At 63.5% G+C, this 112211-nt stretch carries 112 protein-coding genes and 2 pseudogenes (2 of these 114 cut by a window edge); 54 read left to right on the top strand and 60 right to left on the bottom strand.

Annotated elements, in window-relative coordinates; translation table 11 throughout:
- On the bottom strand, nt 1-3358 hold the 5' portion of the coding sequence (locus BMW76_RS06335) for a transglutaminase family protein (RefSeq protein ID WP_090864189.1). Its footprint begins 89 nt before the window's first position; only the first 3358 of its 3447 coding nucleotides appear in the window; the start codon lies at nt 3356-3358; the stop codon falls past the left edge of the window.
- A gap of 354 nt (nt 3359-3712) precedes the next feature.
- Between BMW76_RS06335 and BMW76_RS06330 the strand changes: the two genes are divergently transcribed.
- Nucleotides 3713-4777 (top strand): zinc-binding metallopeptidase family protein, encoded by a 1065-nt coding sequence (locus BMW76_RS06330; protein ID WP_090864360.1) that lies wholly within the window; start codon nt 3713-3715, stop codon nt 4775-4777.
- A 36-nt stretch (nt 4778-4813) separates the two neighbouring features.
- Here BMW76_RS06330 and phaP read toward each other — a convergent pair whose 3' ends face one another.
- Nucleotides 4814-5233 carry a phasin family protein gene (gene phaP, locus BMW76_RS06325; protein ID WP_090864187.1) on the bottom strand — a complete coding sequence of 140 codons (420 nt, stop codon included), beginning with the start codon at nt 5231-5233 and terminating at the stop codon, nt 4814-4816.
- A 424-nt stretch (nt 5234-5657) separates the two neighbouring features.
- Between phaP and BMW76_RS06320 the strand changes: the two genes are divergently transcribed.
- The 7 genes from BMW76_RS06320 (at nt 5658) to BMW76_RS06290 (ending at nt 11553) form a co-directional block, all read left to right on the top strand.
- Complete coding sequence (locus BMW76_RS06320; RefSeq protein WP_407668890.1) at nt 5658-6830, top strand: HPP family protein; 1173 nt, start codon at nt 5658-5660, stop codon at nt 6828-6830.
- Between the two features lie 120 nt (nt 6831-6950).
- Entirely contained in the window at nt 6951-7364 is a 414-nt protein-coding gene (locus tag BMW76_RS06315) for a MarR family winged helix-turn-helix transcriptional regulator (protein ID WP_090864183.1), read from the top strand.
- A 39-nt stretch (nt 7365-7403) separates the two neighbouring features.
- Nucleotides 7404-9221 carry a chloride channel protein gene (locus tag BMW76_RS06310; RefSeq protein ID WP_090864181.1) on the top strand — a complete coding sequence of 606 codons (1818 nt, stop codon included), beginning with the start codon at nt 7404-7406 and terminating at the stop codon, nt 9219-9221.
- Between the two features lie 196 nt (nt 9222-9417).
- A complete protein-coding gene (locus BMW76_RS06305) occupies nt 9418-9945 on the top strand; it encodes a DUF4142 domain-containing protein (protein WP_090864179.1) in 528 nt (175 codons plus the stop codon).
- Nucleotides 9942-10274 carry a cupredoxin domain-containing protein gene (locus BMW76_RS06300; RefSeq protein ID WP_090864177.1) on the top strand — a complete coding sequence of 111 codons (333 nt, stop codon included), beginning with the start codon at nt 9942-9944 and terminating at the stop codon, nt 10272-10274. The genes BMW76_RS06305 and BMW76_RS06300 overlap by 4 nt, the downstream gene beginning before the upstream one ends.
- Nucleotides 10271-11032, top strand: coding sequence for an RNA polymerase sigma factor (locus BMW76_RS06295; RefSeq protein WP_245763124.1), 762 nt, complete (start codon nt 10271-10273; stop codon nt 11030-11032). Before BMW76_RS06300 ends, BMW76_RS06295 begins: the two co-directional genes overlap by 4 nt.
- A 164-nt stretch (nt 11033-11196) precedes the next feature.
- Entirely contained in the window at nt 11197-11553 is a 357-nt protein-coding gene (locus BMW76_RS06290; protein ID WP_090864173.1) for a hypothetical protein, read from the top strand.
- A 16-nt stretch (nt 11554-11569) separates the two neighbouring features.
- Here BMW76_RS06290 and BMW76_RS06285 read toward each other — a convergent pair whose 3' ends face one another.
- Complete coding sequence (locus BMW76_RS06285) at nt 11570-13639, bottom strand: 2Fe-2S iron-sulfur cluster-binding protein (protein WP_090864171.1); 2070 nt, start codon at nt 13637-13639, stop codon at nt 11570-11572.
- A gap of 69 nt (nt 13640-13708) precedes the next feature.
- The gene (locus BMW76_RS06280; RefSeq protein WP_090864169.1) at nt 13709-14386 is read right to left on the bottom strand and encodes a glutathione S-transferase family protein; all 678 of its coding nucleotides are present in this window, start codon (nt 14384-14386) and stop codon (nt 13709-13711) included.
- 145 nt (nt 14387-14531) lie between these two features.
- Between BMW76_RS06280 and BMW76_RS06275 the strand changes: the two genes are divergently transcribed.
- A complete protein-coding gene (locus BMW76_RS06275) occupies nt 14532-15440 on the top strand; it encodes a LysR family transcriptional regulator (RefSeq protein WP_090864167.1) in 909 nt (302 codons plus the stop codon).
- Between the two features lie 50 nt (nt 15441-15490).
- On the opposite strand, the gene BMW76_RS06270 is transcribed toward BMW76_RS06275, so the two are convergent.
- The gene (locus BMW76_RS06270; protein ID WP_090864165.1) at nt 15491-16720 is read right to left on the bottom strand and encodes a GNAT family N-acetyltransferase; all 1230 of its coding nucleotides are present in this window, start codon (nt 16718-16720) and stop codon (nt 15491-15493) included.
- 284 nt (nt 16721-17004) lie between these two features.
- Here BMW76_RS06270 and BMW76_RS06265 point away from each other — a divergent pair, with 284 nt between their 5' ends.
- The 4 genes from BMW76_RS06265 (at nt 17005) to BMW76_RS06250 (ending at nt 20245) form a co-directional block, all read left to right on the top strand.
- Nucleotides 17005-17619, top strand: a complete 615-nt coding sequence (locus BMW76_RS06265) for a LysE family translocator (RefSeq protein ID WP_090864163.1) — start codon at nt 17005-17007, stop codon at nt 17617-17619.
- Between the two features lie 352 nt (nt 17620-17971).
- On the top strand, nt 17972-18670 hold the full coding sequence (locus tag BMW76_RS06260) for a hypothetical protein (protein WP_090864160.1): 699 nt from the start codon (nt 17972-17974) through the stop codon (nt 18668-18670).
- A 9-nt stretch (nt 18671-18679) separates the two neighbouring features.
- A complete protein-coding gene (locus BMW76_RS06255; protein WP_090864158.1) occupies nt 18680-19780 on the top strand; it encodes a GGDEF domain-containing protein in 1101 nt (366 codons plus the stop codon).
- A gap of 273 nt (nt 19781-20053) precedes the next feature.
- On the top strand, nt 20054-20245 hold the full coding sequence (locus BMW76_RS06250; RefSeq protein WP_090864156.1) for a hypothetical protein: 192 nt from the start codon (nt 20054-20056) through the stop codon (nt 20243-20245).
- Between the two features lie 50 nt (nt 20246-20295).
- Here the strand turns inward: BMW76_RS06250 and BMW76_RS06245 are convergent, their stop codons facing one another.
- Nucleotides 20296-21714 carry an aminotransferase-like domain-containing protein gene (locus BMW76_RS06245; protein WP_090864359.1) on the bottom strand — a complete coding sequence of 473 codons (1419 nt, stop codon included), beginning with the start codon at nt 21712-21714 and terminating at the stop codon, nt 20296-20298.
- A 177-nt stretch (nt 21715-21891) separates the two neighbouring features.
- Here BMW76_RS06245 and BMW76_RS06240 point away from each other — a divergent pair, with 177 nt between their 5' ends.
- Complete coding sequence (locus tag BMW76_RS06240; RefSeq protein WP_090864153.1) at nt 21892-23220, top strand: aspartate aminotransferase family protein; 1329 nt, start codon at nt 21892-21894, stop codon at nt 23218-23220.
- A gap of 65 nt (nt 23221-23285) precedes the next feature.
- Here the strand turns inward: BMW76_RS06240 and BMW76_RS06235 are convergent, their stop codons facing one another.
- Complete coding sequence (locus tag BMW76_RS06235; protein WP_090864151.1) at nt 23286-23867, bottom strand: DUF6496 domain-containing protein; 582 nt, start codon at nt 23865-23867, stop codon at nt 23286-23288.
- 271 nt (nt 23868-24138) lie between these two features.
- Between BMW76_RS06235 and BMW76_RS06230 the strand changes: the two genes are divergently transcribed.
- Nucleotides 24139-24390: a hypothetical protein gene (locus BMW76_RS06230; protein ID WP_087735112.1), complete on the top strand. Its 252-nt coding sequence runs from the start codon at nt 24139-24141 to the stop codon at nt 24388-24390.
- Nucleotides 24391-24603: 213 nt separating this feature from the next.
- On the opposite strand, the gene BMW76_RS06225 is transcribed toward BMW76_RS06230, so the two are convergent.
- The 9 genes from BMW76_RS06225 to BMW76_RS06185 form a co-directional block, all read right to left on the bottom strand.
- Nucleotides 24604-25824, bottom strand: coding sequence for an ABC transporter substrate-binding protein (locus BMW76_RS06225; protein ID WP_090864149.1), 1221 nt, complete (start codon nt 25822-25824; stop codon nt 24604-24606).
- A gap of 133 nt (nt 25825-25957) precedes the next feature.
- On the bottom strand, nt 25958-26671 hold the full coding sequence (locus BMW76_RS06220) for an ABC transporter ATP-binding protein (protein ID WP_090864147.1): 714 nt from the start codon (nt 26669-26671) through the stop codon (nt 25958-25960).
- The gene (locus BMW76_RS06215; RefSeq protein ID WP_090864145.1) at nt 26668-27471 is read right to left on the bottom strand and encodes an ABC transporter ATP-binding protein; all 804 of its coding nucleotides are present in this window, start codon (nt 27469-27471) and stop codon (nt 26668-26670) included. The genes BMW76_RS06220 and BMW76_RS06215 overlap by 4 nt, the downstream gene beginning before the upstream one ends.
- Nucleotides 27468-29387, bottom strand: coding sequence for an ABC transporter permease (locus BMW76_RS06210; protein ID WP_090864143.1), 1920 nt, complete (start codon nt 29385-29387; stop codon nt 27468-27470). Before BMW76_RS06210 ends, BMW76_RS06215 begins: the two co-directional genes overlap by 4 nt.
- Nucleotides 29388-29512: 125 nt before the next feature.
- Nucleotides 29513-29908: a 4-carboxymuconolactone decarboxylase gene (gene pcaC, locus BMW76_RS06205; protein WP_090864141.1), complete on the bottom strand. Its 396-nt coding sequence runs from the start codon at nt 29906-29908 to the stop codon at nt 29513-29515.
- Complete coding sequence (pcaD, locus tag BMW76_RS06200) at nt 29905-30696, bottom strand: 3-oxoadipate enol-lactonase (RefSeq protein WP_090864139.1); 792 nt, start codon at nt 30694-30696, stop codon at nt 29905-29907. Before pcaD ends, pcaC begins: the two co-directional genes overlap by 4 nt.
- Before the next feature lie 4 nt (nt 30697-30700).
- Nucleotides 30701-32083 carry a 3-carboxy-cis,cis-muconate cycloisomerase gene (locus BMW76_RS06195; protein ID WP_090864137.1) on the bottom strand — a complete coding sequence of 461 codons (1383 nt, stop codon included), beginning with the start codon at nt 32081-32083 and terminating at the stop codon, nt 30701-30703.
- 198 nt (nt 32084-32281) lie between these two features.
- Nucleotides 32282-32941 carry a 3-oxoacid CoA-transferase subunit B gene (locus BMW76_RS06190; protein WP_090864135.1) on the bottom strand — a complete coding sequence of 220 codons (660 nt, stop codon included), beginning with the start codon at nt 32939-32941 and terminating at the stop codon, nt 32282-32284.
- Between the two features lie 16 nt (nt 32942-32957).
- Nucleotides 32958-33659, bottom strand: a complete 702-nt coding sequence (locus BMW76_RS06185) for a 3-oxoacid CoA-transferase subunit A (RefSeq protein ID WP_090864133.1) — start codon at nt 33657-33659, stop codon at nt 32958-32960.
- Between the two features lie 499 nt (nt 33660-34158).
- Here BMW76_RS06185 and BMW76_RS06180 point away from each other — a divergent pair, with 499 nt between their 5' ends.
- Nucleotides 34159-35082 (top strand): LysR family transcriptional regulator, encoded by a 924-nt coding sequence (locus BMW76_RS06180; RefSeq protein WP_087738100.1) that lies wholly within the window; start codon nt 34159-34161, stop codon nt 35080-35082.
- 112 nt (nt 35083-35194) lie between these two features.
- Complete coding sequence (folE, locus tag BMW76_RS06175) at nt 35195-35824, top strand: GTP cyclohydrolase I FolE (RefSeq protein WP_090864131.1); 630 nt, start codon at nt 35195-35197, stop codon at nt 35822-35824.
- A 98-nt stretch (nt 35825-35922) separates the two neighbouring features.
- Here the strand turns inward: folE and BMW76_RS06170 are convergent, their stop codons facing one another.
- From BMW76_RS06170 to BMW76_RS06155, 4 genes are all read right to left on the bottom strand, one after another.
- Nucleotides 35923-36846 carry a DMT family transporter gene (locus BMW76_RS06170; protein WP_090864130.1) on the bottom strand — a complete coding sequence of 308 codons (924 nt, stop codon included), beginning with the start codon at nt 36844-36846 and terminating at the stop codon, nt 35923-35925.
- A 100-nt stretch (nt 36847-36946) separates the two neighbouring features.
- A complete protein-coding gene (locus BMW76_RS06165) occupies nt 36947-37774 on the bottom strand; it encodes an AraC family transcriptional regulator (RefSeq protein WP_090864128.1) in 828 nt (275 codons plus the stop codon).
- Between the two features lie 72 nt (nt 37775-37846).
- Nucleotides 37847-38779, bottom strand: a complete 933-nt coding sequence (gene epsC / locus BMW76_RS06160; protein ID WP_090864126.1) for a serine O-acetyltransferase EpsC — start codon at nt 38777-38779, stop codon at nt 37847-37849.
- Between the two features lie 184 nt (nt 38780-38963).
- On the bottom strand, nt 38964-39197 hold the full coding sequence (locus BMW76_RS06155) for a hypothetical protein (RefSeq protein WP_090864124.1): 234 nt from the start codon (nt 39195-39197) through the stop codon (nt 38964-38966).
- A gap of 290 nt (nt 39198-39487) precedes the next feature.
- On the opposite strand from BMW76_RS06155, the gene BMW76_RS06150 reads away from it, so the two are divergent.
- Complete coding sequence (locus tag BMW76_RS06150) at nt 39488-39937, top strand: DUF3005 domain-containing protein (protein ID WP_090864122.1); 450 nt, start codon at nt 39488-39490, stop codon at nt 39935-39937.
- 311 nt (nt 39938-40248) lie between these two features.
- Nucleotides 40249-40854, top strand: a complete 606-nt coding sequence (locus BMW76_RS06145; RefSeq protein ID WP_090864120.1) for a short chain dehydrogenase — start codon at nt 40249-40251, stop codon at nt 40852-40854.
- A gap of 104 nt (nt 40855-40958) precedes the next feature.
- On the opposite strand, the gene BMW76_RS06140 is transcribed toward BMW76_RS06145, so the two are convergent.
- The 7 genes and pseudogenes from BMW76_RS06140 to BMW76_RS06110 all read right to left on the bottom strand — a co-directional run bounded on the left by BMW76_RS06140 (nt 40959) and on the right by BMW76_RS06110 (nt 49132).
- Nucleotides 40959-41864: an ABC transporter permease gene (locus BMW76_RS06140; protein WP_090864118.1), complete on the bottom strand. Its 906-nt coding sequence runs from the start codon at nt 41862-41864 to the stop codon at nt 40959-40961.
- The gene (locus BMW76_RS06135) at nt 41864-42751 is read right to left on the bottom strand and encodes an ABC transporter permease (RefSeq protein WP_090864117.1); all 888 of its coding nucleotides are present in this window, start codon (nt 42749-42751) and stop codon (nt 41864-41866) included. The genes BMW76_RS06140 and BMW76_RS06135 overlap by 1 nt, the downstream gene beginning before the upstream one ends.
- Nucleotides 42748-43827, bottom strand: coding sequence for an ABC transporter ATP-binding protein (locus BMW76_RS06130; RefSeq protein ID WP_090864357.1), 1080 nt, complete (start codon nt 43825-43827; stop codon nt 42748-42750). Before BMW76_RS06130 ends, BMW76_RS06135 begins: the two co-directional genes overlap by 4 nt.
- A gap of 156 nt (nt 43828-43983) precedes the next feature.
- Nucleotides 43984-45162: an ABC transporter substrate-binding protein gene (locus BMW76_RS06125; protein ID WP_090864115.1), complete on the bottom strand. Its 1179-nt coding sequence runs from the start codon at nt 45160-45162 to the stop codon at nt 43984-43986.
- 289 nt (nt 45163-45451) lie between these two features.
- Nucleotides 45452-46396: an SMP-30/gluconolactonase/LRE family protein gene (locus BMW76_RS06120; protein WP_090864113.1), complete on the bottom strand. Its 945-nt coding sequence runs from the start codon at nt 46394-46396 to the stop codon at nt 45452-45454.
- Between the two features lie 107 nt (nt 46397-46503).
- Nucleotides 46504-48084, bottom strand: coding sequence for an aldehyde dehydrogenase (NADP(+)) (locus BMW76_RS06115; RefSeq protein WP_090864355.1), 1581 nt, complete (start codon nt 48082-48084; stop codon nt 46504-46506).
- An 80-nt stretch (nt 48085-48164) separates the two neighbouring features.
- Nucleotides 48165-49132: pseudogene (locus tag BMW76_RS06110) on the bottom strand (dihydrodipicolinate synthase family protein).
- Nucleotides 49133-49705: 573 nt separating this feature from the next.
- Between BMW76_RS06110 and BMW76_RS06105 the strand changes: the two are divergent.
- Complete coding sequence (locus tag BMW76_RS06105; protein WP_177200318.1) at nt 49706-50410, top strand: helix-turn-helix transcriptional regulator; 705 nt, start codon at nt 49706-49708, stop codon at nt 50408-50410.
- On the opposite strand, the gene BMW76_RS06100 is transcribed toward BMW76_RS06105, so the two are convergent.
- The gene (locus BMW76_RS06100; RefSeq protein WP_090864109.1) at nt 50394-50726 is read right to left on the bottom strand and encodes a helix-turn-helix domain-containing protein; all 333 of its coding nucleotides are present in this window, start codon (nt 50724-50726) and stop codon (nt 50394-50396) included. The two genes, BMW76_RS06105 and BMW76_RS06100, sit on opposite strands and share 17 nt — an antisense overlap.
- Nucleotides 50727-50867: 141 nt before the next feature.
- On the opposite strand from BMW76_RS06100, the gene BMW76_RS06095 reads away from it, so the two are divergent.
- On the top strand, nt 50868-51455 hold the full coding sequence (locus BMW76_RS06095) for an acyl-homoserine-lactone synthase (protein WP_090864107.1): 588 nt from the start codon (nt 50868-50870) through the stop codon (nt 51453-51455).
- 399 nt (nt 51456-51854) lie between these two features.
- Here BMW76_RS06095 and BMW76_RS06090 read toward each other — a convergent pair whose 3' ends face one another.
- Nucleotides 51855-52544, bottom strand: coding sequence for a FadR/GntR family transcriptional regulator (locus tag BMW76_RS06090; RefSeq protein ID WP_090864353.1), 690 nt, complete (start codon nt 52542-52544; stop codon nt 51855-51857).
- Between the two features lie 306 nt (nt 52545-52850).
- Between BMW76_RS06090 and BMW76_RS06085 the strand changes: the two genes are divergently transcribed.
- The 3 genes from BMW76_RS06085 to BMW76_RS06075 all read left to right on the top strand — a co-directional run bounded on the left by BMW76_RS06085 (nt 52851) and on the right by BMW76_RS06075 (nt 55706).
- Nucleotides 52851-53330, top strand: coding sequence for a universal stress protein (locus BMW76_RS06085; protein ID WP_090864105.1), 480 nt, complete (start codon nt 52851-52853; stop codon nt 53328-53330).
- 242 nt (nt 53331-53572) lie between these two features.
- The gene (locus BMW76_RS06080; RefSeq protein WP_245763132.1) at nt 53573-54244 is read left to right on the top strand and encodes a helix-turn-helix domain-containing protein; all 672 of its coding nucleotides are present in this window, start codon (nt 53573-53575) and stop codon (nt 54242-54244) included.
- 172 nt (nt 54245-54416) lie between these two features.
- Complete coding sequence (locus BMW76_RS06075) at nt 54417-55706, top strand: SUMF1/EgtB/PvdO family nonheme iron enzyme (RefSeq protein WP_090864100.1); 1290 nt, start codon at nt 54417-54419, stop codon at nt 55704-55706.
- A gap of 107 nt (nt 55707-55813) precedes the next feature.
- On the opposite strand, the gene BMW76_RS06070 is transcribed toward BMW76_RS06075, so the two are convergent.
- The 12 genes from BMW76_RS06070 to BMW76_RS06015 all read right to left on the bottom strand — a co-directional run bounded on the left by BMW76_RS06070 (nt 55814) and on the right by BMW76_RS06015 (nt 68037).
- Nucleotides 55814-56392 (bottom strand): NnrU family protein, encoded by a 579-nt coding sequence (locus BMW76_RS06070; protein WP_090864098.1) that lies wholly within the window; start codon nt 56390-56392, stop codon nt 55814-55816.
- A 155-nt stretch (nt 56393-56547) separates the two neighbouring features.
- Nucleotides 56548-57321 carry an ATP-binding cassette domain-containing protein gene (locus BMW76_RS06065; protein ID WP_090864096.1) on the bottom strand — a complete coding sequence of 258 codons (774 nt, stop codon included), beginning with the start codon at nt 57319-57321 and terminating at the stop codon, nt 56548-56550.
- Nucleotides 57321-58319 (bottom strand): ABC transporter permease, encoded by a 999-nt coding sequence (locus tag BMW76_RS06060; protein WP_090864094.1) that lies wholly within the window; start codon nt 58317-58319, stop codon nt 57321-57323. The genes BMW76_RS06065 and BMW76_RS06060 overlap by 1 nt, the downstream gene beginning before the upstream one ends.
- Complete coding sequence (locus tag BMW76_RS06055; RefSeq protein ID WP_090864092.1) at nt 58316-59407, bottom strand: sugar ABC transporter substrate-binding protein; 1092 nt, start codon at nt 59405-59407, stop codon at nt 58316-58318. The genes BMW76_RS06060 and BMW76_RS06055 overlap by 4 nt, the downstream gene beginning before the upstream one ends.
- A gap of 389 nt (nt 59408-59796) precedes the next feature.
- Entirely contained in the window at nt 59797-60783 is a 987-nt protein-coding gene (gene denD / locus BMW76_RS06050; RefSeq protein ID WP_090864089.1) for a D-erythronate dehydrogenase, read from the bottom strand.
- Between the two features lie 46 nt (nt 60784-60829).
- Complete coding sequence (otnI, locus tag BMW76_RS06045) at nt 60830-61618, bottom strand: 2-oxo-tetronate isomerase (protein WP_090864351.1); 789 nt, start codon at nt 61616-61618, stop codon at nt 60830-60832.
- 71 nt (nt 61619-61689) lie between these two features.
- Nucleotides 61690-63027, bottom strand: coding sequence for an MFS transporter (locus BMW76_RS06040; RefSeq protein WP_090864087.1), 1338 nt, complete (start codon nt 63025-63027; stop codon nt 61690-61692).
- Between the two features lie 167 nt (nt 63028-63194).
- Nucleotides 63195-63851 carry a 3-oxo-tetronate 4-phosphate decarboxylase gene (otnC, locus tag BMW76_RS06035; RefSeq protein WP_090864085.1) on the bottom strand — a complete coding sequence of 219 codons (657 nt, stop codon included), beginning with the start codon at nt 63849-63851 and terminating at the stop codon, nt 63195-63197.
- Complete coding sequence (gene otnK, locus BMW76_RS06030; RefSeq protein ID WP_090864083.1) at nt 63848-65164, bottom strand: 3-oxo-tetronate kinase; 1317 nt, start codon at nt 65162-65164, stop codon at nt 63848-63850. The genes otnC and otnK overlap by 4 nt, the downstream gene beginning before the upstream one ends.
- Nucleotides 65165-65179: 15 nt before the next feature.
- Nucleotides 65180-66070, bottom strand: a complete 891-nt coding sequence (ltnD, locus tag BMW76_RS06025; RefSeq protein ID WP_090864081.1) for an L-threonate dehydrogenase — start codon at nt 66068-66070, stop codon at nt 65180-65182.
- A 67-nt stretch (nt 66071-66137) separates the two neighbouring features.
- On the bottom strand, nt 66138-66842 hold the full coding sequence (locus tag BMW76_RS06020) for a FadR/GntR family transcriptional regulator (RefSeq protein ID WP_090864079.1): 705 nt from the start codon (nt 66840-66842) through the stop codon (nt 66138-66140).
- A gap of 121 nt (nt 66843-66963) precedes the next feature.
- The gene (locus BMW76_RS06015) at nt 66964-68037 is read right to left on the bottom strand and encodes a Leu/Phe/Val dehydrogenase (protein ID WP_090864076.1); all 1074 of its coding nucleotides are present in this window, start codon (nt 68035-68037) and stop codon (nt 66964-66966) included.
- A gap of 270 nt (nt 68038-68307) precedes the next feature.
- Here BMW76_RS06015 and BMW76_RS06010 point away from each other — a divergent pair, with 270 nt between their 5' ends.
- The gene (locus tag BMW76_RS06010; protein ID WP_087732959.1) at nt 68308-68766 is read left to right on the top strand and encodes an Lrp/AsnC family transcriptional regulator; all 459 of its coding nucleotides are present in this window, start codon (nt 68308-68310) and stop codon (nt 68764-68766) included.
- Between the two features lie 6 nt (nt 68767-68772).
- On the opposite strand, the gene BMW76_RS06005 is transcribed toward BMW76_RS06010, so the two are convergent.
- Nucleotides 68773-70197 (bottom strand): sensor histidine kinase, encoded by a 1425-nt coding sequence (locus tag BMW76_RS06005; RefSeq protein ID WP_090864074.1) that lies wholly within the window; start codon nt 70195-70197, stop codon nt 68773-68775.
- Between the two features lie 49 nt (nt 70198-70246).
- Complete coding sequence (locus BMW76_RS06000; protein ID WP_090864072.1) at nt 70247-70924, bottom strand: response regulator; 678 nt, start codon at nt 70922-70924, stop codon at nt 70247-70249.
- 240 nt (nt 70925-71164) lie between these two features.
- Here BMW76_RS06000 and BMW76_RS05995 point away from each other — a divergent pair, with 240 nt between their 5' ends.
- The 5 genes from BMW76_RS05995 to BMW76_RS05975 all read left to right on the top strand — a co-directional run bounded on the left by BMW76_RS05995 (nt 71165) and on the right by BMW76_RS05975 (nt 76217).
- Nucleotides 71165-72181 carry an ABC transporter substrate-binding protein gene (locus BMW76_RS05995; protein WP_090864349.1) on the top strand — a complete coding sequence of 339 codons (1017 nt, stop codon included), beginning with the start codon at nt 71165-71167 and terminating at the stop codon, nt 72179-72181.
- A 48-nt stretch (nt 72182-72229) separates the two neighbouring features.
- Nucleotides 72230-73027: an ABC transporter ATP-binding protein gene (locus BMW76_RS05990; protein ID WP_087732859.1), complete on the top strand. Its 798-nt coding sequence runs from the start codon at nt 72230-72232 to the stop codon at nt 73025-73027.
- A 24-nt stretch (nt 73028-73051) separates the two neighbouring features.
- On the top strand, nt 73052-73915 hold the full coding sequence (locus BMW76_RS05985) for an ABC transporter permease (RefSeq protein ID WP_090864070.1): 864 nt from the start codon (nt 73052-73054) through the stop codon (nt 73913-73915).
- 173 nt (nt 73916-74088) lie between these two features.
- On the top strand, nt 74089-74766 hold the full coding sequence (locus BMW76_RS05980; protein WP_090864347.1) for a heavy metal response regulator transcription factor: 678 nt from the start codon (nt 74089-74091) through the stop codon (nt 74764-74766).
- Nucleotides 74766-76217 carry a heavy metal sensor histidine kinase gene (locus tag BMW76_RS05975; RefSeq protein WP_090864068.1) on the top strand — a complete coding sequence of 484 codons (1452 nt, stop codon included), beginning with the start codon at nt 74766-74768 and terminating at the stop codon, nt 76215-76217. The genes BMW76_RS05980 and BMW76_RS05975 overlap by 1 nt, the downstream gene beginning before the upstream one ends.
- Before the next feature lie 48 nt (nt 76218-76265).
- On the opposite strand, the gene BMW76_RS05970 is transcribed toward BMW76_RS05975, so the two are convergent.
- The 4 genes from BMW76_RS05970 to BMW76_RS05955 form a co-directional block, all read right to left on the bottom strand.
- Nucleotides 76266-77600, bottom strand: coding sequence for an ATP-binding protein (locus BMW76_RS05970; RefSeq protein WP_090864066.1), 1335 nt, complete (start codon nt 77598-77600; stop codon nt 76266-76268).
- Entirely contained in the window at nt 77597-78259 is a 663-nt protein-coding gene (locus BMW76_RS05965; protein ID WP_090864064.1) for a response regulator, read from the bottom strand. The genes BMW76_RS05970 and BMW76_RS05965 overlap by 4 nt, the downstream gene beginning before the upstream one ends.
- A 197-nt stretch (nt 78260-78456) precedes the next feature.
- Entirely contained in the window at nt 78457-78909 is a 453-nt protein-coding gene (locus tag BMW76_RS05960) for a Fur family transcriptional regulator (RefSeq protein ID WP_090864060.1), read from the bottom strand.
- Nucleotides 78910-79098: 189 nt separating this feature from the next.
- Entirely contained in the window at nt 79099-79518 is a 420-nt protein-coding gene (locus BMW76_RS05955) for a DUF1810 domain-containing protein (protein WP_090864058.1), read from the bottom strand.
- Between the two features lie 284 nt (nt 79519-79802).
- Between BMW76_RS05955 and cyoA the strand changes: the two genes are divergently transcribed.
- Genes cyoA through cyoD form a run of 4 tightly spaced genes read left to right on the top strand, consistent with a single transcriptional unit; the run spans nt 79803 to nt 83655 of the window.
- Nucleotides 79803-80699, top strand: coding sequence for a ubiquinol oxidase subunit II (gene cyoA, locus BMW76_RS05950; RefSeq protein ID WP_090864056.1), 897 nt, complete (start codon nt 79803-79805; stop codon nt 80697-80699).
- A 2-nt stretch (nt 80700-80701) separates the two neighbouring features.
- Nucleotides 80702-82714 (top strand): cytochrome o ubiquinol oxidase subunit I, encoded by a 2013-nt coding sequence (cyoB, locus tag BMW76_RS05945; RefSeq protein WP_090864054.1) that lies wholly within the window; start codon nt 80702-80704, stop codon nt 82712-82714.
- Nucleotides 82714-83319: a cytochrome o ubiquinol oxidase subunit III gene (gene cyoC, locus BMW76_RS05940; RefSeq protein WP_090864052.1), complete on the top strand. Its 606-nt coding sequence runs from the start codon at nt 82714-82716 to the stop codon at nt 83317-83319. Before cyoB ends, cyoC begins: the two co-directional genes overlap by 1 nt.
- Nucleotides 83320-83655, top strand: coding sequence for a cytochrome o ubiquinol oxidase subunit IV (gene cyoD / locus BMW76_RS05935; RefSeq protein WP_090864050.1), 336 nt, complete (start codon nt 83320-83322; stop codon nt 83653-83655).
- Between the two features lie 104 nt (nt 83656-83759).
- On the opposite strand, the gene BMW76_RS05930 is transcribed toward cyoD, so the two are convergent.
- A complete protein-coding gene (locus BMW76_RS05930) occupies nt 83760-84008 on the bottom strand; it encodes a hypothetical protein (RefSeq protein WP_090864048.1) in 249 nt (82 codons plus the stop codon).
- Between the two features lie 385 nt (nt 84009-84393).
- On the opposite strand from BMW76_RS05930, the gene BMW76_RS05925 reads away from it, so the two are divergent.
- On the top strand, nt 84394-85932 hold the full coding sequence (locus BMW76_RS05925; protein ID WP_090864046.1) for a complex I subunit 4 family protein: 1539 nt from the start codon (nt 84394-84396) through the stop codon (nt 85930-85932).
- 92 nt (nt 85933-86024) lie between these two features.
- On the opposite strand, the gene BMW76_RS05920 is transcribed toward BMW76_RS05925, so the two are convergent.
- Complete coding sequence (locus BMW76_RS05920) at nt 86025-86501, bottom strand: outer membrane lipoprotein (protein WP_090864044.1); 477 nt, start codon at nt 86499-86501, stop codon at nt 86025-86027.
- A 218-nt stretch (nt 86502-86719) separates the two neighbouring features.
- Here BMW76_RS05920 and BMW76_RS05915 point away from each other — a divergent pair, with 218 nt between their 5' ends.
- Together BMW76_RS05915 and BMW76_RS05910 are read left to right on the top strand one after the other, a co-directional pair.
- Nucleotides 86720-87106: a RidA family protein gene (locus tag BMW76_RS05915; RefSeq protein ID WP_090864043.1), complete on the top strand. Its 387-nt coding sequence runs from the start codon at nt 86720-86722 to the stop codon at nt 87104-87106.
- 15 nt (nt 87107-87121) lie between these two features.
- Nucleotides 87122-87796 (top strand): antibiotic biosynthesis monooxygenase family protein, encoded by a 675-nt coding sequence (locus tag BMW76_RS05910; RefSeq protein WP_090864040.1) that lies wholly within the window; start codon nt 87122-87124, stop codon nt 87794-87796.
- Here the strand turns inward: BMW76_RS05910 and BMW76_RS05905 are convergent, their stop codons facing one another.
- Both BMW76_RS05905 and BMW76_RS05900 read right to left on the bottom strand, forming a co-directional pair.
- Nucleotides 87797-88654 (bottom strand): oxidoreductase, encoded by an 858-nt coding sequence (locus BMW76_RS05905; protein WP_090864039.1) that lies wholly within the window; start codon nt 88652-88654, stop codon nt 87797-87799.
- A gap of 135 nt (nt 88655-88789) precedes the next feature.
- Nucleotides 88790-89056 (bottom strand): cupin domain-containing protein, encoded by a 267-nt coding sequence (locus BMW76_RS05900; RefSeq protein WP_090864037.1) that lies wholly within the window; start codon nt 89054-89056, stop codon nt 88790-88792.
- 217 nt (nt 89057-89273) lie between these two features.
- Here BMW76_RS05900 and BMW76_RS05895 point away from each other — a divergent pair, with 217 nt between their 5' ends.
- From BMW76_RS05895 to BMW76_RS05885, 3 genes are all read left to right on the top strand, one after another.
- Complete coding sequence (locus BMW76_RS05895) at nt 89274-89693, top strand: secondary thiamine-phosphate synthase enzyme YjbQ (RefSeq protein ID WP_090864035.1); 420 nt, start codon at nt 89274-89276, stop codon at nt 89691-89693.
- Between the two features lie 83 nt (nt 89694-89776).
- Nucleotides 89777-90127 (top strand): hypothetical protein, encoded by a 351-nt coding sequence (locus BMW76_RS05890; RefSeq protein ID WP_177200311.1) that lies wholly within the window; start codon nt 89777-89779, stop codon nt 90125-90127.
- Nucleotides 90128-90362: 235 nt separating this feature from the next.
- Nucleotides 90363-90554, top strand: a complete 192-nt coding sequence (locus BMW76_RS05885) for a DUF3562 domain-containing protein (protein ID WP_090864033.1) — start codon at nt 90363-90365, stop codon at nt 90552-90554.
- 195 nt (nt 90555-90749) lie between these two features.
- Here the strand turns inward: BMW76_RS05885 and BMW76_RS05880 are convergent, their stop codons facing one another.
- The 4 genes from BMW76_RS05880 to BMW76_RS05865 all read right to left on the bottom strand — a co-directional run bounded on the left by BMW76_RS05880 (nt 90750) and on the right by BMW76_RS05865 (nt 93666).
- Nucleotides 90750-91595, bottom strand: a complete 846-nt coding sequence (locus tag BMW76_RS05880; RefSeq protein WP_090864032.1) for a CHAD domain-containing protein — start codon at nt 91593-91595, stop codon at nt 90750-90752.
- Nucleotides 91596-91727: 132 nt separating this feature from the next.
- Entirely contained in the window at nt 91728-92303 is a 576-nt protein-coding gene (locus BMW76_RS05875; RefSeq protein WP_407668887.1) for an arsenate-mycothiol transferase ArsC, read from the bottom strand.
- A 211-nt stretch (nt 92304-92514) separates the two neighbouring features.
- Nucleotides 92515-92919: an FKBP-type peptidyl-prolyl cis-trans isomerase gene (locus tag BMW76_RS05870; RefSeq protein WP_090864343.1), complete on the bottom strand. Its 405-nt coding sequence runs from the start codon at nt 92917-92919 to the stop codon at nt 92515-92517.
- A 213-nt stretch (nt 92920-93132) separates the two neighbouring features.
- Nucleotides 93133-93666 (bottom strand): carboxymuconolactone decarboxylase family protein, encoded by a 534-nt coding sequence (locus tag BMW76_RS05865; protein WP_090864028.1) that lies wholly within the window; start codon nt 93664-93666, stop codon nt 93133-93135.
- Nucleotides 93667-93879: 213 nt separating this feature from the next.
- On the opposite strand from BMW76_RS05865, the gene BMW76_RS05860 reads away from it, so the two are divergent.
- Nucleotides 93880-94779: a glycosyltransferase gene (locus BMW76_RS05860; RefSeq protein ID WP_090864026.1), complete on the top strand. Its 900-nt coding sequence runs from the start codon at nt 93880-93882 to the stop codon at nt 94777-94779.
- A 60-nt stretch (nt 94780-94839) separates the two neighbouring features.
- Here the strand turns inward: BMW76_RS05860 and BMW76_RS05855 are convergent, their stop codons facing one another.
- Nucleotides 94840-95058, bottom strand: a complete 219-nt coding sequence (locus BMW76_RS05855) for a hypothetical protein (RefSeq protein WP_090864025.1) — start codon at nt 95056-95058, stop codon at nt 94840-94842.
- A gap of 558 nt (nt 95059-95616) precedes the next feature.
- Here BMW76_RS05855 and BMW76_RS05850 point away from each other — a divergent pair.
- Together BMW76_RS05850 and BMW76_RS05845 are read left to right on the top strand one after the other, a co-directional pair.
- Nucleotides 95617-95994 (top strand): response regulator, encoded by a 378-nt coding sequence (locus BMW76_RS05850; RefSeq protein WP_245763123.1) that lies wholly within the window; start codon nt 95617-95619, stop codon nt 95992-95994.
- A gap of 129 nt (nt 95995-96123) precedes the next feature.
- A complete protein-coding gene (locus BMW76_RS05845; protein WP_090864022.1) occupies nt 96124-97683 on the top strand; it encodes a phospholipase D family protein in 1560 nt (519 codons plus the stop codon).
- Between the two features lie 37 nt (nt 97684-97720).
- On the opposite strand, the gene BMW76_RS05840 is transcribed toward BMW76_RS05845, so the two are convergent.
- Nucleotides 97721-98623: a LysR family transcriptional regulator gene (locus BMW76_RS05840; RefSeq protein WP_090864020.1), complete on the bottom strand. Its 903-nt coding sequence runs from the start codon at nt 98621-98623 to the stop codon at nt 97721-97723.
- Nucleotides 98624-98698: 75 nt separating this feature from the next.
- Between BMW76_RS05840 and BMW76_RS05835 the strand changes: the two genes are divergently transcribed.
- Nucleotides 98699-99457 (top strand): sulfite exporter TauE/SafE family protein, encoded by a 759-nt coding sequence (locus BMW76_RS05835; RefSeq protein WP_090864341.1) that lies wholly within the window; start codon nt 98699-98701, stop codon nt 99455-99457.
- A gap of 62 nt (nt 99458-99519) precedes the next feature.
- Here BMW76_RS05835 and BMW76_RS05830 read toward each other — a convergent pair whose 3' ends face one another.
- Nucleotides 99520-100149, bottom strand: a complete 630-nt coding sequence (locus BMW76_RS05830; RefSeq protein WP_090864018.1) for a hypothetical protein — start codon at nt 100147-100149, stop codon at nt 99520-99522.
- A 202-nt stretch (nt 100150-100351) separates the two neighbouring features.
- Here BMW76_RS05830 and BMW76_RS05825 point away from each other — a divergent pair.
- Nucleotides 100352-101006 (top strand): annotated as a pseudogene (locus tag BMW76_RS05825) (nitroreductase).
- A gap of 71 nt (nt 101007-101077) precedes the next feature.
- Nucleotides 101078-101566: a GAF domain-containing protein gene (locus BMW76_RS05820; RefSeq protein WP_090864339.1), complete on the top strand. Its 489-nt coding sequence runs from the start codon at nt 101078-101080 to the stop codon at nt 101564-101566.
- A gap of 150 nt (nt 101567-101716) precedes the next feature.
- Here the strand turns inward: BMW76_RS05820 and BMW76_RS05815 are convergent, their stop codons facing one another.
- Entirely contained in the window at nt 101717-103180 is a 1464-nt protein-coding gene (locus BMW76_RS05815) for a catalase (protein ID WP_090864016.1), read from the bottom strand.
- 465 nt (nt 103181-103645) lie between these two features.
- Here BMW76_RS05815 and sapR point away from each other — a divergent pair, with 465 nt between their 5' ends.
- From sapR to BMW76_RS05780, 7 genes are read left to right on the top strand one after another with little or no spacing between them, the layout of a single operon-like run.
- Nucleotides 103646-104536, top strand: a complete 891-nt coding sequence (sapR, locus tag BMW76_RS05810; protein ID WP_090864014.1) for a sap1 transcriptional regulator SapR — start codon at nt 103646-103648, stop codon at nt 104534-104536.
- Nucleotides 104537-104541: 5 nt separating this feature from the next.
- Nucleotides 104542-105108, top strand: coding sequence for a D-alanyl-D-alanine dipeptidase (ddpX, locus tag BMW76_RS05805; protein ID WP_090864012.1), 567 nt, complete (start codon nt 104542-104544; stop codon nt 105106-105108).
- A gap of 57 nt (nt 105109-105165) precedes the next feature.
- Nucleotides 105166-106773: an ABC transporter substrate-binding protein gene (locus BMW76_RS05800; protein ID WP_090864010.1), complete on the top strand. Its 1608-nt coding sequence runs from the start codon at nt 105166-105168 to the stop codon at nt 106771-106773.
- A gap of 22 nt (nt 106774-106795) precedes the next feature.
- Nucleotides 106796-107866, top strand: a complete 1071-nt coding sequence (locus tag BMW76_RS05795) for an ABC transporter permease (RefSeq protein WP_090864008.1) — start codon at nt 106796-106798, stop codon at nt 107864-107866.
- Between the two features lie 58 nt (nt 107867-107924).
- On the top strand, nt 107925-108839 hold the full coding sequence (gene nikC, locus BMW76_RS05790; RefSeq protein WP_090864337.1) for a nickel transporter permease: 915 nt from the start codon (nt 107925-107927) through the stop codon (nt 108837-108839).
- Between the two features lies 1 nt (nt 108840).
- Nucleotides 108841-109722, top strand: a complete 882-nt coding sequence (locus tag BMW76_RS05785) for an ABC transporter ATP-binding protein (protein ID WP_090864007.1) — start codon at nt 108841-108843, stop codon at nt 109720-109722.
- Nucleotides 109719-110486 (top strand): ABC transporter ATP-binding protein, encoded by a 768-nt coding sequence (locus BMW76_RS05780; protein WP_090864005.1) that lies wholly within the window; start codon nt 109719-109721, stop codon nt 110484-110486. The genes BMW76_RS05785 and BMW76_RS05780 overlap by 4 nt, the downstream gene beginning before the upstream one ends.
- Nucleotides 110487-110510: 24 nt before the next feature.
- Here BMW76_RS05780 and BMW76_RS05775 read toward each other — a convergent pair whose 3' ends face one another.
- Nucleotides 110511-111683, bottom strand: coding sequence for a 4-hydroxybenzoate 3-monooxygenase (locus BMW76_RS05775; protein ID WP_090864003.1), 1173 nt, complete (start codon nt 111681-111683; stop codon nt 110511-110513).
- A 221-nt stretch (nt 111684-111904) separates the two neighbouring features.
- On the opposite strand from BMW76_RS05775, the gene BMW76_RS05770 reads away from it, so the two are divergent.
- Nucleotides 111905-112211, top strand: the 5' portion of a protein-coding gene (locus BMW76_RS05770) for a BON domain-containing protein (RefSeq protein ID WP_090864001.1). It continues 47 nt past the right edge of the window; only the first 307 of its 354 coding nucleotides appear in the window; its start codon is at nt 111905-111907; its stop codon lies beyond the right edge, outside the window.

The following is a 112211-nucleotide window of genomic DNA, read 5'->3' as shown; positions in this document are numbered from 1 at the left end:
TGAAGAAGCGCGCGCGACGCCTGCTTTCCGCTTCGTACGCGTTCACCGGGAACGTCTGGTAATTGCGCCCGCCCGGATGAGCGACATGATACTGACATCCGCCGATCGAACGCCCCGTCCACGTATCGACGATATCGAATGTCAGCGGCGCGTGCACGCCTATCGTAGGATGCAGCGACGACGGCTGCTGCCATGCGCGAAAGCGCACGCCCGCGACGAATTCGCTGACGCGCCCCGTCGGCTGCAACGGCAGCGGCACGCCGTTCACGGCCACGCGATGCCGGTTGTCGTTCAGGCCCAGCACCTTCACTTCGAGCCGCTCGACCGACGAGTCCACATAGCGCACCGTCGTGCCCGCCGAGCCCTCCTCGCCCATCACGTGCCACGGCTCCAGCGCGCCGCTGATCGTCAGCGCGATGCCGTTCGCGTGCATCTCGCCGATGGCCGGGAAGCGGAACGCGAAATGCGGCGCGAACCATTCGCTGTCGAATGCATAGCCCGCGTCGCGCAGATCGTCGAGCACGTCGTCGAAATCCATCTGTACGAACGTGCCGAGCAAAAAGCGGTCGTGCAGCTCGGTGCCCCAGCGCGTGAGCCGCGCCGTGTACGGCGTTTTCCAGAACCTCGCGACGAGCGCGCGCAGCAGCAACTGCTGCACGAGGCTCATGCGCGCGTGTGGCGGCATCTCGAAGCCGCGCAGTTCGAGCAAGCCGAGGCGCCCGGTCGGGCCATCAGGCGAATAGAGCTTGTCGATGCAAAACTCGGCGCGGTGCGTGTTGCCCGTCACGTCGATCAGGATGTTGCGCAGCGCGCGGTCGATCACCCACGGCGGCAGCCGCTCGCCACTGTGTCCGCCGAGCCGGTCGACCTGCCGTTGCAGTTCGTCGAACGCGAGTTCGAGCTCGTAGACCTGATCGTTGCGCGCTTCGTCGACGCGCGGCGCCTGGCTCGTCGGCCCGATGAAAAGCCCTGAAAACAGATACGACAGCGACGGATGGTTGTGCCAGTACGCGACGAGGCTCGCGAGCAGATCGGGGCGGCGCAGGAACGGACTGTCGGCGGGCGTCGCGCCGCCGAGCACGAAGTGATTGCCGCCGCCCGTGCCCGCGTGCCGGCCATCGAGCATGAACTTCTCGGTGCTCAGATACGACTCGTGCGCGGCCTGGTACAGGAACTCGGTGTGATCGACGAGCTCGTCCCAGTTCTTCGCCGGATGGATGTTCACTTCGATCACGCCCGGATCGGGCGTGACCTGCAACAGGGACAGACGCGGATCGCGCGGCGGCGGATAGCCTTCGATGACCACTTGCATCTTCAGTTCGGCGGCCGTCGCTTCGACGGCGGCGAGCAGATCGAGATAATCGTCGAGTTCCGTGAGCGGCGGCATGAAGACATGCAGCAGCGCGTGGCCGTCGCCGGCAGCATCGGCTTCCGCTTTCGGTCCTGCCGCGCGCGCGGGATGACGCGCCTCGATACACAGCGCCGTGCGAATCACAGACGACGCCGATTCGCCGCGCTCGGGCACGCGGTCTTCTTGCGCTGTACCGGGCCCGAAGCCGCCCGTGCCGCTCATGTCATTGACACCGGCGCCCGCGCCTGCATCGCCACTACGCGCCTGCGCATTCGACACGCCCGCATACTGCATCCTCAGTTCCGCCGACGTGCGCAGCGGCACGGGCTCGGCAAACGGATCGTGCGCATGCTGATACGGATAGTCCGCCTTCGTGACCCACGGCAGCGAATCGAGCGGCAATCTGAGGCCCATCGGCGAATCGCCGGGAATCAGGTACATGCGCTCGTCGCGGAAGAACCACGCGCCGCTCGTCCAGCCGCGCGCGCCTGTGCCGCCATCAGCGCGCGCGAGCGGCAGCACATAGCCCGTCACGCTCGACAGCCCTGCATCGAACACGCGCCACAGACGCGCGCGTTCCAGTTCGTCGTCGAGACGCGAATCGAACGGATCGACGTTGACGGGCAAGCGCCGCTCGCGCCACAGGTAGTACCACGTGTCCTCATGGCCCGCGTGAACGTGCTCGCTGTCGACGCCGAGCTTGTCGGCGAGCAGCGTGATGAAACGGCGCGCATCGTCCGATGTGTAGCGGCCGGGGCTGCGCTCGTCCGCGAAAAGCGAGGGATCGTGCCAGCATGGCTCGCCGTCCGTGCGCCAGTACAGCGACAGCGCCCAGCGCGGCAACTGCTCGCCCGGATACCACTTGCCCTGGCCGATATGCAGAAAGCCGTTCGCGCCGTAGTACGCGCGCAGCTTGTCCATCAGCGCGACGGCGTAGCCGCGCTTCGTCGGGCCGAGCGCGTCGGTGTTCCATTCGGCGGCATCGCGGTCGCGCACCGCGACGAACGTCGGCTCGCCGCCCATCGTCAGACGCACGTCCATTGCGTCGAGCCGGCTGTCGACGTGCGCGCCCATCGTCAGCACACCGTCCCACGCGGCCTCCGTATAGGGCTTCGTCACGCGCGGCGTTTCGAGCACGCGCGTGATCGACATCGCGTGCGCGAACTCGACTTCGGAGTCGTCGACGGAGCCGGCGATCGGCGCGGCGCTGCCCGGCTCCGGCGTGCACGCGACGGGAATGTGGCCCTCGCCCGCAAGCAGCCCCGACGTCGGATCGAACCCGATCCATCCCGCGCCCGGCAGGAACACTTCGCACCACGCGTGCAGATCCGTGAAGTCGTATTCGGTGCCGCTCGGGCCATCGAGTGACTTCACATCGGGCGCGAGTTGCAGCAGATAGCCCGACACGAAACGCGCGGCAAGTCCCAGTTGACGCAGCGTCTCCACCAGCAGCCAGCCCGAATCGCGGCACGAGCCCGACGCGTTGACGAGCGTTTCCTCGGGCGTCTGCACGCCGGGCTCCATCCGGATCAGATAGCGGATTTCGCGTTGCAGCCGCTGGTTCAGGTCGACGAGAAAGTCACTCGTGCGGCGCGGCGAGCGATCGATGCTCGCGACGAACTCCGCAAAGCGCGGCGTCATCTCGCGCTTGACAAGGTACGGCGCAAGTTCCGCGGCCAACTCGGGCGCGTACTCGAACGGGAATTGCTCGGCGTCGGGTTCGAGGAAGAAATCAAACGGGTTGTAGACGGCCATCTCCGCGATGAGATCGACCGTGATCTTGAACTCCGGCGTGCGCTCGAGAAACACGAGCCGCGCCTGATAGTTCGCGAACGCATCCTGCTGCCAGTTGATGAAGTGCTCTTCGGGCTCGACGCGCATCGAGTACGACAGGATCGGCGTGCGGCAATGCGGCGCCGGGCGCAGCCGCACGACTTGCGGCGACAGCCCGACGAGCCGGTCATAGCGGTAGTGCGTGACATGGTTCAACGCGACACGTATGGACACTCCGGACTCCTGGCGAGAAGGGGCAGCCGCAAAAAGCAAGCTTCATGCCGTTGACTGCCTGAAGCGCCGCCGCGAAGTGATGCCCGCGAAGTGATGTCGATACTGCGCTTGCATCGAACGCGTCGTCACATCGTTGCTGCATGCTTCGACAGACGACGCGACTGCGTTGCATGCCCGTTCGCGCGCACCAAAGCGGCGCATGAGCGAAGAGAACGCGCACGCAATGTGCGCAGCTTCAACGACGTCATAGCGAAGAATAGCGAAGGGGCATGAACATTGCGCGTATGCTCGCGCCGCCGCATGTCGCGCGCTGCAGAGCCGTCGGTCATCACGTTCACATCAAGGGTTGAAGCGATGAAAGCGTTTCACTGCAATCGATGCGACCAGCGCGTGTTCTTCGAGAACGTGCTGTGCGAGCGCTGCGACGCGCTGCTCGGCTATGTGCCCGAACTCGGTGAAATCAGCGCATTCGAAGACGCGGGCGATGGCGAGTGGCGCAGCCTGCATCCCGACGCGAAAGGCGCGCTGCATCGCCAGTGCCACAACTACGCGGCCGAAAACGTCTGCAACTGGATGCTGCCCGCCGACGCCCCCGACACGCTATGCCGCTCATGCCGCCTCACGCGCACGATCCCGAATCTCGCCGAGCCGAACAACCGGCTCTACTGGTATCGGCTGGAGACGGCGAAGCGTCGGCTGCTCTACACGCTCGCCGCGCTCGGCCTCGCGATCGAATCGCGTGAGGCGGACCCGGAGAACGGACTCGAATTCGATTTCCTCGAAAACATCGACGAAGACGCACCCGTAATGACGGGCCACAACAACGGCCGTATCACATTGAACGTCGCCGAAGCCGACGACGCGCACCGCGAAAAAATTCGCACGGACATGCGCGAACCGTATCGGACGCTACTCGGGCACTTTCGTCATGAGTCGGGGCATTACTACTTCGAAAAGCTGATCGCGGGCACGCACTGGCTCAAACCGTTTCGCGAACGGTTCGGCGACGAGCAGGCCGACTACGGCGAAGCGCTCGACGCGTACTATCGCGACGGCGCGCCCGACGAATGGGAGAACCGCTACATCAGCGCCTACGCGACGATGCACCCGTGGGAAGACTGGGCCGAAACGTGGGCGCACTATCTGCTGATCGTCGATGTGCTCGACACGTCGACGGCATACGGGCTCGCGCTGTTGCCGCCCGCGTCGAACGAGCCACGGCTCACCGACCAGACGCCCGTCGAGGAAGCGAGCTTCGATAATCTGATGAAACGCTGGTTTCCCTTGACGGACGCGCTGAACAGCCTGAACCGCAGCCTCGGCATGCCCGACGGCTATCCGTTCACGCTCGCGCCGCCCGTCGTCGACAAGCTGCGCTTCGCGCATCGCGTGATCGCACAGGCGTCGGCGCGCAAGTAGCTGCGCCTACGCCGCCGCTACGCGATGCACTCGCCGTCACTTCTTCTGCAACAGCGCCTTCAACTCTTCTACATTTTCTTCGACCCGTTTCGCGATCACCGCGTACGAGTCGGCCTGCGTGCGATACGCGGCTTGCGTCAGCTGCTGCATGTCGGCGAGCGCCTTGTGCAGCGTCTGCTGAACAAGCTCCGCCGTCTGCGCCGACGGCATGCCGCCCGCCGCCGCCTGCTTCTGCACGACCTCCTGGAGTTCCGTCAGCGTCGAGCGCAGCATTTCGGCCTGCTTTTGTGCGAGCGACTGCATGCCCTGCACGGCCGTCTGATTCGCGACGATCAGCGCCTCGACGTCCTTGCGGCGCGCTTCCATCACGGCGGGCACGTCGAATCCGGGCAGCTTGAACTGCTCGAATAGCTTGTTGAATTCGGCGAACGGATTGGCGGCGTCAAAGGGCTCCATGCTCGATCTCCTTGGGGCGCGTCGGTGGGAAATGTGCCGCTCGGGATCGAGTGCGCACACGGCTCGATCATGCCCGTTAATGCAGCGACGTGCCAGCGAAGGCACGTTTCGCCATCTGGCGGCAGATGCCTGTGCGCTGGGCGTGCGCGGTGCTGCGATGCAAAACGCCGTTCTGGCGCGGTCCGCTGTTCGGTCCATGTACGTTCCGCCCCCGATTCATATCACGTCATGATGTAGTCGAATCAAGCGCTCGATGCGGGTTTTCCCTGCATTTGCGGGCCCCGCCGAGGCCCGGCTGTACGGCGAAGGCGCGGATTTATATCACGTTGGCATATATCCATGACCACAAGTTGTTTCCGTTCTGAGGGGTTTTCCCTTAACGTACGCCTGCCTCGCTCCCAACCACGACCAACAGAACAACATCTTGACCAGTTCCCCTTTTTTCCGCTGGCTGGCGCGTTTTTATCCGGCCGCGATGAACGTCAAATGGCCCGAGCGCATGCGCTCGGCGCTCGGCGCGTTGATTGGCATCGCCTTCACGGGCGGCAGCATGCATCTGCTGCTCGGCCCGAACGCGAGCATTCCGATGCTGGTCGCGCCGATGGGCGCGTCCGCCGTGCTGTTGTTCGGCGTGCCCGCGAGTCCGCTTGCACAGCCGTGGTCGATCATCGGCGGAAACCTCGTGTCGGCGACGGTGGGCGTCGCGTGCGCTAGCGTCATCTCCGATCCCGTCGCGGCAGCGGCAATGGCCGTGGCCCTGGCGATCGCGGCGATGTTCGCGCTGCGCTGCGTGCACCCGCCGTCAGGCGCCGTCGCGCTGACGGCCGTGCTCGGCGGCCCCGCCATTCACGCGCTCGGCTTTCGTTTCGTGCTCGAGCCGATCCTGATCCAGTCGGCGGCGCTGCTCGGCGCGGCGCTCGTCTATCACGCCGTCACGGGCCACCGTTATCCGCATGCGGCGCCGCGCGCGACGCCCGCCGCTCCGCAGGCGCCCGTGTCGGGCAACAACATCACGCGCGCCGATCTCGAAGCGGTGCTGAACCGGCGCGGCGAGCTGCTCGACATCGATCCCGACGACCTCGAAACGCTGTTCCGCGACACGCAGTTGCAGGCCTACACGCGCACGTTCAGCGAGCTGGCGTGCCGCGACGTGATGTCGACACCCGTCGTCAGCATCATGCCCGACACGACGCTGCGCGCGGCCGCCGATCTGTTGCAGCGCCATTCGATCAAGGCGCTGCCCGTCATCGACAAACGCCAGCGCGTAGTCGGCATCGTCACGCGCGCAGATCTCGCAAGCAAGGGCAAGACGGCCGATCTGCGCCTGATGGACACGATTGCGGCGCGCCTGTTCAAGCGCGACGCGACGCGCGCGCGGCTCGTGAGCACCGTGATGACGACGCATGTGCGCACGGTCGCGACCAGCACGCCTATCGTCGAACTGGTGCCGCTCTTCGCCGACGACGATCATCACCACATTCCCGTCATTGATACGCATGACAGGCTGGTCGGCATCATTACCCAATCCGATCTGATCGCGGGTCTCTACCGGCAGACCCAGATGCAGGCCGAGGTGCAACAGCGCCCCGCCGCCTGATGCAGTTCACGCAGCGCTTTTAACGCAGCAGCAATACATCTTTTGGTCCGGCGATGCGCAGGCATCGCCGGGTATATCATTTTGTGATAGATTTTTTGTTTCCCCTTCGGCGCGAGCAAGATGAAAGTACTCACACGCACATTGAATAAAGCGGACTACGAACAGCTATCGGAGTTTCGCTATCAGATGCGGCGCTTCGAGCGCTTTTCCGAACAGGCCGCGCAGGGCGAAGGCATTACGCCGCTGCAATATCTGTTGCTGCTGCATATCAAGGGCTATCCCGATCGCGAATGGGCGACCATCGGCGAGCTGGCGGAACGGCTGCAGGCGCAGCATCACGGCGTCGTCGCGCTGGTCTCGCGCTGCGAAGCGCTCGAACTCGTCAAGCGCAAGATCAGCGAGACCGACCGGCGCCAGGTGGAAGTGCATCTGCTGAAAGCGGGGGAAAGGGTGCTCGCGCGCCTTGCCGAACTGCATCGCGCGGAACTGCGCTCGCTCAAGGGCGCGTTCACCATTCCGCAAATCGACCTTTGAAAACCGACCTTTAATCCAGCTGAACGCAGCAGTAGACACATGAGCGACAACTCTCACAAGCGGGACTTTTCCAGCAACGCGCGATTACCCGGCATTTCCGCGCTGGCGGCAGGCATCGGCTTTCTCAGCACGCTTGCGGCCTTCGTGCTGCTGAGCCTGATTCATCTGTTCACGAACCTCTTTTTCTTCGGCAGCTTTTCGTTCGCCGACCGCTCGCCAGCGACGAATACGCTCGGCGTGTGGGTGATCGCGATTCCCGTTATCGGCGGACTGATCGTCGGCATGATGGCGCGCTTCGGTTCCGAAAAGATTCGTGGACACGGCATTCCCGAAGCCATCGAAGCGATTCTGTTCGGCAAGAGCCGCATGTCGCCGAAGGTCGCGGTACTGAAGCCGCTGTCGTCGGGCATCGTGATCGGCAGCGGCGGCCCGTTCGGCGCGGAAGGCCCGATCATCATGACGGGCGGCGCGCTCGGCTCCCTGATCGCGCAGTGCGTGCGGCTGACCTCGGCGGAACGCAAGACGCTGCTCGTCGCGGGCGCCGCGGCGGGCATGACGGCCGTGTTCGGCACGCCCGTTGCCGCCGTGCTGCTGGCCGTCGAACTGCTGCTCTTCGAATGGCGGCCGCGCAGCTTCCTGCCCGTCGCGCTGGCCTGCGCGGTCGCGGGCTTCGCGCGTGCGATCTTCTTCGGCACGGGTCCGCTGTTTCCGCTCGAAACGGCTGCGCCGACGGTCATTTCGCTCGTCTCGTGCGTGATCGCGGGACTGCTGTCGGGCGCACTCGCGTCCGGCCTGTCGGCGGCGCTCTACAAGACGGAAGACCTGTTTCACAAGCTGCCCGTGCACTGGATGTGGTGGCCCGCGATCGGCGGCCTCGTCGTCGGCATCGGCGGCTTCATCGAGCCGCGCGCGCTCGGCGTCGGCTATGACGTGATCGGCGATCTGCTGCATCAGCACATCGTCCTCCAGGTCGCGATTGCGATTCTCGTCGTGAAAGCGGTGATCTGGGTCGTCGCGCTCGGCTCGGGTACGTCGGGCGGCGTGCTCGCGCCGCTGCTGATGCTGGGCGCGGGCCTCGGCACCGTGCTCGGCCACATGCTGCCGGGCAACGAGCCCGCGCTGTGGCCGCTCGTCTGCATGGCCGCGACGCTCGGCGCGACGCTGGGCGCGCCGCTCACGGCTATCGTGTTCGCGTTCGGCCTCACGCACGACGCCAATGCGCTGCTGCCGCTGCTTGCCGCGACGCTGGTCGCGCATGGCTTCGCAACCGTCGTGATGAAGCGCTCGATCATGACGGAAAAGATCGCGCGTCGCGGTTATCACATCTATCGCGAGTACGGCGTCGATCCGCTCGAACGGCATTACGTCGATGAAGTGATGACGCAGAAGGTCGACGCGATCGACGGCGCGCTCACTGTGCGCGACGCGCTTACGCAGTACTTCGGCGCGACGCAGAAGCGCCGCGCGTATCCCGTCGTGCGCGGCAACGGCATCGTGCTCGGCGTCGTCGATCGCGCGTCGCTCGATGCGGTGCGCGAAGGCACGACGCGTCACACGCTCGATACGCCGCTTGCCGACGTGCTGCAAGATCAGTCGCTTGTCGTCGCGCTGCCCGATGAAACCTGCCGCCTCATCGCGACGCGTCTTGCCGTGCACGATCTCGAACGGCTGCCCGTCGTTGCCGATCGCGATTCGATGCATCTGCTCGGCGTCGTGTCGCGCAGCGATCTCGTGAAGACTTCGTTCGCGCACTTCGAGGAAGAGCACAAGCGCGAGCGTTTTCGGCGTCTGACGTTCTCGTCCGGCAAGAAGCAGTTCCCGCCCGTGCGCAAAACGCCGACGCATACACACAGCTGACGCGCCCCCCTCTGCCGCCGACATTTCACGGCCCGTCGCGCGGCAAGGTCACGCCACACGTCGCGCCACACATCACACACGATTCGCGTGCCCGGAACAGCCTTCCGGCACGTGACATCTAACTCCTCGAATCGCATTCAAACGCCTGCCTTTCGTCACGATGGGCAGACGGCTCACCTTATCGAGGAGGCCTCAGATGAAATCGACACGCTGGTTACTCTCCGCGCTTGCGCTCGCAAGCGCTTGTGCCTGGGCTCAGGGCTCGGGCCCGACCGATCCGCAGATCGCCGCGATCGTCGTCGCCGCGAACCAGGCCGATATCGACGCCGGCAAGCTCGCGGAATCGAAGACACATTCGAAAGACATCAAGGCATTTGCGCAGCAGATGGTCAACGACCACACGGGCGTCAACAAGGCCGCTGCCGATCTCGTGCAGAAGCTCGGCGTCAAGCCCGAAGCGAATTCCACCAGCGACAGCCTCAAACAGGGAAGCGAAACGAACATCGCAAACCTGAAGCCGCTGCAAGGCGCGAAGTTCGACCGCGCGTATATCGATCACGAAGTGACCTATCACCAGAACGTGATCGACGCGCTCGACAAGACGCTGATTCCGAGCGCGCAAAACGCCGAGCTGAAAGCGCTGCTGGTGAAGGTCAGGCCCGCGTTCGTCGCGCATCTGGAGCACGCGAAGATGGTGCAGTCGTCGCTGCCGCAGGCGCAATGAGCCGCGTGCGCGATGCCGGGCGCTGCGCGTGCGCGCTGGCGTTGTTTGCCGCCGCAACGCCTACGCTGGCGGGCACCTATGTCGTGACGATCGAGCAGATGCGCTTCAATCCGCCGACACTGACCGTGCATCGCGGCGACGAAGTCGTGTGGGTCAACAAGGATCTCGTCGCGCACACGGCGAGCACCGACGCGAAGGGCTTCGATTCGCAGAGCATTGCGCCCGATGCGTCATGGCGCTACAAGATAGAGAAGCCTGGCCGCTATGCGTACCGCTGCATCTTTCATCCGACGATGCATGGCACGCTGATCGTCGAGCCGGCGCCATGACAGCATGTGAATACGTGAGGAACGACACGATGGACGGCACGATCGCCGATATCCGGACGAAACCGCAGACGAAATCACAGAACAACGCGCTATCCGATGACGACGCGGATATCGTGCGCCGCATCGTAGCGGGCGAGCGCACGGCGTTCGAGCTGCTGATGCGCCGTTATAACCGGCGTCTGTATCGGCTCGCGCGCGCGACGCTGCGCAACGATGCCGAAGCGGAAGACGCATTGCAGGACGCGTACCTGAACGCGTACCGCGCGATCGCGCAGTTTCGCGGCGATGCGCAACTCTTCACGTGGCTGTCGCGTCTCGTGCTGAACGAATGCTTCGCGAGAATGCGCCGCGATGCGCGCCGCCAGAACCTGCTTCCGATGCTGCACGATTGTCCCGACGACGAGCAGATGTCCACCGACATGCACACAATGAACGCCCATCACGACAGCGCCCCCGATCATGCGGCCGCTCGCGCTGAAATGCGCGCGCTACTGGAACGCAAACTCGACGCATTGCCTGCCAGTTTTCGCACCGTGTTCATGCTGAGATCCGTTGAAGAGATGAGCGTCGAAGAAACGGCGCAGTGCCTCGACATTCCCGAAGCCACCGTGCGAAGCCGTCATTTCAGGGCTAAAGTGTTATTGCGTGAATCGCTCGCCGAGGAAGTCGAGAAGATCGGTCCGGAAATCTTCGAATTCGGCGGCGCGCATTGCGATCGCATCGTTGCAACGGTGCTGGAGCGGTTGCGGGATTTGTAGCGACTGCTGTGCTCGGGACCCGAGTAAGCGCTGAAGCGCTAACGCCGGGTCGACCGCTCTGCGTGGGACCCGAGTAAGCGCTGAAGCGCTAACTCGGGTCGACTGCTGTGCTTGGGACCCGAGTAAGCGCTGAAGCGCTAACTCGGGTCGACAGGACAAAGATCATGGCGCGAGGAAGTGGCTTGTTCATGTGCGTCATCATCGCCGGTGCGCTCGCCAGCGTGAGCGTGCACGCGCAGCAACAGATACGCATCGAATCGGGCACCTACGGCGCGAATTGCGGCGCAGCGCCCGGCAACGCCACACGTGACCTGGCAAGCCGTTGCAATTCACATGCGACCTGCCGCTACATCGTGAACGCGAAGCTCGACGTCAAGCCGCATCCGTCATGCGCCGCTGACTTCATCGCCGAATGGTCGTGCGACCATCGCGAGTTTCATCGCGCGATGCTGAGCGCCGGAGCAGGCAACGGCAGTTCGTTGATGATCACGTGCGTGCCTTCAACAGGCGCGGGCAAATAACACATAAGCGAACGATTCAGAGATCGAGCGTCAGGCTCGCGCTCTCCCCTTCGGCGACGGGATGCGCCATGCAGATCAACGCGCAGCCGTCCTCGACTTCGGCTTCCACGGCGCTGTCATAAGCGAACTCGCCCGACAACACCTTCGTCGAGCACGTGCCGCACATGCCCGAGCGGCAACTCGACTGCGCTTCGATGCCGTTCTTTTCCGCGAATTCGAGCAGGCTGCCGTGCTTCGGCCGCCATTGGATCGTGCGTCGCGAGCGCGCGAACGTCACCGGCGCGCCGCCCTTTTCATCTTCCGTTGCCGCCGCATGCTCCGCCGTTCGAGCGCCAGCAGGTGTGCGCTTCACGCTCGCGGGTCCGAACGCTTCGAAGCGAATGCGCTCGTCGGCGACATTCAATGCGCGCAGCCCTTCGTACAGTTCGCGCATGAACTGCTCGGGGCCGCAAAGATAGAAATCGTAGTCATCGAAAGGCAGCGTGCGTTTCAGTTCGGCAATGCTCACACGGCCTCGCGTCACGCCATCGGCAGACGCGCTCCCGGCGCTATTGAACAGATGCATCGACACGAACGGATTTCGCGCGGCGATCTCTTTCAGATGCGCACTGAACGGACGCTCGCGATCGCTTCTCGCGCCATGAAAGAAGAACACGGGCTTCGCATGCGCTGCGTCGCCGGTGCGCGTTTGCAGGTCGTGATGCAGCATCGCGATCATCGGCGTGATGCCGATGCCGGCGGAAATGAACACGGCCGGGCGCGGGCTGGCCGCATCGTAGACGAACGCGCCGCGCGGCGCCATCGCTTCGATCTCCATGCCCGCCGCGAGATGATCGTGCAGCCAGTTCGACGCCACGCCCTCGCGCTTCACGCTGATCCGGTAACGACGCGGATCGTGCGCATCGGAGAGCGTGTAGGTGCGCGTCAACGGCGCGTCGTGACCATCGGCGGGAACGCGAATCGGCAAGTACTGTCCCGGCCGATACGCGGCCAACGGTGCGCCGTCCGTCGATTCGAAATAGAACGAGCGAATCGACGGCGTTTCTTCGACGACGGCCGCAATCTTCAGCTTGTGCCACGGCGACGCGGCCTCCTTGCTCTGCTTGCTGTCAGTATTGAGCGCCGCGGCGAATTGCGGCGCGTATTCGACCTCGGACCAGCGAAACGGCAGCACGCGCTCGCTGCGACGCACCTCTTGCACATGAAAGCGCACGAGCCGCTCGGCGCCTTCGAACGCTGTCAGTTGGGGACCTTGCCAAATGATTTCGGCGAGCACGGCGAGATACAGCAGATCGCCCGTCGCGAAGTCGATGAAGAGCAGCCCCGCACGCGGATCGTGTAGCAGATTGCCAATCGTGTTGAAGAACTTGTTGCCGCTGAAATCGGGCGTGGTCAGCGTAGACGCATCGTCGATGCGAACGAAGCCCGGCGCGCCGCCGCGATGCGAGACGTCGACGCCGCGCGCAAAACCCGCATCGTCGGCCGTGTTCGCGCTCGCGATGTAGAACGTGTCGGCGCGCGAGAGCAACGCGCGGTCCGCGTCGTTCAGTTGCGTCGCGATCTCTTGCGGCGCGTGTGCCGCATTCGCAGCGCGTTCGATGAACGTCGGCTTGCGGCCCTGGATGTATTTCGCGCAATTGCCGAAGCTCTGGCTCACTTCGAGCGTGACGGTGCCGCCATCGACAGCCGTGACGACGCCGTTGACCCGGTTGCGCCGCCGCGTATGCGGCTGAATGCCGAGCCCGCCGATCAGCGCGCCTGTCTGCCAGTGTCCGTCGAGCGGATCGCCGGGCAATGCGCCACCGTCGATGCGCAGCGTGCGTGCATCCGGCGACGACACGAAGCCCGGCTCGCCGACGCGCACAGTCGCCCATGGCTGCCCGCTCGCATCGACGCCGCCGAAAATCATGAACGGCTGCTGCGCGTAAAACTCGCGATGCTGATCCGGCATGTAGCGGCGAATGCCGCGACGGCCCAACGAATTCGCCTGGCTGTCCACGCCTGCGAGCCGCTGCGCGGCCAGTTCGTCGGCATGAAACGGCGACGCTTCGATGCCCCAACCGTTCAGAGGAATGAAATCGGACATGATGCGGCTCCCGCGATGCAATACGTACGGCGCGTAACGGCGATGTGAATCAGACAGGCCGTGGAAACATCACGCGGCAAGCAAGCCCGCCTTCGTGACCGGCATCGCGACGAAACGCGGCAGCGCCTCGACGCGGCGCAGCCACGCACGGATGTGCGGATACGGTTCGAGCGACACGCCGCCTTCCGGCGCATGCGCGATGTACGTGTGCGCAGCGATATCGGCGATCGTCACGTGCTCGCCGGCGGCGAACGGCTTCGTCGCGAGCTCGCGGTCAATCACGTCGAACAGCCTCGCCGCAATGCGCTTCGCCGTTTCGTGATCGAGCGGCGCGCCGAACACGGTCACAAGCCGCGCCGCGCACGGACCATACGCAATCTGTCCCGCCGCCAGCGACAGCCAGCGCTGCACGGCAGCCGCTCCGAGCGGATCGTCGGGCAACCACGATGCGTCGCCGTAGCGCTTCGCCAGATACACGAGGATCGCGTTCGAATCGAACAGCGTCACGTCGCCGTCCTCGATGGTCGGCACCTGGCCGAACGGGTTGAGCGCCAGATACTCGGGCTTGCGATTGTCGCCCGCGCGCATGTCGAGTTCGATCACTTCGAACGGCAGATCGAGCAGAGTCAGGAACAGCTTCACACGATGGCCGTGACCCGATAGCGGGGTCGTGTAAAGACGGATCGGCTTGGCGGGCTTGGCGGGCTTGGCGGGCTTGGCGGGCTTGGCGGGCTTGGCAGCGTGCATCGAAGGCTCCGGGGTTCGGTCGCGATGGACAGTGAATGGACAATGAATGCGCGGTGAAACGACAGCATCAGGTTAGCGTGCGTTGCCCGCGAGCAGAAGGCTGATAAGCTCGAAAACATAATCCTTCGAAAGTGGACAATCGATCATGGCCGACGTGCGCGACGTCAACCTGAACCGGCTGGCCGTCTTCGTCGCCGTCGTCGAGGCGGGCTCGCTGACGGCAGCCGCCGCGCGCCTCGGGCTCGCGAAGACGATGGTCAGCACGCACATGCAGCGGCTCGAAGCGGAAGTCGGCGCGAGCCTGCTCGCGCGCACGACGCGGCGGCTCGGCGTCACCGAGGCGGGCCGTGCGTTCTACGACGCGAGCGTCAAAATCCTGCGCACCGCTGAGGAAGCGCTCGCCGAAATCGGCGGCGAAGAAGCGCCCGTGCGCGGCACGCTGCGCGTCAGTTCGCCGATCGACTACGGCACGCTTGCCGTCGCGCCCGTGCTCGTCGAACTGCGCCGCGCGCATCCGCAACTCGATATCGAACTGCTGTGCAGCGATCACTTCGTCGATCTGATTGCGGATGGCATCGACGTCGCGATTCGTCTCGGACGGCTCGCCGACTCCAACTATCGCGCGGTGAGGCTGGGCAGCTTCGAGAAGTGGGTCGTGGCGAGCCCGCAGTTCATCGAAACATGCGGCGAGCCGCGCACGCCCGCCGAGTTGCCCGCGCTGGAGTTCGTCGCGCTGACCGTGTTGCCGCATCCGCAGACGCTCGATTTGCGCCATACGGATGGCAGCGCGCAAAGCGTGCGCTGCGAGAACGCGTTTCTCGTCAATACGGCCGAGGCCGCGCGAGCCGCGACGCTCGCGGGCGGCGGCATCGGCCTGCTGACGGATTTTTCGATTGCCGCCGATGTCGCCGCGGGACGGCTCGTGCGCCTGTTGCCGGAGTGGTCGACGGAGCCCGCCGGCATTCAGGCCGTCTTTCCGCCGACGCAGCACACGCCGCCGAAAGTGCGCGCGCTGATCGATACGTTCAGGACGCATCTCGCGCGCAACGAGTGACGATTGCGTATTAGCGACGCGGTGAGCGGCGACGGCCGCTGCACGTGCGGTCAGCGCATGGGGTCGTCTGTCTGCGCGTATTGGCTGAGCGTCGCGAGATAGGAAGCCGGGGCATCGTCAGCGCGTGGCTGCTCGGCGTTGCGGCGCGCGAGCGCGCGGACAGTCGCGAGGAGCGCGCGCGGAAAACGGCGGACGTCGAGCGCCACGCGCCCCCACCACGAATTGACGCTCTGCACCGTCCAGCAATACGTCCGGTTGCCGCGCGACCAGAATGCCTTAAAGTGCTCGGAGCCTGTGCCGAAGTCGAAGTCCAGTTGCCGCTCGAATGCCCATCTGGCGACATGCTCGACCCCGATCAGTCCCGGCGACCACTTCGAGCAGTCGGGATCGAAGCCGGAGATGATGCCCGACACGCCGCGCGTATCCGTGCAGAAGATATTGGCGGCGACGGGTCGGTCGTCGAGCGTGACGACGAGGAGTCGCGCTGCGCTTAGCGTTCGCGTTACGGTTTCCGTTGCGTCCGAGGTCAACCAGGCTACCAGAAAGTTGCGGTAATGCGCCGAGTCGAGCCAATGGCCGCGCTTGTTCACGCGCGAACCCCAGTGACGCTTCCAGTCGAGCATCGCATCGACGGACTCGGCGATTCGCACCGTATCGAACGAATGGACGAGCAGCACATCGACTTTGCCCGCCTTCGACATGCGCTGCTCCGCCTTGCCCGGCTTCTTTTTGTGCAGCGTGCCGAGCGAATCGCAAAAGCCCAGCCAGTCATAGCGGCGGCTTTCCGTGCCGAGCTGCGCGGTGTACGCGTCGACGCGCTCGCGGATCACGGGACGATGCGCATTCGCGATGAGCCCGCAAAGCGCCGTGTCTTCGGGAACATAGGGCATGTGGATGAAATCGGCACCGCAGCGCGTGCGCGCGACACGCCATGCGCCTTCGACCCACGCTGCCGTGTGTGCGCCGTCTTCGACGAGCACGCGCGAGTAGCCCGCCGATTCGGGGCTGAGCGGAATCAGATAGGTCCATAAGAGCCAGCGGCGATACGTGACAAGCGGCCAGACCATGACGAGCCTGCCGGCGTCGCGCCGCACGATGCAGCGCAACGACCTGCCGTTTGGCTTTGCGATCTGCTCCCAGGCAATCCAGCAAAAGTCGAACGACTGATTGTGCAAGCCTCTCGCGCGGGCCCACAATTCGTCCCATTCGGCTTGCAGCGCACGCAACGCGTTTTCGTCGGTGACGATCTCGTACTGCGAATCCGAATCCGTGTGCTTCATCGATGCCTCACGAGAGACAGCCGCACGCGCGTCGCGTGGGAACGCTTCGGGCGCAGCGGCGCCGGGTGTTGGCTAGCATGCGCGTTTGGATCGACAGGATGTGTGCGTGGGCGCACGGTTGCAGGCGATTGGAAAGGGGCACGGCCAGACCTTCTTGCACGGGCTTGGGCGATCATTTCGATCTCCGCCTTTCCGTACCGGAAATCATCCATCAATCTGTACAGGTACTGTACCGGCTTCCGTCGCTACACTGTCGCAAACCGACATTCTCGCGGAGCCGTCCGATGTCCTTCGAAACCTTGAGCGCCCTGCCCGCCGGCATCCTGTTCGCGCTCGTCACGACCATCACGCCCGGGCCGAACAACACGATGCTTCTCGCCTCGGGCGTCAACTTCGGTTTCCGCCGCACGCTGCCGCACATACTCGGCATCAGCGCGGGCGTCGCGCTGCTGATGCTGTCCGTGGGTTTCGGTCTCGGCGAGGCGTTCCGGCGCTTCGCGGTGCTGTACACGGTGCTCGAAGTGCTGAGCGTCGCGTACCTGCTGTATCTCGCGTGGAAAATCGCGACCTCGGGCCAGATGCAGGTAAAGAAAGGCGAGCGCCGGCCGATGCGCTTTCACGAAGCCATCGCCTTCCAGTGGGTCAATCCCAAAGCGTGGATGATGGTGCTGACGGCCGCGACCACGATTCACCTGAGCGCCGACTTCGGCACGAACGCACTGCTGATGGCCGTGCTGTTCTACGTGATCGGCTTGCCATGCATCTCGTTGTGGGCCGCGTTCGGCACGGCCATGCGACGCGCGCTGTCGAAGCCCGCTTATCTGCGCACGTTCAACGTCGCCATGGCGCTGTTGCTGGTGGCCTCGCTGTATCCGATCGTGCTGCGCTTTTTCGCGTAGCGCGCTGCGCTCCGCCGCATTCGCCCGTGTTCGCCGCGCGCGGACACCGTGCAATTTCTTCCAGCCTGGTGTCGTTTTTTGCCTGACTGTCGCGCGCCTCAAACGTCCCCGTTTCCCGACTGCCGTGTTCGCGATCAGACAGTAGAATAGCCGCGTTATCACCCCTGACGTCACGAGCGCGGGCCGCGCCATCCGAACCGATCCATTCAATGAGCATCGGCGTTCATCGGGCTCGCAAATTGCTCCCAGACGCAGGATATCCGCAAGGCAAATTTCCCGGCGCTCGTGCGCGGCACGCAGCGCCGGATTCGCCATTGACGAACGCAGACCGCGCAGGTCGGAGGCGTTGCACATGGACGCAAATGATTCGCCGGACCGCGAGAGCGGCCCCCGGCAACCGCACGACACCAGCTTTTTTCCGTATGACAGCGAAGACCCGCAAGCTCCGCACTACAACTGGGTGCAGATCTGCCTGATCTCCGCGATGGGTCTCGCCGTCGGCGTAATGGGCACGGCTGCCTATGTGATCTGGTTCAGCCGCGATCAGCAGACTTACAGCGACGCCGTGCAGGCGGCGAAGCGCCCGCCGCCGTCGGCTGTCGCCGTCATACCCGACGCCGAATCGGCTGTCCCCGCGCGCGCCGCGCTGCCGACAAACGCCGTGACGGGCCGCGTGATCCCCGCAACGCCGACGTCGCAGCCGCGCTACGCCGAGGCCGGCCAGGCCAATGAGGCCAATCGCGCGCTGGCTTCGGCGCAAGCCTCCGACGATGCAGTCGATCCCGCCGACACTGCCGATGCCACCGATCCCGCCGACGCCGCCGCCGCCGACGATTCGCAGCCGGCCGCGCGTTCCGCACAAGCCGCGGTGCCCAGTTCCGCTGCTCGCGCCGACCGTGGCAAGCAGGCGGCCGTCGCGAACCGCCACGCGCCGCAACGCGCGAAGCCCAAGCAAACGTTCGTCTCCCGGCTGACGGCGATGTTCCGCAAGGTCGCCTACCATCGCGGCCGCGAGCGAAACAACCACCTCGATCCGTATTCCCATCCTTGACCGGGCGGCGTGGAGGAGACCATCACGCCGTACCATCCTCCTCGCCCGCGCTGGCGTCCGCAGCCCATCGCGGTCGGCATGGCCGCGCTGGTGTGCCTCGTGATCGGGCTGGTCTTTATCGCGATTCAGGTCAGGGCGCTCTACTCGGATCACTTTCAGCAGCAATACGCCGCGCTCGTGCTCGAAGCCGTCGAACGCACGGAGCACGCGCGCAACGCCGCAGCCCTGCTGAAACGGATTGCGCCTGCAAGCGCGCCGCCCGCCGCGAACGAGGCCGACTATCAGCAGGCGCTGAACGAACTGCACGCGAGCGTCGCTGCACTCGACGCGCTGATCGCCTCCAGTCCGATTCCCGCGCCCCGCCTGTGGCAATCGACTGATACGGCGAACAGCATCGACGACATGAAGCGCGCGCTCGCCGCCACCGAGGACTATTGGCGCGCGCGCCGCGACAGCATCAGCGCCGACGTCCGCACGCGCACGCTGCGCGTCGCCAGCGTGCTTGCCGTGCTGATGGTCGTGGTGGCGGGCGCGTTGCTCGCGGCGCTTGTCGTGTTCGCGCGGCGTCATCGGCGTCTCGCGGGGCTGACGCATCAGTTCCGGCATGCGGCGCAACACGATGCGATGACGGGCCTGCCGAACCGCCAGCAATTGCTCGCGCGGCTCGAACAGCTCGCGGCCGATCGCACGCCCGGAAAGTGCGCGGTGCTGTTCATCGATCTCGATGGCTTCAAGCAGGTCAACGACACGCTGGGCCACGGCGTCGGCGATGCTTTTCTGATTGCCGTCGCGCAGCGCTTTCGCCAGTCGCTGCGGCCGGGCGATTTTGTCGCGCGAATCGGCGGCGACGAATTCGCGGCGCTCGTGTCGGGCTTCGGCAGCGATAGCGAGCTTGCGTGCATCGCCACGCGCCTGATGAACTGCGTCGGCGATACCGATGCGCAGATGGGCCTCGCCCTCGTGCGCGCGAGCGTCGGCATCGCGACGTTTCCGGATCGCGTCGCCGATCACCGTCTGCTCGTCGCGGCCGCCGACGGCGCGATGTACGAAGTCAAGCGCAGCGGCAAAAACGGCTACGCGTTCGCCGCCCGTTCGATTCCGGGCGCGTGATCCGCGCACGCAGACCCCGCCATGCAACGCCCGGCGCGGTACGCGCGTGTGCGATCGTCAGAATTTGCAAATCCCGATCAACTTCCGTGCGGCGCTGCCGTTATACGGAATCAGCAGGGCGACGGGGTGCGCTGCGACTTTGCGAACGGATCGGCAATGGCGGCAGCAAGATGCTAAACGTGCGCCACATGCGTATTCGTTCTCTGAAGCACGAACGCACGATTTGGGCGAAATCGGCTCAAGCTTTTCAATTGGCTGTCGATAGCGCAGGGTATGGAAAAGAAACTCGCACAACGAATCGTCAGCTCCGCGCACCGCGCGGCTGAAGCGATCGCAAACGCCCGCACGGATCTTCCCGAAGTCCAGCAGGACCAGTTGTACAGCCGCGTCTTTATCGGGCTGCTGGAAGACAACGTTGGCGCGGAACACATCGTCGAGCTGATCGACGCGCTCGCGCGGCCCTGACGCCGCGCGCGTCTTTGGTCAAATCACGACGCGAGACCTTCGCATGCTTTTCACACCGCAACGTCGCGGCCGATCCGTTCGATGAAGCGCCACAACGCGTCGTCCGTGGAATGCGGGACGTTGAAGCGGAACCACGCGCTCGGCGCATCGTCGGGACGGAAGTAAGAGCCGGGCGCGAGCCAGATTCCGTCCGATAAAGCCGCCGTCGCGATCTCGCCGGCGCGCTCGGGCTCGATGGGCAGGCGCGCGAACAAAAAGAGCCCCGCGCGCGGCCGGTGAAACACGTCGAGGCCCAACGCATCGAGCCGCTCTTCGACCGTCGCATGCGCGACGCGCAGCCGGTCGTTGACCTGCTCGACGTGGCGCGCGTAACGGCCTTCGTGCAGCACCTTGTCGACGATCCGCTCGATCGCCTCCGACGACGTCAGCCCCACCGCCATCTTCGTGCGCGCCAGCTCACGCAGCACATCGCGCTCCGCGACGACATAGCCGCAGCGCAGCGCGGGCGTCACGGTCTTCGAAAAGCCGCTGATGTACAGCACGCGCCGCAAGCCTTCCATCGCCGCGAAAACGGGCGCGCCAGGCGCGCAGAGTTCGCGGCTCACGTCGTCCTCGATCACCCACATGCGATTGCGCTCGGCGATCTGCAGCAGCCGGAATGCGGACGCCATCCCATACGCCGCGCCCGTCGGGTTCTGCAAGGTCGTGTTGACGAAGATCGCTTTCGGATGATGCTGTTCGACGATTTTTTCGAGCACGTCCGTATCGACGCCCGCCGGCGTGCGCGGCACGCCGATCACGGTAAGCCCCGCGAGCTTGAGGATCTGCAGCAGATTGCAGTAGCCGGGATCTTCGACCACGACGGCGTCGCCCGCGCGCAGCAGCGTCCGCACGATCAGATCGAGCGCCTGCGTCGCGCCTTGAGCGAGCAGCACGTTCGACACGTCGACGGGCAGGCCGCGCCGGTCCATCTGCTCGGCGATCTTCGCGCGCAGCGGCGCGAAGCCATACGGATGCCCGTAGTCGCCGAGACGCGCGGCGGGCACGCGGCTCATCGCGCGAAACGCGTGCTGCATGCCCGTTTCGTTGATCCACTCGTTCGGCAGCCAGCCGCCGCCCGCCTTGATCGGCACGGAATGGTCGGCGAACACGTCGGACAGCAGCCACGTCGCGGTGAGGCTCGGCGGCTGCCAGTCGACGGTGCTCGAATGCGCGGCCCGCGAGTGCGGCGCGACACGATAACCGGAGCCGCGCCGCGCGATCACGAGCCCCATCGACACGAGCCGGTTGTACGCCTCCGTCACCGTGAAGGTGCTCAGCGAGTGCGACTGCGCAAGCTGCCGCACCGACGGCAGCAGTGCGCCCGCGCGCAGCGCCTGCGTATCGATCGCATGCGCGAAGCCTTGCACGACCTGCTCGACGAGCGTCGGCGCGGAACGGCGGTCACGGTCCAGTTCGAGTTCGATCATTTTCAGCGTCAAGACAGGGCGGCGGCTCGTGGCTCGTGTCACATCATCACGCGCGGCCGGTAACAGCACAGTCGATGCGATTCGGCCAGCACAGTTAGCAGCGCAGTGAGTCAACTGTTTATGTCCGTCATTTAACCTCGGACGCTACAGTTTCGCTACCCATTCGAGGAGAAACCCATGACTTCGCGCCCCGTCATCGACGACCTGTCGAGCTTCTGGATGCCGTTCACCGCCAACCGTCAGTTCAAGGCCGCGCCGCGCCTGCTGGAATCGGCGAAAGGGATGTACTACCGCTCGACCGATGGCCGCGACGTGCTCGACGCATGCGCGGGCCTGTGGTGCGTGAATGCGGGCCATGGCCGCGACGAGATCGTCGCCGCCGTGCAGAAGCAGGCCGCCACGCTCGATTTCGCGCCGACGTTCCAGATGGGCCATCCGCTCGCGTTCGAAGCGGCGTCGAAGGTCGCGGAACTGATGCCCGAAGGGCTCGACCGCGTCTTCTTCACGAACTCGGGCTCCGAGTCGGTGGACACCGCGCTGAAAATCGCGCTCGCCTACCACCGCGCGCGCGGCGAAGCGCAGCGCACTCGCCTGATCGGCCGCGAGCGCGGCTATCACGGCGTGGGCTTCGGCGGCATTTCCGTCGGCGGGATCGCGCCGAACCGCAAGACGTTCTCGGGCGCGCTGCTGCCGTCCGTCGATCATCTGCCGCACACGCACAACCTCGAACACAACGCGTTCTCGAAGGGCCAGCCCGCGTGGGGCGCGCATCTCGCCGACGAACTCGAGCGCATCGTCACGCTGCACGATCCGTCGACGATCGCCGCCGTGATCGTCGAACCCGTCGCGGGCTCGACGGGCGTGCTGATTCCGCCGCAGGGCTACCTGCAGAAGCTGCGCGACATCTGCACGAAGCACGGCATCCTGCTGATCTTCGACGAGGTGATCACCGGCTTTGGCCGTCTGGGCGCGGCGACGGCGAGCGAATACTTCGGCGTGAAGCCCGACCTGCTGACGATGGCCAAGGCGATCAACAACGCGGCCGTGCCGATGGGCGCCGTCGCGGCGAGCCGCACGGTGCACGACACGATCGTCAACAGCGGCGCGCAAGGCGCGATCGAGCTGTTCCACGGCTACACGTATTCGGCGCATCCGCTCGCGGCCGCCGCGTGCGTCGCAACGCTCGACCTGTATCGCGGCGACGGGCTGTTCGAGCGCGCGGCGTCGCTGGCGCCGAAGTTCGAAGCCGCCGCCCACGCGCTGCGCGATGCGAAGCACGTGAAGGACATCCGCAATCTCGGGATGGTCGCGGGCATCGAACTGGAGCCGCGCGACGGCGCGCCGGGCGCTCGCGCATACGAGGCGTTCGTCAAGTGCTTCGAGGCGGGCGTGCTGATCCGCTTCACGGGCGACATTCTGGCGTTCTCGCCGCCGCTGATCATCGACGAAGCGCAGATCGACCAGGTCTTCCAGACGGTGCGCAACGCGCTGGCTTCGATCCAGTAAGTCCTTGCGCCGCGCCGCCGCTTCGTCAGTTTCATGACGAACGCGGCGGCGTTTCAACACACACGCTAGTGATGCGCGCGCGCAGCCCGCGTATGCGCGGCCTTCTTCGCGGCGGCTGAACGGCCCGCTGCGCCCTTCGTCGCGGCAGCCTTTTTCGCGGCGGCCGAGCGGCTTGCGGCCGGACGCTTGGCCGCTGCCGTCTTCGCCTGCTTCGACAGCGCTTCCTTCGATGCACCGCGTCCGCTTTCGCGCTTCAGCACGGACTCGGAGACGCGCGAGCGCTTGGCCGTCGATTCGCTGCTCGGGCGGCGTGCCGCCGTCTTCTTGCCCGTCGTCTTGGCAACAGCCTTCTTCGCCGCCGTGCGCTTCGCCGCTGGCGACTTCTTCTGGCCTGCTGCCGTATCGGCGGCGGCCTTCTTGCGGGTGGCTTCGCTCGTCGTCCCCGCCTTTGGCTGCTTCAGCGGAACGCCCGCGCGACGTGCCTTCGACAGGCCGATCGCGACCGCCTGTTTCGCCGATTTCACGCCGTGTTTGCCTTCGCGCACGTGCTCGACTTCTTCCTTCACGAACTCGCCGGCCTGAGTGCTCGACGACTTGCCGGCGCGCTTGTCGGCGGCGGCTCGCTTGAGGGTTGCTTTTTCAGGCATGACAGTGCTCCCGTTTGACTGGTGGCCTATTCATGCCAGCAACGTGTGTGCCTTACCCGTCCGAAGCGGCGAATCCCTGCGTTTTCCGCTATTCCGGCGAATCTGCGTGGGAAAGCATGCGCAAATTGCAGGCTGCGTTGAAGCAGGAACAGAGCAATAGACGCTGACTCTCTGCGCAACAGAGGCTGCGCGATGCGCGCCGAGCGTCTATGGTTTACGTGAAGGCACGTGAAGGGCTGGCACGACGACCCGGCCCGCCGGGAGACGCCTCATGAATACACCGACAGTCAGGGCAGGCACGCACATCGAAGGCATCCACTGGATCGCGGAGTATGTCGAGGACGTGCACGAGATCCGCATCTTCCGCGAAGGGCAGGAAGTGGATGTGCACGACGCGCCGTCGACACTCTTCGGCGACGAAGAAAACGCCGGGTCGAAGAGCTGTGCGGATCATCGCGCGGCGGAAGCGGCCGTGCTCGCGTATCTGCGGCACTTCGTGGCCGAGCACGATGCGGAGGAGTGACACCGCGCGTAGTGACACCGAGTCGTGACACCGGGTCGTGACGTCCTGCGCCGCGCGTAAAGAAAAAGGCCAGCCGCGCAATGCGCATGGCCGGCCTTCGTGGTGCGCCTTCCTCAGCGCCTTCCTCAGCGCCTTCTGCAGTGCCTTTTGCAGTGCCTTCTGCAGTGCCTTTTGCAGCGCCTTTCATTCGGATTCATCCGGCGCCAATCAGCGTTATTCGGCGGGGCGCAGCTTCTTCACTTCCGCATCCGACGGCTGCACGCTCGCGCCGTCGATATAGCGATACGACGTCATCACGCCCTTGCCGTCCTTCAACGCGGTCACGCCGACGAACGCGCCCATCGTCGACTGGTTGTCCTGCGGCCGATAGGTGATCGGCCCAAACGGCGTATCGACATGCAAGCCCTTGAACGCGGCTGCGAGCTTGTCGGAATCGGTAGAGCCGGCCTTTTTGATGCCGTTCGCGATCGACATCAGTGCCGCGTAGCCGACCACCGAGCCCAGACGCGGATAGTCGTGATACTTCGCCTGATAATCGGCGACGAACTTCTTGTTCGCGGCCGTATCGATCGAATACCACGGGTAGCCCGTCACGATCCAGCCGGCGGGCGCTTCGGCGCCGAGCGGATCGAGATAATCGGGTTCGCCCGTCAGCAGCGACACGACGCTGCGATCCTTGAAGAGCCCGCGCGTATTGCCCTCACGGACGAACTTGCCGAGGTCCGCGCTGAACAGCACGTTGAAGATCGCGTCGGGCTTCGCATCGGCGAGCGCCTGCACGGTCGCGCCGGCGTCGAGATTGCCGAGCGGCGTCGCCTGCTCGGTGACGAACTCGACGTCGGGCTGCGCAGCCTTCAGCAGCTTCTTGAACGTCGCCACGGCCGACTGGCCGTATTCATAGTTCGGGTACACGAGCGCCCAGCGCTTCTTTTTCAGCTTCGCCGCTTCGGGCACGAGCATCGCGACCTGCATGTAGGTCGACGGACGAAGACGGTACGTGTATTTGTTGCCATCGGCCCAAACGATCTTGTCGGTCAGCGGCTCGGCGGCGAGGAAGAAAATGCGCTTCTGTTTCGCGAAGTCCGTCAGCGCGAGACCCGTATTCGACAGATAGCCGCCGAACAGCAATGGCACCTGCTCGCGCGCGATCAGTTCCTGCGCGACGCGGATCGTGTCGCCGGGATTGGCGTTGTCGTCGCGCGAAACCACTTCGAGCTTCTTGCCGAGCACTCCGCCCGCGGCGTTCACCTGATCGAGCGCGAGATTCCAGCCGTTCCGGTACGGCATCAGAAAAGCGGGCTGCGCCTTGTAGCTGTTGATTTCGCCGATCTTGATCGTCTGCTGTGCAAACGCAGCCGTCGCCGTCAGCGACAGGGTCAGCGAGACAGTCAGTGAAGCGGTCATGCGAGAGATCCAGGCTGCGCGCGAGGTCATGCGTAACTCCGTTTATTGTCAGTTGAGCGATACGGCGAGACGAGACGAACCCAGGCCGCCGGACGGTGCATCGTACCGGAGTTTCGCGGACGCGCTTTCAACGCGCATCGCTCGATACGAGGCCGTCAACCCATCAAACGCTCAGATACGCGCGCCGGACGACATCGTTTTGCGCGAGTTCGCGCATCGTGCCGCCAAAGCGTATCTGGCCTTTTTCCAGCACATAAGCACGATCGCTGACCAGTTCCGCGAAATGCAGGTTCTGCTCCGATAGCAGGATCGATAACCCTTCGCGCTTCAGTTCGAGAATCATGTTCGCCATCTGTTCGACGATCACGGGCGCGACGCCTTCGGACGGCTCGTCGAGCAGCACCAGCCACGGATTGCCCATCAGCGTGCGCGAGACCGTCAGCATCTGCTGCTCGCCGCCGCTCATCTGGCCGCCGGGGCGCTTCGGCATTTCGCCGAGATTCGGAAAGAGCCTGAAGAGCTTGTCGGGCGTCCATGTAGGTGCGCCTTCGCGTGGCGGCTGACGTCCCGTGTCGAGATTCTCCATCACCGTCAGATCCGAGAACACGCGGCGGTCTTCCGGCACGTAGCCGAGCCCCATGCGCGCGATCTTGTGCGATGCCAGCGCCGAGATAGCCGCGCCGTTGAATTGAATGATGCCTTCACGGCGCGGCACGAGGCCCATGATGGCTTTCATCGTCGTCGACTTGCCCGCGCCGTTGCGGCCCATCAGCGCGACGACTTCGCCGCGCGCCACTTCCAGACCCACGTCGAAGAGGATATGCGCGCGCCCGTAGTACGCGTTCAGTTTCTCGACCTTCAGCATTGGTGCGTTCATGCGCGCGGCTCCGTTTGCGTCGCGCCGTCGGGCGACAGCGATGCGCGCGGCTGGAACATCTTGCCCGTGCCGAAGTACACGGCCTGCACGTTCGCGTCGTTGCGTACCGTGTCCGCGTCGCCTTGCGCGATCAGCCTGCCGCGCGCAAGCACGATCACGCGGTCCGCGTACGAGAACACCACGTCCATGCTGTGTTCGGTGAACAGCACGCCGATCCCGCGCTCAGCGACGAGACGCTTCGTCAGCGCCATCAGATCGTTGCGTTCCTTCGGCGCCATGCCCGCGGTCGGTTCGTCCATCAACAGCAGCTTCGGACGATTGGCAAGCGCAATGGCGAGATCGACGCGCTTGACGTCGCCATACGCGAGCACGCTGCACGCGCGCCGCGCATGCGCGGCCATGCCGACCTGATCGAGCAGCGCCATTGCTTCGTCTTCGAAGCACGATGCGGCCGGCTTCCATAAACCGTATAGACGCTTTTCGCGCGACACGAGCGCCATCTGCACGTTTTCGAGCACGGTCATCGAATTGAAGGTCGCGGCGACCTGAAACGTGCGGCCGACGCCGCGCCGCCAGATATCGCGCGGCCTCATGCCGACGAGTTCATGGCCGTCGAGCACAACGGAGCCATGTGAGGGACGCAGTTGTCCGTTGACGATGTTGAAGCACGTCGATTTGCCCGCGCCGTTCGGTCCGATCAGCGCGAGCAGTTCGCCGGGCTGAACGTCGAACGAAACATCATCGACAGCCTTCACGCCGCCGAACGACATCGACAGATTCGATACGCGCAGGAGACTCATCGTCCGCCTCCTGTTGCTTGCCGATGCCCTGCTTCGTTCGAATCGTCGCGTTCGAAGCGCTCGCGCACAAAGCCCACGATACCTTGCGGAAACGCGATCACGAGCAGCAGGATCGCGGCGCCGAGCAGCGCCTGCCAGTAGTCCGTCTGCCGCGCGACGGCATCCTGCAGCCACGTGAACAACGCTGCGCCCGCAACGGGCCCCGTCAACGTCTGAATGCCGCCGAGCAGCACCATCACGAGTCCATCGACGGAACGGCTCACGCTGATCACTTCCGGCGAAATCGTGCCTTTCGAAAATGCGTAAAGCGAGCCCGCGAGCCCGCAAAACAGCGACGCGATCACGAATGCGGCCCACTGCACGCGCTTCGTGTCGATGCCGATCGCTTCGGCGCGCAACGCAGAATCGCGCGACGCGCGCATCGCGTAGCCGAGCGGCGAAAACAGCATGCGGCGCAAGAGCCACACGCCCAATGCGGCGCACGCGAGCGTCAGATAGTAGTACGCGACGGGCGACGACAGCCAGTTCGATGGCCACAAGCCGAGGATGCCGTTGCTGCCGCCCGTCACGTCATCCCATTGATAGACGACCGACCACACGATCTGCGCGAACGCGAGCGTGAGCATCGCCAGATACACACCCGACAGCCGCACGCAGAACCAGCCGAACACGAGTGCGCCGAGCACGGCCAGCGACGGACCGAGAACGAGCGCCGCTTCCATCGGCAGATCGAGCACTTTCAGAAAGAGCGCGGCGCCATAGGCGCCCAGGCCGAAATACGCGGCATGGCCGAACGAATGCATGCCGCCCGGACCCATGATGAAGTGCAGACTCGCGGCGAACAGAACGGCGATCAGGATTTCGACGAGCAGCACGGGCATGTACGGGAATGCGTTAGCTGCGAGCGGCGCGAGCGCGAGCACGGCAAGCACGCAGATAGCCAGCCACTTCAGATGCTTGCCTGCGGGCTTGAGCGGCGCTTCGGCAACGGACATCGCGCGCACGGCGGACGTCGCGCGCCCGAGCAAACCCCAAGGTCGCACGACGAGCACGACGGCCATCACGACGAACTCCGCGACCAGCGTGAAGCGGCTCAACGAAAGATCGACGCCTAACAGCGAAACATGTCCGATGCCGATGCACAGCGCCTTGATTTCAGCGATCAACAGCGCCGCGATGAACGCACCGGGGATCGAGCCCATCCCACCGACCACCACGACGACGAACGCGTTGCCGATGGTCTCGAGATCGAGCGACAGATTCGCGGACATGCGCGGCCCCTGCAACGCGCCGCCGAGCCCCGCGAGAAACGCCCCGACGAAGAACACGCCCGTGAACAGCCACGCCTGATCGATGCCGAGCGCGCCGAGCATTTCGCGATCCTGCGTTGCAGCGCGCACGAGCGTGCCCCATCGCGTATGCGTCAACGCGTACCACAGCAGCAGAAGCACGAGCGGCCCGATGACGATCAGCGCGATGTCATACGTGGGCAGCCGGTGGCCAAGCAGCTCGACAGCGCCCGCGAGATGCGGCGCACGCGGGCCGAACAGGTCCTGCGGCCCCCAGATCGCGAGCGCGGCGTCGCGAATGATCAGCACGAGCGCGAACGTCGCGAGCAGATGGAACAGCTCGGGTGCCTGATAGATACGCCTCAGCACGAACAGCTCGACGAGCGCGCCCAATATGCCCGTCGCGAGGGCGGCCGCAAGCATCGACAGCCAGAAGCCTGCGTCGCTTGCGCCGAAGCGGCTCGCAAAGCTGTACGCAACGTAGATGCCCAGCATGTAGAACGAGCCGTGCGCGAAGTTGACGATGCGCGTGACGCCGAAGATCAGCGAGAGGCCCGCCGCGACGAGAAAGAGCGCGGAGGCGTCGGCGAGTCCGTTGACGAGTTGGACCAGCAGGTTGGGGAGCATCGTGCCCGTCGGCGTTGAGTTGCGATGGGCTGCATCATATACAGGAAATGGGAGAGGGTTGCAGGCGCATTAGTATCCGCGACGGCCTTTCTTTGAATTACCTTGTCCGCCGCAGATTCAAACAATCAGTCCTTGGCCGATTCCCCATCCTGCTCACGAAACACCTTATCAGCAAGATGAAACGCCGAATTCGCCGCCGGCACCCCACAATAAATAGCCGTCTGCAACAACACTTCCTTCACCTGATCCCGCGTCACGCCATTATTCCGCGCGGCACGCAGATGCAACGCCAGTTCCTCGCTGCGGTTCAACGCAACCATCATCGCAATCGTCAGCAGACTGCGCGTATGACGCGGCAAGCCATCGCGCGTCCAGATCTCGCCCCACGCATAGCGTGTGATGAAGTTCTGAAACTCTTCCGTCACTTCCGTGCGGTTCGCAATCGACCGGTCGACGTGCGCATCGCCCAGCACCGCGCGACGCACGCCCATGCCCGCTTCGTAACGTTGTTCGTCGTTCATCGCTGCCCCTTCAGGAAATCGAGCACGGTCTTCGTGAACGTGTCCGCCACTTCGACGTTCGAAATGTGCGACGCGTCCAGCTCGACGTAACGCGCACCCGCGATCCCCGCGGCCAGCTCGCGGCCTTGCGCGGGCGTCGCGGCCAGATCGTGCGTGCCGGAGATCACGAGCGCAGGCGCCTTGATGCCGTGCACTTCGGGACGCAGGTCGGTCGCGTTGATGGCTTCGCAGTTCAACGCGTAGCCTTCCTTGTCGGTATGCACGAACACATCGCGGATAAAGCCGAAAACGATCGGCTCTCGTGCGATGAATTCGGCCGTGAACCAGCGCGGCAGCACGGCATCCGCCAGCGCGAGCATACCTTCGCTGCGAGCGCGCGCCGCGCGCGGCACCCACACTTCCGGCGAGCCGATACGCGCAGCCGTGTTGCTTAGCACGATGTGATCGATGCGGTCCGCGTGACGCGCCGCGAGGCCGATGCCCGTCAGCCCGCCCATCGACACGCCGCAAAAATTCGCGCGCGCGATCTTCAACGTATCGAGCAAGCCGATCACGTCGCCCGTCAGATGCTCGATCGTGTACGGCCCCTTCGGCGCTTCCGAGTGACCGTGGCCGCGCGTGTCGTAGCGCAGCACGCGGAAGTGCTTCGAGAACTCGGCGACTTGCGGCGTCCACATCGACAGATCGCTGCCGAGCGAGTTCGACAGCACGAGCCACGGCGCGCTGCCGTGACGGTCACCGTCGATCCGATAATGAAGCTCGATGCCATTCACTGCGGCGTAGGGCATTCCTTTACTCCTGATGTTGTGTCACGCGTTCTTTGCGCGCGGTATGAAGAGCCAGCACGGCGTCCACGAAAGCGTGCGCGCTGCCGACGTAATGAGCGGGATCGAGCAGACGTCGCAATTGCTCGACGGGCAAGTGTCGCGTGACGGATGCATCGGCGGCCAGCACATCGAAGAGTGTCTTGCCGGACTTCACCGCTTCCTTCGACGCCTGCTCGACGAGATGATGCGCATCGAGCCGGCCGATCTTGTCGCCAAGCGCGAGCATCACCGCTTCGCCGAGAATCAGGCCGTGCGTCACGTCAAGATTCTCCGCGAGCCGCTCGGCGTTCACTTCGAGCCCTTTCGCGATCTGCTCGATGTTCGCGAGCGCGCCGCCCGCGAGGCGCGCGAGATCGGGCAGTGCATCCCACTCCGCCTGCCAGCCACCGAGCGCGCGTTCGTGCTCCTGCACCATGCCCGCGAACACCGTCGCGACGAGACCGGGCGCGCGCGTCGCCGCTGTCAGCACGGCCGCGCAGCCGACGGGGTTGCGCTTGTGCGGCATCGTCGATGAACCGCCCTTGCCGGCCGCGACCGGCTCGCCGAGTTCGCCAAGTTCCGTCTGCATTTGCAGCGAGATGTCGCGCGCGATCTTGCCGAGCGTGCCGATCAGCATGCCGAAAAACGCTGCCGTTTCGGCGATGCGATCGCGCTGCGTGTGCCACGGCACAGCGGGCATATCCAGTTTCAACTCTTTCGCCAACGCTACGGCAACCGCGCCGCCCTTGTCGCGCAAGCTCGCAAGCGTGCCCGCCGCGCCGCCGAATTGCAGCACGAGCGCGCGTTCGCGCAGCGCGTCGAGCCGCTCGCGATGACGCAGCAGCGCATCGAGCCATTGCGCGAACTTCAGGCCGAGCGTGATGGGCAGCGCCTGTTGCAGCCACGTGCGGCCGATCATCGGCGTCGCGCGATGCTGCTGCGCGAGCGCGGCGATTGCGTCGCATGTCGACGATAAAGCGCCGTCAAGCAGATCGAACGTATCGCGCAATTGCAACACGGTCGCCGTATCGATGATGTCCTGGCTCGTCGCGCCCCAATGGACGAATTTCGACGCTTCCGCATCGGCGTCTTTCACGCGCGCGGTCAGTTGCTTGACGAGGGGAATCGCGAGGTTGCCGCCGAGCGCGGCATCGTGTGCGAGCGCATCGGCGTCGAGCTTGTCCGCGTGACACGTCGCTTCGATCGCGGCGACGGCCGACTGCGGAATCACGCCATGCGCAGCCGATGCACGCGCGAGCGCGGCTTCGACGTCGAGCATCCGTTGCAACGTCGCGCGCGGCGACCAGATGTCGTTCATCGGCTGCGTGCCGCAGATCAGGATGGTCAGGCGGGCGCTGGCTTCTAGCATGATGGTCGGTGCTTCGGGATGAATGCGCGTCGGTATTGCGACTGAATGCAGCGCCTGAATGCAGCGCCTGAATGCAGCGCCTGAAAGCGCGTGGCGTTCGGCTTCATTGTCGCCGAACGCCGCGCGCAGGTCACGCGCGCTCTTGCGCGCGTTTTCCCGCGTTTTTCCTTTATGCAGTTGACCGGCGTTGCGCGAGCCTCACGCCGCGCGAGCCTGCTGCGTGCCGTCGATCAGCGCGACGCCCGTCAGCTTTTCCAGTTCCGCGAAGTCGATATCGGAGAAGATCTCGCGTACCACGAGGCCGTCATTCGTCACGTCGATCATCGCGAGGTCTGTATAGATGCGGTCGACGCAGCCGACGCCCGTCACAGGATACGAGCACTCCGCGACGATCTTGCTTTCGCCCTGCTTCGTCAGATGCTCCATCATCACGAACACCTGCTTCGCGCCGATGGCCAGATCCATCGCGCCGCCCACGGCGGGAATCGCGTCGGGCGCGCCTGTGTGCCAGTTCGCGAGGTCGCCTTTCGCCGACACCTGGAACGCGCCGAGCACGCAGTAGTCGAGATGGCCGCCGCGCATCATCGCGAACGAATCGGCGTGATGGAAGAACGCGCCGCCCGTCAGCAGCGTGACGTGCTGCTTGCCGGCGTTGATCAGTTCGTCGTCTTCCTCGCCTTTCGCGGGCGCCGGGCCCATGCCGAGCAGGCCGTTTTCGCTGTGCAGGAAGATTTCCTTGTTCGCGTCGAGGTGGTTCGCCACCAGCGTCGGCACGCCGATGCCGAGGTTCACATAAGCGCCTTCAGGAATGTCCTGCGCGACGCGCTTCGCCATTTCATCGCGGGTCAGTCGTTTCATGTCGGGTCTCCTTCCTTCAGGCGGCTTGCTCTGGACGCTGCGATTGATGCGCCGCTTGCGGCACTTCGACGACGCGCTGCACGAAGATGCCCGGCGTCACGATCACTTCGGGATCGAGCGCGCCGAGCGGCACCACTTCCGACACCTGCACGATCGCCGTCTTTGCGGCGCTCGCCATGATCGGCCCGAAGTTGCGCGCGGTCTTGCGATAGACGAGGTTGCCCCAGCGGTCGCCCTTATATGCCTTGATGAGCGCGAAATCCGCGTGCAGCGGCGATTCCAGCACGTAATGCTTGCCGTCGATCACGCGCGTTTCCTTGCCTTCGGCGAGCTTCGTGCCGTAGCCCGTCGGCGTGAAGAAGCCGCCGATGCCCGCGCCCGCCGCGCGGATGCGCTCGGCCAGATTGCCTTGCGGCACGAGTTCCAGCTCGATTTCGCGGGCGCGATAGAGTGCGTCGAACACATACGAGTCGGTCTGACGTGGGAACGAGCAGATGATCTTGCGCACGCGCTTCGCCTTGAGCAGCGCCGCGAGACCCGTGTCGCCGTTGCCGGCGTTGTTGTTGACGATCGTGAGTTCTTTCGCGCCCTGTTCGATGAGCGCGTCGATCAGTTCGGAAGGCATGCCCGCCGTCCCGAAGCCGCCGATCATGACGGTCGCGCCGTCATGCACGTCGGCGACCGCCGACTGGAGTGACTCGAAAATCTTGTTGATCATGTCGAATTTCCTCTGGAACGCGTCGTTCCGCGCGTCACGCGACCCGCCGACCGCTCGACGGAATTGCGCGCCGGACGGTCTCCACGTCCGCTTTCGTCCTTCATGGCGCTGCTGACGGCATGCAGACCTGCTGCAGGCCGCATGTGTTTGGTTCGCCTTGCGCTTCTGCCGCGCATTGAATGCCCGAAAAGTTCATACTACGAACACAGTTTCGTTTAGCGAACGTACCGGCGCATTATGGTTTGCACGCGCGTCTCTTGTCAAGGCAACGGATTCGTGGTTTGCCCTGGCGGGCGTTGCGTGGGCCTGGGTTCCGATGCCCCATGTCCATCATCGAACGCAAGTCCCGCATCATTCTCCGCCAGCATCTGGGAGGCCGCATCGGAACGCGCCGGGTCGCCGTCGGCGCTTTCCCTGATATGCGATAGCGCGATTGCCAGGCTAGGTTGTATACGGTTTATCGATAATATGCGGGCCATTGCAAAGTCCGCGTCCCAGCATGGCCGAACTCGATCTCAACCTGATCCCCTACCTCGTCGCGCTCGAAGACATGCGCAACGTGAGCCGCGCCGCCGAGCGTCTCGGCGTGAGCCAGCCGCGCGTGAGCACCGCGCTCGGCCGGCTGCGCGAGTACTTCAACGATCCGTTGTTCGTGCGCACGTCGCGCGGCATGGAGCCGACGCCGCGCGCGCTCGCGCTGATACCCGCCGCACGCGAGGCGCTCGCGCGCATCGAAAAAGGCATGCTCGAAACGCAGGACTTCGATCCCGCGACGTCGACGCATACCTTCTCGCTCGCGCTGTCCGATGTCGGCGAGATCGTGTTTCTGCCGCGTCTGCTGCAGCTTTTCGCCGAGCGCGCGCCGCATGCGAACCTGCGCTCGGTGTCGCTGCCGCCCGCGCTGGTCGAACGCGGTCTGGAGTCGGGCGACATCGATCTGGCCGTCGGCTACTTTCCCGATCTGTCCGGCAACAACTTCTTCCAGCAGCGCCTCTTCACGCACCGCTTCATCTGCCTGCTGCGCAGCGATCATCCGCTCGCAGGCGCGCCGCTCACGCTCGAGCAGTTCGTCGGCCTCGGGCATGCTGTCGTGCGCGCCGAAGGACGCAGCCAGGAAGTGCTCGAACGATATCTGGAGAAAAAGCGCATTCGCCGCCGCGCCGTGCTGGAGACGCCGCACTTCATGAGCCTGCCGTTCATCCTCGCGCGCAGCGATCTCGTCGCGACGGTGCCGCATGCGATCGGCTTCGCCTACGTATCGGAACACGCGTCGATCACGCTGGTCGAACCGCCTTTGCCGTTGCCCCGTTTCGACTTGCGCCAGCACTGGCATCGCAAGTTCCACAACGATCCGCGCGCGAGCTGGCTGCGCGGCGTCGTCGCGGAGCTGTTCAACGATGCGAAGGACGAGTGGCCGAAGTAGCGCTTCAAAGCGGCGCCCCGATCACACGCATATCCATGTCGGGCGTGGGGTCGCGAAACATGGAACAATGCCCCAACGTGCGATGCGCGTTTTACTGGAACTGGAGCGAGGGATGACTACGAAGACAAAAACACCCGCCGATACACCCACCCGTCCGACCCGCGAGGAAGCCGAAGATGCCGTGCGCGTGCTGCTGCGCTGGGCCGGCGATGACCCGCGCCGGGAGGGGCTGATCGATACGCCGGCGCGCGTCGTGCGCGCGTATGAGGAATTTTTCGCGGGCTACGACGTGGAGCCTCGCGACATTCTCGCTCGCACGTTTTCTGAAGTGGACGGCTACGACGAAATGATCGTGCTGAAGGACATTCGCTTCGAGAGCTATTGCGAGCATCACATGGTGCCCATCATCGGGCGCGCGCATGTCGCCTACTTGCCTGAGCATCGCGTGGTCGGCATTTCGAAGCTCGCGCGGCTGGTCGATGCGTTCGCCAAGCGTCTGCAGATTCAGGAAAAGATGACCGTGCAGATCGCCGATACGCTCAACGAAGTATTGCAGCCGAAGGGCGTCGGCGTGATTCTCGAAGCGTCGCATCAATGCATGTCGACGCGCGGCGTGCACAAGGCGGGCGTCGAGATGGTCACGTCGCGCATGCTCGGCACCTTCCGCAGCGACCCATCGACGCGCCGCGAGTTTCTGTCGATCGTCAATAGCCCGACTGCGATGAGCGTGGCAAATACCTGAGCGGCTGCAGAGCCTGCTCTTTCCAACTCGCATTCGGACGCGCCGCCGGGTCGAAACGTCGCATCGAAACGTTGTGACGCTGCGTTGAGCCGCCAGCCCTAACCCGCCGCGCGTCGCGCGCTCATCGGCCTGCCTTGCCCGAACGTCGCGAGCAACATCGCCATGAGCACGCACGCGACGCCCATCAACTGCGCGCGGCTGATCGGCTCGTGCAGCACGCCGGCCGCAAGTGCAAGCGTCGATACGGGCACGAGTGCCGTCACAAGCCCCGCCTCCGCGCCGCTCACGCGCGCGGCGCCCGCGTACCACAGCACGAAGCCCAGCACCGTCGGCACCAGCGCGTAATAGACGACGCCCGCGAGCGCCGCCGTCAGGCTCGCGTCGAGTGGCAGGCGCCACGGCGCTTCGAAGCATGCAGGCACGATGGCGACGACAAAGCCGATCCCGCTCATCAGCGCCGACAGCGGCAACGCGGCGACAGGCGTGCGCAGCTTGCGGTTGAGCAGAATGAAAAGCGCCTCGCAGACGACGGCCGCGAACACCAGCGCGTTGCCCGCGAGAGAATGAGCGCCGTGCGGCGCCGTCAGATCGTCGAGCCGCACGGTGCAGGCGAGCACGCCACCCGTAGCGAGCACGATCGCGCCGAGGAGCGCAGGCGACGGCCGCTCGCCGAGCGCCAGCGCGGCCACAGCCGCCGATACGGCCGGCAGCGTGCCCGCGATCACGCCTGCATCGGCGGCCGAAGCGAGCCGCATCCCGCCGATCAGGCAAACCGTATAGCCGACGCTCCCGGCTCCCGCCTGTGCGATCGCGAGCCACCTGTCGTGCGTATCGAGCTTCGGCCACGAAAGCCTCCGTACGCGCATCATCGCGACGAAGATCGGGAACGCAATCGCGAAGCGCAGCGCGGTCGCCGAGAACGGCGGCAAGCCGCCCGCGATCGCCTTGCTGACGACGACCGTGCTGCCCACGCCGATCATCGCGAGCGCGCAAAAGAAGTAACCGACATAGCGCGCATGCATGCCGCGTCTCCTCATATCGAATGATGCGAGGAGCGTACGGCGCGCACGAACGCGCGGTCTTGAACGTTATTGCAGAGCCTATGCGGAGCAACCGCGCGAGTCAGCGGACAGCGGCCGCATAGCTCGCAGGCGTGATGCCGAGAAGCCGCACGAAGGCGCGTGTCATGTGGCTCTGGTCCGAGAAACCGGCGCAGACGGCGGCATCCGCGAGCGCCGTCCCGCTGGCGATGAGCCGCCGCGCGAGCGCGACGCGCCGCTGCATCCGGTATGCGTGCGGCGGCAAGCCGACGTCATGCGCGAAGCTGCGCAGCAACTGGAAGCGGCTCATGCCCGCTTCGGCGGCGAGGTCAGCGAGCGTCGCGGACGACGCGGGATCGTCGTCGATGCGGCTTCTTGCCCGCGCAATCGGACCGACGCGTTTGCGCTCGGGTGCGAGCGGCGTCGCGTGATGACGGCCCACGTGTGAGAAGAGCGCGAGCAGCGCTTCTTCGCATGCGAAGTCATCGAAGCCCGCTCGTTCGTTCGCTGCACTCACCGCAACCGAGTACAGGCGCGTAAAGCACGCGGACAGTTGCGGATCGTTGAGCACTGGCCGCGTCAGTTCCACTTCGCGCAGGGGCGCATGCGCGCATTCGGCGAGCGTCGCGTACACGAGCGACGGCTCGAAGTACAGCATGCGCCACGCGCGTCCGTGTTCGTCGAGCGGACTGCCATCATGCACTTCGCCGGGATTGACCGTGATGACATCGTTCGCGCGCGCTTCGACGGGCCCGCGCCCGCTTGCCGAACGCTGCCCGCCCGCGACCACGACACCGATGCCAAAGCGATCGTGCGAGTGACGCGCGAACGCATGCGTCGTATGCGCGGCCGTCGCTTCGACGCCGTCGAGCGCACAACGCAGCATCTGAACGCGTCCACGCGGCTTCATCGTTTCATTCGCTCATATCAAAGGGACGCGGTTCGAATGGTGCGATCAATCGTGCAATCGAACATTCATCCATCAACGCCGTCCTTCGTCGTTGCGCGTGCGCTCGCCTTCGCGGATCTTGCCTTGCGACACGCTGCTGCCAGCCGGCACGCTATGCGTGAGCCACACATTGCCGCCGATCACCGAGCCGCGTCCGATTGTCACGCGACCCAGAATCGTCGCGCCCGCATAAATGACGACGTCGTCTTCGACGATCGGGTGGCGCGCGTTGCCCTTCACGAGCGTGCCGTCTTCATCTGCGGCAAAGCTTTTCGCGCCGAGCGTGACCGCCTGGTAGAGGCGCACGCGCTCGCCGATGATCGCCGTTTCGCCGATCACGACGCCCGTGCCGTGGTCGATGAAAAAGCTCGGGCCGATCTGCGCGCCGGGGTGTATGTCGATGCCCGTCGCCGAATGGGCGATCTCGTTGATAAAGCGCGCGAGCAGCGGCACGCCGAGCCGATGCAGCGCATGCGCGAGCCGGTGATGCGTCATCGCCCAGACGCCCGGATAGCAGAGCAGAATTTCCGTGATGTGCTGCGCGGCGGGGTCGCCGATGTACGCGGCCTGGATATCGCTGACAAGCAGTGCGCGAATGGCGGGCAACTGCTTGCCGAAATCGCGCGCGACATTGAAGGCACGCGCGCTCAGTTCGGCGTCCGTGGTCTCGGCGTGCTCGGGCAGAAAGCGCAGCGCGCGGCGAATCTGTTCGGCGAGCAGGCGCAACGTGCTTTCAAGCGTATGGCCGACGTAGTAATCGACGCTCTCGTCGGTCAGATCGGGCGCGCCGTAGTGCGTCGGGAAAAGCGCGGCGCGCAATCCGCCGACGATGTTGATCACGGCATCGCGCGAAGGCAGTTCGCGAATGCCGCGCGGATGGCGCGTGCGATGCAACTCTTCACGCGACGCGCGCAAATCGGCGACGATCTGTTCGAGGCCCCAGTTATGAGAAGAAACATTTGACATGGCGACAACATCGTTCGCGCACGGGGCGCGATGAGAGTGAACTGTCCCCGGAGATTACCGCGTTTCGCCACGTGCCGTGCGGCACTCGTGCGCCTCGCATAGCGCATGCGCGATGCGGCGCGGCTCGCGTCATGTGCGGCAGTGTGCAGCTAGAGATGTGCCAAACGGCGAGCAATGCAGCGTGCTAGACCGTCAGGCTGCTCGCGTCGATCCAGCGCACGGCCCAGTCGCGCGCGTGCGCAATAGCAGCGGCTTCGTCGGTGAAACGGAGGTCAGTGGGGAAGAAACGGTTCGCGACCAGTTCGCCGTCGCTGGAACGCGATACGACGACATACGGTTGCCATGTTCCATCGCCCGCGCGCGCCGGCGCGCAGTTAAGCAAGTAGCCACGATGTGTGAATGCAGCATCAACGTGCATGAGTCACCCGCCCCTGACTGCCCCATAGATGGTCCTTATGGTTCTCTCACGAGTGCAGTGCCGTGGGCTGAAACAGTCCGCGCGGTCGCCGCGGTCATGCTGGGTGTTGCTGCGCTCGTCGAACAAGAATCATACTCTGTAGAAATTGGACGTCCACGAAAAAAATTAGCAAAAATTTGCCGGTCGCCCGAACGACCGTCGCGCGTGGTTCGACACGTTATCGTACGCTCACGCGGAACGGGTTTTGCTCCTATCCTATGTTTGGGACCACAAGCAAAGGAGGACACAACATGAGCCTCAATACACGCCCGGTGCCCGCGACGCAGTCCGGAACCGCTGCGGCGCGCAGCGCCGAAATGCATAACGATCGCACGCACGACAGCACCGTCGATACCGACAGCAAGAATCACGAAGCCGCGCGTATCGCGGGTCAGGCGCCCATCGGCCCCGATGAGATCACGACAAGCAACGCGACGCTCGTCAACAGCGTGCCCGACGATCCGTTCGCGGAGCTGGCGGGATTCGATAGCCGTATCGGTGGCAATCATCTGCTGCTCGCTGTGGAGCCGGGCTATCGCGTGATCGACAAGGGCATGATCGCGCCCGAGACAGTCGAGCGCTTCGACGACCGATTCCACCGGTCTTATTCGCATACGGGAGATCAGTTGCGCGGACGCATGCACTTCGCGCTCAACCATCAACGGCCGACGCGGGTCATCGAAATCGAACGCGACGAATAAGCCGTTTCGGGTGGCGCGTCAATCCGTTGACGCGTCACTACCGTTTGCAAGCTTTCATGCGGCTGGCGCGGCGCGCATTTTCACGTTGGCGTTTCAATCGCGCGTTAGCCGCTCTCGCGGCGTTCGTCTGTGCGATGGCGAACGTTTGCACGCTCTGGCGTAATCGTCGCGCTTAGTGCTTCACTTCACTGCACACTCACGGATGTGCGATTTGAAACTCCCAGTTTCATGACCTCATCGCGTACACGCCTTTTTCAACGGTGTTTCAGTGCGCATAATCGGCGCATCTCTTTGACATCACGGAGCAGCACATGGGCAAAGTCGTTGTGATCGGCGCAACGGGCACGCTGGGCCAGGCCGTCGCCGCCGCATTGAAGGCGCGTCACGAAGTGATCGAAGTGGGCGCGACACGGGGTGCGCATCACGTCGACAGCACGGACCCGGCGAGCATCGAACGGCTGTTTCAGGAAATCGGCAACGTCGATGCAGTGGTAACGGCGACGGGGAAAGTCCATTTCGGGCCCTTGACCGAGATGACGATCGAGCAGTTCTGGATCGGCCTGCGCGACAAGCTGATGGGACAGATCAATTTCGTGCTCGCCGCGCAAAAGTACGTGAACGACGGCGGCTCGTTCACGCTGACGAGCGGCATTCTCGCCGACGAGCCGATCAGCCAGGGCGTCAGCGCGACCACCGTCAACCTCGCGCTCGAAGGCTTCGTGCGCGGCGCGGCGATCGAGCTGCCGCGCGGTATCCGCATCAACGTCGTCAGTCCGACCGTGCTGACGGAGTCGATGGAAAGCTATGCGCCGTTCTTCCGCGGCTTCGAACCCGTCGACGCAAGCAAGGCCGCGCAGGGTTATCTGCGCAGCGTCGAGGGCGCGCAGACGGGGCGGGTTTATCGCGTCGGCTACTGAGCGTCGGCTATTGAGCGTCGGCTATTGAGCGTCGGCTATTGAGCGTCGGCTATTGAGCGTCGGCTGACGCATGCCAGCCGACGCGTACAGGCGAGCGGGCGCGCCTACGCCCGCTGTTCCTTGACGCGCGACACGATCTGCGTCGGGCTCACGAACTGCAGTGCGATCAACACCCAGATCAGCGTGATCGCCATATAGATCATCGCCATTGCGTCGATCGATTGCGGCGCGCGCACGCCCGTCGAAAACACCGCGTAATACAACGCGACGACGAGCGTTTGCGTCGACGGCCCCGCTGTGAAGAACGTCAGCTCGAACATGCCGATCGTGCGCACCAGCACGAGCAGACCCGCCGCGAGCATGCCCGGAACCAGCAACGGCAGCAGCACATAGCGGAAGTAGCGGAACGTGTTCGCGCCGAAAATGCGCGCCGCCGATTCCAGATTCGGATCGATCTGCTCGATGAACGGCGTCATCACGAGAATGACGAACGGCAGCGCGGGCACGAGGTTCGCGAGGATCACGCCGGCAAGCGTGCCCGCGAGCCCGATCTTGTACATCACCGTCGCCATCGGAATGCCGTATGTGACGGGCGGCACCATCAGCGGCAGCAGGAACACGAGCATCGCGAAACGCTTGCCGCGAAACTGCACGCGCGCGAGTGCATATGCGGCGGGCACGCCGAGCAGAATCGACAGCAGCACCACCGCGCCGACCACTTCCACCGTCACCCACAGCACGGCCGCCAGCTGGAAGTCGCTCCACGCCTGCGCGTACCAGTGCAGCGTGAAGCCCTGCGGCAGCAGCGTGCCGAACCAGCGCGTCGCGATCGAGTTGACGGCGACCGTCGCGATCAGCAACACGATGTTCAGCAGAAAGAAAATCATCGCGCCCCAGACAAGCGCCTTGTACACGCGGTCGCGCAGACTGACGTGCGGTTTCATCGACTTGACCGTTTGCCCTTGCGGCGCGGCGGGCCACGGATGTGCGACTTGACGATCGGTTGCCATCAGCCCTTACCTCCCGTCGCCGGTCCGCTGTAGAAGAAGCGGCGCGCGCCCAGCATCGCGGCGACGATCACCAGTTGCACGAATCCCATCACGATCGCAATCGCCGAAGCCAGCGAGTAATCGTAGTTTTCGAACGCGGCCTCGGCGGCGGCGATCGACATCACACGCGTCGGCCCGGCCGGCGCGCCGAGCAGCACCGCCGACGGAAACACCGAAAACGCCTGCACGAACGACAGGCACGCCGCCATCGTCAGCCCCGGCACGAGCAGCGGCAGATAGATCTGCCGGAACTGCTGCCATGGATTCGCGCCGAGCGTCGCGGCGGCGCTCGCGAGCGTCGGGTCGATGCCCGTCACGTACGACAATGTGAGCAGGAACGCGAACGGAAAGCCCGACACGATCAACGAGATCAGCACGCCCCAGAAGTTGTGCGTGAGGCGCACTTCGTCGGTGTAGAGATGCAGCCCTTGCAGCGCCTGCGGAAACCAGCCGTTCGGGCCGAAGTACGTGAGCATGCCGTCGGCGATCAGCACGGTGCCGAGCGTGATGGGAATCACGAGCAGCGTCGTCACGAACTTCTGATACGGCGACGGACGGCGCAGCGCGAACGCGACGGGCACCGACACGCCGACATTGATCAACGTCGCGGGCACGGCGAGCTTCAGTGTGACGAGGATGGTTGGCCACATCGACGTGTCGCTGAAGAACTTCGCGTAGTTCGCCCACATGCCGCCGCCTTCCATCGGGCTGAACGACAGCGCGAGCCCGTAGACGAACGGATAGACGAAGAGCGCAAGGATGAACAGCAAGGCGGGCGAGACGAGCCACGCCTTGCCGTCGCGCGGCGCAGCGAGCGCTCGCGAAGCGGCGGACGTCACCGTGCTCATGACGGTTCCCCGTCGTAGACCAGCGTGCGCGCCGGCGGCACGCGCAGCGTGATGCGCTCGCCTTCGGTGAATTCGCCCGCGACACGCGCCCACAGTTCGCCGAATGCGCTCCTCACGCGAATCAGCGAATCGCGGCCGCCGTATTCGACGGTCGTCACCTGCGCATCGAACGCGTTCTCCGCGCCGGGCGCGGCGCGCTCCATGTCCTCGGGGCGCAGCGCAACCGAAACACGTTTGCTGCTGAAACCGTCCATCGCCATGCCGACGAGACGCACGCCGTTCGCCTCGACGGCCACGCCTTCGCCCTGCGTGCCTTCGAGCGTGAATGGCAGCACGTTGCGATACCCCATGAAGCGCGCGACGTGCAGATTCTTCGGTCGTCCGTAGACTTCCTTCGGCGTCGCGACCTGCTGCACGACGCCCTCTCTCATCACGACGATGCGGTCGGCCATCGACAGCGCTTCGTCCTGGTCGTGCGTCACGTAAATCGTCGCGCGATCCAGTTGCGTGTGAATGCGGCGAATCTCGGCGCGCATTTCGATGCGCAGCTTCGTGTCGAGATTCGACAACGGCTCGTCCATCAAAATGAGCGGCGGCTCGATCACGATCGCGCGCGCAATCGCGACGCGCTGTTGCTGGCCGCCCGACAGTTGGCCCGGCAGCTTCTTCTCGTGGCCGATCAGTTGCACGAGTTGCAGCGCTTCTCGCGCGCGCTTCGCCGTTTCCGCCTTTGCGACGCCGCGCATCTTCAGGCCGAAGCCGACGTTGTCGAGCACCGACATGTGCGGAAACAGCGCGTAGTTCTGGAACACCATGCCGAAGCCGCGCTTTTCAGGCGGCAGCACGTCGATGCGTTTTTCGTCGAGCCAGATGCCGCCGCCCGACAGCGGCTGCAAGCCCGCGATGCAGTTGAGCGCCGTCGACTTGCCGCAGCCCGACGGCCCCAGCAACGCGATGAACTCGCCGCGGCGGATATTCAGATCGAGCCCCTGCAACGCGGCCACCGGCTGCCCTTCGGCATTGACGAAATTGCGGCAGACGGACTCAAGGCGCAACTGCTCAAATTGATGCTTCATGGTCGCTTCCCTACGATGTTGCATGACAGCGCCGCGAAGCACGGTCTGCTCGCGGCCTGCCCTCACGATCGCCGATGCGCGCATGACGCGCACAACATGCAAGATACGCGCGCACCGGCTGCTCCGCCTGGCGCGGTGACGGGTGCGCTATCGGTCTTATTTCGTTTTCTGCGCGCCGACTTCGCGGTCCCACTTCTGGAACGCCGCCACCATAGCCGCCGCGTTCAACGGCAGAGCATGCGGACGATCGGCGAGCAGCTTCGCGTATTCCGGACGGCCGAATTTCTTCAGCACTTCCTGGCTGTGCTCCGGCGCCTGCGCTTCCGTCACGCCCTTGATGGCCGGGCCCGGATAGAAGTAGCCGTCGTCATAGGTCATCGCCTGCTGCGCGGGCTCCAGCATGAAGTTCATCAGCTTGTAGAGCACGTCGAGCTTTTCCTTCGGCACGCCCTTCGGAATCACCATGTAGTGCGCGTCGTTCACCCACGTCATGTTGTCGAGCGCCTGCACCTTGAATTCGGCCGGCACGATGCCGAGTGCGCGAGGATTGATGTCCCAGCCCGTCACCGTGACGGTCATGTCGCGCGTGCCTTCGCCCAACTCCTTCATCACGGCCGACGTACCGCCCGGATAGTAAGGAATGCAGTCGTTCAGCTGCTTGAGAAACGCCCACGTCTTGTCCCAGCCGTTGACGGGATCTTTCGGGTCTTTATCGCCGAGCACATACGGCAGACCCATCAGGAACGTGCGGCCCGGGCCGGAATTCGCGGGACGCGCGTAGATCAGCTTGTTCGGATGCGCCTTGCACCACTGCAGCAACTGCTCGGGCGTCTTCGGCGGATCGCTGACCTTCGCGGGGTTGTATTCGATCAGCGGACCGGCCGGCATGTACGCGACTTCGACGCCGAAGCCTTGCGCGATGTCCTGCATCTTGCGCGGACCCGGCGCGTACTTGTCGAGCACGCCGGGCAGTGCAGCGCTCTGGTCGGGCAGCAGCTTGATCCACAAGTTCTGTTCGATGCCGGCGGCGAGCGCGTCGGTGCCCGTCAGCACGAGATCGATGTCCGAGCGGCCGGCGGCCTGCATCGCCTTGATCTTGCCTGGCAACTGCGGCGCGGGCGCGTTCGTGTACGTGATGTTGGGGACGAGATTCGGGTACTTGGCCTTGAAGGCTTCGAAGCCTTTTTGCGTCAGTTGAAGATCGCCGGCCACGTCGACGATGTTGAGCGTGACGGCATCGGCCGCTCGCGCCGTTTGTGTGAACCCCGCGACTGCCGCACCGACAGCCACGCACAGACCTGCCAACCTCACTGACACCCTGCCAGAAAAAGTCATTTCGTCTCCTCGCCTCTTGGTATGGAACGTCCGCCGACCGGGATGCGGCGGTGACGCGCTAACGGGCTGCTAGTCAGTGAAACATAACGAAGGCGCGGGCATGATGTCAAGCAAATTCTACCCGACGACCTTCGTGGCAGTGCAGGCTTACAGAATCTTCAAATCCTTTTGTGGCAACGATTTCAGCCGGATTGGCACGCCTGTTCGTTCGTCATAGGGAGAACACCGACAGACGACTTGTTAGGCAACTTTGAACAATCGGCCAGTCGCCGTGCCGAACGCGCCTCAGTCACCCGCCGCGCACGCCTTGCGTGTTCACGTACAGCGAATAGAGGCCGTGGCTCGCGGCCATGAAGAGCCGGTTGCGATGCCGGCCACCGAAGCACACGTTCGCGCAGCGTTCCGGCAGCGCGATGTGCCCGAGCGCTTCACCTTGCGGCGAGAACACGCGTACGCCGTCGAGTTCGTCGGTGCCCATGCCCCAGCCGCACCACAGGTTGCCGTGGATGTCGACGCGAAAGCCGTCCGGCGTGCCGTGCTGCGCGTCGATCAGCACGCGGTTGTTCGCGAGCGACTGGCCGTCGCCGGCGACATCGAATGCGCGGATCGTGCGTGGCTTCGAGCGCGACTCGACGATGTACAGCACCGATTCGTCCGGCGAGAACGCGAGTCCGTTCGGCCCGATCACTTCGTCGCAGACCATCGTCACTTCACCCGTCTGCCCGTCGACGCGATACACGTTCTGCGGCAACTCGGATTCCTGCTTTTCGCCTTCATAGAAGCTGTCGATGCCGAACGACGGATCGGTAAACCAGATCGAGCCGTCCGACTTCACGATCACGTCGTTCGGCGAGTTGAAGCGCTTGCCGTGGTAGCGCTCGGCGATCACCGTGATCGAGCCGTCGTATTCGGTGCGCGTGACGCGGCGCGTCAGATGCTCGCAGGTGACGAGCCGCCCCTCGCGGTCGCGCGTGTTGCCGTTCGCGTTGTTCGAGGGCCGGCGAAATGGCGTGACGGCGCCTGTCTCTTCGTCCCAGCGAAGGATGCGGTTGTTCGGAATGTCGCTCCAAAGCACATAGCGGCCGTCGCCGAACCACACAGGGCCCTCCGACCAGCGCGCGCCCTGGTACAGGCACTCGACGGAAGCCGATGCGAGGCGCAACGCGTCGAAGCGGGGATCGAAACTGCGGATGGAAGGATCGGGATAGCGTCGGTGATTGCTGGGTTCGGTCATGGCGCTGTCGGTGCGAACGCCGGGCGTCGAATGGAATCGACGCCCGGTAGTCGGCGGTCTTTGCGAGTTGTTGTTAGATGCGGCCGCGCTTGCTCTTACTCTCGCGCTTACGCTTGCGCAGGCTTGCCGTCGCGCAGACGCCAGAGCTTCAGCGGATTCTCATCGCGCAGCGATTGCGGCAGGAGATCGACAGGCAAATCCTGGTAACAGACGGGACGCAGGAAGCGCTCGATGGCCGTCGCGCCGACCGACGTCGCGCGCGAATCGGACGTCGCCGGATATGGGCCGCCATGCACCATCGCGTACGACACCTCGACGCCCGTCGGGAAGCCGTTTGCCAGAATGCGGCCGGCCTTGCGCTCGAGCGTCGGCAGCAGTTGCCGCGCGATGTCGTAGTCGTCGGCTTCGAGGTGCAGCGTCGCCGTCAACTGGCCTTCAAGGTATTCGGCGACCTTGACCATTTCTTCGATGTCCGTGCAGGTCACGATCAGCGATGTCGGCCCGAAGATTTCGTCCTCCAGTTCAGTGGACGCGAGGAAGTGCATCGCCTCCGTCTGGAACAGCGCAGGCAACGCCGCGCATGTCGCATCCGACGACGTGCCGCGCGCGATGCTCTGCACGCCGCGCTGCTCGGTGCGATGCGTGACGCCGTCCTGGTACGCGTTCGCAATGCCCGGCGTCAGCATGGTCTGCGCGCTCTTCTGTGCGAGCGCCTTCGAGGCGGCGTCGATGAATGCCTTCTTGTGCGGGCCTTCGAGAAGCAGCACCAGACCGGGGTTCGTGCAGAACTGGCCGACGCCGAGCGTCACCGATTCGACGAAGCCCGTCGCAATCTGCTCCGCGCGCTTCGCGAGCGCGCCGGGCAGCACGAACATCGGATTGATGCTGCTCATTTCGGCGAACACAGGAATTGGCTCGCGGCGTTTCTGCGCGAGATTCACGAGCGCGAGACCGCCGCTGCGCGAGCCCGTGAAGCCAACCGCCCTGATCGCCGGATGCTGGACGAGCGCCTCGCCGATCTCATTGCCCGCGCCGATCACGAGCGAGAAAACGCCTTCGTGCAAGCCGCAATCGGCGACAGCCTTCTGGATCGCGCGGCCGACCAGCTCGGACGTGCCGAGGTGTGCCGGATGCGCCTTCACGACGACGGGACAACCCGCCGCGAACGCCGACGCCGTGTCGCCACCCGCGACCGAAAACGCGAGCGGAAAATTGCTCGCGCCGAATACGGCAACGGGCCCCACGGGAATCTTCTGCATGCGCAAGTCGGGGCGCGGCAACGGCTTGCGATCCGGCTGCGCGGAATCGAGCGTCGCGGTCAGCCAGCGGCCCTCGCGGACCAGCGATGCGAACAGCTTCAGTTGCCCGACCGTGCGCGCGCGCTCGCCTTCGAGCCGCGCCCTCGGCAGCGCGGATTCGGCCTGCGCGCGTTCGATCAGTGCATCGCCGAGACCGAGAATGTTCTCGGCGATCGTCTCGATGAAATGCGCGCGCACTTCGAGGGAGGATTGACGATACGGGTCGAACGCGAGCGCGGCGAGTGCGCACGCGCGGTCCACCTCGACCGTGCCGCCCGCGCCAAACTCGGGTTCGATTTCCATGTTGCGCGCCGGGTCGAACGCGCGCAGCGTGCCTTTGGTGCCGCGCACCGCCGACCTGCCGATCAGCATGTCACCGGTAATCTGCATGTCCAGCTCCTGTCGATGGCCGCGCGACGCGGATCGTGTCGCATCGCGCAGCCTGGAATCCAAATAGTGGGTGTGCGACTTCATGAATGGGCGGACGATTCCGCGAGTCGCCGCTCGAAGTCGAGCAAGGCCAGTGTCGCAGCTTCGATCTTCGCATGATGTTCGGACGGCGTCGAACTCAGCAACGGCAGAATCGAGCCCATGTCCGCGAGCTTCGACAACGTCACCGCGTCGTGCAGCACGCGAATCAGCGAGATCTCGTCGCGCAAGGTTTCGAGCGGCATGAAGGCGTCGTAGAGACGCTGTGCTTCGCCGTCGTCATCTGCCGCTGTATGGGTGTTGTTCACCTTCGCCGCGCGCAGCAAAGCCATCACCGCATGTGGCGCGATGCAGCCCGAGCCCGTCGTCCATGCGGCGAGACCAAATTGCCGCACATGCGCGAGCGCTGGCCGCTCGCCCATTCCTGAAATCACCTTCGACGGACTCACGTTTTGCAGCAGCCGGCGAAGGTAGTCGTCACGTGATGGATCGTCGCGCACGATCGCGTACTTCACAGCAATGAGCGTGCCGCGGTCGACGAGCCGCGCGAGCGTATCGACGCTCACGTAGCTCTCGCTCCTGATGTAGAGCGTGAGCGGAATGCCTGCGGTGTCGGCGATACGCGTGAGTCCCGCCTCGACGCCTTCGGAGGTCGTGAAGCCCGTCAAGGGCAGGACCATCGCGGTCCGGTACGGTGTCTGCGCGAGAATGCGCGCCTGGTCGAGCATCTTCCCGTAGTCGGGGCCGGTGGCGGGAATTACACGCGTCGCGTCGCGGGGCCAGCAAGTGCCGCGAGCATGTCCAGCAACTCGCGATACTCGCTGACGGCAACGTGATACAGGTTCGCATTGCCGCCGTAGAGAAGCGTGCGGACCCCGCCCGCCTCGATGTGACGGATCAGCTTCCCGTTTTCGCCCGGATCGAGCGTCAGATCGGCGCGGCGCGCAAGCGGCGAAACGGCCATCACACTGGCGGGAAACTCGCTTTCGAGAATAGGGGATACATTCATGGGGCGGCTCGCAGCAGGGACGATCACCCGGACAACTTAGCATTGTGCCGCCAATGTTGTCAAACAACTTGCTGCTTCGTCGCGCCTTTGCGCGTCGAGTCTGAAAACGAGTTTCATCACACGAATACAGGCTCGCGCGCTGCGATCCAGACGTCGATTTCTAAAAAATCTGGTATGACAACGCCTCGAAAATTACGCTCCATTTGATTCAAACGTTTTGTAATCTATTCCGATTTAGAGATTCGGCGTATTTAGTACCGATTCAATAATGTGCAAGCGCCTTTCAAATGGCGCACTTTAAAGAACGGCTGTTTGCCACGCCAGGAGCGGATTCCGCCACTTAATGCACTATTTCGCCAAGCTGGTTTAATTGCCTGTCCCGCCAAGCCAAGCTTTGAGCGAAAAATGGAAGAAACTCGAAATCGGCTATCGCCATTTCGCATTAAAAAGCTAATAATGGTGATAAATTGATGTGCCACGAGATCATGAGTATCCGCAGCATCGGCGTGGCCACAGCCCGCTCCGCTGCGAACCTCGAGAGAAAGCACCTTGCCGCAACATTTCATTGAGCAGATGTCGCCTTTGCTGCAAGCGGAGAACGACGTCGCCTGGTTCCGCGAAGTCGCACGTCTCGCCGACGGGTGGGGCTTCGATCGCGTGCTGGTCGGGATTCTTCCGCGCCCGGGCATCCGACTGGAAGACGCGTTCATTCGCAGCACGTACTCGCCGACCTGGCGCCAGTTCTACAACGCGCACGGTTTCGCGCACATCGATCCGACCGTTGCGCACTGCATGACGCGCTCGTCACCGCTGATCTGGTCGCCTGACCTCTTCTCGACCTACCCGCAGCAGACGATGTACGAGGAGGCCCGGGCATATGGTCTGCGCGCGGGCGTGAGTCTGCCCATTCACGGGCCTAGACAGGAATCGGGCTTGATCTGCTTCGTGAACGATCGGAACCCGACCGACGAATTCTGGAGCCATCTCGATGTCGTGCTGCCGAACCTGGTGCTATTGCGCGACCTGGTTATCGACACGAGCCAGCCCCATCTGGATGCACACACGCAGGCGCTGGTGCCGAAGCTCACGCCGCGCGAGCAAGAATGCCTGAAATGGACCGCGCGCGGTAAGTCCACGTGGGAAATTTCGCACATTCTCAATTGTTCGGAAGCGGTGGTGAACTTCCATCTCAAGAACATTCGCGCGAAATTCGGCGTGAACTCACGGCGCGCAGCCGCCGTGATTGCGACGCAACTGGGCCTTATTGATCCAGGTTGATCAACTCACGGGCTTCCGGGTTGTGGAGCACCTTCTCTGCCCTGCCCAGATCGCCGTCCGTGACCGTTTTCGTGAAGTACAGGCCCAGCAGGATCGATACGGGAGCCGGAATCTCCGCGCCCGATTCGAAGCGGCTGCCGCGCGACTGTGTCACGCCGAAGCGCGCCCAGAACTGACGCTGGCTCTCTTTCTTTTTCTTGCGGTACGCGATGATCAGCACGCGATCCACAGTGGACGACGGCTCTGCACTACGGCTCTGGACGGTCGGTTGAACGTTTGCGTGAACACCCGATTGCCAATGATTTTGAAGTTCCATGATGTTTCCCCTGATGATTGGCTGCCTCGTCTCAATTTTGTGATCCCCGTGCTCACTTAACACCTATCCAGGTGAATAGGTGTTTTTTTTATCCGAAATGCATACGTTTCCTGCGTACCGCTACCACGTAAGGAGCACACCATGCATACGGCGATCCGGATTGGCACACGGCAAGAGTTCGACAACGACAACATCAACGAAATGTACCGGCTGCGCGCCCGCGTCTTCCGGGACAGGATGGGCTGGGATGTTCCGACCATCGCGGGCATGGAGATCGACGGCTACGATGCGCTCGGCCCGTATTACATGCTCATCCAGAACGGCGACCGGCATGTTTGTGGCTGCTGGCGGCTGATGCCGACGGAAGGACCGAACATGCTGAAGGACACGTTCCCGCAATTACTGGATGGTCAGGCAGCTCCAATCGGACGGCATATATGGGAATTGAGCCGCTTTGCTATTGAAACGGACGGCGCGCAAACGTTTGGCTTCGCAGATTTGACGATGCATGCGATCCAAGAGCTGGTGACTTTCGCGGACCGGATGGGCATCACCCGTTACGTGACCGTGACGACCACGGCGATCGAGCGGCTGCTGCGCCGCGCGGGCATCGAAGTCACACGGCTCGGGCCGCCGGTGAAGATCGGCGTCGAGCGCACGATTGCGCTCGATATCACCGTCGACGCGATTCGCGCCGCCGTCTGCAAGCCGATGCCCGTCGCGGCCTGACGGACATACGCCGCTACGCCCTCGCGCCGGCTCCGTATCGAGCCTGAGGCGACGGCGGGACAGTTGCGATGCGCGCAGGCTTACGGTACGCCTCGCGCAGCGCGATGCGTTCAGCTGCGTCGCTCGGACCCGTCGCATAGCGCGCGGCGGGGCGGGCGGGCTTGGCTAGCTGCGACGAAAGGGGATTCACTTCTTTGCGATATGGCGCGAGGCGCACCCAAAGTGTTACCCATGTCCCCGCACACCTGTTACCCATGTCCCCGCACAGCCGTTACCCATGTCTCCACACACCCGTTACCCATGTCTCCGCACACCCGTTACCTACGTCTCCGCTCCATACAGGTGGAAAAAGACGAGGCCGCGCTTCCGCACTTCACACGGTCCTTCGAGGCGGATAAGTCAGGAGCCGAACATCCGGTCGCGCGCATGCTCCAGATGCAGCCGCATCGCCTCGCTGGCGCCCGCCGCGTCCTTGCGGCGGATCGCGTCGAGCACGGCGAGGTGCTCGGCCTGCACGAGCCGCTGCCGCTCCAGCGTCTTCACCAGCGACAGATTGCGCGACAGATTCATGCTGAAGACGATCTGCTCTTCGATGAATCCCATCATCGTGATGAAGAACTGGTTCTTCGACGCGCGCGCGACGGCCAGATGAAACGCAAAGTCGTCCTTTGCACCGATGCCCTGCGTCTCGATTACACGCTCCAGTTCGTCCCACGCGTGCTGTATCGCGTCGATGTCGTCGGCGTCGGCCATCTGCGCGGCAAGCTCGGCCGCGCCCGATTCCGTCACGATGCGAAATTCGTAGCACCGGCGGATATCGGACAGCGTTTCCAGTGGCGCGAAGCGGCGCACATCGGGATCGGGCCGGCGTGCGACCGTCGTGCCGGAACCGTGGCGCGTCACGATGATGCCGTCCGCGCGCAGACGGGCCAGCGCCTCGCGCACGGTCGGCCGCGACGTCTCGAAACGCTCAGCGAGCGCGTGCTCGGTCGGCAGCCGCTCGCCCTCCTTGTATTCCCCTTCGAGAATCCGGTTGAGAATGTCGCTGTAGATCTTGTCCGGCAGACCTGTCGATTTACGCTCGTTCATCGTCGAAGGGTACGGCTTGTCAGAGTAGATTTTGAATTGTAAGGCAAATAATGCGTGCTGCCTGGTGAAATCGAGGGGCGACTGCGCTGCAAAGCGTGTCTCGGCAAGCATGCCGCCAGTATGACCGACCCGGTGCCCGACGGCAAAATTTGACAAATATCTTATTGACATCTGCGTTTCTGGCGACGAAAGCGCGCATTTTTCGGTGATCGTTTAAGCTGAAAGCGCAATCGGGGCACAATTTCCACCCTCGGCAGACGCCCGCGGAATATCGCGGCCCGTCGCCCTCCACGACCCGGAGGCTTCATGTACACACGCATCCTCGTTGCAGTCGACGGCAGCAATACTTCGCGCCGCGCGTTCGACAACGCGCTGAATCTGGCGAGCAAGCTCGGCGCGACGCTGCGCGCGTTCTACGCGGTCGAAAACACGCCGATGTATTTCGACGCGCCCGGCTACGATCCGTCGATCCTGCGCGACCGGCTCGTCGAGCAGGGCAAGGAGTTGACGGCCGAGCTGTCGGCGGCGATGCGCGGGCGCGGCGTGTCGGGCGATATCCTCGTCGGCGAAGCCTCGTCGCTGGACGACGTGCCCGCGCTGGTACTGCGCGCCGCCGCCGAGTTCAACGCCGATCTGATCGTGATGGGCACGCACGGCCGGCGCGGCATGCAGCGGCTGATTCTCGGCAGCGTGGCCGAACGTTGCGTGCGCCAGTCGACGTTTCCCGTGCTGCTGGTTCCGTCCGCAGCGGGCGGCGACGACGCAGACAAGCCGGCGCCGGCCTGAACAGCCCGGCAGCGCTTCGGCGTGCGTCTTCACGAGTGTGACCTCGCTCAACAGCGGAGCGCGCCGTGACGCGTCATTTTGCCGCCTCGTTGCGCGCGCATCGAGTGGGACAATCGGCTATCACTCTTTTTTAGCCGGTTGGTCCCATGCTCACCCCTACCGCTCCCGCTTCCACTCGCGCAGTCCGCGTCCGTCATACCGCTCCGGCGACCCGCACCATCGCGCGCTGCTCGTCGTGCGCGATGCGGCAGCTCTGCATGCCCCAAGGCGTCGCCGCCAACGAACTGCCGCAACTCGAAGCGGTGATCTGCTCGGCGCGTTCCGTCCGGCGCGGCGAATCGCTCTACCGCGCGGGCGATTCTTTCGACAACCTGTACGCGGTACGCTCGGGTTCGCTCAAAACGGTGATGGCGCATCGCGATGGCCGCGAGCAGGTCACCGGCCTGCGGCTCGCGGGCGAAGCGCTGGGGCTCGACGGCATCAGCAGCGATCAGCATGCGTGCAGCGCGGTCGCCCTCGAAGACAGCTCCGTGTGCATCATCCCGTACGCGGAGCTCAAGCATCTGTGCCGCGAGATCGGTTCGATGCAGGAGCGGCTGCACAAGCTGATGGGCGAGCAGATCGTCCGCGAAGCCGCGCAGATGATGGTGCTCGGTTCGCTGAGCGCCGACGAGCGCGTCGCGGCTTTCCTGCTCGATATCTCCGAACGCAACGCGCAGCGCGGGTACTCGTCTGCTGAATTCAATCTGCGGATGACGCGCGAAGACATGGGCAGCTATCTCGGCATGACGCTCGAAACCGTGAGCCGCACCCTGTCAAGATTTCAAAAGCGCGGACTGATCGACGCACAAGGCCGCTTCATTCATATCGTCGATGCCGAAGGCCTGCGCCAAGTCGGCGCGCCGAGCGCCTGATAACACAGCGGTTCACGCACATGGCGACGCATCGGGCGTCGTCATGTGCCCTCGCCTGGCACGTCTCCTGCACCTGCGGTACAGTTCAAGACTGTCCGTTGCGACCCGAATCAGCGATTTAGCGCGTTGCTCGGGTCCCATGCAAATCTCCCCAACAAGGAGACCCGGCGAAATGAATCGCGAGCCTGTCCTGCAGCACCCGCTGGTCCAACGTCTCATCGATGCCCGCAGCGTCACGGACGCCCTCTTCGCGGTCGTCAAACCCGAATACCTCTATGAACGCCCGATCCGCGAACGTCATCGGATCGTGTTCTACATCGGCCACCTCGAAGCCTTCGACCGCAATCTGTTCGACGAGCGGTTAACTGCACTGCCCGCGTTTGCGCCGGAACTCGACACGCTGTTTGCGTTCGGCATCGATCCCGTCGATGGCGGCTTTCCCACCGATCAGCCTTCCGACTGGCCGACCATCGACGTCGTCAGCGGCTACGGGAACGAGGCGCGCGAGCAGATCGACGGCAAGCTCAAGTCATTCGAGTTCGGCCATGGCGACATGTCGACGGGTTCGCCCGCACAACTGTTGAATGTCGCGATCGAACACCGGCTGATGCATGCGGAAACGCTCGCGTACATGCTGCATCAGTTGCCGCTCGAGATGAAGGCCGCGCCCGCGCGCAGCATGCAGGGCACGCAACAGCTGCGCAATGTCGAGTCCTCGCCGATGCTGCGCGTGCCCGCAGGCGAAACCGTGCTTGGCATGCCGAAAGTGGAAGGCCGGTTCGGTTGGGACAACGAATTCGGCGAGCAGCGCGTGCACGTCGATATGTTCGAGATCGACCGCTACATGGTGACGAACGCCCAGTACCGCGAATTCATCGATGCAGGCGGCTATCGCGAGCGCGCTTTGTGGAGCGACAAGGATTGGGCGTGGAAGGAAGCCGAGCGCATCTCCCATCCCGTGACGTGGTCGCAAAACGCGGACGGCGAATGGATGCTGCGCACGATGTTCGAGGACGTCGCGCTGCCGCCCGACTGGCCCGTCTACGTGAGCCACGCAGAAGCGAGCGCGTACGCGCGCTGGGCCGGCAAGACGCTCCCCACGGAAGCGCAATGGCAGCGCGCGGCGCACGGCGCGCCGCCGTCGGCATTGGGCAACTTCGATTTCCGCAACTGGGACCCGCAAGCCGTCGACGCATCGCCGGACAACGTCAGCGCATTCGGCGTCGAAGGCCAGTACGGCAACGGATGGGAATGGACATCATCGCTATTCGAACCGCTGCCGGGCTTCGATGCGTTCCCGTTCTATCCAGGCTATTCGGCCAACTTCTTCGACGGACAGCATTACGTGCTCAAAGGCGGCTCGGCCCGCACTGCGCGATGCATGGTGCGGCCCACTTTCCGCAACTGGTTTCAGCCGCGCTATCAGCATGTGTATGCCGGGTTCAGGTGCGTGCGCAACTGATCGACGAAGCACGACCTGAAGCGACGAACACCGTCTCGCGTTGAAGCAGGTTGTTCCGGACTCTTTCGGCTCTAACGCCGCACCTTGCAGCGAGCGCGACGTGACGCTCACGCCATCGGCTTTACGCCGATCAACCACTCGTGAAGGAAGAAGGCGAACACAACCCAGGCGACGACGCCGACCACGACTACAATCACATCGCGCGAAAGCGTCCCGCCCGGATAGACGATGCCTTCGACGCGATCACGCCTTCGTGCGGCGGCGACATCGGCAAGCGCCCAGACGAGGAACGCGCCGAACAGGATGACCGCGTTCAGCGTCCCGTTCGCCAGCAGATGCGCGAAGGCCCAGAGTGCAACGCTGATCGTCATCGGATGCTTGACGAGCGCCTTGAAGTGATTGCCCGGCACATATGCCGCCGGCAAAAGGATGAAGGCGACGAGCGTGAGAATGCCTGCGAGATGCGATGCCCACGCGGGCGGCGACCAGATCATGACGGGCTCGCGCCTCGCGAGCCCATATCCCCAGATGATCAGCGCGAACCCGATGATGGACACGACGGAATATGCGCCTTTCCACGGCTTCTCGCCCATCTGCGCGATGCGCACCTTCCGCCAGTCGTCCGCGAAGATGCGGACGGAATGCGCACCAAGGAACAAGAGCAACCCCAATATCAATACGAACATGGCGGACCCCTCGTGTCGGATGTCGACAGGTTGCCGCGATTGTCCCGCATGACGTGGGCCGTGCCAATACGGAATGCGGGCGCCCGTTGGAAGCAGACTGTTCGTGCGCGTGCGGCGAATGTGTGTCGGCAATCAACGGCACGCCGAGCCGACGCTCACGACCCTTGCGTGCGCATCGCCCGATATTCGCGCCTGACGATGTCCATCAACTCAGCAACAGACGTGCTGACCGTCTCGCGCTGATACGTCACGCGGCCGCGCTGCATCAGCATCACGCGATCGGCGATGTCGAGCGTCTGCGCGTAGTTGTGCATGATCATGATGATCGACAGGCCGCCCTTCTCCTTCAGCCGCAAGATCAGATCGATGATGAGCCCCGCTTCGCGCGCGCCCATCGCCGCGAGCGGTTCGTCGAGCAGCAGGATCTTCGCGTTCGAATTGACCGCGCGCGCCACCGCGATGGCTTGCCGTTGTCCGCCCGAAAGCTGCTCGACAGCGAGGTCGACCGACGGCACATGCACGCCGATTTCTTCGAGACACTCCGAGGCGCGCTCACGCATCGCGCGGTGATTCAGCAAACGAAATGGCCCGGGCCGGAGAATCTCCCGGTTCAGGAACATGTTGTGATAGATGCTCAGCGAGTTCGCGAGCGCGAGATCCTGATACACGCATTCGATGCCGAGCGAACGCGCGTGATCGACGGAACGCAGCATCGTTTCCTGGCCGCCGAGAAACAGCTTGCCGCTCGTCTGCTGATGAAAGCCGGTGAGGATCTTGATGAGCGTCGATTTGCCCGCGCCGTTGTCGCCGAGAATGCCGAGGATCTCCCCTTGCCTGAGCGTCAGCGACACGCCGTCGAGCGCGGTCACGGCGCCGAAGCGCTTGACGATGTCTTCCCCGCGCAGCGCTTCTTCCGGCGACGACGACATCACAGCTCTCCTTTGCGCGCGAGACGAACGACGTGGATGTTGAAGATCATCGCCGCGAGAATCGCCGCGCCGAGAATCATGTTGAACGTGAACGCGTTGATGCCGATTAGCGTGAAGCCGTCGCTCAGAATGCCGAGCACGGCCGCGCCGATCAGCCCGCCGACGATCGTCCCTGACCCGCCTGCGAGCGGCGTGCCGCCGATCACGGCAGCGGCAACGGCCAGGAACATGATCTGGTTGCCGCCCGCTTGCGGATCGATCGACGAAATGCGGAAGCATTCGAGCGTGCCCGTCAATCCCGCGAGCACCGCGGCAAGCACGAAGTTGCCGAGCTTCAGGCGCCTGACATGAATGCCCGCCTCGCTCGCGCCGAGCAGATTCGCCCCGGACGCGATCGTATGCAGGCCCCAGCGCGTGTGACGCAGCAACACGTGCATGATCACAGCGAGCGCAATCGCCCAGATGATCTCGCTGTAACCCCACGCGCCCATGAACTCTGCAAAGAGGCCGTCCTCGGGCGGCGAAACGGGCGTGCCTCTCGATATCGTCAGCGTGAAGCCGTTGACGAAGAAGAGCGTGCCGAGTGTCGTGACGAACGACGGAATCCGCAAATAAACCGTGACCGCGCCGTTGACGAATCCGATCACGCCCGCCGCGACCAGCCCCGCGATCACCGAGAGCCACGCCGGCAAGCCCGCCTCGTGCGTGAAATGCATGATGAAAGGCGCGAACGCGAACACCATGCCGGCGGAAAGATCGATCTCTCCGCCGATCATCAACATGATTTCGCCGAACGCGATGATGGCGACGGGCGCGATGAATTGCGACAGGTTCTGCAGGCTCGCCGACGTCAGCAGGAAGTCGTGATTGGCCGTCTCGAAGTACGCGCACAGGATGACGGCGACCGCGAGAATGCGAAGCTCGCTCGAACGCAGGAACGACCGCGACGAGCGTCGCGGCCGTTGCGCTTTCTTGATGTCCGCTACAGGAGACGTCACCCTTTGATCGCTCCCGTGTGCGGAACGATTTGCGGCTTCGTGCTCTTGCCTTCGTAGCGTGTCGACGTGTTCAGGTAAGGATCGACGGAGGCCTTCGTCACGAACTTCAAACCGGTGTTGACGTTGGCCGGACCGACGAGCCCGCCCGACGCGAGGTACACGAACGCCTGGACCACGGTATAAAAGCCTTGCACGTAAGGCTGCTGATCGATCGTGAAGTCGAGGAAGCCATCGTGGATCAGTTGCACGGTGCGCGGCAACAGGTCGAAGCCGCCGCCGTGCACGCCCTTCGCCGGCAGGTTGTTCTCTTTCATCACTTCGGCGACGCCTTGCGTGCTGCCCGCGTCGACCGCGAACATGCCTTTCAGGTCCTGGTGGCCCAGATAGAACGACTTGATCTTCGAAAGCTCTTCGTTGACGGTCGCGCCCGTCGCGATGGTCTGCACGTCGATCTTCTTGCCCGACTTCTTGATCGCGGCCACGGCGCCGTCCAGGCGCGGCTGAATATTCAACTGGCCGGGCGTCGCGATGAAGAGCCCGACCAGTCCGCTGTCGATCAGGCTCGCGATGCGTTCGCCCATCTGATAGCCGGATAGATACAGGTCCTGGCCGATGTACGACAGACGCGGATTCGATGAACCTTGGGGCGCGTCGGCGTTATACGCGAACACGGGAATGCCCGCGTCGAGCGCGGCCTGGATCGGCTTGTCGAAAGCCTTCGGATCGACGATCGGCACGGCAATCGCATCGGCCTTCCCGGCGATCGCCGCGTTGACGGCATTCACCATCTCGGCGATGTCGGCGTTGGCCGAGCCCGTCCACTGGTACTCCATGCCGAGCAAAGCGGTGGAGTCCTGAATGCCGTACTGCGTCGGAACAAAAAATGGGTTCGTCGTCACGTGATTGACGAATACGATCTTCCAGCGCTTGTGAGCCGGAAAAGGCCCTGCGTCGGCGGCCTGCGCCGGCGTAATCGCGCCACCAAGCGCGCCGCCGAGCAATGCCAACGCTGCGCCGAGGCCGGCGCCTTGCAGCATTCCACGACGCATGCTCTGAACTTCGTCCTTGGGTTCCTGCTTACCGGCCATGTCATCCTCCAGTCTTTGAGTTATTGAATAACTTGCTGTGCATGACGGCGCAGGCGAGGGAAGGCGCCGGTGCCGGAAGGCACCACACTTCACGAACCCCGTGTGCATGCGTGTGCCCCTGACGACCCTGCCGAAAATCCTATATCACGTACTTTTGCCGATTAATCAACGTATACCCTAAAGTAGTCGGACTATTTAATGGCAGCCCATAGAGTGGCGCTCCCAAGGCCATTTAAAGTACCGCTCCATAACGACGAAAAGACCGCGATGCGGTCTTTTCAGAGCGTGTCGTGTCAGATAGTGGGCCGGACGCGATGCAGTGAAGTCATCTCGCCGATACATGCGGCCTTGCGCTGTAGGCTTTTAGTATGACTTGCGACCCGCACGGATCACGCCGACATCTTCCCGCCGAGTTCATCATCGATAAACGCGCGGACGATATCCTTGAACGACGCATCGCCGGCAAAGCCGAGCTGTTGCGCGCGCGATGTGTCCCACTGCGCGGGCCAGCTGCCGACGATCTTCTCGACGCGCTCGTCCGCCTTCCATTCGATCCGGGCCGCAACGGCATCGCCTGCCACGTCGCGCAGCGACGCGATCATCTCGTCGACGCTCACCGATACGCCCGGCAGGTTCACCGTGCGCCGGTTACCGAACGCGGCCCCGTCGATCTCGCATCCGGCCACGAGGCATTCGATCGCCTTGCGCGGCGACAGCAGCCACAGACGCGTCGCGCCGCTCACAGGACACACGGCCTTTTCGCCCGTCAGCGGCTCGCGGATGATGCCGCTCGCAAACGACGACGCCGCTGCATTCGGCTTGCCCGGCCGCACGCTGATGGTCGGCAGGCGCAGCACGCGGCCATCGACGAAACCGCGCCGCGAATAGTCGTTCAGCAGCAACTCGGCCCCCGCCTTCTGCGCGCCATACGACGACTGCGGATTCAGCGCCGTATCGTCGAGCACGACCTCGGGCAGGTCGCCGCCGTAGACGGCGACCGAACTCGTGAACACGACACGCGGCTTGTGTCCGCGCATCCGGCACACGTCGAGCAGCAGCCGCGACGCATCGAGATTGATGCGCATGCCCAGATCGAAATCGCTTTCGGCCTGGCCGCTGACGATGGCGGCGAGGTGGAATATCGCCAGCGTCTTTTCGTCGATCAGCCGTTCGAGCACGCTGCGCTCGGCGATATCGCCGGTTTCGATCCGCACGCGCGCATCGTCGGGGCCCGGCGCGGCCACGACGTCGAGCAGCACCAGTTCGGTGATCGGCTGGCGCTGGCCGTCCGCGCCCCTTAGCTGGCCGCGCGCAAGCAGTTCGCGCGCGAGACGCTGCCCCAGAAAACCTGCGCCGCCTGTGATCAGTACTTTCATGTGCCGTCGTTCCTCAGTATGTGGTTCTGTCGTATGCGCCTGTCGATCAGCCGCGTGCCTTCACATACGGCCTGATCCATCCGAGTCCCGCCGACGTGCCCGCGCGCGGCCGGTACTCGCAGCCGATCCAGCCGTCATAGCTGAGTTCGTCGATCAGCGAGAAAAGATATGGATAGTTCACTTCGCCGATATCCGGCTCGTGCCGCTCGGGCACGCCCGCAATCTGGATGTGGCCGATGCCCGCCATGTCGCGTTTGAGCTTGACAGCGAGATCGCCTTCGACGATCTGGCAGTGGTAAAGATCGAATTGCACCTTCAGGTTTGCCGCGCCGACTTCCGCGCAGATCGCCTGCGCGTCGTCCTGGCGGTTCAGAAAGAAGCCGGGAATGTCGCGTGTGTTGATCGGCTCGATGACGACGGTGATGCCGTCCGCCTGCGCAGTCTTTGCGGCATACGCGAGATTCTTCAGATAAACGTCGCGATGCGCGGCGCGCGATTGCTCCGGCCTGATCAGACCGGCCATCACGTGCAGCTTGTCGTTGCCGAGCACGCGTGCATATTCGAGCGCGGTATCGACGCTGCGGCGAAACTCGTCTTCGCGGCCCGGCAACGACGCGATGCCGCGCTCGCCGGCTGCCCAGTCGCCCGGCGGCGCATTGAAGAGTGCTTGCGTGAGGCCGTGTTCGTCGAGACGCGCTTTCAGATCGGCGGCGGCGTATTCATAAGGGAACAGAAACTCGACGGCCTCGAAGCCGTCGCGCGCGGCGGCGGCGAAGCGGTCGAGAAACGCGTGTTCGTTGTACATCATCGTCAGATTGGCGGCGAAGCGAGGCATCGAAGCAACTCCTGTATCGATCAAACGAAAACCGGATACGCGACGCATCCGGCGTTCATGCAATGGTGCGTTCAGCGGTTCACGAGCCGCGCGGGCGTCAGCCATACGGCGATCGCGCCGAGCACGAGCATCGCGGCGAGCACGTACATGCCGGACTGCGTGCTGTGCGTGACATCCTTAAGATAGCCGATCATGTACGGGCTCGCGAAGCCCGCGAGATTGCCGACCGAATTGATGATCGCGATGCCCGCCGCAGCCGTCGCGCCCGACATGAACGCCGTCGGCAGCGACCAGAAGAGCGGCGCGCACGTCAGCACGCCCGCTGCGGCAATCGACAGGAACGTAATCGACACGACCGTGTTGTTCGCAAACGATGCCGCAATCGTAAAGCCGACTGCGCCCGCGAGCGCCGGGCCGATCAGATGCCAACGCCGTTCGCGGTACTTGTCCGCGCTGCGGCCCATCACGTTCATCACGACGATCGCGACGAGAAACGGAATCGCGCTCAAGAGACCGATTTCGAATGCGCCCTTCACGCCCGTCGATTTGACGAGCGTCGGCATCCAGAACGTGAGCCCGTATTGGCCCGTTACGAACGCGAAGTAGATCAGCGACATCCACCACGTGCGCGGATCGCGGAACACCGCGCCGAGCGAATGTGACTTCGCTTTTTCCTGCGGCTGCGCGGCGATTTCATCGGCGAGCAGTTTCTTCTCGCGCGCGGTCAGCCACTTCGCGCTGGCGATGCCGTTGTCGAGATAGAGAATCGTCGCGATACCGATCGCAATCGCGGGCAACGCTTCGATCACGAACATCCATTGCCAGCCGGCAAAGCCGTGATGCGAATCGAAGGTCTGCATGATCCAGCCCGACAACGGATTGCCAAAGATGCCCGATACCGGAATCGCCGACATGAACACGGCGATGATCTTCGCGCGTCGGTGCGACGGGAACCAGTAAGTGAGGTACAGGATCACGCCAGGATAGAAACCGGCTTCGGCAAGACCGAGCAGAAAACGCAGTGCGTAGAACTGGATGGGCGTCTGCACGAAAACGAAGAGCCCGGAAAGAAGACCCCACGTGATCATGATCCGCGCGATCCAGATTCGCGCGCCAAGGCGATGCATCAGGATGTTGCTCGGCAATTCGAACAGGAAGTAGCCGAGGAAGAACACGCCCGCGCCGAGTCCGAACACGGTTTCGCTGAACGCGAGGTCCTGCGACATCTGCAGCTTCGCGAAGCCCACGTTGACACGGTCCAGATACGCGACCACATAGCAAAGCATCAAAAATGGCACGATGCGCCAGAACACCTTGCCATAGGTGCGTTCGATTTCAGCGGCGCCGGGTTGGTTGGCGGCGTCGGCGGGAGAAGCGGGGCGAACGGATGCCGCCTGATAACCAGTCATGTGTTGTCTCCTTCGGAATGGCGCCGGTTTCGGACCGCTCGCGTCACATCGGGCGGTCTCCGGCTTTTTTGCCTGGGTTGATCGATACGAATGGTTCGCGTCGTTTTGCGGACCTTTTTGCCGACGCTTTTGCGGACCTTTATGCGGACCAGTGGAATGTCGCCGCGTTACCAGCGCGCGCCGAACACTTCGCGCAACTCTTTGAGCGCGGCTTCGTCGAGCGGAGCCGGGCGCGGGTTCGTCATCAGCCACAGACGCGCCGTCTCTTCCAGCTCTTCGAGCGCATACGAAGCCTGCGACACCGAGCGCTCCCACACGACAGGCCCGAGCCGTTCGAGCAGCACGCCACGCACGCTATCGGCGAGCGCCGCGATCTGCTGCGCGACCTGCGGATCGCCGGGACGTTTGTAGTGGATCAGCGGAATGTGGCCGACCTTCATCACGTAGTACGGCGTGATGGGCGGCAGCACGTCGGCCTCGCTCCATACGCCCGCGAGCGTCAGCGCGACGAGATGCGTCGAATGCGTGTGGACGATGCCGCGCGCTTCGCGATTGCGCTCGTAGACGCCGCGATGCAGTGCGAGCGTCTTCGACGGCTTGCCGCCCGAGACAGCGTTGCCCGCAAGATCGACCTTCGCGATCTGCGCGGGGTCGAGTCGTCCGAGACAGGCGTCCGTCGGCGTGATCAGCCAGCCATCGTCGAGGCGCGCGCTGATATTGCCCGCGCTGCCAACCGTATAGCCGCGCTCGTACAGGCTCGCGCCCGTCACGCAGATCTCTTCGCGGATTTTCGCTTCGTCGCCAATATGAACGGCAGGCGTCATTGCGCGCCTCCATCCAGTTGACGCAGCGCCTTCGCGAAGAAATCGACGGCGCCGAAGTTGCCGGACTTCAGCGCGAGCGCGAGCGGCGCCGCGCCGATGCTCGCCGTCGCGGGCACGCCCGGATCGATCTGCCTGCCGATACGCAGCATCTCGACGCCGAGCGCCTGCACGACGGCCCCCGAAGTCTCGCCGCCCGCGACGACGAACTTGCGCACGCCGATGTCATGCAGGCCGCGCGCGATCGAAGCCAGCGTGCGCTCGACGAGATGCCCGGCTTCCGCCACGCCGAGTTCGCGCTGCGTGGCCTTCACTTCTTCGGGCGTTGCCGTCGCGTAGATCAGCACGGGCTGCGGCTGCGCGGCGTTCATGTGATCGCGCGCGAAGGCCAGCGCCTGCTCGACGACAGGTTCGCCGCGCGCCGCCGCGAGCGGATCGATGCGGAACGCGGGGCGCGTCTCACGCCACGCGGCCACCTGCGCGTTCGTCGCCTTCGATGCGCTGCCCGCCAGCACCGCCGACGCGCCTTTAATGCTCGGCAGCTCGCCAGCATCGGCGACGTCATTGAGCAAGCCCGCGCGGCGGAAATTCGCCGGCAAGCCGAGCGCGACGCCCGAGCCGCCCGTGATCAGCGGCAGGTCCGCGCACGCTTCGCCGAGCGTGTGGAGATCGGCATCCGAAATCGCATCGGCGATGGCCATGCGCACGCCGTCGCGCTTCAACGCATCGATCGATGTGCGCACCGCTTCAGCGCCTTGCGCAACGGCGTCATAACGCACGAGCCCGACCTTCGATTGCGTCTGCCGTTGCAGCACGCGCACGAGGTTGGCATCCGTCATCGGCGTGAGCGGATGATGCTCCATGCCCGACTCGTTCAGCAGCACGTCACCGACGAAAAGATGCCCGCGATACACCGTGCGCCCATTCTCCGGAAACGCCGGGCACGCGATCGTGAACGGCGCATCGTCACGCGACGCATGCAGCGCATCGAGCAACACATCGGCGACGGGGCCGATGTTGCCCGCATCCGTCGAATCGAACGTCGAGCAGTATTTGAAGAAGAACTGCCGGCACCCTTGCGCGCGCAACCATTCGAACGCGGCCAGCGATTGCGCGACGGCATCGGCGGCGGGTATCGTGCGCGATTTCAGCGCGACGACCAGCGCGTCGGCTTCGATGCGCGTGTCGGCGGCAGGCACGCCGATGGTCTGCACGGTGCGCATGCCGCCGCGCACCAGCATGTTCGCGAGATCGGTCGCGCCCGTGAAGTCGTCGGCGATGCAGCCGAGTAGCGGCTTGTCGGCGGAGATCTTCATGTCGTTCGCCCCTGCTCAGCGCTTCGCCGGCACATCGATGCCGGGGAAAATCTTGATCACGGCGGAATCGTCTTCGCCGCCGTGGCCCGCCGTCGATGCCATCATGAACATCTGATGCGCCGCCGCCGACAGCGGCAGCGGAAACTTCGAACGCCGCGCCGTATCGAGCACGAGGCCGAGGTCCTTCACGAAGATATCGACGGCCGACAGCGGCGTGTAGTCACCGTTGAGAATGTGCGGCACGCGGTTCTCGAACATCCACGAATTGCCCGCGCTGTGCGTGATCACGTCGTAGAGCGCAGCGGGGTCCACGCCTTCGCGCAGGCCGAGCGCCATCGCCTCGGCGGCGGCCGCGATGTGCACGCCCGCCAGCAGCTGGTTGATGATCTTCACCTTCGAGCCCGCGCCATGCTGCTCGCCCAGCCGATACACCTTGCCCGCCATCGCGGCGAGCACGTCTTCGCAGGCGGCATAGGCGGCTGCGGGACCCGACGTCATCATCGTCATTTCGCCGGATGCCGCGCGCGCCGCGCCGCCGGAAACGGGTGCATCGAGCATCAGCAGGCCGGCCGCTTCGACGCGGCGTCCGAGGTCGATCGCGAAGTCGGGCGCGACCGTCGCGCATGCGATCACGACGCTGCCGGGCTTCATCGATTTCACGGCGCCGTGCTCGCCGAACAGCACAGCATCCGTTTGCGCCGCGTTGACGACGAGCGAAATGACGACGTCGCATTGCGCGCCGAGCTCGGCGGGACTTGCGCAGCGCATGCCGCCATCGGCGGCGAACGCGTCGAGCACTTCGCGGCGTACGTCGCACGCGTGGACATCGAACCCGCCGCGCAGCAGCGAGCGCGCGACGCCCATGCCCATTGCGCCAAGACCGATCACTCCGACTTTTCTGGCCATAACTTTCCTCTACGAACGATGCTTCAGATTGCGGCGTGCGCGGCTTTCAGACAGCCGCATGTCCGGATCAGCAGATGCCTGCTTCGGCGAGCCGGCGCGCCGCGTTGTACATGTGAGTCTGCGCGGCGTTGCGCGCAGCCATCGGGTCGCCCGCGCGAATTGCAGCGGCGATCGCGGCGTGCTCGTCGCGCACCTGACGCGAGAAGTCCTCGCGCAGCGCCTCATTGCGGCGCGTAACGACGGTGCCCGCTTCGAGATACTGGTTGAGGAACGCGAGGGTCTTCATGAAATACGGATTGCCCGTGACGGCCGCGATCGCGCGATGAAACGCTACGTCTTCGGCCACGCCGTCGCGCCCTTCGGCGACGGCTTCGTCGATCCTGGCGAGCGCGGCGTCGATGGTCGCCATGTCGGCGTCCGTGCGGCGCATCGCGGCCTCGGACGCCACCTCGGCCTCGATCGCGCGGCGCACCGCGAGAATCTGCAAGACGGAGCCGCCTTCCATTGCCTCGGCGTAATCGATCCGCAGCGGCCGGATCGCGCCATGCACGGACACGTAGACGCCGCTTCCCTGGCGCGGCTCGACCACGCCTTCGTTCTTCAGGCGCGAGATTGCTTCACGGATCACCGTGCGGCTCACGCCGAACTCCTGCGCGAGCACGGCTTCCGTCGGCAGCTTGCCGCCGCGTGCAAACGCGCCCTTGTCGATCTGCGCGAGCAGTTGCTGCGCGACGGTGTCGCTCAGCGCCTTGTTGGGGATTTTCTCGAACATGTTCCGCAAATTCGCGATGTCATAAGGTCATCATACAAATTTGCTAAAACAAAGGGCCATCGGGATGAACCCTTAGCCCAATGCACCGCGAGGCATCGCCCCGCGGCGCGGTACTTCGAAATCAGACCGCTTTCATCTGCTCCCGCGCCCAGGCCACGGCCGCGCGCGCCGGCGCGATGCCCGTCGCCTTCACGCGTTCCGCGAGCTCGAACACACGTGGACCGATCTGCGCGACTTCCGCGAGCACGGCCTGTTCGTCGGCCGAGCCCAGGTACTCGCGCACGCAGCTGATGATGCCGCCCGCGTTCACGAGAAAATCGGGCGCGTAGAAGATGCCGCGCTTGTGCAGCGTGTCGCCCTCGGCGAGCGACATCAGCTGATTGTTCGCGCCGCCCGCGATCACCTTGAACTCGCATTGCGCGGCGACGGCTTCCGTGATCGAGCCGCCGAGCGCGCACGGTGCGAATACGTCCGCGCTGACGCCCGCGATGCGCGCCGTGTCCGCGACCTGAGCGCCGAACAAATGCTTCGCGCGCTCGGTCTTGCCTGCGTCGATATCCGCGACGATCAGCTCCGCGCCCGCGTTATGCAGCCGCTCGCACAGATCCCAGCCCACGGAGCCGAGCCCCTGCACCGCAACCGACACGCCGTCGAGCGTATCGCGCCCGAGCGCGATCTGCACGGCCGCCTTGAGGCCGACGAACACGCCATATGCAGTACGCGGCGACGGGTTGCCGCCGTACACGTCGTTGTCGCGCGGAATGCCGCTCACGTACGGCGTTTCGCTTTGCACGGCGCGCATGTCGTTGGCCGTCGTGCCCACGTCTTCCGCCGTCAGATAGATGCCGCCGAGCGATTGCACGAGCCGGCCAAACGCCTTGAACATCGCCGTGCGATCCATCTGTTCGGGACGCTTCAGGATTACAGCCTTGCCGCCGCCGAACGGCAGACGGGCCAGCGCGTTCTTGAACGCCATGCCTTGCGACAGGCGCAGCGCGTCGTGATACGCCTCGTACTCCGACGCGTACTGCCAGTAGCGGCAGCCGCCGAACGCGGGGCCGCGCGCCGTGCTGTAGACGGCGATCACGGCTTGCAGGCCGGATTGCGCGTCGCTGGCTACGACAATGCGTTCGTGGGCGGGTTCGCCGTGAAGCCCGAAAAGCGTTCCAGCGAAATTCGTCGTCAGTCGGTCCATCTGTGTTCCTTCCTTGTGGGCAGGCGGTTGAGCCGGCGCGAAGCGATGGCTTCACGGCGGCGGGCCGCATGTCGTCCCGGTTGCGAACGCATGCGTGCGAATCGCGAGGGCAGCGTGTCCGCCGATCCTCGATCGCAAAAGTGTAGGCGGCCAAATTCGGAGATTTGTTCTGTTTATCTGGAAATCGGCGCGTCATGGCAGAATAATCGCCTACGCAAAACCGACCGTGGAGACGATTCGTCTTTCGATCCATCAGCCTCTGCGGCACACATGAAACTCGACTCGACCGATCAGCGGATACTGCGCGAACTGCGCAACGACGGACGTCTTTCCAACGCGAAGCTCGCCGAGCGCGTCGGCCTGTCGGCGACGCCATGCTGGAACCGCGTGCGCGCGCTCGAGGAAGCGGGCGTGATCGAAGGCTATGCGGCGTTGCTGAACCAGAAGGCGCTCGGCCTGCCCGACACCGTAATCATCGAAGTGAAGCTCGCGAAGCACGACGAGCGCACGCTGGAGCGCTTCGGCGAAGCGCTCGCCGATCTGCCCGAAGTGGTCGAGGCGTTTCTGGTGTCGGGGGAATACGACTATCTGATCAAGGTCGCGGTCGCGGGCACGGAAGGCTACGAGTCCTTCCTGCGACGCAAGCTGTATCGGCTGCCGGGGTTTCAGGACAGCCGCTCGATCTTCGCGTTGCGGTGCCTGAAGCGCTCCGTATCGGTCGAGCCGTGATGCGCGTCAGGCCGCCTTCGCCGATGCCGCCGCAAACGTGACCCGCGCCGTCAGGCCGCGCGCGTCGCCGAGCGCGCCCGCCGCCTTCTCCCCTGCTTCGAGCGCGATCTCGCCGCGATGCGCCTGCACGATCTCGCGCACGATGGCGAGACCAAGGCCCGTGCCTTCCGTATCGGCGGACGCGCGGTAGAACGGCTCGAACACGCGGCTGCGCGCTTCGGCGGGAATGCCCGGGCCGTTGTCGGAGACCGTCAGCGTGACGCGCGCCGCGTCGCCATGCACGGCGACCGTCACGTGTCCGCCGGGCTGCGTATAGCGAATCGCGTTTTCGGCGAGATTCGACACGAGCGCCGAGAGCAGGCCCTCGTGTCCGATCATCCGTGCGGACGCGTCGAGTTCCGCGCCGAGATCGATGCCGCGATTCTGCGCGAAGAGCGCGAGATCTTCGACGACGTCTTTGGCGATTGCAGTGAGATCGACGGGTTCGTTCGCGAGCCGCGTGTAGTCGGCGGCTTCCGCTTGCGCGAGCAACAGCAGCTTGTTCGTGAGGCCGACCATCGAGCGGTTGCTTCGCTGCATCGCGGCCAGCGCTTCGCCCAGCGACGGCTCCAGTTCGCGATGTTGCCGCGCGTACTGCAACTGCGTGTCGAGCAGCGTGAGCGGCGTGCGCAGCTGATGCGCGGCATCCGCGATGAAGCGCCGCTGCGCAGCCACCTGCAAGCCGAGCCGCGCGATGCACTGATTGATCGCATCGACGATGGGCCGCAGTTCCGTATGCAGCCGATCGACGCGCAACGGTTCGAGCTGCATCGGATCGCGGTCCATCACTTCGTCCTTCACCTTCAGCAGCGGACGCAGTTCGAACGTCAGGCCAATGCACGCGAGCGCCACGGCGAGCAGCATCATCTCGATCTGGCGCACCAGTTGCGGCCGCCACAGTTCGCGCACCATCGCATCGCGCGAAGCCTGCGTCTTGCCGACCGACACCAGCACGCGCCGCGTCGCGCCGTTGTCGTACATGCGCCGCACGTAGCCGATCGCGCGTATCGACGCGCCGTGCAGTTCGGCGTCATAGTAGGTAGGCGTATCGTGCGTGGCGGATGCGGATGACGGCGCCGATGCGCCGAGCGGAAAATCCGGCACGCCGGCGAGCAGCCGATCGTCGTCGACGCTCACGTTGTAGAACACCTGATCGCCATACGGCGACGCGAAGATTTCCAGCGCGGCGGGCGGGATATCGACGCGCAGCATGCCGTCCGCCCATTCGACTTCGCCCGCGATCATTCGCGCCGACGACAGCAGCGTGTTGTCCTGCACGAGATCGGCGGTGCGGCGCGCGTTGTCGTATTCGGCCTTGCCCGTCACGAACACGTAGATCGCGAGCGGCACGAGCAGCCACCACAGCAGACGGATGCGCAGGCTGCTGGTCATCGCGCGTCGCGCCCTGGTTTGTGATTCGGATTGCGCCTTGAATGGTGCTTCATTCCACGTCGTCCTTCTTGCGCAGCAGATAGCCGAGCCCGCGCAGCGTAACGATCGCGGCCGAGCTGCCGTCGAGCTTCTTACGCAGCCGCGATACGTAGATTTCGAGCGCGTCTTCGCTGGGCTGATCGTCGTGCGTGAAGATCGAGTCCATCAGCGCGGCCTTCGACACCGTCTTGCCCATGCGCAGAATCAGCGTTTCGAGCACGCTTCGCTCGCGCGGCGTGACGTTGAGCGGCGCGCCCTTCAATGCGAACTGGCGCGTGTCGATGTCGAACACGAGATCGCCGCACGATACCTCATTCGCGGTCGAGGCCGTCTGCCGGCGAATCATCACCTTCACGCGCGCGACCAGCTCGCGCACTTCGAACGGCTTCACCAGGTAGTCGTCGGCGCCCGCGCCCAGCAGCTCGACCTTTTCGTCGATCGAGCCGCTCGCCGTCAGGATCATCACGGGCGTCGCATCGCCGCGCTGACGCAGACGCCGCAGCACGTTCTTGCCCGACAGCCGCGGCAAATTCAGATCGAGCAGTACGACGTCGTAACGGTTCCTGCGCAACAGTTGATCGGCGGCTTCGCCGTCTTGCACCGCATCGAGCGCGAACGCCTCCTGCTCGAGCATGCGCGCGAGCCAGTGCGAGAGCGTCGGATTGTCTTCGATCAACAGCAGTTTCATCGGTCAACGGAATGCGTGTAAAACGGCGGCGCCGCGCTCGCCATCGCGTGTGTGCGGCATTGCCGCGCGATTGTATGTCGACTGAATGTTTGCGTTTGCATCGGGTTAACACTCATATTTCGACGCGGCTACAGAAAGCTGGCAGAAGGTTTGGGCTTTCTATAATCGCCGCACTCATTCAAAAAGGCGCGATGCCGCGATGCCGAAGCGGCCGGCGCCTCACCAACAAGGAGACTGATGATGCGTACCTTCCGCCAGATCGCAGCCGTGTCCGGACTCGCTTTCGCCCTCGCCGCGGCTTCCGCCAGCGCTCACGCCGAAAAGATCTCGATCATGGTCGGCGGCGCCGCCAAGATCATCTATTTGCCCGCCAAGCTGACGGAACAGCTCGGCTACTTCAAGGACGAAGGGCTCGACGTCGAGATCCTTTCGCAACCGGCAGGCGTCGATGCCGAAAACGAACTGCTCGCGGGCGCCGTGCAAGGCGTGGTCGGCTTCTACGATCACACGATCGATCTGCAGAGCAAGGGCAAGGAAGTGCAGGCGCTCGTGATCTTCGGCCAGGTGCCGGGCGAAGTCGAAATGGTATCGACGAAGGCAGCGGGCGAGATCAAGAGCATGGCCGACGTGAAGGGCAAGACGCTCGGCGTGACGGGCCTCGGTTCGTCGACGAGCTTCCTCACGCAATACCTCGCGCAACGCGCGGGCATCCCGTCGACGCAGTACACGCTGCTGCCCGTCGGCGCCGACAACAGCTTCATCGCGGCGATCAAGCAGGACCGCATCCAGGCGGGTATGACGACCGAGCCGACCGTCTCGCAGCTGCTGAAGATGGGCGACGCGAAGGTGCTGGTCGACATGCGCACGATCGAAGGCACGCGCGCCGCGCTCGGCGGCACCTATCCGGCTTCGAGCTTCTACGTGCAGCGCGCGTGGGCCGAATCGCACAAGGCCGAGGCGACGAAGCTCTCGCATGCGTTCGCGAAGACGCTGAACTTCATCGCGACGCATAGCGCCGACGAGATCGCCGCGAAGATGCCGAAGGATTACTACGGCGCCAACAAGGACCTGTACGTGGCCGCGCTGAAGGCCTCGCTGCCGATGTTCACGAAGGACGGCAAGATGCCCGCCGACGGTCCGGAGACGGTGCTGAAGGTGCTGTCGGCGTTCAATCCGTCGGTGAAGGGCAAACATATCGATCTCGCGAAGACCTACTCGAACGACTACGTCTCGACGGTCGCCACGGCCGCGAAGTAAGCCGTATCGTCGTCCACCCATCACCCGCAAGGAAAGAGGCAGCACGCGATGAATCAATCCAGGCCGCACGGCGCACCCGCCATCGAGCTGCGCAACGTATCGTGCCGGTTCATTTCACCGGACGGCAAGGCGACGGTCGCATTGCGCGATTTCAGCATGTCGGTGGCGAAGGGCGAGTTCGTCGCCGTCGTCGGACCGACGGGCTGCGGCAAGTCCACGACGCTCAGCATGATTACGGGCCTGCTCAAGCCGACGACGGGCGAAGTGCGCGTGATGGGCGCGCCCGTCGACGGCATCGATCCGCGCATCGGCTTCGTGTTCCAGGCCGATGCCGTGTTTCCGTGGCGCTCGGTGCTCGACAACGTGGCAGCCGGCCCGCTCTATCGCGGCCGCTCGAAATCGGCCGCGTATGACGAGGCAAACGAATGGCTGCGCCGCGTCGGGCTCGACAAGTTCGGCAAGCACTATCCGCATCAGTTGTCGGGCGGCATGAGAAAGCGCGTCGCGCTCGCGCAGACGTTCATCAACAAGCCGGAAATCCTGCTGATGGACGAGCCGTTCTCGGCGCTCGACATGCAGACGCGCACGCTGATGCAGGACGAGCTGCTGCAACTGTGGTCGGCGAATGCGGGCTCCGTCGTGTTCGTCACGCACGATCTCGAAGAAGCAATCGCGCTCGCGGACCGCGTGTTCGTGCTGACGGCGCGGCCCGCGACGCTGAAGAAGGTCTATGAGATCGATCTGCCGCGTCCGCGCATCACGTCGGAAGTCCGCTATGACCCGCGCTTTATCGAAATCTCGCGCGACATCTGGCACGACCTGCGCGAAGAAGTGCAGATCGGTTAATTCAATCAGGCTGGAGCTCGTTTAATGTCTACTACGCCTCAACGCATGATGCCTGCCGGCCTCGACGCCAGTTCGCTCGCGCAGGTCGAACGCATCGCGCAAAAGCGCATCCGTCAACGCAACGCGCTCGTGATCGGGCTGCGCATCGCCGTCCTCGTGATCGTGCTCGGCGGCTGGGAAGTGTCGGCGCGCATGAAGTGGATCGATCCGTTCTTCTTCTCGATGCCGTCGGCGATCTTCGAGCAGATCGTCGACTGGTTCGTGAACGGCACGTCGCAAGGGCCGCTGCTCACGCAGGTATGGGTCACGCTCGAAGAGACGGGGCTCGGCTTCATCATCGGCTCGGTGGCGGGTGTGTTTTGCGGCATCGTGCTGGGACGCAACAAGCTGCTCTCCGATGTGTTCAGCCTCTACATCAAGATCGCCAACTCGATTCCGCGCGTGGTGCTCGGTTCGGTGTTCGTGATTGCGCTGGGTCTGGGGATGGCGTCGAAGGTCGCGCTCGCCGTCGTGATGGTGTTCTTCGTCGTGTTCGCGAATGCATTCCAGGGCGTGCGCGAAGCGGACCGTTACATGATCGCGAACGCGCAGATTCTGGGCGCGTCGCGGCGCCAGGTGACGACTTCCGTCGTGATTCCCTCGGCGCTGAGCTGGATTCTCGCGAGCCTGCACGTGAGCTTCGGCTTTGCGCTGGTCGGTGCCGTGGTCGGCGAGTTTCTTGGCTCGAAGCAAGGCATCGGGCTGCTGATCTCGACGGCGCAAGGCGCGTTCAATGCAAGCGGCGTGTTCGCGGCGATGATCGTGCTGGCCGTCGTCGCATTGGCCGCCGATTATCTGCTGACGGCCGTCGAACAGCGCTTGCTGAAGTGGCGGCCGAATATCAGCTGATTGAATTTCTCGCAGTGGTTGTGTTGTTGCAATTGAGCGCCTCCTTTGGGAGGCGCTTTTTTTTTATTCGCACGGCGTGCATGCGCGCTGGCATCCGCACATTACCGAAATGTAATCAGCCCTCGTCCCCATGTCGGTATGATTAAAAAATCAATCCGCAACGGAGCATGGCGATGCGCATCCTCGTGATCGAAGACGAGCCCAAAACGGCCGCGTATCTGAAGAAAGGGCTGGAAGAATCCGGCTATTCGGTCGAAGTCGCGAACGACGGCTCGCATGGGCTGATCCTCGCGCAAGAGGAGGACTACGACGTCATCATTCTCGACGTGATGCTGCCGTGGATGGACGGCTGGACCGTCGTGAAGACGCTGCGCGCGACGCGCACCACGCCTGTGCTCTTTCTCACCGCGCGCGACGATGTTGACGACCGCGTGCGTGGACTCGAACTCGGCGCCGACGATTATCTCGTCAAGCCCTTTGCATTCGTCGAACTGCTCGCGCGCGTGCGCACGCTCGCGCGACGCGGCCCGCCGCGCGAGAGCGAGCTGATCCGAATCGGCGACCTCGAAATGGATGTGAACCGCCGGCGCGTCAAGCGCGGCGGAATGCGCATCGACCTCACGCCGCGTGAGTTCTCGCTGCTGCAACTGCTTGCGCGCCGTCACGGCGAAGTGTTGAGCCGCACGCAGATTGCGTCGTATGTATGGGATATGAATTTCGACAGCGATACGAATGTCGTCGAAGTCGCGATCCGCCGTTTGCGCAGCAAGGTCGACGACAACTTCCCCGTCAAGCTGATTCATACGGTGCGCGGCGTCGGCTATGTACTCGAAATCAAGGAACCGGCCTGATGCGCGGCCGCTCGATCACCGCCACGCTCGCGCTCGCTTTCGGCGCGACGACGCTCGCGGTGTTCGTGCTGGTCGGCAACTTTCTCTATCGCGCGCTGGAACGCGAAGTCAGCTCGCAGGATGACATGAGCATCGTGCTCGCCGCGCGCCACGCTCGCCGTCTCGCGGCAGAGATCGATACGACGGCGGGCATTCGCGAGCATGGCGACCGCATCACGAGCATCGTGCTGGGCAATCCGGGCATGTCGATCGAAGTGTTCGATCCCGATGGGCAACTCGCCATCGAACACAACGTGGTGAGCACGCTCGGCACGGCGATGCCCGTCGGCGACAACTCGATTCTGTCCGCCGGGCGCTCCATTGCGCGAGTGCCTGAAACGGCGCGCATCACGGAAGCATCGATTGCCGGCTGGACGAACAGGACGGGCTCGCCGATACGCGGCATCGCCACGGATGCGAAGCTGCGCGACGGCGAAATGGTCAGCATCCTGATCGCGCGCAACATGAGCGACCGCTATGCGCTGCTCGATCACTATCGCGATACGCTCAAGATCTGCGGCACCATCGGCGTGATTCTGACGACGATGCTGAGCTATCTGCTGATACGCGCGGCGATGCGGCCTGTGCGCGAAATTGCGGCGAGCGCGAGCGAAGTCACCGTCAACCGCCTGAATACGCGCATTGCCGTGGCCAGCGTGCCGCGCGAACTCGAAACGCTGGTGACGACGCTCAACGCGATGCTCGAACGCATGGATCATGGCTTCAAGCAGATGTCGCGCTTCACGGCGGATCTCGCGCACGACATGCGTACGCCGCTCTCCAACATGCGAGGCGCAACGGAAGTCGCGCTCGCGCGTCCGCGTTCCACCGACGAGTACGAAGCGCTGCTCGCATCCAATCTGGAGGAATGCGAGCGGCTGTCGCGGATGATCGAGAACGTGTTGTTCCTCGCGCGCGCGGAGCATCCGCAGTTCGTCAAGCACATGCGCGTATTCGATGCCGTACAGGAGCTGACGCACATCGGCGAGTACTTCGAGGGCGTCGCCGAAGATGCCGACGTGCGCATACGCGTGACGGGCTCGGCGATGCTCACCGCCGATCTCGAACTGTTCCGCCGCGCGCTCAGCAATCTGCTTGCCAACGCATTGCGCTACACGCCGCGTGGCAAGGAGATCGTGCTGGACGCACATCGGACAGACGATCGCGTGCGCGTCACGGTGTCGAACGAAGGCGAGCCGATTGCGCCCGAACACCTCGAGCGGATTTTCGATCGCTTCTATCGCATCGATCCGTCGCGCAGCTCGTTGACTTCATCGCACGCATCGCAAGGATCGCCGGGATCGACAGGTCTTGGGCTTGCGATCGTGCGCACCATCATGGAACTGCATGGCGGTACGGTGCATGCGGAAAGCGATGCGAGCGGGACAAGGTTCGTGCTGGTGTTTCTGTGATGAAACTGGTTCGCCTGGTCTTTCGCCAGCATCCGGAAACACCAACCCCTACTCCCCCCGCAACCCCGCCAACGTAACCCGCAGCCCCGGCCGCTCTTCATTGTTCTCCATCCGAAGCGCCGCGTGATGCCGCTGCGCGATCTTCAGCGCAATCGCGAGCCCCAAGCCGCTGCCATGCTCCTTGGTCCCCGCGCTGCGATAGAAGCGGTCGAAGACACGCTCGCGCTCGGCCTCCGGAATGCCCGGACCGCTGTCCGACACGCCGACGCTGATCTCCGCACCGCTGCGCGACAGAATCACATCGACCTTGCCGCCTGGCGGCGTATAGCGAATCGCGTTGTCGATCAGATTGTTGAGCAGCACCTCGATGCCTCCCGCTTCCGCGCGAACCTTGTAGGCATCGTCGATGCCATGAGCGTGCTGGCATTCGAGACCGAGATCGATTTGCCTTGCCTCCGCAAGCAGCGAAAAATCTCCGACCGTGCGCTCGCACAGTCTGCGCAGGCTCACCGGCTCGAACCGCGCGCTGCGCTGCGCGTCCTCGCGCGCGAGCGTCAGCAATTGATGCACGAGATGAATCAGCCGGTTCAGGCGCCCTTCGATGCGCTCGAATGTCCGCTTGCTGCCGATCAGCGAACCGTCGCGCTCGGCCGCCTGCAACTGCAATTTCAGCGCGGCAAGCGGCGAACGCAGTTCGTGCGCCGCATCGGCAACGAACGTGCGCTGAGACTGCGAGGCGACGTTCAGGCGGTTTAGCAAGTCATTGAGCGCATCGACGAGCGGCTTCATTTCGACGGGCATGCGCCCATCGAGACGCAAGGGTTCCAGCGAATCGAACGAACGCGTCGCGAGCGCGCGCGAAATGCTGCCGAGCGGCGCAAGCCCACGCCCCACGACAAAGAGCACGATCAGAATGATCGCGGGAATGAGCAGTGCCAATGGCCATAGCGTGCGCAATGCGAGCCGCAGCGCCAGGTCGTCGCGCACGGAGACGGGCTGCGCGACCTGCACGAAGCGGTCGCCTTCCTGAACGCCGAACACGCGCCAGTGATACTCATCGCGCTCGATCGTGCGAAGGCCCGCGGGAAAGCGCGCAAGGTCGATGCCGTCCAGCGACTTGTAGATGCTCGTGCCCGCCTGGTCCCAGACCTCGATGAAAAGACGATCGTCGGAAAGTCCTTCGAAATCCGGCGTGCTGTGCGTGAGCGTATCCGTACTGCTGATGTTCGCGGGCACGGAAAGCGCGACCGTGCGCAGTTCGTAATCGAACAGTTCGCTTGCCTCTTCGCGCGCGGTGTGGAAGATGCCGTAACCCGCGATCAGCGCTGCCGCAGCCAGCCCGGCAATCAGCCAGCCCAGCAGCCAGCGCCGGATCGACGTCACTCGCACCTCTTCAGCCGATAGCCGACGCCGCGCACCGTCACGATCTGATCCGAGCCTATCTTGCGCCGCAAGCTGTGCACATGCACTTCGATCGTGTTGCTGCCCACTTCCTCGCCCCAGCCGTATAGCTTCTCTTCCAGCTCGGGGCGCGTGAAGACGCGCATCGGTTCTTCGATCAGCGCCTGCAACAGGCTGAATTCGCGCGGCACGAGCGAAAGCAGTTCGCCTTTGAGCGTGGCTTCATGCGTGGCGGGATTCAGCGTCAGATCGCCGTGCGCATAGACGGGATTGGTGTGCCCCGTGCGGCGGCGTAGCAGCGCGCGCACCCGTGCGGCAAGTTCGTCGAGATCAAATGGCTTGACGAGGTAATCATCGGCGCCTGCGTCGAGTCCGACGATACGGCTTTCGACGGCATCGCGCGCCGTCAGTATGATCACAGGCGCGCTGCCGCCGCGCCGCCGGTAGCGGTTGAGCACATCGATGCCATCGGCCTTCGGCAAGCCGAGATCGAGCAGCACCAGGTCGTAGACGTCGTGGTCAAGCGATAGCTCGGCTTCGCGTCCGTCATGCGCCCAATCGATCGCATAGCCGGCGCGCCGCATCGTCTCCACAACGGGCTCGCCGATCATCTCGTCATCTTCCACCAGCAGCAAACGCATCGCGCTGTTTCTCCTGAATAGCCTCCATTGTCGGCGCCATAAGCTTAACGCGCCCTTAGCAACGTGGGCGGTGCGCCATGCCGACACGAAGACGGCAGCCATCCGCGTGCGGATGCCGCTCGTGCTGCTTCAGTCGTCGATGAAGACGCCTCGCCATGACAGCGACGCGAAGTGAGAGACGGTTCGAAACGAATGCGTCAGCTGGCGCCGGCCCGCCGCGCCGATTCGACGGGCAAGCCCTCGCATTCGGCGCAGCGGCCGAAGATCACCAGATTGGAACTGGAGTATTGAAAGTGATGCTCGGCTGCGATCTTCGCCTGCTGTTCTTCGAGGCCCGGATCGTACGCATCCTGGATGCGCCCGCAACGATTGCAGACGAGGTGATAGTGGCGCTTCCCGCGATTCAGTTCGTAGACGATGCGCGCGTCGCCAAGGGACGCACTGGAGATGAGATCGGCCTCATGCAATTGCGCGAGCGCGCGATAGACGCTCGCGAGACTGCACGCTTCCGTGTCCTGCGAGAGTCTGCGGAACACCTGATCGGCGCCGAAGTGCTCGTTCGGAAATTCATGGAAGAGCTTGAGCACGGCAGCCCGGCTGGACGTCGGACGCAAGCCGGCCGTTTTCAACGCCGCGTAGATCGCAATCATGTATGTGCCCCGTCATGATGGCAAAGCCTCGTAGCGGGCTTCGCGACGCGCCATTGTGGCCGTGCGAACCTTAAGAATCGCTTATCGGGGCTGACATGACGGTTGATGCGCGCAACGATGGCGCGCGGCCTGATGCGCGCGGCGGACGCGGCTTCGCGGGCAAGCCGCGAGCCGCCCATTGAATCACGTTCAGATGAGTTCGAGTGTCCGCTCGTCCGGCTCGCCGTTGAAGTACTTCGCCAATGCATTCGCGAACACCGGGTCGCCCGGCGCCGCCTTCGAAAACAAGGTCATCGACGAACGGAACTTCAGATAGTCCGGGTAGCCGAAGATGCTCTCGATCGTCGACCCTTCGACTTCATTGACCGCCTGCGTGGCCTCCCTCAAACGGGGACTTAGCACAGGATGTTGCAAATATGCGACAGCTTCGGGCAATGACGTAATCGCAAATTTTTGGGCCATTGGGCTCTCTCCGAGCCCCTGAATCTGCGGAAACACGTACCACATCCAGTGGCTCCGCTTGCGTCCGGCGCGCAATTCCGCTAGCGCCTGCGCGTAAACCGGGGCCTGAGCGTCGACGAAACGCCGAAGGTCGAACTGATCGTCCATCGCGTCCTCCGTAGTCCTCTCGCATGCCGCTCGCGAATGCATCCGGCATGCCCGCCAACTCCATACAGGAAACTTACAAACCCGCTTTTTCGGTCTCGAGAATGCCCCAGAAATCGAAAAAATGCGGCGTTGCGACACTATGTCTCACCGCTTGTTGCGCAATAGTTCGTTCGCATCAAAGTGCTGTACTGCAACACGTGTTCTTCGTATTATGCGAGCGCTTATAAAAGGAGCAAGGAAATGCAAGCGTTCGTTTGTTTGATTTTGTAGAGAGGGCCGCGACGATGAAAAAAATCGCGGGCCGGTTAGTCGGTCTCGTTTCAATTGCCCCGGCGTTCCTGCTAACGGGGTGCAACCTTGAAGTGCTCATGCCGAAAGGCCCCATCGGCGCCGCCGAGAAGTCGCTGATCGCGACTTCGACGTGGACGATGCTGATCGTCGTGATCCCCGTCATCCTCCTGACGCTGCTGTTCGCCTGGCGCTATCGCGCCTCGAACAAGGCGGCCGAATACCGTCCGGACTGGGCGCATTCGACCGCGATCGAAGTGGCCGTCTGGACGATCCCTGCGCTGATCATTCTGTTCCTCGCCGTCCTGACGTGGAAGAGCACGCACGAGCTCGACCCGTACAAGCCGCTGGAATCGAACGTAAAGCCGATCAACGTCGAAGTCGTCGCGCTCGACTGGAAGTGGCTCTTCATCTATCCGGATCTGGGCATCGCTTCAGTGAACCAGCTGGCGATTCCCGTCGGTACGCCGGTGAATTTCCGCATCACGTCCGACACGGTGATGAACTCGTTCTTCATCCCGCAACTGGGCGGCCAGATCTACGCGATGGCAGGCATGCAGACGCGTCTGCATCTGCTGGCGAACGAAGTCGGCGACTATGCCGGCGCGTCGGCCAACTTCAGCGGCAAGGGCTTCTCGGACATGAAGTTCCGCACGCTCGCCGAAACGCCCGAAGACTTCAACGCATGGGTCGCGAAGGTTCGCGCATCGACGGATCAGCTCAACATGGACCGCTACTACAAGGTGGCGCAGCCTGAAGAGAAGGCGCCTGTGTCGTACTTCTCGTCGGTCGATCCCAAGCTCTTCAACAACATCGTCGCCCGCTACAACAACGGTCACGTCGTCGACAACATGAAGGACGCGAACTGTGGGCCTAACGGGACCAAGGGGTAAGCATGTTCGGTAAATTAACCCTCGCGGACATTCCGTATCACGAGCCGATCATCATGGTCGCCGGCGCCGGCATGATCCTCGGCGCGCTCGCCGTGCTCGGCGCAATCACGTATTTCGGCAAGTGGCGCTATCTGTGGACCGAATGGCTCACGTCTGTCGACCACAAGAAGCTCGGCGTGATGTACATCATCGTCGCCCTCATCATGCTGCTGCGCGGCTTCGCCGACGCGATCATGATGCGCACGCAGCTCGCGCTCGCGTATCACGCGCCCGGCTATCTGCCGCCGCATCACTACGATCAGATCTTCACGGCGCACGGCGTGATCATGATCTTCTTCATGGCGATGGCCTTCATGGTCGGCCTGATGAACATCATCGTTCCGCTGCAGATCGGCGCGCGCGACGTCGCGTTCCCGTTCCTGAACTCGCTGTCGTTCTGGATGACGGCGATCAGCGCGGTCCTGATCAACATCTCGCTGGTGATCGGCGAATTCGCGCAGGTCGGCTGGCTGGCATATCCGCCGCTGTCCGAGTTGCAGTTCAGTCCCGGCGTCGGCGTCGACTACTACCTGTGGAGTATTCAGCTCTCGGGTATCGGTACGCTGCTGACAGGCGTGAACTTCTTCGTGACCATCATCAAGATGCGCGCGCCCGGCATGACGCTGATGAAGATGCCCGTGTTCACGTGGACTTCGCTGTGCGCGAACGTGCTGATCATGGCTTCGTTCCCGATCCTGACCGTCGCGCTCGCGCTGCTCGGCCTGGACCGTTACCTCGGCATGCACTTCTTCACGAACGAAGCCGGCGGCAACGCGATGCTGTACCTGAATCTGATCTGGGCATGGGGTCACCCCGAGGTCTACATCCTGATCCTGCCGGCGTTCGGCATCTTCTCGGAAGTCATCGCGACGTTCGCGAAGAAGCCGCTGTTCGGCTACAAGACGATGGTCTGGGCGACCTGCTCGATCATGGTCCTGTCGTTCCTCGTGTGGCTGCACCACTTCTTCACGATGGGCTCGGGCGCTGATGTGAACGCGTTCTTCGGCATTGCGACGATGATCATCGCGGTCCCGACGGGCGTGAAGGTGTTCAACTGGCTGTTCACGATGTACAAGGGCCGCATCGAGTTCACGACGCCTGTGCTGTGGACGGTCGGCTTCATGGTCACGTTCACGATCGGCGGCATGACGGGTGTGATGCTCGCGATTCCCGGCGCGGACTTCATGCTGCACAACAGCCTGTTCCTGATCGCTCACTTCCACAACGTGATCATCGGCGGCGTGCTGTTCGGCTACGTCGCGGGCATGAACTACTGGTTCCCGAAGGCCTTCGGCTTCAAGCTCAACGAGAAGCTCGGCAAGGCAGCATTCTGGTTCTGGCAGATCGGCTTCTGGGTCGCGTTCACGCCGCTGTACGTGCTCGGCTTCATGGGCATGACGCGTCGTCTGAACCACTACGACAACCCGGCATGGCATCCGTGGCTGCTCGTCGCCGAAGTGGGCGCCGTGCTCGTCGCGATGGGTATCGCATGTCAGCTGCTGCAACTCGTCGTGTCGATCCGCGATCGCAACAAACCGGAAAACCGCGATCTGACGGGCGATCCATGGGGTGGCCGCACGCTCGAATGGGCGACGACCTCGCCGCCGCAGATCTACAACTTCGCGACGCTGCCTGTCGTGCGCGAGCTCGATGCATTCGTCGAGATCAAGGCACGCCGCAAGGTCGAGCGCAGCGAGCCCGTGTACCGCGACATCCATATGCCGTCGAACACGAGCGCTGGTGTGTGGATCGGCGGGTTCAGCCTCGTGCTGGGCTTCGCGTTGACGTGGCACATCTGGTGGCTTGCGATCGCGAGCTTCATCGGCGCGATCGCGACTGTGATCGCCCGCAGCTTCGATAACGACACCGATTACTACATCCCGGCCGATACGGTTCAACTGATCGAAGAGCGCCATGGCGCTGGATCGGGTGCAGGCGCGGCCAAGCGCATGCCCGAGCCTGAGGAGATTGCCTGATGCTTCAAAAAGCTATTCTCGCGGAGCCGCATCACGACGCGGAACACGCTCCGTCCCATTCGGTGTTCGGCTTCTGGCTGTATCTGATGACCGACTGCATTCTGTTTGCGGCGCTGTTCGCGACGTTTGCAGTGATGAGCCATCAGTTCGCCGGCGGTCCGAGCGGTAAAGATCTGTTCGAGATTCCGGGCGTCGCGATCGAGACGGCAATCCTGCTGTTCTCGAGCATCACGTACGGCTTCGCGATGCTGGGCGCGCACAAGAACAACAAGAGCGCGACGCTCTTGTGGCTCGCGGTGACGTTCGTGCTCGGCGCGGCGTTCGTCGTGCTCGAAGTGCGCGAGTTCTCGCATCTGATCGCGGAAGGCGCAGGTCCGGACCGTAGCGCGTTCCTGTCGGCGTTCTTCACGCTGGTCGGCACGCACGGCCTGCACGTTTCGGCCGGTCTGCTGTGGATGATCGTGATGATGGTTCAGGTGGTGCGCGCGCGCGACCTCGGCGAGCGCGAACTGCGCCGCCTGACGTGCCTGAGCCTCTTCTGGCACTTCCTGGACATCGTCTGGATCGGTGTCTTTTCGTTTGTTTATCTTGCGAGCGTGATCTAAATGAGCAGCCATTCTCACTCGTCACATTCGGAAGAAAACCACGGCAACTTCGGCAGCTACATGATCGGCTTCGTGCTGGCCGTCATCCTGACGGCAGCCGCGTTCGGCGTGGTGCTGACGGGCGCGTTGACGGGCACGCAGGCGATCTATGCGATCGCGGGCCTCGGCCTCGTGCAGATCATCGTGCACGTGATTTTCTTCCTGCACATGAACGGCTCGTCGAGCCAGCGCTGGAATCTCACGGCGTTCGTGTACACCGTGCTGACCGCCGTGATCGTGATCGGCGGCACGCTGTGGGTCATGCATAACGTCAGCATGAACATGATGTCGCGTTAAGCGCGCACATCGTCCGATGCCGGTTGCACACGTCGTATCGTGCGACCGGCACGTTGCCCTGCTCTTCCGCGTCAATAGCGCCTAAATAGCGCCTCGATGGCGCATCAGTTGCGCGCCAGCATCTCCGTCGGACGGCCGCGTCCCGTCACGAGACACCCCGACCTGAACGCCTCGCCCTGGCTGCTCGCCGCAGCGTCGTCGAATCCCCGCCCTAGCGCTTCCAGCTTCACCTGCTCCGCGCCCTGCGCGCAAGCAAAGGTGCTGGCTTCGCGAGCCTGCGCGTGCAGAAGCGCCCGGTCCGCAACCAGCCAGGCTAAAACGGCAATAACGGCGATGTGGAAAGCCTTTCTCATGATTTGTCTCCTCGCGACTTAAGCGTATCGCGAACAACGGCCGCTTCAATCTAGGGCAACCCCTGTAAGCAACCGTTGAGTTCCATCGCATGGAAGCGCTTCCACCGCCATTTTCTTGTGCATTGCAAACTGCCTGCTCAGGCATGCACCCCAGTGTCAATAGCGGGTTCTGCAACAAACTAAATTGGCTCGTGCGGCAGCGCAACATTATTGTTTTGCTGTATGCTCGTTAACCCTGACCGCCTCATGCGTTTTGGTTAAGCGCGTGCGCAAGTCTGCGCATCGCCGCGCTCCGCTCAGGGGCCGACCGTCGAAATGTCCATGTAAGGTTTTTTCTTCCTTCGCCTTTTCAGGCGAGGGCCTGCTATTCGCGTCGAACGAGTCAATGCACTTCCCATCCGTCCTCGACCTCCTGATCTGGGTCCCGATTCTCGCTGGCCTCGTCGTGCTGGCCACCGGCTCCGAGAACGCACCGAACCGCACGCGCTGGCTCGCGCTGGCGGGCGCGGCCGTGAGCATCCTGCCCGTCATCCCGCTCGTGTCGGGCTTCGATTCGTCGCTGGCGACGATGCAGTTCTCCGAACAGCTGCCCTGGCTGCCCGACTTCGGCGTCTCGTATCATCTCGGCGTCGACGGCATCTCACTGTGGTTCACGGTGCTGACGTCGGTGACGACGCTGATCATCGTGATCGCATCGTGGGAAACCGTCACGAAGCGCGTCGCGCAGTACTACGGCGCATTCCTGCTGCTGTCGGGCTGCATGCAGGGCGTGTTCGCGTCGCTCGACGGCATGCTGTTCTTCGTCTTCTTCGAAGCCTCGCTGATCCCGCTCTATCTGCTGATCGGCACGTGGGGCGAAAAGCGCCGCGTCTATGCGGCCGTGCGTTTCTTCTTCTTTTCGCTGGTCGGCTCGCTCGCGATGCTCGCCGCGCTGATCTATCTGTGGGCGCAGTCGCACACGTTCGACATCGCCGCGTGGCGCGCGCTGAAGCTCGACTTCACGCCGCAACTGCTGGTGTTCATCGGCTTCCTCGCTGCGTTCTCGGTGAAGGTGCCGATGTGGCCCGTGCACACGTGGCTACCCGACGTGCACTCGGATGGCCCGACGGGCGCGGCCGTGCTGCTCGGCATGCTGAAGATGGGCGGCTACGGCCTGCTGCGTTTCGCGCTGCCCATCGTGCCGGATGCCTGTCACTTCTTCGCGCCCGCGATGATCGCGCTGTCGCTCGTCGCCGTGATCTACGGCAGCCTGCTCGCGCTCGCGCAAACGGACATGCGCAAGCTGCTCGCGTACTCCGCCGTCGCGCACATGGGTCTCGTCACGCTGGGCCTCTTCACGTTCGACCGCATGGGCACGGAAGGTGCCGTCGTGCAGATGCTGTCGTACGGCCTCGTGGCGGGCGCGATGCTGCTGTGCACGGGCATGCTGTTCGACCGCACGAAGAGCGGCGCGATCGATGCCTATGGCGGCGTCGCCAACTCGATGCCGAAGCTCGCGACGTTCGCGATGCTGTTCTCGATGGCGAACGTCGGGCTGCCGGGCACGTCGGGCTTCGTCGGCGAGTTCCTCGTGCTGATGGGCGCGATCCGCTTCAACTTCTGGATCGGCGCAACGGCTGCGCTGACGCTGATCCTGAGCGCCGCGTACACGCTGTGGATGTACAAGCGCGTGATGTTCGGCGCGATCCGCAACGCGCGCGTCGCGAACCTGCGCGATCTGTGCAAGCGCGAGTTCGTGCTGCTCGGCGCGATGGCCGTACTGGTGCTTGCAATCGGCGTGCATCCGAAGACGTTCACCGACGCGATCGGCCCGTCCGCGGAAAATCTCGTCGCGCAGGCACAGGGCTCCGCGCTGCCGACGGGCACGGGCGTCGCGTCGAACAATCATGCGACGGTGGCCGTTGCGAATCGCCTGCCGGGTTGAGTACGATCGCCTGCATTGCATTAGCTGCCTGAACGAAACGTGAAACGGCCTCGCATGGCGAGGCCGTTTTGCTTTTGAGCGTCGCGCATCATTCAAACCGTCACGCGTGTCACGCCGCCGCTCGACAGCAACCGGACGCGTTCGCCCGCATGGAACATCGGACCGTCGATGCTTTGCGTCGCGGCGCGCAGCGAGCCGTCGTCGAGCCGCACGGTGATTTCGACGCCATGCTTCTGCGCGAAATGGTTCTGCACCTGATCGCCCGCCACTGCGCCCGCAATGCCGCCGATGACGCCCGACAGCAGCGAGCCGTGCCCCTCGCCGATCGCGCTTCCCGCGACCGCGCCCAACAGCCCGCCGCCGAGCGCGCCGAGTACGCCGGGCTGTCCGTTGCTCGCATCGATGGTGACGCCGCGCACGCTTTCGACGGTGCCGAAGCGCACCGTCTCTTCACGCTGCGCCTGCGACGCCGAGTAGACATTGGCGGACCCGTCGAACGTCGCACAGCCGCTCAGCGCGACCGAAACCACGAGTACCGATGCACATGCCTTGACCCATGACCTGTTCATGATTTTCCCCTCTCATCTCAACGCGCCGGATGGTGTGTCGCACTGCGCGTTGAATCGATGGGTGCATCGTAGGCTTGAAGAATGAGCGAAGAATGAGGAAGGTTTCCTGCGTGCATGCGTGTCCATTCGCGCCCGTCCGTCATTTCGCCTCGCTCTGAAACATCATCGCAGCCGATGGCGTTACGATGGCTCCGACATCACGCACGAGGAGCACCGCAATGCAACGCGCGATCATCCGGGTCGCACCGCTATCAAGCTGGCTCGAAGGATTCAAGGCGCCGACGTCCGTCGTCACGCGGCACGGCGATACGCTATATGTTTCGGGGCTGCCGCCGTTCAATCCGGCGACGGGCGAAGGCGTCGATGCGCCGCTCGAACGTCAAACGGAACTCGTGCTCGAACAGTTGAAGCTATGCGTCGAGACAGCGGGCTCGTCGCTCGATAATGTGTTGAAGTGCGACGTCTACTGCACTTCCGTCGAGCAGTTCGCCACCGTCAATGCCATCTATGCGCGCTATTTCCCGAAAGATCCGCCCGCGCGCATTTTCGTTTGCGTGCCCGCGTGGCCGGGGCACTTCGATATCGATTGCATTGCAGCCGTCTGAATTTGGGAGAACACGATGTTTTCAGTGCTGTTCGAAGTACGTCCGCACGCCGGTCAATGGGACGCGTATCTCAGCTACGCGAAGAGGCTGAAGCCGGAACTGGAGCAGATCGATGGTTTCATCGACAACATTCGCTATCGCAGTCTCACGCGCGAAGGGTGGCTGCTGTCGCTATCGGGTTGGCGCGATGAAAAAGCGCTCGTGCGCTGGCGCACGCAAGCACTGCATCACGGGATGCAGGAGAAGGGACGCGCGCAGACGTTGCATGACTACCATTTGCGCGTCGGCCAGGTGACGCGCGACACACATCCGCCCGAAGGCTACGCGATCGAGGCGCAACGGCTCGACGAAACGCAAGCAGGCGACGCGACGACGATCGTGCTGATCGGCGCGCGCCGCGAAGCCGAATGGGTGAAGCAGGCAAACGCGCACGATGTGGCGATCGCATTGGGCCTGCATGACGATGCAGCGGACCTGGTTTCATGGGACGTATTCGACGCCGTGCTGACGCCTGGAGACGTCATTCTTCTCACGGCATGGCGCGACGAGCAGGCCGCAGACAGCTACGCGAAGTCGCTCGCGCTACCCGAGGGCACGCGGCTGCGCAGCGTGCGCGTGATACGCGACTACGGCATGTATGACCGGCGCGAAGCGCCGCAATACTACCCTGACGCGCCACGGCCCGAGTGATTACTTCGCGCCATCGGGAAAGTCTGCACCGAGACTCGTGTCGCGCCACGCGTCGATATCGGCGAGCGCCGCATGCAGGCGCTTCGACACCGCATCGACGCCGAACGCGCCCAGCACGAGGTGACGCAGCGGCTCGTCGGTTTCAGTGATGCGGATCATCGCCTGGGCTGCGCGCGCCGGATCGCCGGGCTGATGGCCGCTGATTTGCGCCGTCGCCTGCATGCGCTTGCCCGCCGTCTCCGCGTAGTCGTCGATGCGGTTTGGTGTCTGCTTCAGCGAGCGGCCCGCCCAGTCGGTGCGAAACGGCCCCGGCTCGATGCAGGTCACGCGGATGCCGAGCGGCGCGGCTTCCGTTGCGAGCGCATCGGACCAGCCTTCGACGGCGTGCTTGGCCGCCGCGTAATAGCCCGAGCCCGGAAAGCCCACGAGCCCCGCGACCGACGTGATGTTCAGCACATGCCCCTTGCGGCACGCCCGCATGCCCGGCAACACCGCCCGCGTCATCGCGAAGAGGCCGAACACGTTCACGTCGAACTGCGCGCGTATCTCGTCTTCATCGCCCTCTTCGACCGACGACTGATAGCCGTAGCCCGCGTTGTTCACGAGCACGTCGATCGCGCCGAAACGCGCTTGCGCGGCATCGACGGCGGCCGCGATCTGCGCATCGTCCGTCACGTCGAGCTTCACGCGCAGCAGGTGCGCATCGGCATCGCTGCCGGACTCGGCCAGACCCGCAAGCGACGCGACATTGCGCGCCGTCGCCACGCAGCGCCACCCGCGCGCGAGCACCGCACGGGCCAATTCCTTGCCGAAGCCGGTTGAACAGCCAGTGATGAACCAGACGGGCGTCGTCGTCATTCAGGGCCTCCTCGGTAGTGAAGTGATCGGTAACGCGCACGCGCGTCGCGCGTCAATGCGTGGTCCAAAAATATTAACGGCTCGACGCGGACCCTGCAGCGAGGCTGCCGCGACTGTCGCGGAGCCCCACTGCGTTCACTTGCGGCCGACCAGATATTGAACACCGTCCGGCCCGAAACGCTCCGAGTGGTTTTCGTTTGCGTGCAAATGAAATACGTCGCCCATCCGATAGACGCGCTCCATATCGCCGGTTCGCAACGTCAACTGGCCATGCAGGATCAGCGCTTTCGCTTCGAAAGGATGAGCGTGATCCTCGAGCGTGCCCTGCGCATCGTGCGTCACCGTGACGATTTCGGCGAAGCCTTCGCGCTTTAGTGCGTCGATGAATTCGTCGCGTTCCATGGCGGCCTCCTTTCAGTTGCCGTTCGACGGCGAGCGATTCGGCATCACCAGCATAGTCCCTTTTGCAAAGCGAAATCGGCTGCGCGAAACGCGCAGCAATCGATGTGCCGCCATTCGGTCCGCTACAGAAGATGAAACGCGAAGCGCGCGGTAAACTCATCGACAGGCATTGCATTTCGCAACGGCACAACACAACGGGCACAACGGAGAATGATTCATGCGCCAGGCTATTCGACATCTGAACGTGCGGGCGCGCGCTCGCGGGTTATTCGATTTCACTGCGGAGGTCGCCGCGTTCGTGCGCGACGAGTCGATGCAGACGGGCATGCTGACTATGTTTTGCAGACACACGTCGGCGTCGCTGTTGATTCAGGAGAACGCGGACCCTTCGGTGCAACGCGATCTCGAACGGCACTTCGCGATGCTCGCGCCCGAAGATCCCGGCCGATACGAGCACGACACGGAAGGCCCCGATGACATGCCCGCGCATCTGCGAACTGCATTGACGCAGGTGCAGCTCTCGATCCCCGTCGAGCACGGCCGCATGGTGCTCGGCACATGGCAGGGCATTTACCTGTTCGAGCATCGCGCGCGACCGCAGGAACGCGACATCGTGCTGCATCTGATCGGCGAATGAAAGCGTCGCTCTTTTCGACGCGAGCCGATCATTCCCAGCATGCAGGTACTTATGAGCCGGCATCATCAATAAGGAATTGAACCATGACAATGCGCGCCCACGTTCGCCACGTTCTGCACGCACGATTCGCAGCGGCGGCGCTCGCGCTGCTGGCGACGGCCTGCACGCATACGGGCCCCGTCGAATTCTCGGCGACAGGTGCGGACGCACCGTCGCTGAACCGTTCGAGCGACATGGACTTCGGACCGATGGACCGTTCGATCGCACGATGCAAAACGGTCGCGATGAACGCGGGTCGCGGCCAGCGCACGAAGGTGCGCGCGTACGAGTCGTGCATGAAGAGCAGAGGCTATATCACGGTGCTCGGTCCCGAGAACCCGAAAGGCTGCGGCGAACCCGACTGGGAAAAAGACGTACGCAAGTGGCTCCAATGACAGCAAGCTTTCATCGACGAATGATCTGTGCGTTATCCACAATTTCTGTGCACAGCCCTGTGGAAAAGTTCTTGCGTACGTGTGCTATCTGTCTGATCAATCAGGCATTCTTCGCGCGCTGCGGTACAACGGCACCGGTCCGGGCCCGCTGATTGCGAAGTTCTATTGGCAGTGACGCGCCGTGTGTTCTTCAATTCAAGCTCTCGACTACTGACTGAATGATGGGAGACCCCGGATGAAGACGGCCGACTCGCAAATGATCGTGCACGAAATCGCAGAATCCACGGACAGCCCGGAAGAAGTCGTGTCGCAGATGTACACAGACGCCGTCGAGGACTATCAGCGCGAAGCACGCATTCTCGACTATGTGCCGCTCTTCGCAGCGAAGCGCGTGCGAGAGACCCTGCGTTCGCGCACAGGGCATTGACGGACACAGGGCGCGAAAGGGCCCGCCCAAGAACGGCACGCCCCGTGCAATCGCCTTGACGCATCCATCGCGTCGCGACGCGGTTGCGCTTCTATCCGTTTCTATCGACATGACACACGACGTGTGAACGATGGAGCGCTACCTGGTAGCGTTCCTGCATTGAAACGTCATCGCGAGCGGCATCGTTTGAGCCCGTCATAACAGGCTCGCGGCCGCGCGCATGCGGCGCTTGCGTTCCTTCGCAAGCGAGTCGAGCGCGCGAGCAGTTAGCGCTTCGTCGGAAAACACACTCTGGTTGTCGCGCAACAACTGTTCGCTCGCGACGACGTCATTCAACTCGCCAAAGCGCTTCTGAAGCTTCTTCAGCGAACTGACGGACTTCATCTGTTTTTTCTTCAGCACCGGCTCGAAGAACTCGATCAGGTAGCGGAGCTTCTTCCCTGCCTTGCGCACTTCGTGATAGGAACCGTAGTCCGAGCGCTTCGCATGCGCCGCGCGCTTCATGCGCTTCTTCATCGACTTTTGCGCCGACGTGAGCCGCTTGCGTGCGAACTTCGACAGCGGCGTGCGCTCGTGCGCCGTATTCAGTTCGAGGTTCGCTTCCTTGAGCGCATCGCGCAGTGCGCTCTTTACGTTGGCACGTGCGAGCGTTTCGCGGCTCGCATCGAGCGACTTCGTACGCGCCGTTTCGAGCGCCTCGCGAGGTTGACCTTGCGTGTCGGCTGTCTCTTCGAGCAAGGCGATCAGAATGTCCCAGTCGCGGGTCTTGCCGGCCGCACTGGCAAAGAACTTGAAGAGTGCGCGTTGCTGCGCGTCGAACGTATCGTCGAGAAGCGGGCGGTACGCCCACAACAACGAACGCAAGTGCCGCAACGATACGCGCAGCTTGTGCAGCACTTCCGCATCCGGATTGGCGCGCAGCGCGGCCGCGCAAGCGAGCGCGCTGTCGATCAGCGGCGCGACATAGTGAGAGAAATGGCCTTCGGCTGTGCCGTCGTGCGGCGGTGCACGACGGGCTTCCGTATTGGCTTCGACTTTCATCGGGAGCACTCGGTGCCGGTCATGACCGACTAGGCAAATCAGGTTCCCGATGCAGCGGCGTTCCGTGGCTGCGGCTTCGAGCCGTCGCTTTGAGCCGCTATTGGACCGCCATTGGACCGCTATTGGGGGGCTTTATTGACCGCTCATCAGCAGGTCGCACGCATCAGGCGCGCAAGGCGCAACCGCCGGCAATTTCAACGACGGCCAAGGGCGGCGTTGAGCAGCGATGAAATCTTCGACACGCTTCAATATCTGCCAGAACGCGTATTCGAATGCGCCCGCGGCGGAACGCGCGGACGGCGTCAGCGCCCAGTGGAGCAATTGCGGGCGGCCATGAAACGCGCGCATATCGACGCGCGCCGACTCGTCGCACAAGGTAACGACGAAGTCCATCTGCGGCGCCCATTCGCTCGTGAACTCCAGCCAGCTCTTCGGATTGAGCAGCTCGAGGCTGGAAAAACCATGGCGCAACTCTCCCAATGCCGCCGCATGGACCTTGTCGGCGGGTTCGAGACCTGCGCTGAAAGCGTCGAAATGCAATCCGTCCAGCTCGCGTAGCAAGGCTTCCGCCAAGATGCTAAGCGCTGCGTTGTCCCTGCAGAGGAACAGCACCCTTTGTTTTCTGGTCACCCTATACCCCGTCATGCAAATCTTATTTTTTGCGGGATTCTGAGCGCGCAGTTTTTCATATTGGTGACAGAATCCCAATCGTCCATCTGACTCGCCGCAAGACCAATTAGGTACCACGCCAATTTGACTTCTGCCAACCAGCGTTAACGATAATCAAACGATTCAATACGGGTTAGCGCCGCCGGAGCTTGCGCTCCTCACGATGTGGAATGCGAGGCGGGAAGGAAGTGCAGCGCCGTCACCACAGAGAACCGCGTGGGGAGCCAAGGCGCTGCACGAAGAGAGGTCGTTACTTGACGATCGCGAGCAGTTCGACTTCGAACGTCAGATCGCTGTTCGGCGGGATCGTGCCGACGCCGCGCGAGCCGTAAGCCGTTGCGGCCGGGCAGGTCAGCTTTGCTTTTTCGCCGACTTTCATCGTCGCGACACCTTGCGTCCAGCAGGGAATCACGCGACCGAGCGGGAACTCTGCCGGACCGCCGTGCTTGGCCGAGCTGTCGAACTCGGTGCCGTTCGCGAGCGTGCCGCGGTAGTTGACGCGCACGACGTCGGCGGCCGTGGGCTGCGGGCCGCTTCCCTGCGTCAGGTGTTCGACGACGACGCCCGAGGGCAGCTTTTCCGTCGATGCAGCTTGAGCGGTGAGCGCCGTTGACGCGAGCGCGGCTGCGGCGAGCAGGGCAACAACTGATTTCACGCGAATCTCCTTGGTTGAAAAAGCGAGCCTCATTCTAGCGGATCGAACGTTTGCGGCTCGAGCGCTGAATCAAATCGCTACAAATGAAACCAGGGAGTCGCGCTGCCGCGAAGCGAAATGCGTTCAGCGCAAAACGCCCGTGACGGGCCGTGGCCAGTCACGGGCGCATCGACATCGCACGCAGCCGTCCGACGCGGGCGGCTTGCCGTTGCGTCAGACCTTCGGAAAATCCACGACGGTATCGTTCACGCGATTGAACAGGTTCGTGAACGTGATGTCGGCGATCGCGAGCAGCGTCTCGACGATCTGCTGGTTGCTATAGCCCGCGGCCTTCACGGCATCGACGACTTCGACGGGCACGGTGCCGCGCGTCGTGAACACCGCGCGCGCAAACGCTGCGATTGCATTCAGACGCGCATCGGCGGAATCGCGCCCTTCGCGCAGCGCGGCGATGTCGTCGGCGGCGATGCCGGCCTTGCGCGCCGCCAGCGAGTGAGCCGCGAGACAGTAATCACAATCCGCGACGCCGCTGATCGCGAGCTTGATGGCCTCCACTTCCTTGCGCGACAGCGCGCCCTTGCCCAGCGCGTCGCCCGTGCTCAGCAGGACTTGCAGTGCAGCGGGGCTGTTCGTGCCGATGTCGACATACGCATTCGGCACCATGCCGACAGCGCGCTTGATGCCCGCAAAAAGATCGGCGGCCTGGCCGGTGGCTTCGCTGACGGATTGGCTATTGAGACGTCCCATGATGTGCTCCAAAGGTTGATCGAGAGGTGGTTGCGCGACGGGTCAACGCATGGAGATCATTCTAGGAACGAGTGTTGCTGCAATGAATGCCGGTTCAAATCACCTTTATGCTCGAACGGCTCATCCGCATTTCGGCGTGTCTCTGCTATATTCGTGCGAAATTTGCCCAACCGGATCGGCCAAGGCCACGGATCTGTCAACGGGAGCGCCGTCATGAGCACTCAGCGGATCATGCGTATCACGAGGCGACTTGCGTTCATGGTGCTCGCGCTATTGGGCCTGTCGCTCGGCGCGCTGACATGGGCCGATGACAACGCCACGGCGCTCAGGGACAAGTACGACGCGCTCGCGCCGCAACTCAAGTCAAACGCATTTCATCGCCCGATCCATCTCGACTCGGAAGAAACGCAGAACACGCTGAAAGGCGACATCTACGCCGTCGTCGACTATCCGTTCGCGCTCATCAACAGCGCGCTCAATGATCCGCAGCAAGGCCCCGCCAACTGGTGCGAGGTGCTGATCCTGCATCTGAACACGAAGTACTGTCATGCTTCTTCCGGCGCCAACGGCACGATGATCAACATGAACGTGGGCAAGAAGACGGAACAGGAACTCGGCGATACGTCCCGCGTACAGTTCAATTATCGTCCTGTCGCGACGAGCCCCGACTACTTCCAGGTCAATCTGAGCGCGGCGACAGGTCCCCTCAGCACGAAGGACTACCGCATCGTGCTCGAAGCCGCCGACATCGGCAAAGGGCGCACGTTCCTGCATCTCACCTACTCGTATGGATTCGGCACAGCAGGGCGTATCGCGATGAAGGCTTATCTCGCGACAATCGGCAGCGGGAAAGTCGGCTTCACGAAGGCGCCGGACGGCGATTACATCGGCGGCGTGCGCGGGCTCGTCGAACGCAACACGGTGCGCTACTACCTCGCCATCGACGCGTATCTGGCGTCGCTTGCGATGCCCGCCGACAAGCGCGTCGCCCGGCGCTTCGCGACATGGTTCGATGCAACCGAGCAGTACCAGCGCCAGTTGCACGAACTCGACCGGCAAGAGTACCTGGAGATGAAGAAGAACGAGTACCGGCGCCAGCAAACGGCGCAATAGCCATTGCGCGTTCTTCCACGTGGCGTGGGACAGCAGAAGCCGGGCAACAAAGCAGTCCGGCTAGTCCCAGTTTTCATCGATCCATTCGATCGCCCATGTGCGCGCGCATGTCACCGCGTCCGATTCGTCGACGAATGAATCGATGTCGCCCGATTGATGTACTTCGGCGGGCGTATGCGCCGTCGCCGCCCGAGTGAGCTTGGCCTGGGCGACGTAGTGGCCGTCTTCGTCGTGCCTCGCCCGGCAGTCGATATGAAATCCCTTGTAGTCGAAGTGCATGGCAAACCTCCTGCAGCGAAGAAAGTGCGATGCAATCCGGGGCTGGGTTTCTCCCGGCGGATGACGGCATCGTAGCATGGCAAATTGCCCGCCGGGCCTTTGACTATGCGCGCGCCAACACACGCAGCCGTGCATTGCAGCACAGCGTTTCGCCGCTCCGTTGCATTCCGCGCTCCAGTCACCGCCTTCGGATCAACCCTGATCCGCGGATGGAAAAGCTGCAAACCCGATGACGGACTTTACGCGGATGCACAACGCTTCGAACGCGCCCGCATGTGCGAGGCGGCTTATGAAGCACATCGCGAAACTGCGCGCGAATCCATTGAAATCAGCGCTTTCCGGCGTTGCGCGGCGGCTCGCGTTCCGGGTTCGAAGCTCGGCGGAAGCCAGGTTGGAATGGCCGTTGCTGCGTCTGCTTACAAGACACGACCAGCCGCAAACAGCGACGGACCATTCAGCGGGAGCAGCATGCACCACACGAGCTTCAGGCCAACGCGAAATCAGATATGGACGGCAGCGCGCACCGCCGCGCATTCGATCCCGCCGCGGGTACTCGTCGTGGACGATTTCATCGATTCGGCCGACTCGCTGGCTGCCTTTCTCGGCAGCACAGGCTTCGACACGCGCGTCGCCTACAACGGTTGCGACGCGCTGAAGATCGCAAGCGAATGGCATCCCGACGGCGTCGTACTCGACGTCGCGATGCCGGGCGTGTCGGGGCTCGCCGTCGCAAGGACATTGCGCGAGTCGCCCGAGACCGCGTCCGTGCCGCTGCTCGCGTACACGGCCTATGAGACCGACGACAACTTCGACGAACTGCGCGCCGGCGGCTTCGACGCGGTCTGCGCAAAGCCCGTCGATCCCACGATGATCGTGAAGATCCTGACGCTGCTGATGGGCGCCGCGCCGGCGAACCGCACCTCGATCGACTCGTAACGCGGCGCCACGGCGGCGCTCCGCCTGTTCCCGCTTGCTCCCGCCCGTTCCCGCCTGTTCAGCTTGTGCCACTTGTAACCGCCCAAAGGTCCCGCTAATCTGACGCGCATCCCGTTGCGGAGCGCGCACATGATCGAGCTACGAAGTCTTCTCGCGGCCTTCACCGTCGCCTTGCTGACTTCGTGCGCGAGCTTGCCGCCACAGACGGACCGCGTCGAGACACATGCCGTCACCGATACGCAGAACACGCGGCTTGCGAACGCGTTCACGCGGCAAGAGCAGCAGCACCCGGACGAAAGCGCGTTCCATCTGTTGCCCGACGCCGTCAATGCGCTCGTCGCGCGCCTCGTGCTCGCACAAGCCGCCGACCGCACGCTCGATCTCCAGTACTACATCTGGCACGACGACCTGACGGGCCGCGCGCTGGGCGCCGCCGTGCTGCGCGCCGCCGATCGCGGCGTGCGTGTGCGCATCCTGCTCGACGATCTCGGCACCAACGCCGACGACAAGCTGTTGCTCGCGCTCGACTCGCATCCGAATGTGCAGATCCGCCTGTTCAATCCCGTCGCCAGCCGCACGTTCAAGAAGATCGGCATGGCCACCGAGTTCTTTCGCGTGAACCGGCGCATGCACAACAAGTCGATGATCGCGGACAACGAAGGCGCGATACTCGGCGGCCGCAATATCGGCGACGAGTACTTTGGCGCGTCGACCGACGTCGCATTCGGCGACCTCGATGTGCTCGTGCACGGCCCCGTAGTGCGCGACGTATCGACGGCATTCGACCTGTACTGGAACTCCGACGCGTCGTATCCCATCGCAAGCCTGATCGGCCGCAAAGCGGACTCCAACGCGCTTGCGGAAGTGCGCGCGAAGCTCGACGCGTATCTCGCGTCCGAGGAGACCAACCCGTACGTCGTCGATGCGCGTGCACGGCTCACGCAGGTGATCCATTCGCACGACGCGACGCAATACTGGTGGGGCAAAGCCACGCTGCTCTATGACGATCCCGCGAAAATCACGCGCTCGCCGGGCAATGCGCAAGGGCACCTGATGACGCAACTGAAGGCGCTCCACCTTCGGCCGGAGCATCAGATGCTCGTCGTCTCGCCTTATTTCGTGCCCGGAAAAGAAGGCGTCGCGTGGCTTAGTGGGCTCACGCACAGTGGCGTGCGCGTCACCGTGCTGACCAACTCGCTCGCCGCCACCGATGTCGCCGCCGTGCACGCGGGCTATCAGCGCTACCGCAAGGCTTTGCTCGAAGCGGGCGTGCGGCTGTACGAACTCAAGCCCGTCGCCAGCGAGAAAAGCGGCGGGGACAAGAAGCACGTGTTCGGCTCGTCGAAAGCCTCGCTGCACGCAAAGACCTATGTGTTCGATCGCGACACGCTCTTTATCGGCTCGATGAATCTCGATCCGCGTTCCGTCGAACTCAATACGGAAATCGGCGTGTATTGCGAAAGTGCAGCGGCCGCATCGCAAGTCGTCGATACGCTCGAGCCGAGTTTGGATCACATCGCGTGGCGGCTCGAACTGCGTCCGAATCCGAACGGCACGAACAGCATCGTGTGGATCGATACGGCGCCCGACGGCAGCACGAAAGTCCTCGACAGCGAGCCGGACGTATCGGCGCTGCGCAAGGCGGGCATCTGGCTGCTCGGCATACTGCCGATCGAATCGCAGTTGTAGCGGCGCGCACGTGTCGCGGCGCTAACGCACGCTGCGTTTATGGCGATACTGCCTTGAGCGTCATCAGCTGTTGCGCGAGTGCGTGCGCATGCGGCGTGAGCGCCGCAAAGTCCCGTGCGCACAGATGAAGACGCCGCGACGTCCAGGCTTCGGACAACGGCAGGATCGCGAGATTCGCGTCGCGCAGCGGCTGTGTGCACGCAGCAGGCAGAATCGCGATGCCGACGCCCGCTTCGATCAGCCGGCCCAGATCGGCGACGTTGCGCAGACGCACGCGGTATTGCATCTGCCGCCCGAGCCGCGATGCGCGCTCCGTGAGATGCCGCTCCAGCGCCGCATCGGAAAGGCCGACAAAGGCCTCGTCGACGATATCGGCGAACGCAACCCGCGCGTCGTTGGCAACGCGATGCGCGCGGCTCGCGGCGACCACCAGTTGATCGTCCGCGATCAGATGCGTTTGCAGCGCGGCCAGATCGGCGATATCCGCGACGATGCCAAGGTCGGCTCGCCCTTCCGCCACGGCGCGCACGATGTCGGCGCTCGGCCGTTCGTCGATGTCGACGGACAGATCGGGATGCGCGCTCAAGAAGCGGCACAACTGCTCGGGCAAAAACGATGCGAGCGCCGCCGTGTTCGACATCAGATGCACGCGGCCCTTCAGGCCCGTCGCATAGCTGCGCAGCTCGCCGCGCATCTGCTCGATCTGCCCGGCGATCAGCCGCGCGTGACGCACGAGCGCCTCGCCTGCGGGCGTCGCGCGCACGCCGCGCCGCGTGCGTTCGAGCAACGGCGTGCCGAGCGCGGACTCCATGCCCGAGATGCGCTCGCTCGCCGACGCAAGCGCGAGATGCATCGCCTGCGCGCCGCGCGTGAGGCTGCCGTGCTCGACGACCATCAGGAATAGCCGCAGATCGGTAAGGTCAAAACGCGACGTCGTCATCTTCGGTTGGGGCGAACACTGGCATCGGAGAATCCCGATTGTATCCGCGAAGCCGCCGCGGCTATGATGCGTCGCATGAACGGTCTATTCCTCGTAGCGGGCGCGGGACTGCTCGCAGGCGGCATGAACGCGCTGGCGGGCGGCGGCTCGTTCGTCACGCTTCCCGCATTGATCGCAGCCGGCGTGCCTTCGGTTCAGGCGAACGCTTCGAGCACCGTCGCGCTGTATCCAGGCGGCCTCGCGAGCGCGTGGGCGTATCGCGACGGACTCGGGCCGATCGGCTCCGTGTCGTTGCGCGCGATGATCGTCACGACGCTCGTTGGCGGCATTTGCGGCGCGTTGCTGTTGCTCCTCACGCCTGCAAAAACGTTCGATTTCGTCGTGCCGTGGCTGCTGCTGTTTGCGACGCTCGCGCTCGCATTTGGCCGGCGCTTCGGTGAATGGATGCGCGAGCGCTGGCACATCGGGCGAGCGGCCGTGCTCGTCATCCAGTTCGTGCTCGGCGTGTATGGCGGATATTTCGGCGGCGCGGTCGGCATCATGATGATGGCCGCATGGGGCCTGCTCGACAGCCGCGAACTGAAGCTGCTGAATGCGCCGCGCACGCTGCTCGTGAGCGCGGCGAACACGATGGCCGTCCTCGCGTTCATCGTCGCGCATGCGGTGCATTGGCCCGAGACGCTCGTGATGCTGATCGGCGCGACGTTCGGCGGATACGGCGGCGCGCACGTCGGACGGCGCACGCCAGCGCGCGTGATCCGCTACGGCACGCTGACGCTGACGGCGTGCATCACGATTGCGTTCTTCGTGCGCGCGTACGGTTCGGGAAAGTGATCGGAGCCATCGTGAACGGCGCAGCGGCGCGCCGTGACGCTCAGTTGACGCTCAGTTGACCTTTAGCCCGCCTGTCCCTGCCGATGCGGCGCCTGCTGCTGGGCCTCGTCGACGCGCGGCGGCCGGGTGTGGCCGTGCTGCCGTCCGCGATCGTTGCCGTGATGCTCGGCCACGCGCGCCGCTTCTGGCTGCGGACGATGATGCTCTGCCGATCCATGCCGCGCCGGCGCGCCTTCGCGGCGTTCGGGCCGATGCGGTGCATGCGTGTCGCGATGCGCGACGACCGCGTGGCTCGGCGCGTGACCACCACGATGCGCCATCTCCGCGCGCAGATGTTCGCGTCGGCGGAACACTTCGGCGCGGCGATCGCCGTGCGCGTAAAAATGCCGATGACGCCGGCCATCCGGGCCCACTACCCACAGATACGTGTCGCCGCCGACGAACACCACGTCGCGATCCATCACGCCTGCGATATAGACATCGCTGGGCGCGGACACGTACACCGGCGGTCCAACAGGAACAGGCGCCGGCGCACGCACGACGACGGCAGGCGGCGGAGCCTGCACCGCAACGACGGCAGGACGCGGCCGTGCAGGCGCGGCGGATATCTGCTGCTCGCTCGTGACGCAACCGGCCAGCGCAGCCAGTGCAGTGATCGCGGCGACATGTGTTGCCAGCTTGATCGAATTCAAATGCGGCTCCCCGTTGTGTTTGCGTATGTGGTCGTTGTGGCTTTAGTCGCTGGGTTTTGGTCCCGGTCTTTTGGTCCCGGTCTTTTGGTCCCGTCTTTTGGTCCCATTAACGGCACTGCCTTTCAGAAGCTTTAGCAGGACACGCGGATCGTCGCCTGTATCATCGGCCTATGTCGTTGGCCACGGCTCATGGAGAAAAAGCTTGAACGTCAGTGATGCAATCACCAGCCGCAAATCGGTGCGCCAGTTTCTGCCCGACCCCGTCGCGCCCGACGTGATCCGCCGCGCGCTCGCCTTCGGGCGGCAATCTGCAGCCGTGGCATATCCATGTCGTAGGCGGCGACGCGCTCGCGCGACTCAAGCACATCATGCGCGAACGCATTGCGGATGCGCCGGGCGGCGAAGAAACCGAATACAACGTCTATCCGCCGAATCTTCATTCGCCGTATCGCGAGCGGCGCTTTGAAGTGGGCGAAGATCTGTATCGCAGCATCGGCATCGCGCGCGAGAACCGGCCTGAACGTCTCGCGCAGTTCGCGCGCAATTTTGCGTTCTTCGACGCGCCGCTTGCGCTCTTCTGCACCGTCGATCGCCGCATGGGTCCGCCGCAATGGGCCGATCTCGGCATGTTCATGCAATCCGCCATGCTGCTGTTGCGCGAGGAAGGGCTGCACAGTTGTGCGCAGGAATGCTGGGCGATGTATCCGAAGACGATCGGCGCGTTTCTCGACTTGCCCGACGAGCGCATGCTGTTCAGCGGCATGGCGATCGGCTATGAAGACACGGACGCCGCGATCAATCAGTGGCGCGCGCAGCGCACGCGGCTCGACGATTTCGCGGAGTTCATCGGCATCTGATACGCCTGCCGTCGCGTCGCGCCCATCGGTGCGAGAATGTCGGCTTCGATGAACAGACGTGAGTGCATCCGATGTTCGAAGCCACCATCAATACCGCGCTGCCGAAGGCCGAGTTCTATCGTGAACTGGCCTCGCAGGCGCGCTCGCTCGTTGAGGGCGAATCGAATCAGATCGCCAATGCGGCGAATCTGTCAGCGCTGATTTTTTACAGCCTGCCGCAACTGAACTGGGCGGGTTTCTATTTCGCCATCGACGGTGAACTCGTGGTCGGCCCGTTTCAGGGCAAGCCTGCCTGCGTGCGCATTCCGATGGGCCGCGGCGTATGCGGCCACGCGGCGCAGACGCGACAAACGCAAGTCGTGCCGGATGTCGACGCGTTCCCTGGACATATCGCTTGCGACTCGGCCTCGCGTTCGGAGATCGTGATTCCGCTGCAAAAGGCGAATGGGGAACTGGTCGGCGTGCTGGATATCGACAGCCCCGTGCTCGCGCGCTTCGACGATGACGACCGGCGAGGGCTCGAAGAGATCGCGCGCATTTTCGTCGCGTCGCCTGGTTGATTCGGGCGCGCGCGTCGGCTCTTTAGGCTCTTTAGCGCGGCGGCCCCGAAGATCGGGCTTGCAGCCGACCTTCGGAGAACGCCAAGGCTAAGCGCTTTTTTGCATCGCCATTACGTCACGTGCGATGCGCGGTGCTCATTTCGCAGCAACTCACAGCGCGCGATTCGGCGTAGCGCTGCTCTTCTTCGCCGACTCCAGCGCCGCCGCAACGCCTTGCCCATAAGCGGGATCGGCCTTCGTGCAATGCTCGATGTGCAGCTTCTGGATCGGATCCGACACACCCGCGAGCGAGCGAGCCGTATTGTCGAACAGCGCCTGCTTCTGCTCGGCCGTCATCAGCCGGAACAGCGCGCCCGGTTGCGAATAGTAGTCTTCGTCGGCGCGATGATTCCAGTGATCCGCGGCGCCTTCGATCGACAACGGCGGCTCGCTGAAATCCGGCTGGTCGAGCCATTCGCCGCGCGTGTTCGGGTTATACGGCGTCGCGCCGCCCATGTTGCCGTCCACGCGCATGAAGCCGTCGCGGTGATAGCTGTGTACTGGGCACCTCGGCGCGTTCACGGGAATCAGGCTGTGATTCACGCCGAGGCGATAGCGCTGCGCGTCGCCGTATGAGAAGAGCCGGCCTTGCAGCATCTTGTCGGGTGAGAAGCTGATGCCCGGCACGATGTTGGCGGGATTGAACGCGGACTGCTCGACATCCGCGAAATGATTCTCCGCGTTGCGATTCAATTCCATCACGCCAACTTCGATCAGCGGATAGTCTTTCTTCGGCCACACCTTCGTCAGATCGAACGGGTTATACGAGCACTTCGACGCGTCCTTCTCCGGCATCAGTTGCACGAACATCTTCCACTTCGGGAATTCCTTGCGCTCGATCGCTTCATACAGGTCGCGATGCGAGCTTTCGCGATCGACGCCGACGAGCGCAGCCGCTTGCGCATCGGTCAGATTCTCGATGCCCTGCTGCGTCTGGAAATGGAACTTCACCCAGTAGCGCTCTTTCGCGGCATTGATGAAGCTGAACGTGTGGCTGCCGAAGCCATGCATATGACGGAACGACTTCGGAATGCCGCGATCGCTCATCACGATCGTCACCTGATGCAGTGCTTCGGGCAGTTGCGTCCAGAAGTCCCAGTTGTTTTCCGCGCTGCGCAAGCCCGTGCGCGGATCTCGCTTGACCGCGTGATTCAGGTCGGGGAATTTCAGCGGATCGCGCAAAAAGAACACAGGCGTATTGTTGCCGACGAGATCCCAGTTGCCTTCTTCCGTATAGAACTTGATCGCGAAGCCGCGAATGTCGCGCTCGGCATCGGCGGCGCCGCGCTCGCCCGCGACCGTCGAAAAGCGCACGAACAGTTCCGTCTTCTTGCCGACTTCCGAGAAGATTTTCGCCCGCGTGTACTTCGTGACGTCGTGCGTGACCGTGAATGTACCGAATGCGCCCGAGCCTTTCGCATGCATCCGGCGCTCGGGAATCACTTCGCGGTCGAAGTGCGCGAGCTTTTCGAGGAACCACACGTCCTGCAATAACGCCGGGCCACGCGGCCCCGCCGTCTGAATGTTCTGGTTGTCTACTACGGGTGCGCCAAAGGCAGTAGTCAGCTTCTTCACGTTCAGCCCTCCAACACTTATAAGAAAGTCCGGCGGATGTTCTGCCGGAACGTACGGTGGGTTCTACATGGACAGCGGGCCGCTGCGCCGCTGCTTGCAAAAGCGAAGTCCGGACGGCATGCCAATGCGATGCTGTCGGTGTTACGTCGGGATGAAGATCGCGCGGTGCCCGGCACACGCGACCCAATGCTGCGGCGATGATCTTAGCGCCATTCGAATTGGCGAGCAGAAGAGGCGACCATTACTCGCGCCGCGTGCAGCACGTGCAATTCGACCAACGAAAGACGCGTGACAGAAGAATGACATTCAATGTGCAGCAGACGCTTTTTCTATTGACTTCTTAAATCCGATTAAAAATTTAAGTTAGCACTCGCTTTATTGTCCTTGTCATATACATACCAGATCGCCGAGCAGTGACAGATAACTAACCGACAAAACGCAGAACAAGACTCGGAAGACGACTCGATGTCCACCGCGTTCGCCCACACAGTCGAAGCGAGTTTCGCGACGCTCACGCCCACGGCCAAGCGCATCGCGAGTTATATGCTGGCGAACCTGGAGCGTCTCGGCCTGGAGACGGCGGACCAGATCGCGCAGCAGACGGGCACGAGCGGCATTTCGGTCGGGCGCTTTCTGCGCAGCGTCGGCTATCGCAACCTGGACGACCTGAAGCGCGAATTGCGCGGCGCACAAGCGCGGCCCTGGTTCATCACCGACCGGCTCGACGCATGGCGCAGCGAGCGCCACCACGACAACGCAAACGCCCATACCAACGGCGACGCGACGCGCGACACCGCCCTCGCCCGTTCGCTCGATCTCGAAGTCGATGCCATCGGCTACGTGTACCAGCTTGCGCAAGGCGAAACGTTCGCGCGTGTTGCGCAGCGCGTCGCCACGGCCGATGCGGTCTTTATTCTCGGCATTCAATCGACGCGCGGCATCGCGAATGCGTTCTACAGCTACCTCGAATATCTGCGGCCGCGCGTGTTCTATTCCGACGGCATGTCGGGCTCGTATGTCGATTCGCTGAATTCGGAGTTCGCATCGCCTTATCTGATCGTCACCGACACGCGCGCGTATTCGCGCATCGCACGCCGCTATTGCGAAGCGGCCGCGCGGCGCGAATTGCCATTTGCGCTCGTCACCGATCTCTATTGTCCGTGGGCCCGCGACTTCGCTTGCGATCTGCTGCAGGTGAAAACGGATGTCGGCCAGTTCTGGGATTCGCTCGCGCCGCTCACGTGCCTCTTCAATCTGCTGATTACGTCGATCGTCGAACGGCTAGGTCCCGCCATCGACGAACGCGTCGCGCGCAACCGCGAGTTGCAGCGCGAGCTCGATCAATTCGACCTTTGACTCTCATGACCGACAAACTTCAACTGATTCATATCACTCAGGAAACGCACGGCGTCGACATCGACCTCGTCTATGCAACCGACCGCAATTTCACCGGCAAGGCGATCTATAAGGAAGCGCACTGCCTGTTGCTCGCGCCTGCCGAAGCGGGCTTGCGCAAAGCCGTCGAACTTGCCGCGAGCATCGGCATGAAGCTGCGCATTTTCGATGCGTATCGTCCGCCGCAAGCGCAGCAGGTACTGTGGGACTTTCTTCCCGATCCGACCTATATCGCCGAGCTTGGACGCGGCTCGAACCATAGCCGCGGCACCGCGCTCGATCTGACCTTGATCGGCGGCAACGGCGAGCCGCTCGATATGGGCACGGGCTTCGACGCGATGGTCAAGGAGTCCGAGCATTTCCATCAGGGCCTGCCGCAGCACGTGCAGCGCAATCGGCTGCTGTTGCTCGGCATCATGCATGCAGCCGGCTTTACGCATATCCCGAGCGAGTGGTGGCACTACGAATTGCCGGGTTCGCGCGCGCTGCCCGTGATCGACAACAGCGAAAGCGGCCCTTTGAAATTAATGTAATCACAAAGGTCTATTTGCAGATTTCTCACCGCACTTTCCTCTCGATACGGAGCGAGTATGAATCTGGTTTTGCGCAATGCGCTGGCGGCAGTCGCGGTCATATCCGCACTGACGCTTACGATGACGACAACAAGCACCGCATTTGCGGCGACACCGAAAGACATGCTGGTGATCGCCACCACGCTCGACGAATTCTCGACGCTCGATCCGGGCGAAGTCTACGAGCTGGTGCCCGAGGAATACGTCGCGAACACGTATGACCGTCTGGTGCGCGTCGACCTGAAAGACCCGTCGAAATTCAACGGCGACGTTGCACAATCGTGGACGGTCAGCCCCGACGGACTCACCTTCACGTTCAAGATTCGCCCCGGCCTCAAATTCCACTCGGGCAACGCGCTGACGGCCGACGACATCGCGTGGTCGATCCAGCGCTGCGTGCTGCTCGACAAGGGCGCGGCCGCCGTGCTGCAAGGCATCGGCCTGACGAAGGATAACGCGCTGCAAAACGTCAAGAAGATCGACGACTCCACGGTCAGCATCACGACCGACCAGAAATACGCGCCCACATTCGTGCTGAACGTGCTCGGCGCCTGGCCCGCATCGGTCGTCGACAAGAAGCTGTTGATGTCGCATCAGAAGGGCAACGACTTCGGCAACGAATGGCTGCGCACGAACGAAGCGGGCTCCGGCGCGTACAAGCTCGTCAAATGGACGGCGAACGACAGCATCATCCTGCAGAAATACGACGGCTACCGCGTGCCGCTCGCGATGAAGCGGATCGTGATGCGCCACGTGCCCGAAGCGTCGAGCCAGCGCCTGCTGCTTGAAAACGGCGACGCGGATGTCGCGCGTAATCTGAGTCCCGATGATCTCGCCACGCTCACGAAGGCCAACAAGGTTCAGGTGATGTCGGTGCCGCAAGCCACGCTGCTCTATCTCGGCCTCAACGTGAAGAACGCAAATCTCGCGAAGCCGGAAGTGCAGGAAGCGATGAAGTGGCTGATCGACTACGACGGCATCCAGAAGAACGTGACGAAGAGCACATTCAAGGTTCATCAGACGTTCCTGCCGGAAGGTTTTCTCGGCGCGTTGAATACCAATCCGTACCATCAGGACGTCGCGAAAGCGAAGGCGCTGCTCGCGAAAGCAGGCTTGCCGAACGGCTTCAACGTGACAATGGATGTGCGCAGCGCTTACCCGTACAACGAAATTGCGCAAGCGGTGCAGGCGAATCTCGCGCAAGGTGGCATCAAGGTCGAGATCATTCCGGGCGACAACAAGCAGACGCTCGCGAAGTATCGCGCGCGTCAGCACGATATCTATATCGGCGAATGGTCGGCGGATTACATCGACCCGCACAGCAACGCGCAAGGCTATGCGTGGAACCCGGACAACTCCGACAAGTCCTCGTACAAGATGCTCGCGTGGCGCAATTCGTGGGACATTCCCGATCTGACGAAAGAGACCAACGCGGCGCTCGCCGAATCGTCGACGACGAAGCGCGCGCAGCTCTATCAAACGATGCAGAAGGAAATGCTCACGAAATCGCCGTTCGTCATCATGTTCCAGCAGGTGTCGCAGGTGGCGATGCGTCCGGGCGTGTCGGGTCTCGAAGTCGGTCCGATCAACGACCTCGTGTCGTATTTGCATGTGAAGAAGCAGTAAGCGCACGCGACACTTCATATACATGTCGACCACGCTCACTCCGATCGATCGCATTCGCGCTGCGTCCGCGCGCAGCGCGAGCGTGCGCTGGATGCTGCGCGTGCTGCGTTGGGCGCTCACGCTCGCCATTACGTTCACGGGCCTGCTTGCCGTGACGTTCGTGATCGGCCGCAAGGTGCCCATCGACCCCGTGCTCGCGATACTCGGCGATCGCGCGTCGGCGAGCGCGTATGCGGCAGCGCGCATTCAGCTCGGGCTCGACAAGCCGCTCGCAGAGCAGTTCTTCATCTATGTGAGCGCGGTGCTGCACGGCGACCTGGGTATATCGCTGCTGACGGCGAATCCGGTGATCGACGACATCAAGCGCGTGTTTCCCGCGACGCTGGAACTCGCGACGCTGTCGACGATCATCGGTGTGCTGGTCGGCGTGCCGCTCGGCGTGATTGCCGCCACGCGGCACAATCGCTGGATCGATCACGTCGCGCGTTTCATCGGGCTTATCGGCAGCTCCGTGCCCGTGTTCTGGCTCGGCCTGATGGGCCTGTTGTTGTTCTATGCGAAGCTGCATTGGGTGTCGGGACCGGGACGCATCGATCCCGTATTCGATGGCATGGTCGACACGCGCACAGGGAGCCTGCTGATCGATTCGCTGATCGCGGGCGAATGGGATGTGTTCTTCAATGCGCTGTCACATATCGCATTGCCCGCTGCGATCCTGGGCTATTACTCGGTCGCCTATCTGAGCCGGATGACGCGCTCGTTCATGCTCGACCAGTTGAACCAGGAGTACATCACGACGGCACGCGCCAAAGGTCTGTCCGAGCGTCGCGTGGTGTGGGTGCATGCGTTCGGCAACATCGCGGTGCCGCTGCTGACGGTGATCGCGCTCTCGTACAGCTTCCTGCTCGAAGGCTCGGTGCTAACCGAAATCGTATTCGCGTGGCCAGGCATCGGTTCGTATCTGACGGGCGCCCTGCTCAACGCCGACATGAATGCCGTGCTCGGCAGCACGCTCGTGATCGGCATCACATTCATTGCGTTGAACCTGCTGACGGATGCGCTCTATCGCGTGTTCGATCCGCGCGCCCGCTGATGCAACGGAGAACTTCCACGTGCGTCCCACTGTTGACCGCTCGAAGCAGGACTGGCCGATGAACTCGTCGCGCCCGACGCTCAGAGCATGGCTGCTCACCGATACGCCCGCTTCGCGCAGACAGGCGGCGCTCGGTCTCGCGTATCGGCGCTGGCGGCGCTTCGCGGGCAATCCGCTCTCCGTATTCGGCCTGTCGATCCTCGCGCTGCTCGTGATCGTCGCGATCATCGGACCGTGGATCGCGCCGCATGATCCCCTCACGCAGGTCTTATCGGATCGCCTGCTGCCGCCCGGTTCGGCCTCGCACTGGCTCGGTACCGATCAACTCGGCCGCGACATTCTCTCGCGCGTGATCTATGGATCGCGGCTCACGCTGTCGATTGCGATTCTCGTCGTCGTAGTCGTCGTGCCCATCGGCCTGATGATCGGCACGACGGCGGGCTTTTTCGGCGGCTGGGTCGATAACGTGCTGATGCGTGTGACCGACATTGCGCTCGCGTTCCCGAAGATCGTGCTCGCGCTCGCCTTCGCCGCTGCATTGGGCCCCGGCGTATTCAACGCGGTGATCGCGATTTCGATTACTGCGTGGCCCGCGTATGCACGTCTCGCGCGCGCCGAAACGTTGAGGCTCGTGCAAGCGGACTTCATTCACGTGGCGCGCCTGCAAGGCGCATCGAATCTGCGCATTCTGCTGCGCTATATCGTGCCACTGTGTTCGTCGTCGGTGATCGTGCGCGCGACGCTCGACATGGCGGGCATCATTCTGACTGTCGCGGGTCTCGGCTTTCTGGGGCTCGGTGCGCAACCGCCCAGTCCCGAATGGGGCTTCATGGTCGCGTCGGGTCGCAACGTGCTGCTCGACGCATGGTGGGTCGCGACAATACCGGGCTTTGCGATTCTGCTCGTGAGCCTCGCGTTCAATCTGCTCGGCGACGGGCTGCGCGACGTGTTCGATCCGCGTCATGGAGACTGACATGCGCACGAACGAAACGGTCTCCCCGCTGTGCGAGATCGACGACCTCCGCATCGCATTTCGCACGCACGACGGCACGCTGAACGAAGCGGTGCGCGGACTCTCGCTGACTCTGCGCAAAGGCGAGCGCCTGGGGATCGTCGGCGAATCGGGATCGGGCAAATCGCTGACGGGCCGCGCGCTGCTCGGCCTGTTGCCGCCTGCCGCGCACTGCACGGCGAAAACATTGCGCTTCGACGGGCACGATCTGCTGACCATGCGTGCCGACAGACGCCGTCAGTTGTGCGGTCAGCAAATGGGCATGATCCTGCAAGACCCGAAGTACTCGCTGAACCCGGTGATGACCGTCGCGCAGCAGATGCGCGAAGCGTTCGCGCTGCACGATCCGAAGCTGAGCCGCCGGGCAATGCGCGAAAAGATCGTCGCGGCGCTCGAAGCGGTGCATATCCGCAATCCCGAGCGTGTTGCGGATTCGTATCCGCATGAGCTTTCGGGCGGCATGGGGCAACGCGTGATGATCGCGATGATGGTCTCGACGGGACCGCGCCTTTTGATCGCCGACGAGCCGACCAGCGCGCTCGACGTGCTGGTGTCGATGCAGGTGCTCGCCGTGCTCGACGAGATGATCGCGAAACATGATACTGGCCTCATCTTTATCAGCCATGATCTGCCGCTCGTGATGTCGTTCTGCGATCGCGTCGTCGTGATGTATGCGGGTCGTGTCGTCGAAACGTGCGCGGCGCGCGATCTCGTGCATGCGCAACATCCGTACACGCGCGGCCTGCTAGCTGCCAATCCGCCGCTTGCCGATCCACCCGCCGAGCTGCCCGTTCTGTCGCGCGATCCCGCATGGCTCGACGATGCGCAAGGAGCATCCGCATGATCGACGTCGATGCATTGACAGTGCGCTTCAAGACGGCGGCGGGCGCCGTCGACGCCGTGCGCAACGCGAGCTTTCATGTCGCGCGCGGCGAAGTGTTCGGGCTTGTCGGCGAATCGGGCTCGGGCAAGTCGACCATTCTTCGTGCGTTGAGCGGGCTCTCGCCCATCGCGCAAGGCACCGTGCGTATCGCGCAGCAAGGCGAGCACGCGCAAAAGCGCGACGTGCAGATGGTGTTTCAGGACCCATACGGCTCGCTGCATCCACGCTTCACCGTGGACCAGACACTGCGCGAGCCGCTGCGCATCAACGGAATCGGCGAGCATGAGGAACGTATCGTCAATGCGCTGCGCGAAGTGGGACTGAATGCGTCGTTTCGCTTTCGCTATCCGCATCAGTTGTCGGGCGGCCAACGTCAGCGTGTGGCGATTGCGCGCGCGCTGATCGTCGAGCCGCGTGTGCTGCTGCTCGACGAACCGACGTCGGCGCTCGACGTCTCCGTGCAAGCGGAGATACTGAATCTGCTCAAGCGCCTGCATCGCGAGCGCGAGCTGACGATGATTCTCGTGAGCCACAATCTCGCTGTCGTGGGCTTTCTGTGTTCGCGCGTTGCCATCATGCGCAACGGCGAAATCGTCGAAGAACTCGACATCGGGCGAATTCGCGTGCAGCAGGTCGACAACGAATATTCGCGCAGCCTGCTGCTTGCGACGGGCGGTTATCAGCGCAAGGCCGTCGAGGCGCTGGGCATCGACACGGAAGGCTGAACGTTTTCGCTCAACCCGCGCCGTTTATACGGGCGCCGTGCCGACATAGTTCTCGGCCATCGACATCGCGGCACTGCGCGAAGTCGTCACGTACTCCAGTTCCGCGACCTGCAACTGCTGCTCGAACGACGATGCATCGTCGAGGCGGTGCATCATGCGCGTCATCCAGTACGAGAAGTGCTCGGCGCGCCAGATGCGCTTGAGCGCCGTTTCACCATAGCGATCCAGCAGATCGGTGCGGTTTTCCTTGTAGAACCCGCGCAGTGCTTCCGATAACACGCGCACGTCGGAGACGGCGAGATTGAGGCCCTTCGCACCCGTCGGCGGCACGATGTGCGCGGCGTCGCCGGCGAGAAACAGCCGGCCGTGCTGCATCGTCGTCGAAACGAAGCTGCGCATGCCGATAATGTTCTTCCGGAAGATCTTGCCTTCGATCACCTTGTGCCCTTCGTCCGAATCGACACGTGCATGCATTTCGGCCCAGATGCGATCGTCGGACCAGTGATCTACGGTATCGTCCGGATCGCATTGAAAGTACATGCGCTGCACGTCGTGCGAACGCGTGCTGACGAGCGCAAAGCCGCGTTCATGGCGCGCATAGATCAGTTCATCCGATGTGGGCGGCGCTTCGACGAGAATCCCAAACCACGCAAACGGATAAACGCGCTGATAATCGCGGCGCAGCGTTTCAGGAATCGCATTGCGCGAAACGCCCTGCGCGCCGTCGCATCCGATGATGAAATCGCAATGCAGTTCGCGGGCTTCGCCCTGATGTCGATAACGAATGCTTGGCGCGCCGCTTTCGATGTCATGCAGCGATACGTCCGACACTTCGAAATGCAATGCACCTTGCGCGGCGAGGCGCGCGGCAACCAGATCCTTGATGACTTCGTGCTGCGCATAGACGGTAATGGATTTACCCGTCAATCCAGTGAGATCGAGGCGCCGGCGCTTGCCTTCGAACGCAAGTTCGAAGCCGTGATGCAGCGCGCCCTGCGCCTTCATCCGCTCGCCGACGCCCGTTTCCGTGAGCAGATCGACCGTGCCCTGTTCGAGCACGCCGGCGCGTATCGTCGATTCGATTTGCTCGCGGCTGCGCGATTCGAGCACGACGGAGTCGATGCCTTGCAAATGGAGAAGATGAGAGAGAAGCAGTCCAGCAGGACCCGCGCCGATGATGCCGACTTGCGTACGCATAGGTGTCTCCTGAATACGCGTTGAGTGCGTGATGTCTTGATTTGCATCAAAGTGTGCAGGCCGCGCTTTTATCGAGCAACGTAATAGCGCGAATAGACGATATCTTCATTCGCGATAAACAACTGCTGCGGGTTTCCCCTTATTCGTATGAGCGGCTTTATCCGAAGCGGAATGTTGACTATCTTTGACTCACGATCTGCGAAGCCGAATAGAGGGCAATCATGAAAGCACGCAATGTCGTGAAGCTGCTTATTGCTGTGGGATGCGTGACGTCGATGGCGAACGTCCATGCGCAGGCCAGCGATAGCATGTCGATGGCATCGAATCCGGCAGCGCATTCGGGCAAGGCGACGTCGGCTGACAAGAAACTGGCTCGCGATGTACGCAAGGCATTAGCGAAAGCGCCCAATTTCAATGTGTCGAATGTGTATGTGAAGGCACGGGACGGAATGGTCACGTTATCGGGCAGCGTGCCCGATGGTCCGCAGATCCAGCAGGCGGCCGACGTGACGAAGGGCGTGCCGGGCG

The sequence above is a fragment of the Paraburkholderia diazotrophica genome (assembly GCF_900108945.1).
In the GTDB taxonomy this organism is placed as follows: domain Bacteria; phylum Pseudomonadota; class Gammaproteobacteria; order Burkholderiales; family Burkholderiaceae; genus Paraburkholderia; species Paraburkholderia diazotrophica.
This window is presented reverse-complemented; position numbering and strand designations above follow the sequence as displayed.

Bases quoted from the DNA above. Each gene is read 5' to 3' on its own strand.
- cyoC (WP_090864052.1), top strand. From the start codon at position 82,714: ATGCTTCAAAAAGCTATTCTCGCGGAGCCGCATCACGACGCGGAACAC.
- BMW76_RS06210 (WP_090864143.1), bottom strand. From the start codon at position 29,387: ATGCTCCCCAACCTGCTGGTCCAACTCGTCAACGGACTCGCCGACGCC.
- BMW76_RS06180 (WP_087738100.1), top strand. From the start codon at position 34,159: ATGGCCGAACTCGATCTCAACCTGATCCCCTACCTCGTCGCGCTCGAA.
- BMW76_RS05780 (WP_090864005.1), top strand. From the start codon at position 109,719: ATGATCGACGTCGATGCATTGACAGTGCGCTTCAAGACGGCGGCGGGC.
- BMW76_RS06040 (WP_090864087.1), bottom strand. From the start codon at position 63,027: ATGACTGGTTATCAGGCGGCATCCGTTCGCCCCGCTTCTCCCGCCGAC.
- BMW76_RS06015 (WP_090864076.1), bottom strand. From the start codon at position 68,037: ATGGACCGACTGACGACGAATTTCGCTGGAACGCTTTTCGGGCTTCAC.
- BMW76_RS06105 (WP_177200318.1), top strand. From the start codon at position 49,706: ATGTCGCCTTTGCTGCAAGCGGAGAACGACGTCGCCTGGTTCCGCGAA.
- BMW76_RS06130 (WP_090864357.1), bottom strand. From the start codon at position 43,827: ATGAAGCATCAATTTGAGCAGTTGCGCCTTGAGTCCGTCTGCCGCAAT.
- BMW76_RS06140 (WP_090864118.1), bottom strand. From the start codon at position 41,864: ATGGCAACCGATCGTCAAGTCGCACATCCGTGGCCCGCCGCGCCGCAA.
- BMW76_RS05775 (WP_090864003.1), bottom strand. From the start codon at position 111,683: ATGCGTACGCAAGTCGGCATCATCGGCGCGGGTCCTGCTGGACTGCTT.
- BMW76_RS06295 (WP_245763124.1), top strand. From the start codon at position 10,271: ATGACAGCATGTGAATACGTGAGGAACGACACGATGGACGGCACGATC.
- denD (WP_090864089.1), bottom strand. From the start codon at position 60,783: ATGAAAGTACTGATCACAGGCGGCGCAGGTTTTCTGGGGCAGCGTCTC.
- BMW76_RS06220 (WP_090864147.1), bottom strand. From the start codon at position 26,671: ATGAACGCACCAATGCTGAAGGTCGAGAAACTGAACGCGTACTACGGG.
- BMW76_RS06170 (WP_090864130.1), bottom strand. From the start codon at position 36,846: ATGCATGCGCGCTATGTCGGTTACTTCTTTTGCGCGCTCGCGATGATC.
- BMW76_RS05840 (WP_090864020.1), bottom strand. From the start codon at position 98,623: ATGACGACGTCGCGTTTTGACCTTACCGATCTGCGGCTATTCCTGATG.
- BMW76_RS06240 (WP_090864153.1), top strand. From the start codon at position 21,892: ATGACTTCGCGCCCCGTCATCGACGACCTGTCGAGCTTCTGGATGCCG.
- BMW76_RS05865 (WP_090864028.1), bottom strand. From the start codon at position 93,666: ATGGGACGTCTCAATAGCCAATCCGTCAGCGAAGCCACCGGCCAGGCC.
- BMW76_RS05990 (WP_087732859.1), top strand. From the start codon at position 72,230: ATGAATCAATCCAGGCCGCACGGCGCACCCGCCATCGAGCTGCGCAAC.
- BMW76_RS06235 (WP_090864151.1), bottom strand. From the start codon at position 23,867: ATGCCTGAAAAAGCAACCCTCAAGCGAGCCGCCGCCGACAAGCGCGCC.
- BMW76_RS06215 (WP_090864145.1), bottom strand. From the start codon at position 27,471: ATGAGTCTCCTGCGCGTATCGAATCTGTCGATGTCGTTCGGCGGCGTG.
- BMW76_RS06155 (WP_090864124.1), bottom strand. From the start codon at position 39,197: ATGCACGTTGATGCTGCATTCACACATCGTGGCTACTTGCTTAACTGC.
- otnK (WP_090864083.1), bottom strand. From the start codon at position 65,164: ATGAAGATCTCCGCCGACAAGCCGCTACTCGGCTGCATCGCCGACGAC.
- BMW76_RS06165 (WP_090864128.1), bottom strand. From the start codon at position 37,774: ATGAAGCCGCGTGGACGCGTTCAGATGCTGCGTTGTGCGCTCGACGGC.
- cyoB (WP_090864054.1), top strand. From the start codon at position 80,702: ATGTTCGGTAAATTAACCCTCGCGGACATTCCGTATCACGAGCCGATC.
- BMW76_RS05985 (WP_090864070.1), top strand. From the start codon at position 73,052: ATGTCTACTACGCCTCAACGCATGATGCCTGCCGGCCTCGACGCCAGT.
- cyoD (WP_090864050.1), top strand. From the start codon at position 83,320: ATGAGCAGCCATTCTCACTCGTCACATTCGGAAGAAAACCACGGCAAC.
- BMW76_RS06055 (WP_090864092.1), bottom strand. From the start codon at position 59,407: ATGGCCGGTAAGCAGGAACCCAAGGACGAAGTTCAGAGCATGCGTCGT.
- BMW76_RS05785 (WP_090864007.1), top strand. From the start codon at position 108,841: ATGCGCACGAACGAAACGGTCTCCCCGCTGTGCGAGATCGACGACCTC.
- BMW76_RS05845 (WP_090864022.1), top strand. From the start codon at position 96,124: ATGATCGAGCTACGAAGTCTTCTCGCGGCCTTCACCGTCGCCTTGCTG.
- BMW76_RS06300 (WP_090864177.1), top strand. From the start codon at position 9,942: ATGAGCCGCGTGCGCGATGCCGGGCGCTGCGCGTGCGCGCTGGCGTTG.
- BMW76_RS05965 (WP_090864064.1), bottom strand. From the start codon at position 78,259: ATGCGTTTGCTGCTGGTGGAAGATGACGAGATGATCGGCGAGCCCGTT.
- BMW76_RS06090 (WP_090864353.1), bottom strand. From the start codon at position 52,544: ATGAACGAGCGTAAATCGACAGGTCTGCCGGACAAGATCTACAGCGAC.
- BMW76_RS06230 (WP_087735112.1), top strand. From the start codon at position 24,139: ATGAATACACCGACAGTCAGGGCAGGCACGCACATCGAAGGCATCCAC.
- BMW76_RS06065 (WP_090864096.1), bottom strand. From the start codon at position 57,321: ATGTCGTCGTCGCCGGAAGAAGCGCTGCGCGGGGAAGACATCGTCAAG.
- BMW76_RS05855 (WP_090864025.1), bottom strand. From the start codon at position 95,058: ATGCACTTCGACTACAAGGGATTTCATATCGACTGCCGGGCGAGGCAC.
- BMW76_RS06305 (WP_090864179.1), top strand. From the start codon at position 9,418: ATGAAATCGACACGCTGGTTACTCTCCGCGCTTGCGCTCGCAAGCGCT.
- BMW76_RS05860 (WP_090864026.1), top strand. From the start codon at position 93,880: ATGAGCACTCAGCGGATCATGCGTATCACGAGGCGACTTGCGTTCATG.
- BMW76_RS06270 (WP_090864165.1), bottom strand. From the start codon at position 16,720: ATGAAGCACACGGATTCGGATTCGCAGTACGAGATCGTCACCGACGAA.
- BMW76_RS06145 (WP_090864120.1), top strand. From the start codon at position 40,249: ATGGGCAAAGTCGTTGTGATCGGCGCAACGGGCACGCTGGGCCAGGCC.
- BMW76_RS05910 (WP_090864040.1), top strand. From the start codon at position 87,122: ATGTTTTCAGTGCTGTTCGAAGTACGTCCGCACGCCGGTCAATGGGAC.
- BMW76_RS06260 (WP_090864160.1), top strand. From the start codon at position 17,972: ATGGACGCAAATGATTCGCCGGACCGCGAGAGCGGCCCCCGGCAACCG.
- BMW76_RS05835 (WP_090864341.1), top strand. From the start codon at position 98,699: ATGAACGGTCTATTCCTCGTAGCGGGCGCGGGACTGCTCGCAGGCGGC.
- BMW76_RS05960 (WP_090864060.1), bottom strand. From the start codon at position 78,909: ATGATTGCGATCTACGCGGCGTTGAAAACGGCCGGCTTGCGTCCGACG.
- BMW76_RS06290 (WP_090864173.1), top strand. From the start codon at position 11,197: ATGGCGCGAGGAAGTGGCTTGTTCATGTGCGTCATCATCGCCGGTGCG.
- BMW76_RS05905 (WP_090864039.1), bottom strand. From the start codon at position 88,654: ATGACGACGACGCCCGTCTGGTTCATCACTGGCTGTTCAACCGGCTTC.
- BMW76_RS06285 (WP_090864171.1), bottom strand. From the start codon at position 13,639: ATGTCCGATTTCATTCCTCTGAACGGTTGGGGCATCGAAGCGTCGCCG.
- pcaD (WP_090864139.1), bottom strand. From the start codon at position 30,696: ATGCCCTACGCCGCAGTGAATGGCATCGAGCTTCATTATCGGATCGAC.
- BMW76_RS06275 (WP_090864167.1), top strand. From the start codon at position 14,532: ATGGCCGACGTGCGCGACGTCAACCTGAACCGGCTGGCCGTCTTCGTC.
- BMW76_RS06095 (WP_090864107.1), top strand. From the start codon at position 50,868: ATGCATACGGCGATCCGGATTGGCACACGGCAAGAGTTCGACAACGAC.
- BMW76_RS06100 (WP_090864109.1), bottom strand. From the start codon at position 50,726: ATGGAACTTCAAAATCATTGGCAATCGGGTGTTCACGCAAACGTTCAA.
- BMW76_RS06135 (WP_090864117.1), bottom strand. From the start codon at position 42,751: ATGAGCACGGTGACGTCCGCCGCTTCGCGAGCGCTCGCTGCGCCGCGC.
- BMW76_RS06115 (WP_090864355.1), bottom strand. From the start codon at position 48,084: ATGCAGATTACCGGTGACATGCTGATCGGCAGGTCGGCGGTGCGCGGC.
- BMW76_RS06195 (WP_090864137.1), bottom strand. From the start codon at position 32,083: ATGCTAGAAGCCAGCGCCCGCCTGACCATCCTGATCTGCGGCACGCAG.
- pcaC (WP_090864141.1), bottom strand. From the start codon at position 29,908: ATGAACGACGAACAACGTTACGAAGCGGGCATGGGCGTGCGTCGCGCG.
- BMW76_RS05915 (WP_090864043.1), top strand. From the start codon at position 86,720: ATGCAACGCGCGATCATCCGGGTCGCACCGCTATCAAGCTGGCTCGAA.
- BMW76_RS06280 (WP_090864169.1), bottom strand. From the start codon at position 14,386: ATGCACGCTGCCAAGCCCGCCAAGCCCGCCAAGCCCGCCAAGCCCGCC.
- cyoA (WP_090864056.1), top strand. From the start codon at position 79,803: ATGAAAAAAATCGCGGGCCGGTTAGTCGGTCTCGTTTCAATTGCCCCG.
- sapR (WP_090864014.1), top strand. From the start codon at position 103,646: ATGTCCACCGCGTTCGCCCACACAGTCGAAGCGAGTTTCGCGACGCTC.
- BMW76_RS06085 (WP_090864105.1), top strand. From the start codon at position 52,851: ATGTACACACGCATCCTCGTTGCAGTCGACGGCAGCAATACTTCGCGC.
- BMW76_RS06120 (WP_090864113.1), bottom strand. From the start codon at position 46,396: ATGACCGAACCCAGCAATCACCGACGCTATCCCGATCCTTCCATCCGC.
- BMW76_RS06225 (WP_090864149.1), bottom strand. From the start codon at position 25,824: ATGACCTCGCGCGCAGCCTGGATCTCTCGCATGACCGCTTCACTGACT.
- BMW76_RS06080 (WP_245763132.1), top strand. From the start codon at position 53,573: ATGCGGCAGCTCTGCATGCCCCAAGGCGTCGCCGCCAACGAACTGCCG.
- BMW76_RS05995 (WP_090864349.1), top strand. From the start codon at position 71,165: ATGCGTACCTTCCGCCAGATCGCAGCCGTGTCCGGACTCGCTTTCGCC.
- BMW76_RS06190 (WP_090864135.1), bottom strand. From the start codon at position 32,941: ATGAAACGACTGACCCGCGATGAAATGGCGAAGCGCGTCGCGCAGGAC.
- BMW76_RS06000 (WP_090864072.1), bottom strand. From the start codon at position 70,924: ATGAAACTGCTGTTGATCGAAGACAATCCGACGCTCTCGCACTGGCTC.
- ltnD (WP_090864081.1), bottom strand. From the start codon at position 66,070: ATGGCCAGAAAAGTCGGAGTGATCGGTCTTGGCGCAATGGGCATGGGC.
- phaP (WP_090864187.1), bottom strand. From the start codon at position 5,233: ATGGAGCCCTTTGACGCCGCCAATCCGTTCGCCGAATTCAACAAGCTA.
- BMW76_RS05920 (WP_090864044.1), bottom strand. From the start codon at position 86,501: ATGAACAGGTCATGGGTCAAGGCATGTGCATCGGTACTCGTGGTTTCG.
- BMW76_RS05930 (WP_090864048.1), bottom strand. From the start codon at position 84,008: ATGAGAAAGGCTTTCCACATCGCCGTTATTGCCGTTTTAGCCTGGCTG.
- otnC (WP_090864085.1), bottom strand. From the start codon at position 63,851: ATGACGCCTGCCGTTCATATTGGCGACGAAGCGAAAATCCGCGAAGAG.
- folE (WP_090864131.1), top strand. From the start codon at position 35,195: ATGACTACGAAGACAAAAACACCCGCCGATACACCCACCCGTCCGACC.
- BMW76_RS06250 (WP_090864156.1), top strand. From the start codon at position 20,054: ATGGAAAAGAAACTCGCACAACGAATCGTCAGCTCCGCGCACCGCGCG.
- BMW76_RS06070 (WP_090864098.1), bottom strand. From the start codon at position 56,392: ATGTTCGTATTGATATTGGGGTTGCTCTTGTTCCTTGGTGCGCATTCC.
- BMW76_RS06005 (WP_090864074.1), bottom strand. From the start codon at position 70,197: ATGACCAGCAGCCTGCGCATCCGTCTGCTGTGGTGGCTGCTCGTGCCG.
- epsC (WP_090864126.1), bottom strand. From the start codon at position 38,779: ATGTCAAATGTTTCTTCTCATAACTGGGGCCTCGAACAGATCGTCGCC.
- BMW76_RS06330 (WP_090864360.1), top strand. From the start codon at position 3,713: ATGAAAGCGTTTCACTGCAATCGATGCGACCAGCGCGTGTTCTTCGAG.
- BMW76_RS06185 (WP_090864133.1), bottom strand. From the start codon at position 33,659: ATGATCAACAAGATTTTCGAGTCACTCCAGTCGGCGGTCGCCGACGTG.
- BMW76_RS05795 (WP_090864008.1), top strand. From the start codon at position 106,796: ATGTCGACCACGCTCACTCCGATCGATCGCATTCGCGCTGCGTCCGCG.
- BMW76_RS05895 (WP_090864035.1), top strand. From the start codon at position 89,274: ATGCGCCAGGCTATTCGACATCTGAACGTGCGGGCGCGCGCTCGCGGG.
- BMW76_RS06310 (WP_090864181.1), top strand. From the start codon at position 7,404: ATGAGCGACAACTCTCACAAGCGGGACTTTTCCAGCAACGCGCGATTA.
- BMW76_RS05980 (WP_090864347.1), top strand. From the start codon at position 74,089: ATGCGCATCCTCGTGATCGAAGACGAGCCCAAAACGGCCGCGTATCTG.
- BMW76_RS06125 (WP_090864115.1), bottom strand. From the start codon at position 45,162: ATGACTTTTTCTGGCAGGGTGTCAGTGAGGTTGGCAGGTCTGTGCGTG.
- BMW76_RS06075 (WP_090864100.1), top strand. From the start codon at position 54,417: ATGAATCGCGAGCCTGTCCTGCAGCACCCGCTGGTCCAACGTCTCATC.
- BMW76_RS05900 (WP_090864037.1), bottom strand. From the start codon at position 89,056: ATGGAACGCGACGAATTCATCGACGCACTAAAGCGCGAAGGCTTCGCC.
- nikC (WP_090864337.1), top strand. From the start codon at position 107,925: ATGAACTCGTCGCGCCCGACGCTCAGAGCATGGCTGCTCACCGATACG.
- BMW76_RS05955 (WP_090864058.1), bottom strand. From the start codon at position 79,518: ATGGACGATCAGTTCGACCTTCGGCGTTTCGTCGACGCTCAGGCCCCG.
- BMW76_RS05890 (WP_177200311.1), top strand. From the start codon at position 89,777: ATGACAATGCGCGCCCACGTTCGCCACGTTCTGCACGCACGATTCGCA.
- BMW76_RS06245 (WP_090864359.1), bottom strand. From the start codon at position 21,714: ATGATCGAACTCGAACTGGACCGTGACCGCCGTTCCGCGCCGACGCTC.
- BMW76_RS06010 (WP_087732959.1), top strand. From the start codon at position 68,308: ATGAAACTCGACTCGACCGATCAGCGGATACTGCGCGAACTGCGCAAC.
- BMW76_RS06020 (WP_090864079.1), bottom strand. From the start codon at position 66,842: ATGTTCGAGAAAATCCCCAACAAGGCGCTGAGCGACACCGTCGCGCAG.
- BMW76_RS06315 (WP_090864183.1), top strand. From the start codon at position 6,951: ATGAAAGTACTCACACGCACATTGAATAAAGCGGACTACGAACAGCTA.
- ddpX (WP_090864012.1), top strand. From the start codon at position 104,542: ATGACCGACAAACTTCAACTGATTCATATCACTCAGGAAACGCACGGC.
- BMW76_RS05885 (WP_090864033.1), top strand. From the start codon at position 90,363: ATGAAGACGGCCGACTCGCAAATGATCGTGCACGAAATCGCAGAATCC.
- BMW76_RS05925 (WP_090864046.1), top strand. From the start codon at position 84,394: ATGCACTTCCCATCCGTCCTCGACCTCCTGATCTGGGTCCCGATTCTC.
- BMW76_RS05820 (WP_090864339.1), top strand. From the start codon at position 101,078: ATGTTCGAAGCCACCATCAATACCGCGCTGCCGAAGGCCGAGTTCTAT.
- BMW76_RS05800 (WP_090864010.1), top strand. From the start codon at position 105,166: ATGAATCTGGTTTTGCGCAATGCGCTGGCGGCAGTCGCGGTCATATCC.
- BMW76_RS05975 (WP_090864068.1), top strand. From the start codon at position 74,766: ATGCGCGGCCGCTCGATCACCGCCACGCTCGCGCTCGCTTTCGGCGCG.
- BMW76_RS06150 (WP_090864122.1), top strand. From the start codon at position 39,488: ATGAGCCTCAATACACGCCCGGTGCCCGCGACGCAGTCCGGAACCGCT.
- otnI (WP_090864351.1), bottom strand. From the start codon at position 61,618: ATGCCTCGCTTCGCCGCCAATCTGACGATGATGTACAACGAACACGCG.
- BMW76_RS05880 (WP_090864032.1), bottom strand. From the start codon at position 91,595: ATGAAAGTCGAAGCCAATACGGAAGCCCGTCGTGCACCGCCGCACGAC.
- BMW76_RS06265 (WP_090864163.1), top strand. From the start codon at position 17,005: ATGTCCTTCGAAACCTTGAGCGCCCTGCCCGCCGGCATCCTGTTCGCG.